This window comes from Streptomyces rugosispiralis, assembly GCF_024505145.1.
GTDB classification, from domain to species: domain Bacteria; phylum Actinomycetota; class Actinomycetes; order Streptomycetales; family Streptomycetaceae; genus Streptomyces; species Streptomyces rugosispiralis.
The window spans coordinates 56,326-169,259 of sequence record NZ_JANIAA010000019.1 but is presented as its reverse complement, the minus strand read 5'-3'; the positions used below and the strand labels follow the sequence as shown (position 1 = coordinate 169,259).

104 protein-coding genes and 1 pseudogene (2 of these 105 only partly in view) are annotated in these 112,934 nt (G+C 72.4%); 63 read left to right on the top strand and 42 right to left on the bottom strand.

Annotated features, from left to right (window positions below):
• Together NP777_RS26310 and NP777_RS26305 are read right to left on the bottom strand one after the other, a co-directional pair.
• Positions 1–1,466, bottom strand: partial view of a PucR family transcriptional regulator gene (locus NP777_RS26310; protein ID WP_256652662.1) — the 5' portion only. 187 nt of this gene lie to the left of the window's left edge; 1,466 of the gene's 1,653 nt are visible here — the first part of the coding sequence; it begins with the start codon at positions 1,464–1,466; its stop codon lies beyond the left edge, outside the window.
• Positions 1,467–1,757: 291 nt separating this feature from the next.
• Entirely contained in the window at positions 1,758–3,566 is a 1,809-nt protein-coding gene (locus NP777_RS26305) for a glycoside hydrolase family 15 protein (RefSeq protein ID WP_256652661.1), read from the bottom strand.
• Between the two features lie 420 nt (positions 3,567–3,986).
• On the opposite strand from NP777_RS26305, the gene NP777_RS26300 reads away from it, so the two are divergent.
• From NP777_RS26300 to der, 14 genes are all read left to right on the top strand, one after another.
• Positions 3,987–5,642, top strand: coding sequence for a CTP synthase (locus NP777_RS26300; protein WP_256652660.1), 1,656 nt, complete (start codon positions 3,987–3,989; stop codon positions 5,640–5,642).
• Positions 5,643–5,722: 80 nt separating this feature from the next.
• A complete protein-coding gene (locus tag NP777_RS26295; RefSeq protein ID WP_256652659.1) occupies positions 5,723–6,349 on the top strand; it encodes an NUDIX domain-containing protein in 627 nt (208 codons plus the stop codon).
• 455 nt (positions 6,350–6,804) lie between these two features.
• Entirely contained in the window at positions 6,805–8,838 is a 2,034-nt protein-coding gene (locus NP777_RS26290) for a tetratricopeptide repeat protein (protein ID WP_256652658.1), read from the top strand.
• A 226-nt stretch (positions 8,839–9,064) separates the two neighbouring features.
• Positions 9,065–10,180, top strand: coding sequence for an alanine dehydrogenase (gene ald, locus NP777_RS26285; protein WP_256652676.1), 1,116 nt, complete (start codon positions 9,065–9,067; stop codon positions 10,178–10,180).
• Positions 10,181–10,740: 560 nt separating this feature from the next.
• Complete coding sequence (locus tag NP777_RS26280) at positions 10,741–11,757, top strand: ParA family protein (RefSeq protein ID WP_020872375.1); 1,017 nt, start codon at positions 10,741–10,743, stop codon at positions 11,755–11,757.
• Positions 11,742–12,323 carry a hypothetical protein gene (locus NP777_RS26275; RefSeq protein WP_256652657.1) on the top strand — a complete coding sequence of 194 codons (582 nt, stop codon included), beginning with the start codon at positions 11,742–11,744 and terminating at the stop codon, positions 12,321–12,323. The genes NP777_RS26280 and NP777_RS26275 overlap by 16 nt, the downstream gene beginning before the upstream one ends.
• Before the next feature lie 68 nt (positions 12,324–12,391).
• Positions 12,392–13,819, top strand: coding sequence for a segregation and condensation protein A (locus NP777_RS26270; protein ID WP_256652656.1), 1,428 nt, complete (start codon positions 12,392–12,394; stop codon positions 13,817–13,819).
• A complete protein-coding gene (gene scpB / locus NP777_RS26265) occupies positions 13,816–14,472 on the top strand; it encodes an SMC-Scp complex subunit ScpB (protein WP_256652655.1) in 657 nt (218 codons plus the stop codon). Before NP777_RS26270 ends, scpB begins: the two co-directional genes overlap by 4 nt.
• 40 nt (positions 14,473–14,512) lie before the next feature.
• A complete protein-coding gene (locus tag NP777_RS26260) occupies positions 14,513–15,649 on the top strand; it encodes a pseudouridine synthase (RefSeq protein WP_256652654.1) in 1,137 nt (378 codons plus the stop codon).
• Between the two features lie 388 nt (positions 15,650–16,037).
• Complete coding sequence (aroH, locus tag NP777_RS26255; RefSeq protein ID WP_256652653.1) at positions 16,038–16,400, top strand: chorismate mutase; 363 nt, start codon at positions 16,038–16,040, stop codon at positions 16,398–16,400.
• Positions 16,397–17,482 (top strand): prephenate dehydrogenase, encoded by a 1,086-nt coding sequence (locus tag NP777_RS26250; RefSeq protein ID WP_086885729.1) that lies wholly within the window; start codon positions 16,397–16,399, stop codon positions 17,480–17,482. The genes aroH and NP777_RS26250 overlap by 4 nt, the downstream gene beginning before the upstream one ends.
• 142 nt (positions 17,483–17,624) lie before the next feature.
• A complete protein-coding gene (gene cmk, locus NP777_RS26245; RefSeq protein ID WP_256652652.1) occupies positions 17,625–18,329 on the top strand; it encodes a (d)CMP kinase in 705 nt (234 codons plus the stop codon).
• On the top strand, positions 18,326–19,000 hold the full coding sequence (locus NP777_RS26240) for a lysophospholipid acyltransferase family protein (RefSeq protein ID WP_256652651.1): 675 nt from the start codon (positions 18,326–18,328) through the stop codon (positions 18,998–19,000). The genes cmk and NP777_RS26240 overlap by 4 nt, the downstream gene beginning before the upstream one ends.
• A 55-nt stretch (positions 19,001–19,055) precedes the next feature.
• Entirely contained in the window at positions 19,056–20,519 is a 1,464-nt protein-coding gene (der, locus tag NP777_RS26235) for a ribosome biogenesis GTPase Der (protein ID WP_256652650.1), read from the top strand.
• Between the two features lie 143 nt (positions 20,520–20,662).
• Here the strand turns inward: der and NP777_RS26230 are convergent, their stop codons facing one another.
• Together NP777_RS26230 and NP777_RS26225 are read right to left on the bottom strand one after the other, a co-directional pair.
• On the bottom strand, positions 20,663–21,013 hold the full coding sequence (locus NP777_RS26230; RefSeq protein WP_256652649.1) for a hypothetical protein: 351 nt from the start codon (positions 21,011–21,013) through the stop codon (positions 20,663–20,665).
• A gap of 137 nt (positions 21,014–21,150) precedes the next feature.
• A complete protein-coding gene (locus NP777_RS26225) occupies positions 21,151–22,080 on the bottom strand; it encodes a hypothetical protein (protein WP_256652675.1) in 930 nt (309 codons plus the stop codon).
• 278 nt (positions 22,081–22,358) lie between these two features.
• On the opposite strand from NP777_RS26225, the gene NP777_RS26220 reads away from it, so the two are divergent.
• The 3 genes from NP777_RS26220 (at position 22,359) to NP777_RS26210 (ending at position 25,561) form a co-directional block, all read left to right on the top strand.
• Positions 22,359–23,597: a glycosyltransferase family 4 protein gene (locus tag NP777_RS26220; protein WP_256652648.1), complete on the top strand. Its 1,239-nt coding sequence runs from the start codon at positions 22,359–22,361 to the stop codon at positions 23,595–23,597.
• Positions 23,598–23,638: 41 nt separating this feature from the next.
• Positions 23,639–24,499, top strand: coding sequence for a hypothetical protein (locus NP777_RS26215; RefSeq protein ID WP_256652647.1), 861 nt, complete (start codon positions 23,639–23,641; stop codon positions 24,497–24,499).
• 102 nt (positions 24,500–24,601) lie between these two features.
• Positions 24,602–25,561 (top strand): helix-turn-helix transcriptional regulator, encoded by a 960-nt coding sequence (locus NP777_RS26210; RefSeq protein ID WP_256652646.1) that lies wholly within the window; start codon positions 24,602–24,604, stop codon positions 25,559–25,561.
• Here NP777_RS26210 and ctaD read toward each other — a convergent pair.
• The 9 genes from ctaD to gvpO form a co-directional block, all read right to left on the bottom strand.
• Complete coding sequence (ctaD, locus tag NP777_RS26205) at positions 25,530–27,233, bottom strand: aa3-type cytochrome oxidase subunit I (RefSeq protein WP_256652645.1); 1,704 nt, start codon at positions 27,231–27,233, stop codon at positions 25,530–25,532. The genes NP777_RS26210 and ctaD overlap by 32 nt on opposite strands.
• 79 nt (positions 27,234–27,312) lie before the next feature.
• A complete protein-coding gene (locus tag NP777_RS26200; RefSeq protein ID WP_037949869.1) occupies positions 27,313–27,591 on the bottom strand; it encodes a gas vesicle protein K in 279 nt (92 codons plus the stop codon).
• Positions 27,588–27,788 (bottom strand): gas vesicle protein, encoded by a 201-nt coding sequence (locus tag NP777_RS26195; RefSeq protein WP_014059691.1) that lies wholly within the window; start codon positions 27,786–27,788, stop codon positions 27,588–27,590. The genes NP777_RS26200 and NP777_RS26195 overlap by 4 nt, the downstream gene beginning before the upstream one ends.
• On the bottom strand, positions 27,785–28,681 hold the full coding sequence (locus tag NP777_RS26190; protein ID WP_256652644.1) for a GvpL/GvpF family gas vesicle protein: 897 nt from the start codon (positions 28,679–28,681) through the stop codon (positions 27,785–27,787). Before NP777_RS26190 ends, NP777_RS26195 begins: the two co-directional genes overlap by 4 nt.
• Entirely contained in the window at positions 28,678–29,049 is a 372-nt protein-coding gene (locus NP777_RS26185) for a gas vesicle protein (RefSeq protein WP_256652674.1), read from the bottom strand. The genes NP777_RS26190 and NP777_RS26185 overlap by 4 nt, the downstream gene beginning before the upstream one ends.
• Positions 29,050–29,129: 80 nt before the next feature.
• Positions 29,130–29,336: a gas vesicle protein GvpG gene (locus NP777_RS26180; protein WP_256652643.1), complete on the bottom strand. Its 207-nt coding sequence runs from the start codon at positions 29,334–29,336 to the stop codon at positions 29,130–29,132.
• Complete coding sequence (locus tag NP777_RS26175; protein WP_256652642.1) at positions 29,336–30,055, bottom strand: GvpL/GvpF family gas vesicle protein; 720 nt, start codon at positions 30,053–30,055, stop codon at positions 29,336–29,338. Before NP777_RS26175 ends, NP777_RS26180 begins: the two co-directional genes overlap by 1 nt.
• Positions 30,052–30,504: a gas vesicle structural protein GvpA gene (locus NP777_RS26170; protein ID WP_256652641.1), complete on the bottom strand. Its 453-nt coding sequence runs from the start codon at positions 30,502–30,504 to the stop codon at positions 30,052–30,054. Before NP777_RS26170 ends, NP777_RS26175 begins: the two co-directional genes overlap by 4 nt.
• A 50-nt stretch (positions 30,505–30,554) precedes the next feature.
• Complete coding sequence (gene gvpO, locus NP777_RS26165) at positions 30,555–30,857, bottom strand: gas vesicle protein GvpO (RefSeq protein ID WP_256652640.1); 303 nt, start codon at positions 30,855–30,857, stop codon at positions 30,555–30,557.
• A 394-nt stretch (positions 30,858–31,251) separates the two neighbouring features.
• Between gvpO and NP777_RS26160 the strand changes: the two genes are divergently transcribed.
• Positions 31,252–31,467: an I78 family peptidase inhibitor gene (locus NP777_RS26160; protein WP_256652639.1), complete on the top strand. Its 216-nt coding sequence runs from the start codon at positions 31,252–31,254 to the stop codon at positions 31,465–31,467.
• Between the two features lie 231 nt (positions 31,468–31,698).
• Here the strand turns inward: NP777_RS26160 and NP777_RS26155 are convergent, their stop codons facing one another.
• A complete protein-coding gene (locus tag NP777_RS26155) occupies positions 31,699–32,733 on the bottom strand; it encodes a phosphatase PAP2 family protein (protein ID WP_256652638.1) in 1,035 nt (344 codons plus the stop codon).
• A gap of 320 nt (positions 32,734–33,053) precedes the next feature.
• Positions 33,054–34,340, bottom strand: a complete 1,287-nt coding sequence (locus NP777_RS26150) for a hypothetical protein (protein WP_256652637.1) — start codon at positions 34,338–34,340, stop codon at positions 33,054–33,056.
• Between the two features lie 451 nt (positions 34,341–34,791).
• Between NP777_RS26150 and NP777_RS26145 the strand changes: the two genes are divergently transcribed.
• Positions 34,792–36,570, top strand: a complete 1,779-nt coding sequence (locus NP777_RS26145) for an MFS transporter (RefSeq protein WP_256652636.1) — start codon at positions 34,792–34,794, stop codon at positions 36,568–36,570.
• Positions 36,571–36,937: 367 nt separating this feature from the next.
• On the top strand, positions 36,938–38,125 hold the full coding sequence (locus NP777_RS26140; RefSeq protein ID WP_256652635.1) for an acyl-CoA dehydrogenase family protein: 1,188 nt from the start codon (positions 36,938–36,940) through the stop codon (positions 38,123–38,125).
• A gap of 12 nt (positions 38,126–38,137) precedes the next feature.
• Here NP777_RS26140 and NP777_RS26135 read toward each other — a convergent pair whose 3' ends face one another.
• Positions 38,138–38,569, bottom strand: coding sequence for a cell division protein SepF (locus tag NP777_RS26135; protein ID WP_256652634.1), 432 nt, complete (start codon positions 38,567–38,569; stop codon positions 38,138–38,140).
• Between the two features lie 233 nt (positions 38,570–38,802).
• On the opposite strand from NP777_RS26135, the gene NP777_RS26130 reads away from it, so the two are divergent.
• The 9 genes and pseudogenes from NP777_RS26130 to NP777_RS26090 all read left to right on the top strand — a co-directional run bounded on the left by NP777_RS26130 (position 38,803) and on the right by NP777_RS26090 (position 49,886).
• Positions 38,803–40,062, top strand: a complete 1,260-nt coding sequence (locus tag NP777_RS26130; RefSeq protein ID WP_256652673.1) for a DUF5685 family protein — start codon at positions 38,803–38,805, stop codon at positions 40,060–40,062.
• 647 nt (positions 40,063–40,709) lie between these two features.
• Positions 40,710–42,746, top strand: a complete 2,037-nt coding sequence (locus NP777_RS26125; protein ID WP_256652633.1) for an FAD/NAD(P)-binding protein — start codon at positions 40,710–40,712, stop codon at positions 42,744–42,746.
• A gap of 158 nt (positions 42,747–42,904) precedes the next feature.
• The gene (locus NP777_RS26120) at positions 42,905–43,795 is read left to right on the top strand and encodes an amino acid ABC transporter permease (RefSeq protein ID WP_256652632.1); all 891 of its coding nucleotides are present in this window, start codon (positions 42,905–42,907) and stop codon (positions 43,793–43,795) included.
• Between the two features lie 5 nt (positions 43,796–43,800).
• The gene (locus NP777_RS26115; RefSeq protein WP_256652672.1) at positions 43,801–44,553 is read left to right on the top strand and encodes an amino acid ABC transporter ATP-binding protein; all 753 of its coding nucleotides are present in this window, start codon (positions 43,801–43,803) and stop codon (positions 44,551–44,553) included.
• A gap of 143 nt (positions 44,554–44,696) precedes the next feature.
• Complete coding sequence (locus NP777_RS26110; protein ID WP_256652631.1) at positions 44,697–45,659, top strand: ABC transporter substrate-binding protein; 963 nt, start codon at positions 44,697–44,699, stop codon at positions 45,657–45,659.
• Between the two features lie 146 nt (positions 45,660–45,805).
• Positions 45,806–46,018, top strand: a pseudogene (locus NP777_RS26105) (F420-dependent methylene-tetrahydromethanopterin reductase); the annotation flags it as partial.
• A 315-nt stretch (positions 46,019–46,333) separates the two neighbouring features.
• Positions 46,334–47,239 (top strand): S1 family peptidase, encoded by a 906-nt coding sequence (locus tag NP777_RS26100; RefSeq protein WP_256652630.1) that lies wholly within the window; start codon positions 46,334–46,336, stop codon positions 47,237–47,239.
• A gap of 218 nt (positions 47,240–47,457) precedes the next feature.
• Positions 47,458–48,387: a slipin family protein gene (locus NP777_RS26095; RefSeq protein WP_256652629.1), complete on the top strand. Its 930-nt coding sequence runs from the start codon at positions 47,458–47,460 to the stop codon at positions 48,385–48,387.
• 422 nt (positions 48,388–48,809) lie between these two features.
• Entirely contained in the window at positions 48,810–49,886 is a 1,077-nt protein-coding gene (locus NP777_RS26090; protein WP_256652628.1) for a S1 family peptidase, read from the top strand.
• A gap of 195 nt (positions 49,887–50,081) precedes the next feature.
• Here NP777_RS26090 and NP777_RS26085 read toward each other — a convergent pair whose 3' ends face one another.
• Entirely contained in the window at positions 50,082–50,525 is a 444-nt protein-coding gene (locus NP777_RS26085) for a subtilase-type protease inhibitor (RefSeq protein ID WP_256652627.1), read from the bottom strand.
• A gap of 612 nt (positions 50,526–51,137) precedes the next feature.
• A complete protein-coding gene (locus NP777_RS26080) occupies positions 51,138–51,617 on the bottom strand; it encodes a PPOX class F420-dependent oxidoreductase (RefSeq protein ID WP_256652626.1) in 480 nt (159 codons plus the stop codon).
• Positions 51,618–51,844: 227 nt separating this feature from the next.
• On the opposite strand from NP777_RS26080, the gene NP777_RS26075 reads away from it, so the two are divergent.
• The 3 genes from NP777_RS26075 (at position 51,845) to NP777_RS26065 (ending at position 57,641) form a co-directional block, all read left to right on the top strand.
• Positions 51,845–55,384, top strand: coding sequence for a DNA polymerase III subunit alpha (locus NP777_RS26075; protein WP_256652625.1), 3,540 nt, complete (start codon positions 51,845–51,847; stop codon positions 55,382–55,384).
• A gap of 38 nt (positions 55,385–55,422) precedes the next feature.
• The gene (locus tag NP777_RS26070) at positions 55,423–56,517 is read left to right on the top strand and encodes a DNA polymerase Y family protein (protein ID WP_391858578.1); all 1,095 of its coding nucleotides are present in this window, start codon (positions 55,423–55,425) and stop codon (positions 56,515–56,517) included.
• Between the two features lie 230 nt (positions 56,518–56,747).
• On the top strand, positions 56,748–57,641 hold the full coding sequence (locus tag NP777_RS26065) for an esterase/lipase family protein (RefSeq protein WP_256652623.1): 894 nt from the start codon (positions 56,748–56,750) through the stop codon (positions 57,639–57,641).
• Between the two features lie 98 nt (positions 57,642–57,739).
• Here the strand turns inward: NP777_RS26065 and NP777_RS26060 are convergent, their stop codons facing one another.
• Positions 57,740–58,156, bottom strand: a complete 417-nt coding sequence (locus NP777_RS26060; protein WP_305890128.1) for an organic hydroperoxide resistance protein — start codon at positions 58,154–58,156, stop codon at positions 57,740–57,742.
• A 120-nt stretch (positions 58,157–58,276) separates the two neighbouring features.
• Here NP777_RS26060 and NP777_RS26055 point away from each other — a divergent pair, with 120 nt between their 5' ends.
• The 4 genes from NP777_RS26055 to NP777_RS26040 all read left to right on the top strand — a co-directional run bounded on the left by NP777_RS26055 (position 58,277) and on the right by NP777_RS26040 (position 62,113).
• On the top strand, positions 58,277–58,792 hold the full coding sequence (locus tag NP777_RS26055; protein ID WP_256652621.1) for a MarR family winged helix-turn-helix transcriptional regulator: 516 nt from the start codon (positions 58,277–58,279) through the stop codon (positions 58,790–58,792).
• A 265-nt stretch (positions 58,793–59,057) separates the two neighbouring features.
• Positions 59,058–60,440 carry an MFS transporter gene (locus tag NP777_RS26050; RefSeq protein WP_256652620.1) on the top strand — a complete coding sequence of 461 codons (1,383 nt, stop codon included), beginning with the start codon at positions 59,058–59,060 and terminating at the stop codon, positions 60,438–60,440.
• Entirely contained in the window at positions 60,437–61,423 is a 987-nt protein-coding gene (locus tag NP777_RS26045; protein WP_256652619.1) for an MBL fold metallo-hydrolase, read from the top strand. The genes NP777_RS26050 and NP777_RS26045 overlap by 4 nt, the downstream gene beginning before the upstream one ends.
• Before the next feature lie 36 nt (positions 61,424–61,459).
• Positions 61,460–62,113 carry a TetR/AcrR family transcriptional regulator gene (locus NP777_RS26040; protein ID WP_256652618.1) on the top strand — a complete coding sequence of 218 codons (654 nt, stop codon included), beginning with the start codon at positions 61,460–61,462 and terminating at the stop codon, positions 62,111–62,113.
• Positions 62,114–62,215: 102 nt separating this feature from the next.
• Here NP777_RS26040 and NP777_RS26035 read toward each other — a convergent pair whose 3' ends face one another.
• Entirely contained in the window at positions 62,216–63,304 is a 1,089-nt protein-coding gene (locus NP777_RS26035) for a lytic polysaccharide monooxygenase auxiliary activity family 9 protein (protein ID WP_305890127.1), read from the bottom strand.
• Between the two features lie 223 nt (positions 63,305–63,527).
• Between NP777_RS26035 and NP777_RS26030 the strand changes: the two genes are divergently transcribed.
• The 5 genes from NP777_RS26030 to NP777_RS26010 all read left to right on the top strand — a co-directional run bounded on the left by NP777_RS26030 (position 63,528) and on the right by NP777_RS26010 (position 72,266).
• Positions 63,528–65,579: a carboxyl transferase domain-containing protein gene (locus tag NP777_RS26030; RefSeq protein WP_256652617.1), complete on the top strand. Its 2,052-nt coding sequence runs from the start codon at positions 63,528–63,530 to the stop codon at positions 65,577–65,579.
• Between the two features lie 98 nt (positions 65,580–65,677).
• A complete protein-coding gene (locus tag NP777_RS26025; protein ID WP_256652616.1) occupies positions 65,678–67,024 on the top strand; it encodes an ATP-grasp domain-containing protein in 1,347 nt (448 codons plus the stop codon).
• Entirely contained in the window at positions 67,021–69,096 is a 2,076-nt protein-coding gene (locus NP777_RS26020; protein ID WP_256652615.1) for an IucA/IucC family protein, read from the top strand. The genes NP777_RS26025 and NP777_RS26020 overlap by 4 nt, the downstream gene beginning before the upstream one ends.
• A 108-nt stretch (positions 69,097–69,204) precedes the next feature.
• Positions 69,205–71,046, top strand: a complete 1,842-nt coding sequence (locus tag NP777_RS26015) for an IucA/IucC family protein (RefSeq protein ID WP_256652614.1) — start codon at positions 69,205–69,207, stop codon at positions 71,044–71,046.
• The gene (locus NP777_RS26010) at positions 71,043–72,266 is read left to right on the top strand and encodes a type III PLP-dependent enzyme (protein ID WP_256652613.1); all 1,224 of its coding nucleotides are present in this window, start codon (positions 71,043–71,045) and stop codon (positions 72,264–72,266) included. Before NP777_RS26015 ends, NP777_RS26010 begins: the two co-directional genes overlap by 4 nt.
• A gap of 13 nt (positions 72,267–72,279) precedes the next feature.
• Here the strand turns inward: NP777_RS26010 and NP777_RS26005 are convergent, their stop codons facing one another.
• Together NP777_RS26005 and NP777_RS26000 are read right to left on the bottom strand one after the other, a co-directional pair.
• Positions 72,280–72,711 carry a VOC family protein gene (locus NP777_RS26005; protein ID WP_256652612.1) on the bottom strand — a complete coding sequence of 144 codons (432 nt, stop codon included), beginning with the start codon at positions 72,709–72,711 and terminating at the stop codon, positions 72,280–72,282.
• A 5-nt stretch (positions 72,712–72,716) separates the two neighbouring features.
• Positions 72,717–73,595, bottom strand: a complete 879-nt coding sequence (locus NP777_RS26000) for an AraC family transcriptional regulator (protein ID WP_256652611.1) — start codon at positions 73,593–73,595, stop codon at positions 72,717–72,719.
• Positions 73,596–73,855: 260 nt separating this feature from the next.
• On the opposite strand from NP777_RS26000, the gene NP777_RS25995 reads away from it, so the two are divergent.
• Positions 73,856–74,437 (top strand): Uma2 family endonuclease, encoded by a 582-nt coding sequence (locus NP777_RS25995; protein ID WP_256652610.1) that lies wholly within the window; start codon positions 73,856–73,858, stop codon positions 74,435–74,437.
• A gap of 46 nt (positions 74,438–74,483) precedes the next feature.
• Positions 74,484–75,248 (top strand): sulfite exporter TauE/SafE family protein, encoded by a 765-nt coding sequence (locus tag NP777_RS25990; RefSeq protein WP_256652609.1) that lies wholly within the window; start codon positions 74,484–74,486, stop codon positions 75,246–75,248.
• Here NP777_RS25990 and NP777_RS25985 read toward each other — a convergent pair.
• Genes NP777_RS25985 through NP777_RS25975 form a run of 3 tightly spaced genes read right to left on the bottom strand, consistent with a single transcriptional unit; the run spans position 75,230 to position 76,966 of the window.
• Positions 75,230–75,934 carry a type 1 glutamine amidotransferase gene (locus tag NP777_RS25985; protein ID WP_256652608.1) on the bottom strand — a complete coding sequence of 235 codons (705 nt, stop codon included), beginning with the start codon at positions 75,932–75,934 and terminating at the stop codon, positions 75,230–75,232. The two genes, NP777_RS25990 and NP777_RS25985, sit on opposite strands and share 19 nt — an antisense overlap.
• Complete coding sequence (locus NP777_RS25980; protein WP_256652607.1) at positions 75,931–76,140, bottom strand: DUF397 domain-containing protein; 210 nt, start codon at positions 76,138–76,140, stop codon at positions 75,931–75,933. The genes NP777_RS25985 and NP777_RS25980 overlap by 4 nt, the downstream gene beginning before the upstream one ends.
• Positions 76,100–76,966 carry a helix-turn-helix domain-containing protein gene (locus NP777_RS25975; RefSeq protein ID WP_256652606.1) on the bottom strand — a complete coding sequence of 289 codons (867 nt, stop codon included), beginning with the start codon at positions 76,964–76,966 and terminating at the stop codon, positions 76,100–76,102. Before NP777_RS25975 ends, NP777_RS25980 begins: the two co-directional genes overlap by 41 nt.
• 154 nt (positions 76,967–77,120) lie before the next feature.
• On the opposite strand from NP777_RS25975, the gene NP777_RS25970 reads away from it, so the two are divergent.
• From NP777_RS25970 to NP777_RS25960, 3 genes are read left to right on the top strand one after another with little or no spacing between them, the layout of a single operon-like run.
• Positions 77,121–77,279 carry a hypothetical protein gene (locus NP777_RS25970; RefSeq protein ID WP_256652605.1) on the top strand — a complete coding sequence of 53 codons (159 nt, stop codon included), beginning with the start codon at positions 77,121–77,123 and terminating at the stop codon, positions 77,277–77,279.
• Between the two features lie 41 nt (positions 77,280–77,320).
• Positions 77,321–77,551, top strand: a complete 231-nt coding sequence (locus NP777_RS25965) for a FitA-like ribbon-helix-helix domain-containing protein (RefSeq protein ID WP_256652604.1) — start codon at positions 77,321–77,323, stop codon at positions 77,549–77,551.
• The gene (locus tag NP777_RS25960; protein WP_256652603.1) at positions 77,548–77,967 is read left to right on the top strand and encodes a type II toxin-antitoxin system VapC family toxin; all 420 of its coding nucleotides are present in this window, start codon (positions 77,548–77,550) and stop codon (positions 77,965–77,967) included. Before NP777_RS25965 ends, NP777_RS25960 begins: the two co-directional genes overlap by 4 nt.
• Before the next feature lie 81 nt (positions 77,968–78,048).
• Here NP777_RS25960 and NP777_RS25955 read toward each other — a convergent pair whose 3' ends face one another.
• The 3 genes from NP777_RS25955 to NP777_RS25945 are packed head-to-tail and all read right to left on the bottom strand — an operon-like array spanning position 78,049 to position 82,251.
• Positions 78,049–79,140, bottom strand: coding sequence for a LacI family DNA-binding transcriptional regulator (locus tag NP777_RS25955; RefSeq protein WP_391858577.1), 1,092 nt, complete (start codon positions 79,138–79,140; stop codon positions 78,049–78,051).
• A gap of 19 nt (positions 79,141–79,159) precedes the next feature.
• Positions 79,160–80,950 carry a glycoside hydrolase family 35 protein gene (locus tag NP777_RS25950; protein WP_256652602.1) on the bottom strand — a complete coding sequence of 597 codons (1,791 nt, stop codon included), beginning with the start codon at positions 80,948–80,950 and terminating at the stop codon, positions 79,160–79,162.
• A gap of 5 nt (positions 80,951–80,955) precedes the next feature.
• Entirely contained in the window at positions 80,956–82,251 is a 1,296-nt protein-coding gene (locus NP777_RS25945; protein WP_256652669.1) for an MFS transporter, read from the bottom strand.
• A 233-nt stretch (positions 82,252–82,484) separates the two neighbouring features.
• On the opposite strand from NP777_RS25945, the gene NP777_RS25940 reads away from it, so the two are divergent.
• The 3 genes from NP777_RS25940 to NP777_RS25930 all read left to right on the top strand — a co-directional run bounded on the left by NP777_RS25940 (position 82,485) and on the right by NP777_RS25930 (position 85,024).
• Positions 82,485–83,231: an SAM-dependent methyltransferase gene (locus NP777_RS25940; protein ID WP_256652601.1), complete on the top strand. Its 747-nt coding sequence runs from the start codon at positions 82,485–82,487 to the stop codon at positions 83,229–83,231.
• 37 nt (positions 83,232–83,268) lie between these two features.
• Positions 83,269–84,372: a methyltransferase domain-containing protein gene (locus NP777_RS25935; RefSeq protein ID WP_256652600.1), complete on the top strand. Its 1,104-nt coding sequence runs from the start codon at positions 83,269–83,271 to the stop codon at positions 84,370–84,372.
• Positions 84,373–84,433: 61 nt separating this feature from the next.
• Positions 84,434–85,024, top strand: coding sequence for a TetR/AcrR family transcriptional regulator (locus NP777_RS25930; RefSeq protein ID WP_256652599.1), 591 nt, complete (start codon positions 84,434–84,436; stop codon positions 85,022–85,024).
• Between the two features lie 5 nt (positions 85,025–85,029).
• Here NP777_RS25930 and NP777_RS25925 read toward each other — a convergent pair whose 3' ends face one another.
• Positions 85,030–85,959 (bottom strand): GNAT family N-acetyltransferase, encoded by a 930-nt coding sequence (locus NP777_RS25925; protein WP_256652598.1) that lies wholly within the window; start codon positions 85,957–85,959, stop codon positions 85,030–85,032.
• Positions 85,960–86,182: 223 nt separating this feature from the next.
• Here NP777_RS25925 and NP777_RS25920 point away from each other — a divergent pair, with 223 nt between their 5' ends.
• Positions 86,183–86,563: a GntR family transcriptional regulator gene (locus NP777_RS25920; RefSeq protein ID WP_256652597.1), complete on the top strand. Its 381-nt coding sequence runs from the start codon at positions 86,183–86,185 to the stop codon at positions 86,561–86,563.
• A gap of 80 nt (positions 86,564–86,643) precedes the next feature.
• Positions 86,644–87,432: a dimethylargininase gene (gene ddaH, locus NP777_RS25915; protein WP_256652668.1), complete on the top strand. Its 789-nt coding sequence runs from the start codon at positions 86,644–86,646 to the stop codon at positions 87,430–87,432.
• Between the two features lie 82 nt (positions 87,433–87,514).
• On the opposite strand, the gene NP777_RS25910 is transcribed toward ddaH, so the two are convergent.
• Entirely contained in the window at positions 87,515–88,627 is a 1,113-nt protein-coding gene (locus NP777_RS25910) for a DUF5925 domain-containing protein (protein WP_256652667.1), read from the bottom strand.
• A gap of 388 nt (positions 88,628–89,015) precedes the next feature.
• The gene (locus NP777_RS25905) at positions 89,016–89,402 is read right to left on the bottom strand and encodes a DUF1616 domain-containing protein (RefSeq protein ID WP_256652596.1); all 387 of its coding nucleotides are present in this window, start codon (positions 89,400–89,402) and stop codon (positions 89,016–89,018) included.
• A gap of 473 nt (positions 89,403–89,875) precedes the next feature.
• Here NP777_RS25905 and NP777_RS25900 point away from each other — a divergent pair, with 473 nt between their 5' ends.
• Positions 89,876–90,682 carry an SGNH/GDSL hydrolase family protein gene (locus NP777_RS25900; RefSeq protein WP_256652595.1) on the top strand — a complete coding sequence of 269 codons (807 nt, stop codon included), beginning with the start codon at positions 89,876–89,878 and terminating at the stop codon, positions 90,680–90,682.
• Between the two features lie 99 nt (positions 90,683–90,781).
• Here NP777_RS25900 and NP777_RS25895 read toward each other — a convergent pair whose 3' ends face one another.
• From NP777_RS25895 to NP777_RS25880, 4 genes are all read right to left on the bottom strand, one after another.
• Positions 90,782–91,891 carry a serine/threonine-protein kinase gene (locus tag NP777_RS25895; RefSeq protein WP_391858576.1) on the bottom strand — a complete coding sequence of 370 codons (1,110 nt, stop codon included), beginning with the start codon at positions 91,889–91,891 and terminating at the stop codon, positions 90,782–90,784.
• A 46-nt stretch (positions 91,892–91,937) separates the two neighbouring features.
• Positions 91,938–93,557, bottom strand: a complete 1,620-nt coding sequence (locus NP777_RS25890) for a HoxN/HupN/NixA family nickel/cobalt transporter (protein WP_391858575.1) — start codon at positions 93,555–93,557, stop codon at positions 91,938–91,940.
• A 161-nt stretch (positions 93,558–93,718) separates the two neighbouring features.
• Complete coding sequence (locus NP777_RS25885; protein ID WP_256652594.1) at positions 93,719–95,080, bottom strand: tetratricopeptide repeat protein; 1,362 nt, start codon at positions 95,078–95,080, stop codon at positions 93,719–93,721.
• A gap of 196 nt (positions 95,081–95,276) precedes the next feature.
• On the bottom strand, positions 95,277–96,791 hold the full coding sequence (locus NP777_RS25880; RefSeq protein ID WP_256652593.1) for a DUF4331 domain-containing protein: 1,515 nt from the start codon (positions 96,789–96,791) through the stop codon (positions 95,277–95,279).
• Between the two features lie 226 nt (positions 96,792–97,017).
• Between NP777_RS25880 and NP777_RS25875 the strand changes: the two genes are divergently transcribed.
• Complete coding sequence (locus NP777_RS25875; RefSeq protein WP_256652592.1) at positions 97,018–97,281, top strand: hypothetical protein; 264 nt, start codon at positions 97,018–97,020, stop codon at positions 97,279–97,281.
• Positions 97,282–97,480: 199 nt separating this feature from the next.
• Here the strand turns inward: NP777_RS25875 and NP777_RS25870 are convergent, their stop codons facing one another.
• The 3 genes from NP777_RS25870 to hmgA all read right to left on the bottom strand — a co-directional run bounded on the left by NP777_RS25870 (position 97,481) and on the right by hmgA (position 101,144).
• On the bottom strand, positions 97,481–98,689 hold the full coding sequence (locus NP777_RS25870; protein WP_256652665.1) for a type ISP restriction/modification enzyme: 1,209 nt from the start codon (positions 98,687–98,689) through the stop codon (positions 97,481–97,483).
• 286 nt (positions 98,690–98,975) lie between these two features.
• Entirely contained in the window at positions 98,976–99,725 is a 750-nt protein-coding gene (locus NP777_RS25865; RefSeq protein ID WP_256652591.1) for a GntR family transcriptional regulator, read from the bottom strand.
• A 33-nt stretch (positions 99,726–99,758) separates the two neighbouring features.
• Positions 99,759–101,144: a homogentisate 1,2-dioxygenase gene (hmgA, locus tag NP777_RS25860; protein WP_256652590.1), complete on the bottom strand. Its 1,386-nt coding sequence runs from the start codon at positions 101,142–101,144 to the stop codon at positions 99,759–99,761.
• 86 nt (positions 101,145–101,230) lie between these two features.
• Between hmgA and NP777_RS25855 the strand changes: the two genes are divergently transcribed.
• The 4 genes from NP777_RS25855 to NP777_RS25840 all read left to right on the top strand — a co-directional run bounded on the left by NP777_RS25855 (position 101,231) and on the right by NP777_RS25840 (position 107,173).
• Positions 101,231–101,920, top strand: coding sequence for a TetR/AcrR family transcriptional regulator (locus NP777_RS25855; protein WP_256652589.1), 690 nt, complete (start codon positions 101,231–101,233; stop codon positions 101,918–101,920).
• Between the two features lie 129 nt (positions 101,921–102,049).
• A complete protein-coding gene (locus NP777_RS25850; RefSeq protein ID WP_256652588.1) occupies positions 102,050–104,278 on the top strand; it encodes a molybdopterin oxidoreductase family protein in 2,229 nt (742 codons plus the stop codon).
• 120 nt (positions 104,279–104,398) lie between these two features.
• Positions 104,399–105,862, top strand: coding sequence for a CitMHS family transporter (locus NP777_RS25845; RefSeq protein WP_256652587.1), 1,464 nt, complete (start codon positions 104,399–104,401; stop codon positions 105,860–105,862).
• 3 nt (positions 105,863–105,865) lie between these two features.
• Complete coding sequence (locus NP777_RS25840) at positions 105,866–107,173, top strand: MFS transporter (RefSeq protein ID WP_256652586.1); 1,308 nt, start codon at positions 105,866–105,868, stop codon at positions 107,171–107,173.
• An 18-nt stretch (positions 107,174–107,191) separates the two neighbouring features.
• Here the strand turns inward: NP777_RS25840 and NP777_RS25835 are convergent, their stop codons facing one another.
• Entirely contained in the window at positions 107,192–107,710 is a 519-nt protein-coding gene (locus NP777_RS25835; RefSeq protein ID WP_256652585.1) for a DUF402 domain-containing protein, read from the bottom strand.
• A gap of 64 nt (positions 107,711–107,774) precedes the next feature.
• Here NP777_RS25835 and NP777_RS25830 point away from each other — a divergent pair, with 64 nt between their 5' ends.
• Together NP777_RS25830 and NP777_RS48820 are read left to right on the top strand one after the other, a co-directional pair.
• Entirely contained in the window at positions 107,775–108,557 is a 783-nt protein-coding gene (locus NP777_RS25830; RefSeq protein WP_256652584.1) for an aminotransferase class IV family protein, read from the top strand.
• 97 nt (positions 108,558–108,654) lie between these two features.
• Complete coding sequence (locus tag NP777_RS48820) at positions 108,655–108,789, top strand: phage terminase small subunit (protein ID WP_449343552.1); 135 nt, start codon at positions 108,655–108,657, stop codon at positions 108,787–108,789.
• Positions 108,790–108,877: 88 nt separating this feature from the next.
• Here NP777_RS48820 and NP777_RS25825 read toward each other — a convergent pair whose 3' ends face one another.
• On the bottom strand, positions 108,878–109,051 hold the full coding sequence (locus NP777_RS25825; RefSeq protein ID WP_256652583.1) for a hypothetical protein: 174 nt from the start codon (positions 109,049–109,051) through the stop codon (positions 108,878–108,880).
• A 732-nt stretch (positions 109,052–109,783) separates the two neighbouring features.
• Between NP777_RS25825 and NP777_RS25820 the strand changes: the two genes are divergently transcribed.
• The 3 genes from NP777_RS25820 (at position 109,784) to NP777_RS25810 (ending at position 111,092) form a co-directional block, all read left to right on the top strand.
• Entirely contained in the window at positions 109,784–109,972 is a 189-nt protein-coding gene (locus NP777_RS25820) for a DUF7848 domain-containing protein (RefSeq protein WP_256652582.1), read from the top strand.
• A 234-nt stretch (positions 109,973–110,206) separates the two neighbouring features.
• Complete coding sequence (locus NP777_RS25815; protein ID WP_256652581.1) at positions 110,207–110,854, top strand: TetR/AcrR family transcriptional regulator; 648 nt, start codon at positions 110,207–110,209, stop codon at positions 110,852–110,854.
• A gap of 10 nt (positions 110,855–110,864) precedes the next feature.
• The gene (locus NP777_RS25810; RefSeq protein ID WP_256652580.1) at positions 110,865–111,092 is read left to right on the top strand and encodes a hypothetical protein; all 228 of its coding nucleotides are present in this window, start codon (positions 110,865–110,867) and stop codon (positions 111,090–111,092) included.
• 48 nt (positions 111,093–111,140) lie between these two features.
• Here NP777_RS25810 and NP777_RS25805 read toward each other — a convergent pair whose 3' ends face one another.
• Positions 111,141–111,602 carry a MaoC family dehydratase gene (locus NP777_RS25805; RefSeq protein WP_256652579.1) on the bottom strand — a complete coding sequence of 154 codons (462 nt, stop codon included), beginning with the start codon at positions 111,600–111,602 and terminating at the stop codon, positions 111,141–111,143.
• A gap of 233 nt (positions 111,603–111,835) precedes the next feature.
• Positions 111,836–112,447: a hypothetical protein gene (locus NP777_RS25800; RefSeq protein WP_256652578.1), complete on the bottom strand. Its 612-nt coding sequence runs from the start codon at positions 112,445–112,447 to the stop codon at positions 111,836–111,838.
• 201 nt (positions 112,448–112,648) lie between these two features.
• On the opposite strand from NP777_RS25800, the gene NP777_RS25795 reads away from it, so the two are divergent.
• Positions 112,649–112,934 carry the 5' portion of a penicillin acylase family protein gene (locus tag NP777_RS25795; RefSeq protein ID WP_256652577.1) on the top strand. 2,546 nt of this gene lie beyond the right edge of the window, so 286 of the gene's 2,832 nt are visible here — the first part of the coding sequence; it begins with the start codon at positions 112,649–112,651; its stop codon lies off the right edge, out of view.

Genomic DNA, 112,934 nt, shown 5'->3' with positions numbered 1-112,934 from the left:
GGCACCAGCGGCGGGCGGGCGGTGCGGTCGTGGGCCAGCAGCGGACCGATCACCCGGTCGACGAACGCGGCCAGATCGCCGTGCTCGCGCAGTCGCCACAGCAACAGGTCGACATCCAGGCTCCGTACGTCGTACCAGCCCCGGTCGGGCAGCGGTCCGCAGGCCGCGTTCGCCGCCTCCGCCGCGTGCCGCAGCTCGGCTCCGGCCGCGTCCCAGCCGACCGCGAGCCCGGCGACCACCACCGGCGGCCGGGCGCCGGTCCGGTCCGGCCAGGCCCGGTCCACCCCGGCCCGCAGCGCCGCCGCGATCCGCTCGGCCACCGCGCTCCGCTCGGTCGCGCCGCGCAGCCCCGCCAGCAGCGGAATCCGTCCCTCCGGAAGCCGTACGCCGAGCAGCACCGGCACCCCGACCCCGGCCAGCTCCTCCTGCACGGCGTGGGCCAGCGCCGCCCAGCTCTCCCCGCCCCCGGCCAGCGGCCGCGGATCCTCCACCAGCCGCATCACCACCGGCAGCAGCGGCCCGCCCGGGCCCGGCCGGAAGCCCAGCACCCGGGCCTGGGCGGGGGCGTCCGACGCCTCGATCCGGCCCTCGGCGAGATCGGTGAGGAAGTCCCCGCGCCCGCGCGCCGCCAGCTCCTCCTCCTGACGCGCCCGCAGCAGCACCACCGCCAGCAGATCCGCCGTCCGCTCGGCGGCGATCCGGTGCACCGGGCCCAGCGGTCCCGCCACCGGAAGGACGGTCAGCCGCGCCCGTACGGCACCGGGGCCTGCCCCGCCGCCCGGGATGTCCGCGATCACGCTGCCCGCCGGAGGTTCCGGCCGCTCGGCCGCGCGCGGTGCCCGCAGCCCCTCCCAGACCTGGAGCGGGTCGGCGGCGCCCGCCGGGGGCGCACCGCCCGGCCCCGCCGCGTACAGCAGCTGTCCGTCGGGGGTCTCCAGGAAGACCGGATTGGCCGCGAAGGCGGCGAAGTGGCGCAGGATCTCCGGCACCCCGCCGCCGCGCAGCAGCACCTCGGTGGCCTGCCGGTGCACCACATCGGCCTGGCGCAGCAGGGCGTAGTGCTCATTGACGATCTCGGTGTGGATCTCCTCGGTGACCGTGACGAACGGCACCTCGCGATGGAGCTGCACCAGCGGCAGCCCGCATGAGCGCGCGGTGTCCACCACCGGCCCCGGCAGGGTGCGGAACCGGGGGCCCAGCTCCACCACCAGCGCCGCGATGCCCCGCTCGGCGAGCCGGCGGACGAAGGCGCGCTGCTCGGCGGGGCGCGGCCCGACCCCGAGGCCGGTGGTCAGCAGCAGCTCACCGCCCTTGAGCAGCGCGGCGATGTTCGGCGCCTCGCCCGCGTGCACCCAGCGCACCGGGCGGTCCAGCAGCTCCTGCCCGGACACCACCTCGGGGAGCCCGCGGCGCAGGGCGGGAAGGCCGAGGGCCCGCGCCACGGTGATCGTTCCCTGGGGTTCCATGCCGCTACGTTAAGCGCTCCGCTGGGAGTGCCGGGATGGGGCGTCGGCCGACTGCGGCGCCGTCGTGGCTGGTCGCGCCCGCGCGGCGGAGCCGCACATCGATACAGCCCCGCGCCCCTTTGGGGCGCTGCCCGAACCGTAGCGGACTTCCTCCGACCTGCTCAGCCGCTTGTTCGATGCGCCGCCTCGACCCGCCTGGGCCCGCCCGGCGGACGCCGCCCGGCGGACGCCGCCCAGCGGGCCGAGCCCGGACGTGGGGTGTCCGGGCCCTCACCGGGCCCGGACCGGGGGTCAGCCTCCGTACGCGCCGGACGCGGTCAGCCGCAGCGCGGTGTCGATCAGCGGCACATGGCTGAACGCCTGCGGGAAGTTGCCCACCTGGCGCTGGTTGCGCGGGTCCCACTCCTCGGCCAGCAGCCCGAGGTCGTTGCGGAGCGCGAGCAGCTTCTCGAAGAGCTTGCGGGCCTCGTCCACCCGGCCGATCATCGCCAGGTCGTCGGCGAGCCAGAACGAGCAGGCCAGGAAGGCCCCTTCGTCGCCCTCGAGACCGTCCACCCCGGCGTCCTCGCCCGCGGTGGGGTAGCGCATCACGAAGCCGTCCTCGGTCGACAGCTCCCGCTGGATCGCCTCGATGGTGCCGATGACCCGCTTGTCGTCCGGCGGCAGGAACCCCATCTGCGGGATGAGCAGCAGCGAGGCGTCCAGCTCCTTGGAGCCGTAGGACTGGGTGAAGGTGTTCCGCTCGGCGTCGTAGCCCCGCTCGCAGACGTCCCGGTGGATCTCGTCGCGCAGCTCCCGCCAGCGCTCCAACGGCCCGTCCACATCGCCGGATTCGATCAGCTTGACGGTGCGGTCGACCGCGACCCAGGCCATCACCTTGGAGTGCACGAAGTGGCGGCGCGGCCCGCGCACCTCCCAGATGCCCTCGTCCGGCTCGTCCCAGTGGTCCTCCAGATAGCCGATGAGCTTGAGCTGGAGCACGCTCGCGTAGTCGTTGCGCGCCAGACCCGTCATATGGGCCAGGTGCAGCGCCTCGGTGACCTCGCCGTAGACGTCCAGTTGGAGCTGGCCCGCCGCGCCGTTGCCGACCCGGACCGGCTGGGAGTTCTCATAGCCGGGCAGCCAGGTCAGCTCGGCCTCGGCCAACTCCCGCTCGCCCGCGATGCCGTACATGATCTGGAGGTTCTCCGGGTCGCCCGCGACCGCGCGCAGCAGCCATTCGCGCCAGGCACGGGCCTCCTCGCGGTAGCCGGTGCGCAGCAGCGAGGAGAGGGTGATCGCCGCGTCCCGCAGCCAGGTGAAGCGGTAGTCCCAGTTCCGGACGCCGCCGATCTCCTCGGGGAGGGAGGTGGTGGGCGCCGCGACGATGCCGCCGGTGGGGGCGTACGTCAGCGCCTTCAGCGTGATCAGCGAGCGGACCACCGCGTCCCGGTAGGGGCCGTGGTACGTACAGTGCTCGACCCACTCCCGCCAGAACGCCTCGGTGGCCTCCAGCGCGCCCTCCGGCTCGGGCAGGGCGGGCGGCTCGCTGTGCGAGGGCTGCCAGCTGATGGTGAAGGCGATCCGGTCGCCGGGGCCCACCGTGAAGTCGGAGTAGGTGGTGAGGTCCTTGCCGTAGGTGTCGGCCTCGGTGTCCAGCCACACCGAGTCCGGTCCCGCGACGGCGACGGTACGGGTGTCCACCCGGTGCACCCAGGGCACGACCCAGCCGTAGGAGAACCGCATCCGCAGCGCCGAGCGCATCGGCACCCGGCCGCTGACCCCCTCGACGATCCGCACCAGTTGCGGGGCGCCGTCACGGGGCGGCATGAAGTCGATCACACGGACCGTGCCGCGCGGAGTGTCCCACTCCGCTTCCAGTACCAGCGAGTCGCCGCGGTAGCGGCGGCGGTCGGCGGCGGGCGCCGGACTCCCCGCGGGGGCGGCGGGCCCCAGCCGCCAGAAGCCGTGCTCCTCGGTCCCCAGCAGGCCGGCGAAGACGGCATGGGAGTCGAACCTCGGCAGGCACAGCCAGTCGACGGTCCCGTCTCTGCAGACGAGGGCGGCCGTCTGCATATCACCAATCAGTGCGTAATCCTCGATACGCCCGGCCACGTGCATTCCCCATTCGAACGGCCGTATCACCCCGGAGGGCGCTTCTTACGGTCTCGGAAAATTCTGACGAGCTCTTGTTCCGGGGGCGTGCTGGTGGTGCCGTGCCGGGGTGGCTCGCATGCGTGCGTCCGATGAGGATACGACGGACAACGGTGATCCGCTCGAGCCCGTCCACATCGTGGCTCGCATCTCACGGCCGATCGGGTGGCCAGGTCACGCATGGTGTTCGGGCGGTTGCGCAGACCGAACGAGGGAACCAGGTCAGCAACGACCGCTCCGGGGCGCTGATACCCTGGTAGCCCGTGGAGCGGCGGGCACAAAACCCCCGAACCTCAGCGACGGCGCCCCCGGAATCCGGAGCGGCTGTCGTACGCACCCTCACGACGCGACCACGGGAGCCCCCTCTTGGCCATTGCCGCTAAGCCCATGACGACCAAGCACCTCTTCGTCACCGGGGGTGTCGCCTCCTCACTCGGCAAGGGTCTTACCGCCTCCAGTCTGGGGGCGCTGCTGAAGGCGCGCGGTCTGCGCGTCACCATGCAGAAGCTCGATCCGTATCTGAATGTCGACCCGGGCACGATGAACCCCTTCCAGCACGGCGAGGTGTTCGTCACCAACGACGGCGCCGAGACCGATCTGGACATCGGCCACTACGAGCGCTTCCTCGACGTCGACCTCGACGGCTCGGCCAATGTGACCACCGGACAGGTTTACTCCACCGTAATCGCCAAGGAGCGGCGCGGTGAGTACCTCGGGGACACGGTGCAGGTCATCCCGCACATCACCAACGAGATCAAGCACCGCATCCGGCGCATGGCCACCGATGACGTGGACGTGGTCATCACCGAGGTCGGCGGCACCGTCGGCGACATCGAGTCGCTGCCCTTCCTGGAGGCCGTCCGCCAGGTCCGGCACGAGGTCGGCCGGGACAACGTGTTCGTGGTGCACATCTCCCTGCTGCCCTACATCGGCCCGTCCGGCGAGCTGAAGACCAAGCCCACCCAGCACTCGGTGGCCGCGCTGCGCAATATCGGTATCCAGCCGGACGCGATCGTGCTGCGAGCCGACCGCGAGGTCCCCACCTCCATCAAGCGCAAGGTCTCGCTGATGTGTGACGTGGACGACGCCGCCGTGGTCGCCGCCATCGACGCCAAGTCGATCTACGACATCCCCAAGGTGCTGCACTCCGAGGGCCTGGACGCCTATGTCGTCCGCAAGCTGGACCTGCCCTTCCGCGACGTGGACTGGACCCAGTGGGACGACCTGCTGAAGCGGGTCCACGAGCCCGACCACGAGATCACCGTGGCCCTCGTCGGCAAGTACATCGACCTGCCCGACGCCTATCTCTCCGTCACCGAGGCGCTGCGCGCCGGCGGCTTCGCCAACAACGCCCGCGTGAAGATCAAGTGGGTCACCTCCGACGACTGCAAGACGGCGGCCGGTGCCCGGGAGCAGCTCGACGGCGTGGACGCGGTCTGCATCCCCGGCGGCTTCGGCGACCGCGGTGTCATCGGTAAGGTCGGCGCGATCACCTACGCCCGGGAGAACAAGATCCCGGTGCTGGGCCTCTGTCTGGGACTCCAGTGCATCGTCATCGAGGCCGCGCGCAACCTCGCGGGCATCGAGGGCGCCAACTCCACCGAGTTCGAGCCCGCCACCACCGACCCGGTGATCTCCACCATGGCCGAGCAGCTCGACATCGTCGCGGGCGAGGGCGACATGGGCGGCACCATGCGGCTGGGCATGTACCCGGCCAAGCTGGCCGAGGGCTCGATCGTCCGCGAGGTCTACGACAACCAGCCGTATGTCGAGGAGCGCCACCGCCACCGCTACGAGGTCAACAACTCCTACCGCGGTGAGCTGGAGAAGAAGGCCGGGATCGTCTTCTCCGGCACCTCCCCGGACAACAAGCTGGTGGAGTACGTGGAGTACCCGCGCGAGGTCCACCCCTATCTGGTCGGCACCCAGGCCCACCCCGAGCTGCGCTCCCGCCCGACCCGTCCGCACCCGCTCTTCGCGGGACTGGTGAAGGCGGCGGTCGAGCGACAGGTGGCAGCTCAGACGCCGGGTGCGCACGCCTGACCGCTACGGTTGGCAGGGGCGGGCGGCCGGCGCGGCCCACCGCCCCGTCAACCGCACGCGGAAAGGACGCTGAGGCAAGCATGCGCATCCAGGACACTCCCGAGGAATGGCCGGTCACCTCCACCGTCACGCCGTTCACCGGCAACAAGACGAGCGTGCGCACGGACGAGGTGGAGATGCCCGACGGGAGCCGGGCCAAGCGCGACTACCAGGTCCACCCCGGCTCCGTCGCCGTCCTCGCCCTGGACCAGGACGACCGCGTGATCGTGTTGCGGCAGTACCGGCACCCGGTGCGCCAGCGGCTGTGGGAGATCCCGGCCGGTCTCCTGGACATCCCCGGTGAGAACCCGCTGCACGCCGCCCAGCGGGAGCTGTACGAGGAGGCGCACGTCAAGGCCGAGGACTGGCGGGTCCTCATCGACGTCTACACCTCGCCCGGCGGCTGTGACGAGGCCGTGCGGATCTTCCTGGCCCGGGAGGTCTCCGCGGCCGAGGGCGAGCGGTTCGAGGTCTCCGAGGAGGAGGCCGACATGGAGCTCGCCCGGGTGCCCCTGGAGGAGCTGGTGCGTGGCGCGCTCGCGGGCGAGCTGCACAACAACTGCCTCGCGGTGGGCGCGCTGGCGCTGCGGGCGGCGCTCTCCGGCGACGGCCTCGACGCCCTCCGGCCCGCCGACGCCTCATGGCCGGCCCGGCCCTTCGACGCCTGAGCCGCTGATGGGGCGCATGGACCACTGATGGGGCGCCTGAGCCCACTGAGGGGGCGACATGGCCCCCGCTCGGCCTCGGTGAAGATCCGATGGAGTGATTTTCGGTCCGTGCTGTGGGCCGCGAGTACCGGGTACCTGACGCGGAGTGAACTACGCTCATAGTGAGCCGAAGGGGCTCGTACGCGCAGGTGGACGGGAGTGGGCCCGTGGCGGAGCAGGCGGTCGACGCCGATGGGGAGCCGGCGGCCCCAGGGAAGCGGCAGCCGCCGCCCGCCGCGTCCGCTTCATCCACTTCGTCCGCTCCCGGCCATCCGGAATCCGCTCCCGGCCGTCCGCCGGAATCCGCTCCCGGCCGTCCGGAATCCGCTCCGGGCCGTCCGCCGGAAGCTGAGACATCCTCCTCCGGCACCCCACCGCGGCAGCGGCGCTCCGTCGCCAACGCCCAGGACGGCGGGGTGTGGAGCGGGGCCACCCGGGCCGTGCTGTTCGCGGCGGCCGCCTCCGTGGGGCGGGGGTTCGCCGGGCGGCGGCGGGAGCTGCTCTCGCTGCGGGCCGATATCGAGCGCGCGGGCCTGGACACTCTCGCCGGCCGCAAGGCCGCCCGCAGCCGGGTGCTGCTGATCGCGGGCCGCCCCGGCTGGGGCCGTACCGCGCTGGCCGAGGAGCTCGCCCGGCGGCTCGCCGACGACTACCCCGACGGGGTGCTGAGCGCCCGGCTGACCACCTCCGCCGGGGACCCCGTGCCCATCGAGCGCACCGCCCGTGAGCTGCTGGGACGGCTCGGTGGGAGCGCCCCGCCGGGCGCGGACGAGGACGATCTGGGCGAGGCGCTGCGCGAGGCGTTCGACGGCAAGCGGGTGCTGCTGCTGCTCGACGACGTGGCCGGGGCCGAGCAGGTGGACGCGCTGCTGCCCGACGAGCCCGACTGTCTGGTGGTCGCCGTCTCGCGCGGCCCGCTGACCGGGGTGCCGGATGTGCGGCCGTGCACGGTGGGCGGGCTGGATGTGAGCGCGGCGGTCGGGCTGCTGGCGCAGTACACCGGCCCCACCCGGATCACCTGCGATCCGGTGGCCGCGCAGTCCCTGGTCGAGGAGTGCGCGGGCCAGCCCGCGGCGCTCGTCCTGGTCGGCGGCTGGCTCGCCGCCCGCCCCCAGGCATCGGTGGCCGACGCCCTGGCCCGGCTGAGCGAACTGCCGTCGGACGACGGCGACCTCGACCACGGCGCCCGCCCGCTGACCCGCGCCTTCCGGCTGGCCTACGCCGCGCTGCCGTCCGCCGCCGCCCGGATGCTGCGGCTGCTGGTGATGGCGCCCGGCGGATCCGCCGACGCCCAGATCGCCTCCGCGCTGGCCGGCTGCTCGGTGGCGGACGGCGAGGCGGCGCTGGAGGGCTTCGCCGCGTACGGGATGCTGCGCCCGCGCGGCACCGGCCGCTACCTGGTCCCCGGCTGTCTCGATCCGCTGCTGCGGGAGCGGCTGGCGGTCGAGGAGCGCCCGGCCGAGGTGGAGCTGGCGCGGGCGCGGATGCTGGAGCGCGCCGTACGGCAGCTGCACGCCTGCCGGCTGGCCGCCGAGCCGGCCGGTTCACCGGGCCGGAAGAAGCTGGCCGGGATGCCGAAGCCGCTGCGGTTTTCGTCGTCGGCGGAGGCGGCGGGCTGGCTGGAGGAACGGCTGCCCACGCTGATCGAGGCCGCCCGGATGGCCGTGGAGACCGGTCAACTCGACACCCTGGCACGGCGGTTGGTGGCCGCACTGACCCACGCCCTGACCGCCCACCGGGGCTTCGAGGGCGCCGCGGTGGAGCTGTACGGGCTGCATCAGCTGGTGCTGGACGTGGCCCGGCGCCGCGATCTGCCGGTGGAGCGGGCGGCCGCGCTGCTGAACCTCGGCGATCTGGACGGCGGGGCGGGCCGGGTGGACAAGGCCCTCGCCCGCTACAAGAGCGCCCTGGAGGCCGCCCGAGCCTCGGGCGATCCGTATACGACCGGCCGTGCGCTGGAGTCGATCGGCGGCACCTACCAGACGCTGGAGGACTGGCACCGGGCGGCCGACTGGTACGGACGCGCCCTTGAGCTGCGGCTGAGCCGCCGGGACACGCCCGCGGCGGCCCGGCTGTACGCACGGCTCGGCACCGTCCACGGCTACGCCGGGCGGTGGGGCGAGGCGCTGCGCGACTGGCGCGCCGCCGCGGCCGCCTGCCGCCGCGCGGGCGACCGGCCGGGGTATGCGCGGGCGCTCGGCGGCACCGCGGACGCCCAGGAGCGCTCGGGGCGGCCGAGGGAGGCGCTGCGCACCTGGGCGGAGACCGCCGCGGCCGCCCGGACCTGCGGTGACACCGGGCTGTACGCCGAGCTGGCGCGCCATGCGGCGGACGCGATGGACCGGCTCGGCGGGGATCCCGCGGTGGCGCGGTCGCTGCGGCGCACCGCCCGGAGGATCGAGGCGGATGAGGCGGAAGATACGGGTCCGTCACGTCAGAGTGAGAACTGAAACCCTGTCGACCTACGAAATCAGTAGTGGTCTTCCAAAAGATTGATGCATTGCAAGGCTAGACAGCGCGACGTCCTTCATTAGACTGGCTGTACCGCGATTGTTGCGGTCGTCTCCGGCATGCGGACACGCGGGCCGGTTTGCCTGTCTATGGTCGATGGTGTATTGGGCCGTGGCCGGCTGTGGCGAGATATTCCTTTTCCCCCATTCAAGGACCGTGATCGACGTGAAGGTCGGTATCCCCCGCGAGGTCAAGAACAACGAGTTCCGTGTGGCCATCACCCCCGCTGGTGTGCACGAGCTGGTCCGAGGCGGCCATGAGGTCGTCATCGAGCGGAGTGCCGGTCTCGGCTCCTCCATCACGGACGAGGAGTACGCCGCCGCCGGTGCGCGCGTCCTCGACACCGCCGACGAGGTCTGGGCCACGGCCGACCTGCTGCTGAAGGTCAAGGAGCCCATCGCGGAGGAATACCACCGGCTGCGCAAGGGCCAGACGCTCTTCACCTATCTGCATCTGGCCGCCTCCCGGGCCTGCACCGACGCGCTGCTGGAGTCCGGCACCACCGCCATCGCCTACGAGACCGTCGAGACCGCGAACCGCGCCCTGCCGCTGCTCGCGCCGATGTCCGAGGTCGCGGGCCGGATCGCGCCGCAGGTCGGCGCGTACCACCTGATGCGCTCGGCCGGCGGCCGCGGTGTGCTGCCCGGCGGGGTGCCGGGGGTGGCCGCCGGGCGGGCCGTCGTCATCGGCGGTGGCGTCTCCGGCTGGAACGCCGCCCAGATCGCCATCGGCATGGGCTTCCACGTCACCCTGCTCGACAAGGACATCAACAAGCTGCGCGAGGCCGACCGGATCTTCGGCAACCGGGTGCAGAGCATCGCCTCCAACGCCTATGAGCTGGAGAGGGCCGTCCTCGAGGCCGACCTGGTCATCGGCGCGGTGCTCATCCCGGGCGCCAAGGCGCCCAAGCTGGTCACCAACGAGCTGGTGTCCCGGATGAAGCCCGGAAGTGTCCTTGTCGACATCGCGATCGACCAGGGCGGCTGCTTCGAGGACTCCCGCCCCACCACCCACGCCGAACCGACCTTCGAGGTCCATGACTCGGTCTTCTACTGCGTGGCCAACATGCCCGGCGCGGTCCCGAACACCTCCACCCACGCGCTCACCAACGCCACGCTCCCGTACATCGTGGAGCTGGCCAACCGCGGCTGGCGGGACGCGCTGCGCCGGGATGCCGCGCTGGCCAAGGGGCTCAACACCCATGAGGGCCAGGTCGTCTACGGCCCGGTCGCCGAGGCCCATGACCTGCCCGTCGTCGAACTGGGCTCGCTGATCGGCTGAATGACGCCCGGAGTTCACCGGCCCCGGCCGCCGGAACCCGTGAACTCCGGTTGCCGGACGGTCAACCCGGACCGTCAACCACATGTCAACATCGGGCATCCGGCCGGGTCTTGTCGAAGGACGAGGCCCGGCCGAAGGTGTGTCCGCTGTGCCCCGTATCGGGTGTGGGTCACCGCTCGGCCAACTCGCCCTAAATGTAACTATTCAGACGCTTTATACGGTGGTGAAATCTCCGCGGGGCCGTTCACACGCCCTTGACATCGGGGTGTTCGATTGCCGACACATCGTGCCGTGTCCGGTGGATTGTGTTGCTGCGGACCGGTGACACGCCATAGAGTCGCCAACCGTCGGCATGGTGTCACGCTGACCTATAGAGAAATTTCCTGGTCACCAAGGAGGTAGGACGACTTGTGAATGAGTCGACATTTTCTCCCGGGGGTGGTCAACCAGGACCGGCTGCGCGGGGCCAGGGTCCCTCGGGGCTCGAGGCTGTCGGCTCCGTCGCTGTCCGCACCTTCGCAACCCACCAGAGCCCGACGACAGCCCACCAGAGCCACAGCATGGACGGCCATCACGTGAACGCCATGGCCGGCGACCAGGGGGGCACGGATCCCGCCCGCTTCGCCGACTACGACGACCTCCCCGACGGGCACTTCTACGACCCGGACGCGGAGTACGAGCCAGACCCCGAATACGCGGCCACGCTCGCGCCCGACGCTGCCCGCCAGCGCCGCGAGCGGATCGGCCCCACCGGGCGTCCGCTGCCGTACTTCCCGATCCCCGGGCCGCTGACCGACCACGGTCCCGCGAAGATCATCGCGATGTGCAACCAGAAGGGCGGGGTCGGCAAGACCACCTCCACCATCAACCTGGGCGCGGCCCTGGCCGAATACGGCCGCCGGGTCCTGCTCGTCGACTTCGACCCGCAGGGCGCCCTGTCGGTCGGCCTCGGGGTCAACCCGATGGAGCTCGACCTCACGGTCTACAACCTGCTCATGGAGCGGGGCATGTCGGCCGACGAGGTGCTGCTGAAGACGGCCGTGCCCAATATGGACCTGCTGCCCAGCAATATCGACTTGTCGGCTGCCGAAGTGCAGCTGGTGAGCGAGGTCGCCCGGGAGTCGACCCTCCAGCGTGCGCTCAAGCCGCTGATGGCCGACTACGACTACATCGTCATCGACTGCCAGCCCTCGCTCGGTCTGCTCACCGTCAACGCGCTGACCGCCGCGCACAAGGTGATCGTGCCGCTGGAGTGCGAGTTCTTCGCGCTGCGCGGTGTGGCGTTGCTCACGGAGACGATCGAGAAGGTCCAGGAGCGGCTCAACCCCGACCTGGAGCTGGACGGCATCCTCGCCACGATGTACGACTCGCGCACCGTGCACAGCCGTGAGGTCCTCGCCCGCGTGGTCGAGGCGTTCGACGATCACGTCTACCACACGGTCATCGGCCGTACGGTCCGCTTCCCCGAGACCACGGTCGCGGGCGAGCCGATCACCACGTACGCGTCCAACTCCGTCGGTGCCGCCGCCTATCGCCAGCTCGCCAGGGAGGTGCTCGCCCGGTGTCACGCCGAGTGAGTCTGCCGGGAGCCGACGAACTGTTCCGCACCACGGGAGGGATGGGCCTCCAGTCCTCCGCTCCCGCCGCCGGGCGCCGCCAGGCGAACGGCGAGGGCCCACGGGTGCCCCCGCCCGCCGCCGAACCCGACGCGGGCGCCGAGCCGCGCGAAGGGCAGGAGCGGTGCGCGGACGGTGAGCAGTCCGGCTCGGGCGAACACACGGGACGGGAGACGGCCTCCCAGGACGCGGTCGGCGAGCGGCGCCCCGCCGCCGGGGACCGGCCCAAGGGCCGCCAGGCCCAGGGCGGTTCGGCCGCGGCCGAGCAGAACGGCCCGGCCCGCCGCCGCGCCCGCGCGGCGAACCGCAGGCCCAGCGGGCGCGAGCGCCACGACGAGAAGATCACGGTCTATGTCTCCGCCGAGGAGCTGATGGACCTCGAGCACGCGCGTCTGGTGCTCCGGGGCGAGCACGGGCTCGCCGTCGACCGCGGCCGGATCGTCCGCGAGGCGGTCGCGGTCGTCCTCGCCGACCTCGAGTCGCGCGGCGACGCGAGCATCCTGGTGCGCCGCCTCCGCGGCCGTTGACCGGGCCGGGCGATAGCCTGCCCGGTCGTACGGGCTGCCCCGCCCGGCCCTGAGCACCCTGGACCGCGATGCCGACGAACGACACCCCCGCCCCGCCGCCCCGCCCCTCCCGCCGCACCCTCGGCCGGGGCCCCGGCACGGCGCCGGCCACGACGGGTCAGGACCGGTCCACCGCGCCCACGCCTCCACAGGAGGCTCCTCAGCGCCCCGCGCCGCCCCCGGTGGGGGAAGCGGCGGAGGAGCCGTGGAACGGCGCTCAGGCGGCGCCCGAGGCCCCTGGAGAGCCGTCCGAGGCGCCCACGCCCGCCGCGCGTGAGGCCCGCGAGGCCGTCGCGGATCCCGAGGCGGCCGCTGAGCCGGGCGCGGAGCCCGAGGTGCGCGAGGCCGCCGCAGAGCCCGAGGTGGCCGCTGAGCCGGAGCCGGTGCATGCGCGGGCAGAGGCTGATGTGGCGCCTCCTGCGGGTGGGCACGGCGGTGAGGCGGCCGGGGCCGGGAACGACGGGGCCGACGCGAGCGGCGGGGCCGACGCGAGTGGTGGTGCTGACGAAGGCGGCGGGGCCGCGGCGAGTGGTGGGGGCGGTCAGGGCGAGGCGCAAGCCGAGGACGGCGGCAATCGGTTCACCGTGCGGCTGCACAACTTCGAGGGGCCCTTCGACCTCCTCCTCCAGCTGATCTCCAAGCACAAGCTGGACGTCACCGAGGTCGCCCTCTCCAGGGTCACCGACGAGTTCATGGCCTATATCCGCGCCATGGGACCGGACTGGGACCTCGACCAGACCACCGAGTTCCTCGTCGTCGCGGCCACCCTGCTGGACCTCAAGGCGGCCCGGCTGCTGCCCGCCGCCGAGGTCGAGGACGAGGCGGACTTGGCGCTGCTCGAGGCGCGCGATCTGCTCTTCGCCCGGCTGCTCCAGTACCGCGCGTACAAACAGATCGCGGACATCTTCAACGACCGGCTGACCGCGGAGGCCGCCCGGCACCCCCGTACCGTCGGCCTGGAGCCGCACCACGCCGAGCTGCTCCCCGACGTCGTCATCAGCATCGGCCCCGAGGGCTTCGCCAAGCTGGCCGTCAAGGCGATGCAGCCCAAGCCCAAGCCGCAGGTGTACGTCGACCACATCCACACCCCGCTGGTGAGCGTCCGGGAGCAGGCCGAGGTGGTGGTCGCGCGGCTGCGGGAGCTGGGGGAGGCCACCTTCGCCGCGCTCACCGAGGACGCTCCCGACGTCCTTACGGTCGTCGCGCGCTTCCTGGCGCTCCTGGAGCTCTACCGCGAGCGCGCGGTCCTCCTGGACCAGCCGGAGGCGCTCGGGGCGCTCATGGTCCGCTGGACGGGCGAGGCGGGTCGGCAGCCACTGGTCACCGACGAGTTCGACCAGGAAGCCAAGCCCCGTAAGGACCCCGAGAAGGAGACGGCCACGCCCGAGAAGGAGACGGCCACGCCCGAGAAGGAGACGGCCACGCCCGAGAAGGAGAAGGAAGAGGTACCGAGTTGAGCGAGCAGCCGACACCCGCCGGGCTCTCCGAGGTCGCCGAGCTGGACCTCAAACCCGCCCTGGAGGCCGTCCTCATGGTCGTCGACGAGCCCGCCACCGAGGAGAACCTCGCCAAGGTCCTCCAGCGGCCGCGCCGCGCCGTCGCGGACGCGCTGCGCGAGCTGGCCGACGAGTACGCGACCCAGGGCCGGGGCTTCGAGCTGCGGCTGGTCGCGGGCGGCTGGCGCTACTACACGCGCCCGGCCTACGCCGCCGCCGTCGAGGGGTTCGTCCTGGACGGCCAGCAGGCCCGGCTCACCCAGGCCGCTTTGGAAACCCTCGCGGTGGTCGCGTACCGTCAGCCGGTCAGCCGTTCCCGAGTCTCGGCCGTCCGCGGCGTCAATTGCGATGGCGTGATGCGGACCCTCCTCCAGCGGGGCCTGGTCGAGGAGGCGGGCACGGAACCCGAAACAGGTGCGATCCTGTACAGGACGACGAACTACTTCCTGGAGCGGATGGGCCTGCGGGGGCTGGACGAGCTCCCGGAGCTCGCGCCGTTCCTCCCCGAGGCGGACGCGGTCGAGGGCGAGTCCCAGGAGGGCGTGCCGTCGTTCGATCCGGACGCCATCGACAGCGATGACGCGCGGGACGACGCAGAACGCACGACGACGTAGAACACCGAGCCGGCAGCGGCCACTCTCAGACGGAAACTTGATGCGAAGCAGCGGCAGGAACAGCAGGGGCAGCGGTAGCGGCGGCAAGAACTACCGGGGCGCGGGGAACAGGCGCGACGAGCAGCAGCAGCGCGCCGGCCGCCCCCGCCCCGAAGAGCGCCGCTACGACGTGGGCGGCGGCCCCAAGGCGGGCCCCAAGGGCTCCCAGGGCGGCCCCAAGGGTTCCCAGGGGTCCCAGGGTGGCCCCAGGACGGGCTCCCAGGGGTCCCAGGGCTCCCAGGGCGGCGGCCCCAAGGGCGGCGGTCCCAAGGGCGGCGGCCCCAAGGGCGGTGGCGGCGGCCGTGGCCGCAAGCCCGGCCCGGCCCGGCCGCGCGAGTACGAGGCGCAGCTTGAGGAGCGCAACCGCGCTCGCCACGACAAGCCGCAGGTCAAGATGCCCAAGACCTTCGGCGAACCGGAGGGCGAGCGGCTCCAGAAGGTCCTCGCCCGCGCCGGCATGGGCTCGCGCCGCGCCTGTGAGGAGCTGATCGACCAGGCCCGGGTCGAGGTCAACGGCAAGATCGTGACCGAGCAGGGGCTGCGCGTCGACCCCGAGAAGGACGAGATCAAGGTCGACGGGCTGACCGTGGCCACCCAGTCGTACCTCTTCTTCGCGCTGAACAAGCCCGCCGGTGTCGTCTCCACCATGGAGGACCCCGACGGCCGCCAGTGCCTGGGCGACTATGTGACCAACCGCGAGACCCGGCTCTTCCACGTCGGCCGCCTCGACACCGAGACCGAGGGCATCATCCTGCTCACCAACCACGGTGAGCTGGCCCACCGCCTCACCCACCCCCGCTACGGCGTGAAGAAGACCTATCTCGCCGCCATCCAGGGACCGCTCCCGCGCGACCTGGGCAAGCGGCTCAAGAGCGGCATCGAACTCGAGGACGGCTACGCCCGCGCCGACCACTTCCGGGTGGTGCAGAACACCGGCAAGAACTATCTGGTCGAGGTGAGCCTGCACGAGGGCCGTAAGCACATCGTGCGGCGGATGCTCGCCGAGGCCGGCTTCCCGGTCGACAAGCTGGTGCGGACGGCCTTCGGCCCGATCGCGCTCGGCGACCAGAAGTCCGGCTGGCTGCGCCGGCTGACCAACACCGAGGTCGGCATGCTCATGCGCGAGGTCGACCTCTGACGGGGGCCCGGGGCCGCTGACGGCCCCGGCCGCCGGCGGGCCGCCGCGTCTCGCCCAGCGGTCGCCCCGGGAGCCTGTCCGACCCGCTCGTTACGCTGAGAGCCTGTGTCACATCCCCGGCCGGGCGTGCGGCGTCTGGCACGCGCCCCCAGCTACCGCTGGGAGGTGCCCCCTCTCGCCGCGTTGCCGAAACGCCCAAGTGGCTCCGCCACGAGGGCGCTCCGGCGCCTTGCGATCGCACGCGCCCCCAGCTACCGCTGGGAGGTGCCCCCTGACGCCGCACGCTGATCCGGCCGGGGATATGACACAGGCTCTGACCGGGAGTGCGGCCGAACACCACGGCCGTGCCCGACGCACGACAGGCACAGCGCGCACAGGGGAGCGAGACGTGGCGGTACGAGCGGTCCGCGGGGCCGTCCAGCTGGACCGGGACGAGCCGGAGCACATGCATGAGCGGGTCTCCGCGCTGCTGACCGCCATCCTGGAGCGGAACGCACTGGACCCGGACGACCTGATCAGCGTGTGGTTCACGGCCACCCCCGATCTGCACAGCGACTTCCCGGCGGTCGCCGCCCGCAAGCTGGGCATCACCGACGTACCGCTGATCTGCGCCCAGGAGCTGGACATACAAGGGGCCATGCCCCGCGTCGTCCGCGTCCTGGCGCATATCGAGACCTCCCTGTCCAAGTCCGATGTCGCCCATGTCTACCTGGGCGCCGCCGGCTCCCTCCGCAAGGACATCGCCCAATGAGAACCGCCCTCGTCATCGGCACCGGCCTGATCGGCACCTCCGCCGCGCTGGCCCTGGCCGGCCGTGGCGTGCAGGTGCACCTCGCCGACCACGACGCGGCTCAGGCGCGCACCGCCGAGGCGCGCGGCGCCGGGACGCGGGCCGAGCCCGAGGGGCCCGTGGACCTGGCGATCGTCGCCGTGCCCCCGGCGTACGTGGCGGCGACGGTGGCCGATGTGCTGCGCCGCGGCCTGGCCCGCGGCGTCCTGGACGTCGCGAGCGTCAAGGGCGGCCCGCGCCGCGAGCTGGAGGCCCTCGGCTGCGATCTGACCCGCTACATCGGCACGCATCCGATGGCGGGCCGGGAGCGCTCCGGGCCGATGGCCGCCACCGCCGACCTCTTCGAGGGGCGGCCCTGGGTGCTCACGCCCACCGGCGGCACCGACACCGAGGTGCTCAACCTCGCGCTCGAGTTGGTCGCGCTGTGCCGGGCGGTGCCCGTGGTGATGGAGGACGAGGCCCACGACCGGGCGGTGGCGCTCGTCTCGCACACCCCCCACCTGCTGTCCAGCATGGTCGCCGCGCGGCTCCAGGACGCCGATGAGACGGCGGTGCGGCTGTGCGGGCAGGGCATCCGCGACGTCACCCGGATCGCGGCCTCCGACCCCGCCATGTGGATCGACATCCTCTCCGCCAACCCCGGCCCGGTGGCCGACGTGCTCGCCGCCGTCGCCGCCGACCTGGACGAGACGGTGCGGGCGCTGCGGGCGCTCCAGTCCGCCGACGAGGCCAAGCGCGGCGGCGGCGCGGCCGGGATCGAGGACGTGCTGCGCCGGGGCAACGCCGGGCGCGAGCGGGTGCCGGGCAAGCACGGCGCCGCCTCGGCCGTCTATGAGACCGTGACGGTGCTCATCGGCGACCAGCCGGGCGAGCTGGCCCGGATCTTCGCCGACGCGGGCCGGGCGGGTGTCAACATCGAGGACGTCCGGATCGAGCACGCCACCGGGCAGCAGGCCGGTCTGATCCAGCTGGTGGTCGAGCCCTCGGCGGCCCCGGGGCTCACCCAGGCCCTGCGGGAGCGGGGATGGTCCATCCGGCAGTAGTGGCGGAGCGGACCGCCCACGGCCCCGGCCCCGGGGCCGTCCCCCAGCGGTGCGATGCCGCCCGGAGGAAGCCAGTAACCTTGTCCGAGGCTCACATGGCCCGTTCAACTCAGCCCCGTGCACACGAAAGGTGTCTGTCACCGTGGAAACCGCCGCCCGGACCGCCCCGGCAGCAGTGATTGTCGCGATCGACGGCCCCGCAGGCACGGGCAAGTCCAGTACCTCGAAGGCCGTAGCCGCCAAGCTGGGCCTGGGCTACCTGGACACCGGCGCCCAGTACCGGGCGATCACCTGGTGGATGGTGGCCAACGGCATCGACGTCGAGGACGCCGTGGCGGTGGCCGGTGCCGCGGGCAAGCCCGCCATCGTCTCCGGCACCGACCCGGCCAACCCGACGATCACCGTCGACGGCACCGATGTCTCCGGGCCGATCCGCACCCAGGAGGTCACCTCGCGGGTCAGCGCGGTCAGCGCGGTGCCCGAGGTGCGGACCGTGATCACCGAGCTGCAGCGGACCATCGCCGCCGAGGCGCCGCGCGGCATCGTGGTCGAGGGCCGGGACATCGGCACCACGGTCCTCCCGGACGCCGACCTCAAGATCTTCCTGACCGCCTCCCCGGAGGTCCGGGCGGCCCGCCGCAGCGGTGAGCTGAAGGGCAAGGAGGCCGCCGACCTGGCCAGCACCCAGGCCGCGCTGGCCAAGCGGGACGCCCTGGACTCCGGCCGCAAGACCTCGCCGCTGGCCAAGGCCGACGACGCGGTCGAGGTGGACACCTCCGAGCTCACCCTCGACCAGGTCATCGAGTGCGTGGTCACCCTCGTCGAGGAGAAGCGGACAGTCGCGTGAGCGCCACCGACGGGACCCTGCCCAGCCCCTCCGGGGCCGCCGTGGGGCGCCGGATCGGCATCGGTCTGATGTACGGGCTGTGGCGGCCGCGGGTGCTGGGCGCGTGGCGGATCCCGTCCGCCGGGCCCGTCATCCTCGCCGGGAACCACTCCCACAACATCGACGGCCCGATGCTGATCGGCACCTCGCCGCGGCCGGTGCACTTCCTGGTCAAGAAGGAGGCGTTCATCGGCCCGCTGGACCCGTTCCTGCGCGGTATCGGGCAGCTGAAGGTGGACCGTACGAGCGCCGACCGCACCGCGATCGGCCAGGCCCTGGGAGTGCTGGAGCGCGGCGGGGTGCTGGGGATCTTCCCGGAGGGCACCCGCGGCGACGGCGACTTCGCCTCGCTGCGCTCGGGGCTCGCGTACTTCGCGGTGCGCTCCGGCGCGCCGATCGTGCCGGTGGCGGTGTTCGGCACCGCCATCCCGCGCGACGACGGCCGGGCCAGGCCGCTGCCCCGGCTGCGCAGCAGGATCGACGTGGTGTTCGGCGATCCGTTCGAGGCGGGGGACGGCAGCGGCAGGCGGACGCGGGCGGCCCTGGACCAGGCCACCGAGCGCATCCAGAAGCGGCTGGGCACGCATCTGGGCACCGCCAGGCGGCTGACCGGCCGCCCCGATCAGACATAGATCCGCGAGCCGCCAGGGGCGGTGCGCGGCACTGAGGGACGACGAGGAAATCTTCATGAACGACCAGATCCACAGCGGCGGCGACGAGCACGGGGAGCTTGGCGACGCCGAGTACGCGGAGTTCATGGAGCTCGCCGCGCAAGAGGGCTTCGACCTGGCGGATGTCGAGGGCGACCTGGCCGCGGCGGGGCATGGCCCGCTGCCGGTGCTGGCCGTCGTCGGCCGCCCCAACGTCGGCAAGTCCACCCTGGTGAACCGGATCCTCGGCCGCCGGGAGGCGGTCGTCGAGGACCGCCCCGGCGTCACCCGCGACCGGGTGACCTACGAGGCCGAGTGGTCCGGCCGCCGCTTCAAGGTGGTCGACACCGGCGGCTGGGAGCAGGACGTGCTCGGCATCGACGCGTCCGTGGCCGCCCAGGCCGAGTTCGCGATCGACGCCGCCGACGCGGTGGTCTTCGTCGTGGACGCCACCGTGGGCGCCACCGACACCGACGAGGCCGTGGTCAAGCTGCTGCGCCGGGCCGGAAAGCCCGTGGTGCTGTGCGCCAACAAGGTCGACGGGCCCAGCGGCGAGGCCGATGCCGCGATGCTGTGGTCGCTCGGCCTCGGCGAGCCGTACGCGGTCTCCGCGCTGCACGGCCGCGGCACCGGCGACATGCTCGACGCGGTCCTGGAGGCGCTGCCCGAGGCCCCGGCCCAGACCTTCGGGGCGACGATCGGCGGACCGCGCCGGATCGCCCTGATCGGCCGTCCGAACGTGGGCAAGTCCTCGCTGCTCAACAAGGTCGCGGGCGAGGAGCGGGTGGTCGTCAACGAGATGGCGGGCACCACCCGCGACCCGGTCGACGAGATGATCGAACTCGGCGGCATCACCTGGAAGTTCGTCGACACCGCCGGTATCCGCCGCCGGGTCCACCTCCAGGAGGGCGCCGACTACTACGCCTCGCTGCGCACCGCGGCCGCCGTGGAGAAGGCGGAGGTCGCGGTCGTGCTGATCGACGCCAGCGAGTCCATCAGCGTCCAGGACCAGCGGATCATCTCGATGGCCGTCGAGGCCGGACGCGCGCTCGTCATCGCGTACAACAAGTGGGACACCCTGGACGAGGAGCGCCGCTACTACCTCGAGCGCGAGATCGAGACGGAGCTGGTGCAGATCCAGTGGGCGCCGCGGGTCAATGTCTCGGCCCGCACCGGCCGCCATATGGAGAAGCTGGTCCCGGCGATCGAGACGGCGCTGGCCGGCTGGGAGACCCGGATCCCGACCGGGCGGCTCAACTCCTTCCTCGGCGAGATCGTCGCCTCCCATCCGCATCCGATCCGGGGCGGCAAGCAGCCGCGGATCCTCTTCGGGACGCAGGCCGGGACCCGGCCGCCGCGGTTCGTGCTCTTCGCCTCGGGCTTCCTGGAGGCGGGCTACCGCCGCTTCATCGAGCGGCGGCTGCGCGAGGAGTTCGGCTTCGAGGGGACGCCGCTGCAGATCTCGGTGCGGGTGCGCGAGAAGCGCGGCCGCAAGAAGTAGCGGTGGCGCGGCCGTAAGACGTGGCGGTGGCGCGGCCGTAAGGCGGGCGGTGACGCGGCCGCAAGAGGCAGCGGCAGCCCCGCCGCGGGACGGAGTGGCGGCCGCGCCGGGGGGCTCACGCCGCCCCGGCCCCCGGCACCGCGTCAGTACGTGTGCCCCCGCTCCTCGCCCCGGCCGGGCGGGAGCGCGGGGACATAGCCGCGGTAGTAGAGCTCGTCGGTGTGCCAGGCCCCGCTGTGGCCGTCCGCGCGGCCGTAGCCGCTGGCGAGGCCGCGTGGCTGGCCGATGGCGGCGAACGCCACGAACTCCATGTTCTCCTCGTCCGAGCGGTCACCGGGCAGCGCCCGGAACAGCCTGCGGTACTCCGCGTACAACGCGTCGTAGATCGGCGTGGCGGAGTGGCGCCAGGGATCATGCGCTGCCTCCAGCGCGGGGCGCATGGCCGGAATGCAGCCGTATGAGGGGGAGCGGTAGGAGAGGTCGTATGCGTGCACGTATGTGCCAACGACCCGGCCGCCCGTCGGATGCGGCATCGGTGGCGAATGGGCTGCCCACCAAGGGCCGGTGAGGTCCGGGGGGAGCTCCGGGGGCAGGTCCGGGGGCAGGTCCGGGACGGCGGCGGCCATGGCGGTCATGTGCCCGCGAGCGGCATCGAGGCGCCGACCAGGGCGCCGCGCGCGGCGGCCCGGTCCAGCGCCGCGCGCAGCTGGTCCTCGCGCGGCTGGGTGCCGATCGTGCCCGCGGCCGCGGCGTAGACCAGCACCTTCTGGGAGCGGCCGACGGCGCTCCGCCAGCCCTCGCTGAGCGGCATCGGGCTGTGCGCCTGCCACCAGGCCACCGGACGGCCGCCGCCCGGTGCCGGCATCAGCACCGCGTGCAGCCGCCCCATGGCCAGCAGCACCGACCAGCCGGGGTTGGGCGCGGGCGGCCGGCCCAGATCGACCACCGGGGCGAACCCTTGCTCGCTGAGGAGCTGCAGGAATTCATCGCCGTGGCCGATCGAGCCGGGGCGGATGATCGGCGCGGTCGGCTCCACCACCAGCGCCGCGCACGCCTCCTGACCGACCAGCACCACCCCGCTGGTCACGCCGAGCACCGCCTGCTGCGGCGCCGGTGCGTGGCCGGACGGGGCCGAGGCGTGCGACCCGGCGGCGGGCGACACCGGCGACGGGACCGGGGCGGGCGACGGGGCCGGGGCAGGGGCCGCCGGGCCGGGGAAGTACGACGTGGCAGCATGCGCCGCGGCCGGTACGGGCGGCGCGTACGACGCCTCGGCGGCCGGTTGGGCGGTGTCCTCACCCGTGATGGACCGCACCGCACCGCGCAACTGGTCCTCCGAGACCGCGACGACCTGGGAGGGCACGCAGGTGGCGTGCGCGAAGGCCAGCACCGCCGTCTCCTGTCCCACGAAGAGCACCGTGCTGGTGCGCTCCTGCTCGGTGTTGCCGGGGGTGCGGCAGGACGTGCAGTCGTAAGCGCCCGGGGCGTTGTCCCCGGCGAGCAGCCGGTCGGCTTCTTCGTCGCCGATCTCGGCGCGTACGTCATCGCTGACGTCGAGCATGCGCGGCACGGGTGGCTCCTCGGTCTCGGTGGGTGGGCCGGGTGGTTCCCGGCCCATACGTAGACAACGGGCCATGCGGGGCGGGGGTCACGCGCCCGGCCACCCGGCGGTCTGATGTGCCGTCGGGCGGAAAAGTTCCCCCGACTCCCTACCGATTTCACATCTGTTGGGGCACAAGAAGGTGATGAAACCCAACCCTGTGCCACTTTTCACCGTCTTACATCGTGGTAGGCGGACGACACACCCGTCCGCGGGGAAGCAGTGGGATACGGGGCCGGATGCACATCTCTTTCCTTATTCACAACGCGTACGGGATCGGCGGGACGATCCGGACCACGTACAACCTCGCCCGCACCCTGGGGGAGCAGCACGACGTGGAGATCGTGTCGGTCTTCCGCCACCGCGACGAGCCGATCTTCGACCCCGGACCGCAGGTGCGGCTCAGCCACCTCGTGGATCTGAGGAAGAGCAGCCCGTCCTACGACGGCGGCGACCCGGAACACGGCCGCCCGGCGCAGGTCTTCCCCGTGACCGAGGGCCGCTACAAGCAGTACAGCGCGCTCACCGACCGCCGTATCGCGGATCATCTGCGCTCGCTGGAGGCCGATATCGTTGTCGGAACCCGCCCCGGGCTCAATGTCCACATCGCCCGGGAGGCCCGCCGCGGTCCGGTACGGGTCGGCCAGGAACATCTGACGCTCAGCACCCACTCCAATGGACTGAAGCGGGCCCTGCGCGCCGTCTACCCCCGGCTGGACGCGGTGACCACCGTGACCGAGGCCGACGCCCGCACCTACCGCGGTCAGATGCGGCTGCCCGGCGTGCGGATCGAGTCGGTCCCCAACAGCGTGCCCGCGCCCGGCATCGATCCCGCCGACGGCACCGGCAAGTGGGTGGTGGCGGCCGGCCGGCTGGCCCCGGTGAAACGCTACGACCTGCTGATTCGTTCCTTCGCGAAGGTCAGCGAGGCCCGCCCCGACTGGCGGCTGCGGATCTACGGCGGCGGCGCCCAGCACGCCAAGCTGCGCGCCCTCATCGACAAGCTCGGCCTCTACAACCACGTCTTCCTGATGGGCCCGGCCAATCCGCTCGACCCCGAGTGGGCCAAGGGCTCCATAGCCGCCGTCACCTCCAGTCTGGAGTCGTTCGGCATGACCATCGTGGAGGCCATGCGCTGCGGCCTTCCCGTGGTGTCCACCGATTGTCCGCACGGGCCCGCGGAGATCATCGACAACGGTGTGGACGGCCGTCTCGTGCCCACCGGCGACACCGACGCCATCGCCGCCGCGCTGCTCGATCTCATCAACGACGACGAGCTGCGCCAGCAGATGGGGCAGGCCGCGTTGAAGGACTCGGCCCGCTTCGACCCCTCGCGGGTGGCCGGCCGCTACGAGACGCTGTTCTCCGAGCTGATCGGCCGCAGCGGCCTGCGGGGTTCCCTGCACCGCGCCCGCGGCTCCCTGATCGGTGGCGCTTTCGCCGCCAAGGACTCCCTGCGGAAGGTGCGTGTCGCATGAGTGCACCAGCACAGGCAACGCAGCACGTCGAGGAGGACAGAATGAGTGAGGCCGCCGAGGCCGCCCCCGACCGCGCCGACTGCGTGGCGGACTCCGCCGGTGGGCTCACCTTCCATATCGCCGACTGGGCGCGCCCCGCCCCGGGCGGCCAGGACGACTGGAGCGGGGCGCTGGTGCTGATCCGCCGGGGCGGGAGGGACGCCCCCGACGGGGAGGTGCGGCTGCCGCTGGGCCCCACCGCGGACGGCCGGCTCCAGGCCGCCCTGCCCAGCAACGTCGCCCTGCCCGAGGGCCGCTGGGACGTCCATGTGGCCTACCGGGACGCCGAGCCGCGGCGGCTCGCCCCGGGGCTGAACGATCTGCGTTCGCTGGTGGACCGCCGTCCCGGGCCGAGCACCTCCCCGCTGTCCGTCCGCATCCCGTACGCCACCAAGCACGGCAACCTCTCGCTGCGCAGCTGGCGGCGGGCGCCCCACGCCGAGGCCGGGGAGATCCGGCTGGAGGACGACACGATGGCGGTGCGGGGGCGGCTCTACCGCGTCGCGTACCCGTCCGAGTGGCTGGCCGACGCGGTGGTCGAGGCCCGCTGCCGCGGCGGCGAGGCCCCGGTGCGGACGGCACCGCTGGAGGTCGAGGGCTCGGACTTCTCCTTCACGCTCTCCTACGCCGAGCTCGCGCGGACCTGGGACGGCGGCGTGGACGTCTGGGACCTGCGGCTGTGCCCGGCGGACCGGACCGCGCCCCCGGCGCGGCTCGCCCGGATCCTGGACGATGTCGCGGACAAGAAGGAGATCTTCACCTATCCGCCGCGCACGGTGGCCGGTCCCCGCGGGGAGGCACTGGCCCGGCCGTACTACACCCGGGACAACGATCTCGCGGTGCGGATCGAGGCGCTCGTCTGAGCCCGGGATCCTGAGCGCGGACCGAGGACAGCCTTGCGGACCTCTTGAGGGAGGACCCCTTGCGGACCGAGGCTGTCCTCGATCGGTGGCAGACTCGGCCGCATGCTGGAGACCTCGGCCCGCCTGCTCCGCCTGCTCTCCCTGCTGCAGGCCCACCGCGAATGGTCCGGCGCGGACCTCGCCGACCGGCTCGGGGTCACCCCGCGCACCGTGCGCCGCGATGTCGACCGGCTGCGCGAGCTCGGCTACCCCGTGCACTCCGCGCCGGGTACCGGCGGTGGCTATCAGCTGGGCGCGGGCGCCCAGCTGCCGCCGCTGCTGCTGGACGACGAGGAGGCGGTGGCCGTCGCGGTGCGGCTGCGCCAGGCGACGGGCGGCGGGGTCGAGGGCATCGAGGAGACCTCGGTACGGGCCCTGGCCAAGCTGGAGCAGGTGCTGCCGGACCGGCTGCGCCGCCGGGTGGGCGCGCTGACCGCCTTCACCGTGCCGCTGACCGGCTGGAGCGGTGGCCCCGGGGTGGACCCCGCGGTGCTGACCGAGCTGGCCGCCGCCTGCCGGGACTGCCATCAGCTGCGCTTCGAGTACCGCGACCACGGCGGTGCGGTCACCCGCCGCACCGCCGAACCACACCGGCTGGTCGCCGCGCAGCGCCGCTGGTACCTGGTGGCCTGGGATGTGGAACGCGCCGACTGGCGTACGTACCGGGTCGACCGGATCACCCCGACCCCGCCGCACGGCCCCCGCTTCACCCCGCGCCGCCCGCCCTCCGACGACATCGCCGCCTATGTGGCCCGAGGCATCACCACCTCCGTCTACGCCCAACGGGCCACCGTGCTGCTGCGGGTGCCCGCCGAACGGGCGGCCGAGCGTTTCACGCCCACGGTGGGGGTGCTGGAGGCCGTGGACGAGCACAGCTGTCTGCTGCACACCGGCGCCCACAGCCTCGATGTGCTGGTGGTTCATATCGCGCTGTGCGGCTTCGACTTCGAGGTGCGCGAGCCGGTGGAGCTGAACGACCACATCCGGGAGCTCAGGAATCGGCTGGACCGGGCCCTGGGCTGACCGAGCCCCGCGGCCGCTGCTCCCGCTCCCGCGTCAGGCTCGCCACCTCGGGGTGGTTCAGATCGAAGGCCGGCGACTCGGAGCGGATCCGGGGGAGCGTGAGGAAGTTGTGCCGGGGCGGGGGACAGGAGGTCGCCCACTCCAGGGAGCGGCCGAACCCCCATGGGTCGTCCACCTCCACCTTCTTCCCGTACTTGGCCGTCTTCCAGACGTTGTAGAGGAACGGCAGGGTCGACATGCCCAGCAGGAAGGAGCCGATCGTGGAGACGGTGTTGAGCGCGGTGAAGCCGTCCGCCGCCAGATAGTCGGCGTAGCGGCGCGGCATCCCCTCCACGCCCAGCCAGTGCTGCACCAGGAAGGTGGTGTGGAAGCCGGTGAACAGCGTCCAGAAGTGGATCTTGGCCAGCCGCTCGTCCAGCAGCTTCCCGGTGAACTTGGGCCACCAGAAGTAGAACCCGGCGAACATCGCGAAGACGACCGTCCCGAAGACCACGTAGTGGAAGTGGGCCACGACGAAGTAGGTGTCCGTGACATGGAAGTCCAGCGGCGGTGAGGCCAGGATGACGCCGGTGAGCCCGCCGAAGAGGAAGCTCACCAGGAACCCGACCGCCCACAGCATGGGCGCCTCCAGGGACACCGAGCCGCCCAGCATGGTGCCGATCCAGTTGAAGAACTTCACCCCGGTCGGCACCGCGATCAGAAACGACATCAGGGAGAAGAAGGGCAGCAGAACCGCTCCGGTGGCGAACATATGGTGGGCCCAGACGACCATCGACAGCCCGGTGATGGCCATGGTCGCGCCGATCAGCGTCACATAGCCGAAGACCGGCTTGCGCGAGAAGACCGGGATGATCTCGGTGATGATGCCGAAGAACGGCAGCGCGATGATGTAGACCTCGGGATGGCCGAAGAACCAGAAGAGGTGCTGCCACAGCAGCGGCCCGCCGTACCGGGCGTCGAAGACCACCGCCCCGAACCGCCGGTCCGCCTCCAGCGCCAGCAGCGCCGCCGCCAGCACCGGGAACGCCATCAGGATCATGATCGAGGTGAAGAGGGTGTTCCAGGTGAAGATCGGCATCCGGAACATCGTCATGCCCGGCGCACGCATCGCCATGATGGTGGTCAGGAAGTTCACCGCGCCCAGGATCGTCCCGAACCCCGCGAGCGCCAGCCCCATGATCCACATATCGGCGCCGATACCGGGGGAGCGGATCGGGCTGTTGAGCGGGGCGTAGGCGGTCCAGCCGAAGTCCGCGGCGCCCCCCGGCACCAGCAGACCGGCCACCACGATCACCCCGCCGAACAGATACAGCCAGTACGACAGCATGTTGAGGCGTGGGAAGGCCACATCGGGCGCCCCGATCTGCAGCGGCATGATCTCGTTGGCGAACCCCGCGAACGCCGGGGTCGCGAACAGCAGCAGCATGATCGTGCCATGCAGGGTGAACGCCTGGTTGAACTCCTCCTGCGAGACGATCTGGAGGCCGGGACGGGCCAGCTCGGCGCGCATCACCAGCGCCAGCACGCCGCCGACCAGGAAGAAGCCGAACGACGAGATCAGATACAGATGCCCGATCTTCTTGTGATCGGTGGTGGTGATCCAGTCCACCAGCACACTGCCCTGCCGCGTCTCCCGTACCGGACCGGCGGCCCGCGCGGTCTCTGTCGGCATCGGGACTCCTCCGTGTCCTGGGCGGGTACCGCCATGATCGCCCGGCGGGGCGGCGTGATCCGGGGAGCTGCCCCGAGCGTCACTCCCTCGGGGGCAGCAGCGGACCGAGTGGCCCAAGGTCGAGATTGAGATCGGAGGGCGCGATGCCGTAGCGGTCGCAGAGCGTGCCCATCCGGTCCTCCAGGAGCATCAGCGTCAGCCCGATCCGCTCCTCCTGGTCCTCCGTCAGATCGCCCTGGTCCACCCGGCGCAGCGCCTGTCGCTCCATGAGCTGGCGCAGCAGCTCCACGACGGTGAGCACCAGCTTCATCAGATCGCGTTCGACGGTGTCCTGGTCCAGCTCGAGCTTGCGGCTCACGGTTCCTCCCAGGGGGACGGCACATTGGCGTTGACCGAGCTGATGAGTGCGCGCAGATCGATGCGGACCAGATCGACGTCGGCGATGCGCAGGGTCAGATCACCGGTGATCACCACACCGCCGGCCAGCAGCCGGTCCAACACGTCCACCAGGGCGATCTGCTGATGGGCCAGGGGGCCCTCGGGGGCCATCGTCATCCGTCCGCCCCCGCGCCCTCGGTCTTCCCTTCCGTGCCGGAGGTCTCGTCCATGGCGGTGAAGGAGTACGGCGCCCAGGGGCCGGTCAGCTCCACCCGCAGCGCGGGCGTCCGCCCGGCCAGCTCGCCGACCCGCTCGGCGAAGTCGGCGCTGTCCTCGCGCCGCACCAGATACGCGGCGTTCAGCACATTGTGGTCGGAGATCCCCGACAGCCGGGGGTCCTGCGGCGGATGCAGCCTGGACTGCTCGGCCAGCCCGCAGAGGGTGTCGTGCACCAGCCGCGCGCCCTCCTCCGTATCGCCCCAGCGCCGCTCGGCGGCCTGCCGCTGGGCCTTGCGGCGGCGCAGATAGTCGCGGCCGGACATGGCGCCGGGGGAGTTCGGGGTGCTCGGGGCGTCCGCGGTGCTCGGGGCGTCCGCGGTGTTCGCGGCCCCGGCGGGCGGCTCCCCGGCGGGGGGCCCGGCGGCGGGCAGCGTGGCGTACGCCTTGACGCCCCATTCGACCCGGCCCTCCAGCCGGTCCAGCGCCGAGGCGAACCGCTCCCGCCCGGTGGCCAGCATCCTCCGCAGCCCCTCGTCGCCGTGGCACACGGTGGCCAGCCGGACCGGTAGGACACAGGACTCGGCGCCGGCGGTGTCGACCACCCGCTGATGGGCCCGGGCCATCTTCTCCAGCCAGGCCATGTCCTCCAGCCGCTCCCGCAGCGGGCCCTCGGCGTAGTCCTCGCCCGGTACGGCGCCCGCCAGCACGGCGAGCCCCAGATGACGTACGGCGTACACCGATTCGTCCGCGACGCCGGTCACCCCCTCCAGGGCCGTGAGGGCGTCCAGGGCTGCCTCCGGCGCACCGGTGTCGCGCACGACCGCGTAGGCGTACCGCAGTCCGTCGGTCATTCGGTGGTCTCCCGGTTCTCCCCGCTGGTCACCTCGGCGTTCTCGCGGCCGTCCCGGCCGGTGGCCTGGGCGTCCGCGCGGCCGTTCCGGCTGCTCACCCCGGTGTTCTCCCGGTGGGTGACCTCGGCCTGCTCACCGCCGTCCACTCCGCTCCTGGCGCGTGACGAGAGCGAGGGGTCGTGTTCCCACCAGTCGATGCCCATCTCCTTCGCCTTGTCGACCGAGGCCACGATCAGCCGCAGCTTGATCGTGAGAAGTTCGATGTCGAGCAGATTGATGCGGATATCGCCCGCGATCACCACGCCCTTGTCGAGCACCCGCTCCAGGATGTCGGCGAGGTTCGCCCCGCCCTCACCCCGTCCGGCCAGGCCGTACGACCCCGAGGAGCCGAGCGACGAGGCCGGTGAGCCATAGGCGCCGGCCGTCGGGGCCACACCGCCCCGGGTGGTCACAGAGTCCCGTTCGCCCACTGGTGCGCCTCCTCCAACCGGTCGAGCAGCACGTCCTCCTGCCGCTCGAACTCCTTCTCGTCGATCACGCCCTGGTCGAGCCGAGTCTCCAGCTCGGCCAGGGCGCGCTGGATGTTGGCCGGGTCGTAGTACTCCCGCTCCGCCGCGGCGACGACCTGCCGCAGCACCCAGCCGATCATCAGCATCAGGACTCGACGAAGCTGTACGGCGGCAGCGGACCGTTGATCCGCAGCTTCAGCCAGGGGTGGGCCCGCTCCAGTTCGGCGGCCGCCGACAGCAGCGGATCGGCCGCGTCCTTGCCGAGCAGCAGCGACAGGCTCACAAACCAGCCGCCGCTCTCCGGGCCGGGCCGCACATCCTCGGCGGTCGGCGCCAGCGCCTCCTCCACCAACTTCGCGTCCCGCACCTCACGGGCCCGTACCGCGCCCGCCATCAGCTCGCCGAAGCGCACCCGGTCCTCGTAGGTGCCGCCGCCCGCCGCCCGGTTGGCCTCCGCCATCATCCGCAGCTCCGGCTCCTCGGCGAGCACCTGGTGGAGCACCGCGTCCTCGTCGTGCACGGCCTTGACGTTGTACTCCACCCGGTCGGTCAGCCGGTTCAGCTGGTCCTGGTAGCGGTCGGCGTGCTCGGCGAGCACGCTGCGGACGTCGTCGTCGCTGGAGGAGACGCTGCCGAAGCGCATCGGCAGCACCGCCCGGGAGCCGCTGACCTCGGTCAGCACATGCTGGTGGGCCAGCAGATCGCGGCGCCGGGGCTTCAGCTCGGGCGGGCAGTCGCTGACGATCGCGGCCAGCTCGCCCTCGTTCAGCGCCCGGACCGGCAGCGGGGGGTCGCCGATGCCCAGCAGCCGATCGCCCAGGTCCGGTACCTCGCCTCGCGCGATGCCGTAGACATACGTGGTCATGAGGACTCCTCGGACTTCCGTGGCGCCGCCTTACGGGCCGGACGGCGCCGGCGCGGCTCCTCCTCCGCTTCCTCCTCCGACGGCCGGATCGCGTCGGCCACGGTCTGGGCGGCCTTGGAGACGGTGTCCCCGGCGCCGGAGAGGGCGCCCTTGGTCTTGGCCCGCGCGCCGTTCTCGGTGATGCCCTCGACGACCTCGGGCAGCCCGGGGGACTTGTTCGGGCCCGACTCCAGGTCGAGGCGGTTGCACGCCTCGGCGAACCGCAGATAGGTGTCGACGCTCGCGACCACGATCCGAACGTCGATCTTGAGTATTTCGATGCCGACCAGGGAGACTCGGATGAACGCGTCGATCACCAGCCCTCGGTCGAGGATGAGCTCCAGGACGTCGTACAGGCCGCTGGTGCCGCCCCCGCCCCTGGATTGCTGTGCCGGGACAACAGTGGTCATGTCGGGTGGGTTCCTCTCGTATCCGGTGGCGTCCGGTTCCCCCGCCGACGTCAGCGGCGGTCGCTCCGGCCGCGCTCATAGCGGCGCAGGCGGCGATAGCCGGTCAGCAGGCCGTCCGGGTCGAGAGTCACCTCGTACAGGGCCATCAGGCTCATCGTCTCCGGCACCCGTTCCAGCTCCACCACCTCGGCCTCCAGCAGCCACCCGTCGTCGGTCCGCTCCAGCCGGGGGAGGGACTCGGGGTACAGGCCCGTCAACTCGACGAGCTGTTCACGGGCGGCACGCAGGAGTGCCAGCGGGCTCGGACCGCCGGCCGCCGTCTTCTCGGGGGTCTCATCGGATCTGTCAGTCATGTTGGCTCCGAGGCGGCGGGTACCGCGTCCCGGTGGGGGTAAACCCCGGGCTTCGGCCTCCGGCGATTTGTGGTGGAATTGTGCGCTCCGGAGGGGTCCGGGGCGTGCTTTTCCGGTCGCCGCGGGAATTGTTCGACAGATCTCGCCCGCGCACCGCCGCCTATACCGGAACCGGCCGTTTGGCGCGGGATATCGACAGAAACTCGCAATCATCTTCGAGGCGTCAACACAAGCCCCGGAAGAGTGATGAAGTCGCTCACAAACCCGGGCGTGTTTTCTGTGACACAAGTGTGACGAATGGCGGCCGTGAGAGGCATGGGCCGGTGGTGGTCCCGTGGCGGTCCACGACAACTCTGGGTTTGCCACCCGTAGGGAGCCGCCTACGGTGGCTCTCATGGGACCTGTACCGAACCTTCCGGCCGAACCCGACGACGACCTCGACAGCTATGTGGGCCTCGATGCCCGCACCGCGGAGGAGAGGGCGCGCACCCGCGGCTGGAGCACCGTACGGACGCTTCCACCGGGCGCGATCATCACCATGGAGTACCTGCGGGGGCGGATCGACTTCGAGGTGGACGAGGGCAGGGTCAAGCGCTGCTGGCGTGGCTGACCGGGCGCGGTTGACCGGGCGCGGTTGACCGGGTGCGGCTGACGGTGCGCCACTGACGGGCCGGCCGCCGACCGGTTCGAGTCCGTCCGGCGCGTGCCGGTGGGCCGGGTCGCACCGGCCCGGACACGACCACGGCCCCGGAACGCTCACGGCGGAGCGCTCCGGGGCCGTGGTGTGACCGGTCGGCGCGGGGGAGGGGGTGCGTACCGCCCCGCGGGCCCGGTCGGTGGCTCAGCCTCCGGTGGCCGTCCGGCCCCGGGAGGCGCCGGACGGGCCGAAGGGCGCCGTGGCGCGCGGCACCCGGTCGGCGTGCGGCGGCCGGCGGCTGCCGACCGGGGTGACCGGGGTGCGCTCGGAGCGCACCGTGTGCTGGCGGACCGGGTGGAGGGGCCGCCCGTCGGGGCCCCGGCCGGTGGCGGCGCCGGGCCGGACCACGGCCACGGTCTCGCGGGTGGGCAGCTCGTCGTCGCGGGCGGCACGCGGGGTGGCCAGCGGGGTTCCGGCGACCGGCCGCCCGGAAGGCACCGGCGCGGACGCCCGGTGGATGCGCAACCGGCGCCACAGGGTCAGCAGCAGCACCTCGGCGCGGGCCATGGCGGGCTCCAGCCAGGGCAGCGCCAGCAGCACCAGCACCCCGGCGGCCCAGCCCAGCACCACATCGCTCAGCCAGTGGGTGCCGAGGTAGACGGTGGTCATGCCGACCCCGAAGGCGAAGCCCGCGGCGATCAGCGAGGCGACCCTGCGGGCCACCGGGGTGGTCGCCAGATAGGCCAGTACACCCCAGGTGACCACGGCGTTCGCGGTGTGACCCGAAGGAAATATATCGCCGGTGTGCCACATCTCATTGGATCCGACGGTGGTCGCGTAGTGCGGACCGAGCCGGCCGAAGCCGATCTTCACCGCGCCCACGGTGGAGTTCAGCAGCAGCAGGGAGGTGCCCAGCACCAGCAGCGGGCGCAGGGTGCGCTGCTGGTAGCAGCACCACCCCAGCCAGGCGGCGACGGCCACGGCGGTGGGCCCGCGCTGGCCCATGACCACGAAGTAGTCCAGGAAGGTGTGGAACTCGGGCCACTGCTTGTAGGGCCGGAAGAGCATGACCTGCCAGTCGAACTTCACCAGCCATGAGGTGGTGAGCACGCCGATCACGGTCGCCGCGTAGACCGCCAGCGTGGTCCCGAGCAGCCAGAAGCGTGTTCGGGTCATGCGCGGTCGCGCGAGATCGGGCCTTCGCTCCCCGGTCGCGGGGAGCTTGTCTTCGGTACGCACCTAATCGACGTTACATTGCGTGACAGGCGGGTTCAGTCGATCAGGGCGCTTTGTGATGACGATGTGATGTGGAGTGCGTCTCGTCCACGGCTTTTGGCCGCGCCCTTTCCAAGGAATGCACGAGGCCCCGGGGCTTTTCTGCTCCCGGCCTTCCAATGGGCGTGTCTCAGGGACTTTATGGAATTCTTACAGGGCGTGTTTATCGCCTATTAGCCAAAGCGTTCCCCGAAGTTTCCCTTGGTGTCGCCGGGTGGCCTGGAGTGATCGTCGGCGGGCTCCGCCCGGCCGGTCGGGGTGGCCGGATCGCGGCAGTGGCCGGATCAGGGCGGCCCGGAGCCATGCAGCCAGAAGGCCCCGTACACCGCCGAGGCGAGCCCCACCGACCCCAGGAGCAGCGCGGTGCGCACCGGGCGCAGCCGGGCCAGGGCGACCGCGATCGGCAGCAGCAGCGGAAAGGCCGGTATCAGCAGGCGGGGCTTGGAGCCGAAGTACCCCTTCGCGGCCAGCGCCAGGACGAGCACCGCCCCGCCGTAGGCCAGCAGCGGCAGCGGCTGGCGCTGCCGCACACAGCGGACCGCGAGCCAGATCAGCGCCCCGACGCCGAGCAGCAGCCCGATCCCGCCCACGAAGGGCGGCTCGATCAGCAGCCCCCCGATGAAGGCCGCGAAGGCCAGACCGCCGTCGAAGCCGTTTCCCCAGCCGTTCTGCACGTCGAAGTAGCCGGTGGGGCTTCCGGTGCGGAGGGCCACCCACACCACATAGCCCAGCCAGCCCAGCGGCGCCAGCACGACACCCGCGAGGAGCCGGAGAGAGGGCGCGAAGCGCCTCCATCGAGGGTGGTGGTGGGCGACGGGTCTGAGAAAGGGCGCGAAGCGCTTCCGTTGAGGGTGGTGGTGGGTGACGGGAGGGACGGTGCGACACGCCTGGCGCCACCGCCCGCCGGGCAGCAGCTCCACCGCGGCCGCCACCCAGACCGCCGCGACCACCGCGGCCCCCACCGGCCGCGTGAGCCCCGCCAGCGCCGCGCACAGCCCCGCCCACAGCCACCGCCGGGTGAGCGCCGCATGGACCCCCCAGGCGGCCAGTGCCGAGAAGAGGGACTCCGAGTACGCCATCGACTGCACGATCCCGACCGGCAGCACACCCCACAGCACGGCCAGCGTGATGCCCACCCGCCGTCCGTACAGCAGATCCCCGATCGCGAAGATGCCCCAGGCGGCGACCAGGGACGTGACCGAGCTCACCAGCAGACCGGCGTCGGCCGCGTTCAGCGGGGCTATGGCCGATATCACTCGCTCCAGCCCGGGGAGCAGGGGGAAGAACGCCAGGTTGGAGTGGACCGCGCCATCGGGCAGCTGGAGCGTGTAGCCGTACCCCTCCTCGGCGATGCGGGTGTACCACAGCGAGTCCCAGCGCGCGGAGAGCAACTGGTGCGGGCTCTTGTCCGCGAAGGCTCCCCAGATCGCGAGAACCACCAGCCCGAGCAGGCGCGTCCCCGCGTATGCGAGCAGTGCTGGAGCGGCCCGGCGCAGCGCGCGACCAGCGACGCGGCCCGGTCGGCCGTCGTCGCTGAGCGGCGCGGTGCCGGCCTGAGCGAGATCAGTCACGGCGACGATTATCAAGGATGTTCCGGGCTACTCACGGGGCCTGTGGAAAACCCTCCGCCGAGGGGCCGCGGGGCCTGTGGACAACTGCGTGGACAACTGCGTGGACAACTGCGTGGACAACCACGTGGACGGCTACGTCACCGGAACCGCGGACGACAACGGAGGACGAACGGTAGGCGGCCACCGGTCGGACGCGGGTGGGACGCCGGGAGGACACAGGAGGTACGGCAGAGGGACGGAGGGACAAAAGGGGAAGTCTGGAACGTAGGCCTCCGTAATCATCCGCGGCCCGGTCCCAACATGACCTGCGGCACACGGCCCGCGCGGGGACTCGCGTACCCTGACCTCTCACTCGCGCCTTCGCCACCGGGGCCACCCGGACGTCCCTACGACGTGACGTACCGCCCTCACGACGGCGGACCGCGAGCGCAAGACCCAGGGAGGTGCGTACATGTCCGGGACGACCACGGCCGGCAATCGGCGGACGGCGGGCGTTCCCCGGCAATGGCGCGGCACCGAGGCGAGCGGTGGCGCCAACCGCTGGGTCGTGCTCCTCGTGCTCTGCGTCAGCCTGCTGCTCGTCGCCGTGGACGCGACCGTGCTCCATGTCGCGGTCCCGGCCGTGACCGAGGATCTGCGCCCCGGCGCGATCGAACTGCTGTGGATCGTGGACGTCTACCCACTGGTCTGCGCCTCGCTGCTGATCCTCTTCGGCACCCTCGGCGACCGCGTCGGCAGACGACGTGTCCTGCTGCTCGGCTACGCGCTCTTCGGCGCCGCTTCCGCGATCGCCGCCTTCGCCCCCAACCCCCAGATCCTCATCGTGGCCCGCGCCCTGCTGGGCGTCGGCGGCGCGATGATCATGCCTGCCACCCTGTCGATACTGCGCCAGGTCTTCCCGGACCGCCGGGAGCGGGCGCTGGCGATAGGCATCTGGAGCGCGGTCGCCGCCGTCGGCGCGGCCGTCGGCCCGCTGCTCGGCGGCTTCCTGGTGGAGAACTTCTGGTGGGGCTCGGTCTTCCTGGTCAACCTCCCCCTGATGATCGTGGCGCTGCCCGTCGGCCGCTGGCTGCTGCCGGAGTCCACCGGCGACAAGAACGGCCCCTGGGACGTGCTGGGCGCGGTCATGGCCGCGTGCGGGCTGTTCTGCGTCGTCCTCGGCGTCAAGCGGGTGGGCAGCGGCGCGGGGCCGCTGGACGCCGTGACCGCCGCCCCGGTGCTGATCGGGGTGGTGCTGCTGGTGCTCTTCGTCCGCCGCCAGCGCCGCCGTACGCATCCGCTGGTGGACCTCAAGCTGTTCGCCAGGCCCGCCTTCTCGATCTCCGTCGGCTGTATCGTGCTCGCCCTGCTGGCGCTCGTCGGCCTGGAGCTGATAGCCGCCCAGTACCTCCAGCTCGTGCTCGGGCTCACCCCGCTCGAGACGGGTCTGCGGCTGCTGCCGCTCACCTTCGCCGCCATGGCCGCCGGGCTCGTGGGGTCCCGGATGCTCCAGTGGCTCGGCCCCCGGGTCATGGTCGTGGTCGGCTTCGCGCTCACCGCCCTCGCCGTGCTCTCGCTCACCGCCATGGGCCTGTCCGACCGGCCCGCCGTGCTCGTCGGCGGCTTCATCGTCCTGGGCTTCGGCCTGGAGACCACGCTCTTCAGCGCGTACGAGTCCATGCTCAACGAGGCGTCGGCCGGGTCCGCGGGCGGCGCGGCCGCCATCGGCGAGACCTCCTACCAGCTCGGCGCCGGGATCGGCATCGCCCTCCTCGGCAGCGTCATGAACGCCGCCTACAAGCCCGGCGTCTCCTCGGTGCCCGGCGTCCCCGCCTCCGCCAGCTCCGATGCCAGCCAGTCGCTGGGCGCCGCGTACAAGGTCTCCGACCGGCTCGGCGGGCACGCCGGGGAGGCCCTGCGCTCGGCCTCCCGCGCCGCCTTCGTCCATGGACTGCACGTCACGCTCGCGGTCAGCGCCGGGCTGCTGCTGCTCGGCGCGCTGGCCGCGCTACGGCTGCCCAGGGTCATGGAGTGCGCCGCCGACGACGAGGAGTCCAGCCAGGCATCGGCCGACCAGCAGGCGAGGGCGGACCAGCGGGGCCCGGCGGACCGGCAGGGCCCGGCGGACCGGCAGGGCCCGGCGGACCGGCAGGGCCCGGCGGACCGGCAGGGTCCGGCGGAGCAGCAGGGCCCGGACGGCACGGACGCCCCGGCCCGCCTCGACCGTGCCACCGTGGCCGCCGAGTCCTGACCGACTCCGGTTCGAGCCGGGCCGGTCCCTGAGCCCCGCCCGAGTCCTGACCGCCCCTGGCCCCGGCCCGGCCCCCTGAGTCCTGACCGGTCCTGACCGCCCCCGGCCCCGGCCCCCTGAGCCCTGACCGCCCCCGGCCCGACCCCGGGCCAGCCCTCTGGGTCCCGCCCGAGTGCCCCCGTAGCCTGCCCGAGTGCTGCCCGGCCCCTGATGACCCGGCGTGAGCAGGTCTGGACGCCGGGGGTTACCCGGTCGTAGCGTCGGATCGGCCGGGTTGATCAACCCGGCCGCCGGGCGAGAGGACGCGCCCCGGCGGCCGGTACGCGCCCGGCGTACCCGGAACCGCATCCACCGGAGGCCGCCACCCATGTCCGCTGGCACCCTGCCGTCGTTCGATCCGCGCGACCCGCTGGGGCTCGACGATCTCCTCGACCCCGAGGACCTCGCGGTCCGGGACACCATGCGGCAGTGGGCCGCCGACCGCGTGCTGCCGCACATCGCCGACTGGTACGAGCGCGGCGAGGTGCCCGGCATCCGCGAGCTGGCCCGGGAGCTCGGCTCCCTCGGCGCGCTCGGGATGTCCCTCACCGGCTACGGCTGCGCGGGCGCGAGCCCGATCCAGTACGGCCTGGCCTGTCTGGAGCTGGAGGCCGCCGACTCCGGGATCCGCTCCCTGATGTCGGTGCAGGGCTCCCTGTCCATGTACGCCATCCACCGCTTCGGCTCCGAGGAGCAGAAGGAGCGGTGGCTGCCCCGGATGGCCTCCGGCGAGGTCATCGGCTGCTTCGGGCTGACCGAGCCCGACCACGGCTCCGACCCGGCCGGGATGCGCACCTACGCCAAGCGGGACGGCTCGGACTGGGTGCTCACCGGCCGCAAGATGTGGATCACCAATGGCTCGGTGGCCGGGGTCGCCGTGGTGTGGGCCCGCACCGACGAGGGCATCCGCGGCTTCGTCGTCCCCACCGACACGCCCGGCTTCTCGGCCCCCGACATCAAGCACAAGTGGTCGCTGCGCGCCTCCGTCACCAGCGAGCTGGTCCTGGACGAGGTGCGGCTGCCCGCCGACGCGGTGCTGCCCGAGGTCACCGGCCTGCGCGGGCCGCTGAGCTGTCTGAGCCACGCCCGCTACGGCATCATCTGGGGATCGATGGGCGCGGCCCGCTCCGCGTTCGAGTCGGCCCTGGACTACGCGCGGGAGCGCGAGCAGTTCGGCCGGCCGATCGGCGGCTTCCAGCTCACCCAGGCCAAGCTGGCCGATATGGCGCTGGAGCTCCACAAGGGGGTGCTGCTCGCCCACCATCTGGGGCGGCGCTTGGCGGCGGGGCGGCTCCGCCCCGAGCAGGTCAGCTTCGGCAAGCTGAACAATGTGCGGGAGGCGATCGAGATCTGCCGTACGGCCCGGACGATTCTGGGCGCCAACGGGATCTCACTGGAGTATCCGGTGATGCGGCACGCCACGAATCTGGAGTCCGTGCTCACCTATGAGGGCACCGTCGAAATGCACCAACTGGTGCTGGGCAAGGCGCTCACCGGAATCGACGCCTTCCGGTGAGCGGCCCCGGGGCTAGCTCTGATTGAAAAAGCCCGTGGCATGGCCGGACTGACCGCTGATGATCTGGTAGTCGGCCGGGGTGAGGAGGAAGACGCGGTTGGCCACCCGGTCGATCGAGCCCCGCAGCCCGAAGATCAGCCCGGCCATGAAATCCACCACGCGCTTGGCGTCGGCGGACTCCATCGTCGTGAGATTGACGATGACCGGTACGCCCTCCCGGAACAGCTCGCCGATGCCGCGGGCGTCCCGGAATCCGTCCGGGGTGACCGTGGCGATCCGAGTGCCCTGGTCCCGCGCGGTCTCGTCGGCCACCCGCGCTCGCGGGTCGGTCATCCAGGAGTCGCCGGGCTCGGACCCCTCGGCGTAGTCGTCGTCGTAGTAGCGCTCGTCATCGCTGTCGTCGACGAGGCCAAGCCAGGCACTTGCCTTGCGTACCGATCCCATGGACGCCTCCTCTCCCTGATGGTGTGTACCGTCCGCCCCTCTATGGTCGTCCATGATGCGGATGGTCTGCCACGTGGATTGCGGCCGCACAGGGGATTCGTGACGTTACTGGTGCACAACGGCTGGCGCCATATCAGAGTTCCACCTGCTTACGGGGGCTGACGGGGCAGTGGGTAGACTCCGCCGCTGCCGGACGGGTGACGTCGGGGACGTATGGGTGAACGGGGATCGTGGTGTTTGGCATTATCCGGCCTTGTCGGCATCGGCTGTCGGAAAACCTGCGCACCGAGTGGATGGCGCATTTGTGCGGGCTGTGCCTCGCGTTGCGGGGTGACCACGGGCAGTTCGCCCGCATCGCCACCAATTACGACGGCCTGGTGATATCGGTGCTGGTGGAGGCCCAGGCGGGGCGGTCGGAGGGCTGGCGGCGGACGGCCGGGCCCTGTCCGCTGCGCGGGATGCGAACGGCGTCGGTCGCCCAGGGCGAGGGGGCGCGTCTCGCGGCCACCGTCTCGCTGGTGCTGGCCTCGGCGAAGGTGCGCGACCATGTGGCGGACGGCGACGGGGCGTTGGCCCGGCGGCCGGTCGCCGCGGCCGCCCGCCGGGTGGCCGGGCGGTGGGACCGGGCGGGGGAGCGCAGCGGCGCCGCGCTCGGCTTCGACACCGCGCTGCTGCTCGACGCGGTCGGCCGGCAGGAGGAGCTGGAGTCCCTCGCGGGCCCCGGCACCCCGCTGCTGACCGTCACCGAGCCCACCGAGACCGCGACCGCCGCGGCCTTCGGGCACACCGCCGTACTGGCCGGGCGGCCCGGCAACCGGGCCCCGCTGGAGGAGGCGGGCCGGCTCTTCGGACGGCTGGCGCATCTGCTGGACGCGGTGGAGGACCTGGCCGAGGACGCCGAGACGGGTGCCTGGAACCCGATCGCGGCCACCGGGACCGACCTCGCCGAGGTCCGCAGGCTGTGCGACGACGCGGTGCACGGGGTACGGCTGGCGCTCAAGGACACCGAATTCGCGGGCGAGGGCTCCGGGCGGCTCGCCCACGTACTGCTGGTCCACGAGTTGGGGCGCGCGGTCGACCGCGCCTTCGGCACCACTGGCTGTGCGCACACCAGCGGCCAGGGCGCGGGTACGCAGGGCGCGGGCGCCCAGGACACCCCGGGCACCCAGGACACCCCGGGCACCCCGGAGTCCTCCTACGGGCCGCCGCAGTCGCCGTGGATCAACCCGGGAGGCCCCGGCGGCGCGCCTCCGGAGCCGCCGCACGGCCGGCGGCGGGGACTGATCGCGGGCTGCCTGGTGTGGACCGGGCTCTGCTGCACCTGCCAGGTGTGCTGCCGCGATCCGTACCACGACCCGTGGACCGGGCAGCCGCGCGAGGGCCTGTGCCATAAGTGCGATGACTGCTGCGACTGTTGTGACTGCTGCGGCAACTGCGGCGACTGCTGTAGCTGTGACTGCTGTGATGGGTGTGACTGCGGCTGCGACTGTTAGCCGCCAGGGGTGTCCGGCGGAGCTGGACGCCTGCGGCGGGCTGCTCCCCTCCCCGCCCCGTCCCGAAACCGGGGGCGGAGCCCCCTTCCACGTGGCGGAGCCGCAAATGGATGCTGCGGGAAGGGGCGGGGAGGGGAATGCATCCTGGTCTGCCGGACACTCTGTGGCCGAAAGCTGGACTGAGGGTGAGGGGAGGGGTGGAGCACTGACGTGTGTGGGAAGGCCGAAGGCGCGTGACGACGCGGATGTGCTGCGGCCGCACCGGGGAGGGAACCCGGCGGGCGCGGGCGAAGCCTCGAAGCGCTGGGGAGGGGAGTCCCCCTACGGCAGCGGAGGCGGGCGGTCAGCCCGAACAGGACGACGACCACACCCGACCGAAGTCGATGTGGTCGCGCGTGACCAGTCGCTGCCATGAGTCCATGGGGCAAGTGGAGCAGCCTTCCGCTTCCTCGTCAACTCTGGTGAGACGCGCTGTTCACACTTCGGACAGTCTTGACAGCGCACCGTGGGGTCGTCCTACTCTCGGGCCCATGCCGGGCCGAGAGGCTCGCATACCGGGCTGAGGGGCCCGGCCGTAGTCGAGCTGAGGGGCTCGGCGTGTGTGAAGGCCGTGCGTGTGTTCACTTCAGAACTCACGGAGCCTCCGCATGTCCGCGAACCCGGACCATCCCGCGCATCCGGACCACCCCTTCCGAGCACCCGCCACGGTCGTCCCACCCGGCACGGTCGTCCCACCTGCCACGGTCGTCCCGCCCGCCACGGTCGTCATCGTCGGCGCGGGCCCGCGTGCCACCGGTCTGATCGAGCGCATCGCCGCCAACGCCCCCGGGCTGTACGGCGACGGCACCCCGTTCGAACTGCACCTGGTCGATCCGCATCCGCCCGGCGGTGGCCGCATCTGGCGTCCCGACCAGTCCCCGCTGCTGTGGATGAACTCCATGGCCGAGGACGTCACCATGTTCACCGACGAGTCGGTGGAGCGCGAAGGCCCGATACGTCCCGGCCCCTCCCTCGCCGAATGGGCCCGCGAGGCCCGCGAGGCCCGTGAGGCCCGTGAGGTCCGTGAGATCCGTGAGGCCCGCGAGGCCCGCGAGGTCCGTGAGGTCCGTGAGGCCCGCGGCGGCGAGCCGCCGCATGCCCTGCCGTCCGAACTCGCCGCCGAGGCCGCCGCCCTGACCGGGCGCAGCTTCGCCACCAGACGGCTGCAGAGCGCCTATCTGCGCTGGGTGTACGAGCGGGCGGTGGCCGATCTGCCGCCCGGCACCACCGTCCATGAGCACCGGGACCGGGCCGTACGTGTCACCGGGCCGCGCGACGGACGGCAGCAGGTGTGGCTGGAGGGGCGGACCGCGCCGCTCACCGCCGACGCCGTGATCCTCGCCCTCGGCCACCTCGACGCCGAACCCGACGCCGAGCAGCGGGCCCTCACCGCGTTCGCCGCCGAGCACCAACTGATCCACTTCCCACCGGAGTACACCGCAGACAGCGATGTGAACGCGCTGCGCCCCGGCGAGCCGGTGATCGTACGCGGCCTCGGCCTCGCCTTCGTCGATCTGATGGTGCTGCTCACCGAGGGGCGCGGCGGACGCTATGAGCGCGGCGCGGACGGCGAGTTGGTCTACCGGCCGTCCGGCCGCGAGCCCGTGCTGTACGCCGGTTCGCGGCGCGGCGTGCCGTACCACGCCAAGATCGGCTACTCGCTGAGCGGTGAGCGGCCCCCGGTGCCGCGCTTCTTCGGCCCCGCCGAGGTGGACGCACTGCTCGCGCGCCCCGGGCGGCCGGACTTCCGGCGCGATGTCTGGCCGCTGATCGCCAAGGAGCTGGGGTTCGCCCACTACCACCGGCTGTTCACCGCCCATCCGGAGCGTGTGGCCGGGGAGTGGTCCGCGTTCGAGGAGAAGTACGCCGCCTGCCCGCCCGGCAGCCCCGACCTGGACGTCCTGGTCGCCGCGGCCGTCCCCGACCCGGCCGACCGGCTCGACCTCGATACCCTCGACCACCCCCTGGCCGGGCTGCGGTTCGGCGACCCCGAGGCACTGCAGCAGGCGCTGCGCGGCCATATCGAGGCCGACCTCGCCCGCCGCCACGACCCCGCGCACAGCCCCGACCTGGCCGTCTTCCTCGCCCTGCTCTCCGTCTACGGCCAGCTGATCCGGCTCGGCGACATCGGCGGCTGGTGGCACGGCTTCTTCAGCTTCCTCGCCTCCGGCCCGCCGGGGCCACGGCTGGAGCAGCTGCTCGCGCTCTCCCGCGCCGGAGTGGTCCGCTTCCTCGGTGCCGAGACGACCGTGACCACCGATCCGGTGCGCGGGGTGTTCCGGGCGAGCTCCGCCAGTGTGCCCGGCCATGCCGTCGAGGCCCGTGCGCTGGTCGAGGCCCGGCTGCCGGAGCCGACCGTGGACCGCTCCCGCGACACCCTGCTGCGCTCCCTGCACCGCGACGGCGCCGCCGCCACCCCGGCCGGACTGCTCGCCGTCAGCCCCGCCGACGCCCGGATCCTGGACCGGGCTGGCCGCCCGCATCCGCGCCGCTTCGCGCTCGGCCCGCACACCGACGCCCGCGCCTCGGGCGCCTTCGCCCGGCCCGGTACCAACGCGCCCGCGTTCCGGCAGAACGACGCCACCGCACGCGCCCTGCTGCGCTGTCTGCGCGAGCTGTCCTGTCGCGCCACGGTCACCGCCTGAGCCGCGCTGCCTGAGCTTCACCGCTCGAGCCGCATCGCCCGAGCCGCACCGCCTGAGCTTCACCGCCTGAGCGCCCCTCCCGGAAGCCACCCCTCCCGGAAGCCACCCCTCCGGAATCATCCCCCGCACGACCCTCCGCTCCCCTCGAAGGACCCTCCATGTCCCTGACCTCCGATCCACCCGTCGGCAAGGCCACCGCAAGCGGCGCCGAACGCGAGGACTACTCCGCACTCAAGGTCGTCCCGGTACGCCACCCCTGGCGCTGGGTCGCCGTCGTCGTCACCGCCGTCCTGGTGGCCCAGTTCGCCCACGGCCTGATCACCAATCCCGGCTGGGAGTGGGACGTCTTCGCCGACTTCTTCACCACCCGGACCATCCTCAAGGCGGTCTGGATCACCATCCAGCTCACCTTCTACGGAACCGCGCTCGGCTTCGCCCTCGGCATCGTCCTCGCCTTCATGCGGCTGTCCCGGAGCCCCTTTCTGAAGTCGGTCGCCTTCACCTACATCTGGGCGTTCCGCTCCATCCCGCTCATCGTCCAGCTGCTCTTCTGGTTCAACCTCACCTATCTCTACAAGCGGCTGGACTTCGGCATCCCGTTCGGCCCCGGCTTCTTCTCCTTCGACACCGCGGGTCTGGTCGGGGCGATGAGCGCGGCGGTGCTCGGACTCGCCCTCCACCAGGCGGCCTACGCGGCGGAGATCGTGCGCGGCGGCGTCCTCGCCGTGGACGGCGGACAGCTGGAGGCGGCGGCCGCGCTCGGCATCCCCCGGCTGCGGCAGCTGCGCCGGATCGTGCTCCCGCAGGCGATGCGATCGATCCTGCCGAACGCCGCCAACGAGGTGATCTCGCTCTTCAAGGGCACCTCGATCGTCTCCGTCATGGCGATCGGCGAGCTCTTCTACCAGGTGCAGGTCATCTACGGACGCAACGGCCGGGTCGTGCCGCTGCTGATGGTCGCGACCGTCTGGTACATCATCCTGACCACCGTGCTCTCGGTCGCGCAGTACTACGTCGAGCGCCACTTCTCGCGGGGAGCCACCCGATGACCGCCATGGTCGACATCCGCTCCGTCCACAAGAGCTTCGGGTCGCTCCAGGTGCTGCGCGGCATCGACCTGGAGGTGCGCTCCGGAGAGGTGGCCGTCGTCCTCGGCCCCTCCGGCTCCGGCAAGTCCACCCTGCTGCGCGCCATCAACCACCTGGAGAAGGTGGACAGCGGCTGGATCAGCGTCGCCGGTTCGCTGGTCGGCTACCGCCGCCAGGGCGACCGCCTCTACGAGCTGCGTGAACGCGAGATCCTCAAGCAGCGCACCCGGATCGGCTTCGTGTTCCAGAACTTCAACCTCTTCCCGCATCTGACGGTGCTGGAGAACATCGTCGAGGCGCCGGTCTCGGCGTTGCGCTGCCCCCGGAAGGAGGCGGTGCGCGCGGCCGAGACGCTGCTCGCCCGGGTCGGTCTCGCCGACAAGGCGGCCGCGTACCCCCGGCAGCTCTCCGGTGGGCAGCAGCAGCGGGTGGCGATCGCCCGCGCCCTCGCCCTGGAGCCCGAGCTGCTGCTCTTCGACGAGCCGACCTCCGCCCTCGACCCCGAACTGGTCGGTGAGGTCCTCGACGTCATCAAGGACCTGGCCCACCAGGGCACCACGATGATCGTCGTCACCCATGAGATCGGCTTCGCGCGGGAGGTCGCCGACACCGTCGTCTTCATGGACGGCGGCCGGATCGTCGAGCAGGGCCCGCCCGCCGAGGTGCTCGACGCGCCACGCCATGAGCGCACCAAGGCATTCCTCTCCAAGGTCCTCTGAGGCCACCGATGTTCACGAGATCACCGAGGTCCACGAGATCACCGATGTTCACGAGATCACCGATGTTCACGAGATCACCGATGTCCAGCAGACCGCAGGTCTCCGCCAGACCGCCGATGTTCACCTACGCAAGGAGCACCCCCGTGAAGACCCGCCGCACCCTCGTCGCCGCCGTCGCCGCGCTCACCGCCTCCGCCCTGCTCGGCGGCTGCGGCGATGGCGACGTCCAGGAGTCGGTGGGCTCCAAGGGCTCGAAGAACGCCATCAACATCAGCCCTGACCAGCACCGTGTCAGAGTCAAGAAGGTCGACTCGATCGCGGCGAAGGTCCCGGCCGCGATCCGGAAGCGCGGCACCCTGCGCATCGGAGGCAGCGCCGACGCCTCCGCCCCGCTCGGCTTCTACGCGACCGACGACAAGACCCGGATCGGCTCCGAGCTCGACATCGCCACGCTGGTGGCCGACACCCTCGGGCTCAAGGTCGACTTCCAGTCGGTCTCCTGGGAGAACCTCTTCGTGGGCCTGGACAGCTCCAAGTTCGACGGCGTGTTCTCCAATGTCACCGTCACCGAGGAGCGCAAGGAGAAGTACGACTTCGCCACCTACCGGCTGGACGACCTCGCCTTCGAGGCCAAGAAGGGCACCTCCTGGCGGGTCAAGGGCCCCAAGGACGTCGCGGGCAAGACGATTTCGGTCGCCTCCGGCACCAACCAGGAGAAGATCCTGGTCGACTGGAGCAAACAGAACCAGAAGGCGGGCCGCAAGCCCGTGGACATCAAGTACTTCCAGAAGGACACCGACTACTACCTCGCCCTCCAGTCCGGCCGTATCGACGCCTACTTCGGCCCGAACCCCACCTCCGCCTACCATGTCGCCTCGGCCGGCCAGACCCAGATCATCGGCCGCTTCTCGGGCGGTGGCGACCAGGTGCAGGGCAAGATCGCGGCCACCACCAAGAAGGGCAGCGGGCTGGTCGACGCCTATGCCGCGGCCCTGGACCACGTGATCCAGGACGGTTCGTACGCCAAGGTCCTGAAGCGGTGGGGGCTCTCCAGCGAGGCGGTGAAGAAGTCCGAGATCAACCCGCCCGGGCTGCCCAAGCCGTGACCCGCTGACCCCCGAAGAACGAGGAAGGCCCGACCATGGCCGTACCGACCGGCACCCTGCACCTGGCCGCCGCCATCGACGGCGACGGGCAGTTCCAGGCGCCATACCACGTCGAGCTCGCCCGACTCGCCGAGGGCGGTGTGCTCCCGGAGGCGGTCGCGGCGGAGATGGCGGGATTCGTGGCCGCCGACGCCGCCGACGGCCTCATCCTCGTGCCCCATCTGACCCCCGGCGGGCTCGATGACTTCGTGGCCCGGGTGGTGCCGCCGCTACCGGAGCGCGGGGTGTTCCGCACCGCGTACACCGGTCCGACACTCCGTGACCACCTGGGGCTTCCGCGTCCGGGGGAGCGGGGCTGAGCGGCCGCGCGGCGGCCCGGCCACCGGGACCCGATATGTCCGCGCCATAGCGGAACCCGATCGCCCGCGGGTCCGTCTCACCGGATACCCAAGGGGATGGGAGCACAAGCCCCGGCGGCCTGAACCCGCCGGGGCTATGTGGCGTGTGCCCGAAGGCTGTTCCGAATTGTCCTCTTGCGCGCTGCGCCCGGAGCCACGAATACTTCCGGAAGCGCTTGTCAGGGGCACGCCGAATCGGTCATATCGGCGTGCTCGTTGACTGCGCCTCACGGGCCTGCCCACCCAAGCGGACCCCCGATTCCCCCGGAGGAAGAGTTGAGGATCAAGCGCAACGCCCCCCACAGCAAGCAGGCGAGACGTATCGCCCTGATCGCCGCGACCTCCGCCCTGGTGGCCGGAACGGCGCTTGCCGCCCCCGCCGCCTACGCCGGTAGCGACGGCGCCCGCACCTTCAGCGCGGCCGAGGCCAAGTCGGCGAGCAGCGCCGTCCTCGAGTCCGATGTCGCGGGCACCGCCTGGTATGTCGAGAAGGGGACCAACAAGCTCGTGGTCACCGCCGACAGCACGGTGTCCCAGAGTGAGATAGCCAAGATCAAGAACCGCGCCGGCGCGAACGCCGACGCGATCGAGGTCAAGCGGACCTCCGGCAAGATTCAGAAGCTGATCTCGGGCGGCGACGCGATCTACGCGAGTAGCTGGCGCTGCTCCCTCGGCTTCAACGTGCGCAACAGCAGTGGGGCCAACTACTTCGTCACCGCCGGTCACTGCACCGACGGCGCCGGCACCTGGTGGTCGAACTCCAGCCACTCCACCACCATCGGCCCGACGGCCGGCTCCAGCTTCCCGACCAACGACTACGGTCTGGTCCGGTACAGCGGCTCGGTCAGCCCCGAGGGCACCGTCGGCAGCCAGGACATCACCAGCGCCGCCAACCCGACCGTGGGCCAGACGGTCACCCGGCGCGGCTCCACCACCGGCATCCACAGCGGCCGGGTCACCGCGCTGAACGCCACGGTCAACTACGGCAACGGCGACATCGTCTACGGCATGATCCAGACCACCGTGTGCGCCGAGCCCGGCGACAGCGGCGGCCCGCTCTACGCCGGCTCCACCGCCCTCGGCCTCACCTCCGGCGGCAGCGGCAACTGCACCTCCGGTGGCACCACGTTCTTCCAGCCGGTCGTCGAGGCGCTGAACGCGTACGGCGTGAGCGTCTACTGATCGGCGCCGTTCCTCCGCTGATCAGCACCGCACCAGACTGAGCGAGAGCCCCCGTCCGCGCTGCCGGACGGGGGCTTTCCGCGTCAATCGGGAAGGTCGTTCCGGGCGGTCCGACGGGGGTTTTCCACAGCCCTCCTCACTGTTCGACGGGCGGACTATCGTGGATATCAGTACCCCATGCGGGGCATTGTTCGCGATACGGACGGCAGGTGGCCGTGATGGTCGATGCGCTCGTGACATTGATAGTGGTACTGGCTTGCCTCTGCGCCCTGGGCGTGCTGGCGGCGGCGCGGGTGGTCAAGCAGTACGAGCGGGGGGTGGTCTTCCGGCTCGGGAGGCTCCGCTCGGATATCCGGGGGCCGGGGTTCACCATGATCGCTCCGTTCGTCGACCGGCTCCAGAAGGTCAATATGCAGATCGTGACGATGCCCGTCCCCGCTCAGGAGGGCATCACCCGGGACAATGTGACCGTGCGGGTCGACGCCGTCGTCTACTTCAAGGTCGTGGACGCGGCCGAGGCGCTGATCGCGGTGGAGGACTACCGCTTCGCCGTCTCCCAGATGGCCCAGACCTCGCTGCGGTCGATCATCGGGAAGAGCGATCTGGACGACCTGCTCTCCAATCGGGAGAAGCTCAACCAGGGCCTGGAGCTCATGATCGACAGCCCGGCCGTCGGATGGGGCGTCCATATAGACCGGGTGGAGATCAAGGACGTGTCGCTGCCGGAGACCATGAAGCGGTCGATGGCCCGCCAGGCGGAGGCCGACCGGGAGCGCCGCGCCCGGGTGATCAACGCCGACGCGGAGCTGCAGGCGTCGAAGAAGCTGGCCGAGGCCGCCTCCCAGATGGCCGACACCCCCTCGGCGCTCCAGCTGCGGCTGCTCCAGACGGTGATGGCGGTCGCCGCCGAGAAGAACTCCACACTGGTGCTGCCCATCCCGGTCGAGCTGCTGCGCTTCCTGGAGAAGGGCCAGCAGGAGATCCCGGCGGCGGCCCGGGCCGAGGGCGGCGCGGAGGGCGGCGTTCCGGCCGCCGCGCCGGAGCGGGAGGCCGCGCCCGAGCGGCCCGCCCAGCCGGCCCAGCCCGCGCGGCAGGCGATGCCGACGCTCACCGAGCGCGAGCCGGAGCCGCATACGGTCGAGCGATGAGCCGTGGGAGGTGATGTCCGGCGGGAGTCCCGGGGGAATCCCGCGAGGGAATCCCCCGAGGAGGTTCCCCGAGGAGGTTGCCCGAGGAGGTCCCAATTGAGGGGATTCCCCGAGGAGGTCCCTTGAGGGGATTCCTTGAGGTGATCCGCCCGGTTTGACGGCTCGTCCGGATACCTGATTCGGTGCCCGTACACCTCGAAGGTGTGCGGGCACCGCCATGTCCGGACATGAGTCCGCAGTGTAAATTTCACGCCCATGACGTGAACGCGCCCTTGTGCGCGCCCGGTGGTGATGGGAATACTCGACGGCGCAAATTGGCATGGACGCGCCCCCAGGTGGGGAGAAGCGCTATGCCGTTACGCCCTCCGGGCCCCTGGCACCCCACTGCCGACGGGCCCAACCCCCCACTGGAAGGCAGAGAGTTGAAGCACCGCCGCATACCCAAGCGTCGTGTCGCCATCGCCGGAGCCGGCATAGCGGCCCTGGTCGCCACGGGCATCACCCTGCAAAGCGCCAACGCCGCCCCCGGTGAGCCCCAGCCCGATACCCTCTCGGTCGGCGCCGCCGGAAAGCTCGCCAATACGCTCACCTCCTCGCTCAAGAGCGACACGGCGGGTTCGTACTACGACGCCAAGGCCAAGAAGCTCGTCGTCAACGTGGTCAACAAGGGCGTCGTGGACAAGGTCCGGGAGGCCGGGGCCGAGGCCAAGGTGGTCACGAACACCCTGGCCGAGCTGAGCAAGGCGCGTGAGACGCTGAAGCAGAAGGCCACCATCCCCGGCACCTCGTGGTCGGTGGACCCCAGAAGCAACAAGGTCGTCGTCACCGCGGACAGCTCCGTCAAGGGCACCCGCATGGCCACCCTCAACAAGGTCGCCGACGCGCTCGGCGACAAGGTCGAGGTGAAGCGCTCGGCCGGGAAGTTCTCCACCTTCATCGCCGGTGGCGACGCCATCTGGGGTGACGGTGGGCGCTGCTCGCTCGGGTTCAACGTCGTCAAGGGCGGCCAGCCGTACTTCCTGACCGCCGGTCACTGCACCGAGGCCATCAGCAGCTGGTCGGACTCGCAGGGCGGTGAGGAGATCGGGACCAACGAGGGCAGCGAGTTCCCCGGTAACGACTACGGCCTGGTCAAGTACACCAAGGACACCGACCACCCGAGCGCGGTCGACCTCTACAACGGCAGCTCCCAGGAGATCACCAAGGCCGGTGACGCCACCGTCGGCCAGAAGGTGCAGCGCAGCGGCTCCACCACCCAGGTGCACGACGGCGAGGTCACCGGCCTCAACGCGACCGTCAACTACCAGGAGGGGTCGGTCGAGGGGCTGATCCAGACCAACGTCTGCGCCGAGCCCGGCGACAGCGGCGGCGCGCTCTTCGCGGGCGACACGGCGCTGGGTCTGACCTCCGGCGGCAGCGGTGACTGCTCCTCGGGCGGCGAGACCTTCTTCCAGCCGGTGCCGGAGGCGCTGCAGGCGTTCGGCGCCGAGATCGGCTGACCTGGCCGATCTGGCCGATCTGGCCGATCTGGCTGCTCTGGCTGCTCTGGCCGACCTGGCCGATCTGGCTCACCCGGTGAGCGGTTCGCTTCCGCGGTCCGCTCCCGTGTGAACGGAGGCAGGCCCCCGGACACCCGTGGACGGTGTCCGGGGGCCTTCCCCTTTTCCGGTCAGGTCATCTTTCCGGTCAGGCCATCAGAACTCGAAGACCGTCGTCGGGGCCGCGCTCTTGAAGCAGTTGTTCGCGAAGGTGTGCTCGTACGACACCCGGCGGCCGTCCCAGATCCCCTCGGCGGTGACGGTGATGGGGTGCCACTCCTTGGTGCACACCCGGCCGGCCTCCGCCCCGGTCCGCAGCTGGCCGAACATGCCGCCCACGGAGCGGAGTTCGGCGCATGCCCGAGTGGGGGCCGGGTGGGTACCGGTGGGGGTGGGGCGACAGCTCAGAGTCACCGCACGCTGGACCTCGGTGGTGGCCGCGTCGGGCCCCCAGCCGACGGTCAGGACCAGCGCGGACGGCGGATACAGGCTCTGCGGCTTGGCGGGCGCGGCGTGCGCCGCGCCGCTCGTGCCGATCCCCAGCACGGCGCTCACGGCCAGTGCGGCTCCCAGCCCGATCGCCCCAGTCGTCTTCCGCATTTCGAACACTCCCTTGCTCGTCGTTGCAGATACCGGACGGAGTTCTACGCGGTGCGCGTCAGGAACGCACGTCGATCGAGCACTTCCGGTCGCTACAAGTAGTCGTTCGGTGGCTTATTGTCGCGTGCGGTGGATGTCCGGGCATGGAACGCCGCGTGGCGACCGGGTGCGCGGCGCCGCGCGCATTGCGCCCCTCGGAGGGCTCCGTCCGCCGTCTCGCGCTCCTGCGGATGGCGTGCTCAGCGAGGTGCCCTAGGCGCTCAAATCGATTCAAGTGCGCTCAGGTGAGCAAGATCGAGTGATGTTCGTGATGCCTCTGGGGTGAGGGCTGTCGGGTGTCGCGCCAGGGCGAGAACCTGCCAGGGCAAGCCGACCGGTGGAGTGGGGTCGGAGCCCGGAATCCGCGGCTCCCTCGGGGCCGTCCCAGGGGGCGTCCGGCGGACCACGCGGCGGAGCCGCGTATCGACGCTTGCCCCTCCCCGCCCTCTCCCGAAACTGGGGCTTCGCCCCAGACCCCCGCCCCCGGGGTCGATGCCCCGGCGCCCCGGGGGTCCAGGGGCGAAGCCCCTGGTATTCGGGAAGGGGCGGGAGAGGAGCGGCCCGCCGCAGGCGTCAAGGCCCGTCGGACCCCTGGCCGCTCTGGCCCAGCTCCCCGCTCAGGGGTCCGGTCCGGCTTCCCCAGCCGTAGCCGCGCGCCGCGCGCAACCGCACCACCAGCCGTCGCTCGGCCACCATCGCCGCGCGGAACTCCTCCCAGTCCGGATGGTCGCCCTGGATCGCGCGGTAGACCTCCACCAGCTCATCGGCGGTGGAGTCATGGGGGTCGGCGGCGACCGGCGTCAGCTCGGCATCGCCCTCGGCCACCAGATAGGAGTAGTGGTCCGCGCTGGTGACGTAGAAGCTCGCGCGCGGATCGCGGCGCAGATTGCGGGTCTTGGCGCGGTCGTCGGTGACGGAGATCCGGATGAGGCGCGTCGCGGGGTCATAGGTGAAGGCGACGTTGGACAGCTGTGGCCGTCCGTCCCGCTTGAGGGTGACGAGCGCGCCGGTGCGCTGCTCCCGTAGCAGATCGAGCAGGGATCCCTCCGTCATGGTGATCAGCATACGCACGGGTCGGTGGCCCGCCTACCGATTCGACCCACCGGCTTCCGCGTGCCGCGTTCGCAAGGCGACACGCGGGATTAACGGGCGTTTTGGGTGCTTATGGTGGAGAGAGAGGTGCCCTCGAAGCCGACTCGCACGCGTGTTCGAGAATGGGGTTATGGTGGGGCGTGGGACATGCGGGGTCGGTCAGGGGGTGTGAGCAGCGGGAGGTGCGGATGCCAGGCTTCACGCATCTGCACACCGCGTCCGGGTTCTCCATGCGGTACGGGGCCGCGCACCCGGAGCGGCTGGCGCGGCGTGCCGCCGAGCGCGGTATGGACGCGATCGCGCTGACCGACCGCGACAGCCTCGCCGGAGCGGTGCGGTTCGCCCGGGCGTGTGAGCGCGCGGGGGTGCGGCCGCTGTTCGGGGTGGACCTCGCCGTACGGGAGGAGGTCCCGGAGCCGGGGCGCACCGCCCGGCGCCGTACCCCGGTGCGCGGCGGGGCCTTCATCGACGAGTCCGCGCCCCGGGTGGTCTTCCTCGCCCGGGACGGCGCGCCCGGCTGGGCCGCGCTGTGCGGGCTGGTCTCCGCCGCCCACGCCGGGCTCGCCCACCCCGGAACCGCCCGGACGAACGGCGCGGGCCCGCCCCTGCTGCACTGGCGCGATCTGGTGAGCGACCCCGGCGCGCTCGCCCCGCTGACCGCGCTGCTCGGCCCGGACTCCGACGTCGGCCGGGCCCTGGCCGCCGGGCGCCCCGACCGGGCCGCCCGGCTGATCGCCCCCTGGCGCGAACTCTTCGGCGACGCGCTGCGGCTGGAGGCCGTATGGCACGGCCGCACCGGCACCGGTCCGGGCTCGCTGCGGCTCGCCGCCCGCACCGTCGGCTTCGCCGCCGAGCAGGGCGTCCCGGCCGTGCTGAGCAACGCCGTGCGCTACGCCGACCCGGAGGAGGGGCCGGTCGCCGACGTCCTGGACGCGGCCCGCCGGCTCGTCCCCATCGACCCGCGCGCCCCGGGGGCGCTCGACAGCGGTGAGCGCTGGCTCAAGGGCCCCGGGGACATGGCGAAGGCGGCCGAGCGGATCGTGGAGGCGGCCGGGATGCGGCGGGACGCCGCGCACCGGCTGCTGGAGGAGACCCGGCGCACCGCCGCCGAGTGCCTGGTCGACCCCGAGGACCACATCGGCCTGGGCAGCGTCCACTTCCCCGAGCCCCGGCTGGTCGGGGCCGGGCGGCGGAGCGCCGAGCGGGTGCTGCGGTCGCGCTGCGCCGCCGCCATGGTGCTGCGGGGGTACGACCGCGACCGGGTGCGCTGGGAGCGGCTGGAGGACGAGCTGCGCACCATCGAACGGCTCGGCTTCGCCTCGTACTTCCTCACCGTCGCGCAGGTCGTCGACGACACCCGGGAGCTGGGTATCCGGGTGGCCGCCCGGGGCTCCGGCGCCGGATCCTTCGTCAACCATCTGCTGGGCATCGCCCATGCCGACCCCGTGGCCAACGGCCTGCTGATGGAGCGCTTCCTGTCGGTGCGGCGGGCCGCGCTGCCCGATATCGACATCGATGTGGAGTCGGCGCGCCGGCTCGACGTCTATCGCGCGATCTTCGAGCGGTTCGGGCCGGAGCGGGTCGCGACCGTCTCGATGCCCGAGACCTACCGGGTGCGCCACGCCGTACGGGACGTGGGCGCGGCGCTCGGCATGGACCCGGCCGAGGTGGACCGGCTCGCCAAGTCCTTCCCGCACATCCGCGCCCGCGATGCCCGCGCGGCGCTCGCGGAACTGCCCGAGCTGCGGGAGCTACGAGAGGCGACCGCCGAGCAGGAACGTTTCGGCAGGTTCTGGGAGCTGGTCGAGGCGCTCGACGGGCTGCCCCGCGGCATCGCCATGCACCCCTGTGGGGTGCTGCTCTCGGACGCCGGGCTGCTGGCCCGTACGCCCATCGTGCCGACCAGCGGCGAGGGCTTCCCCATGTCGCAGTTCGACAAGGACGACGTGGAGGAGCTCGGACTGCTCAAGCTGGATGTCCTCGGGGTGCGGATGCAGTCCGCGATGGCGCACGCGGTCGCCGAGATCCGGCGGGCCACCGGGCGGGTCGTGGACATCGACGACCCCGGACAGGTCCGGCCCGGCGATTCGGCCACCTACGACCTGATCCGCTCCACCGAGACCCTCGGCTGCTTCCAGATCGAATCGCCCGGCCAGCGCGATCTGCTCGGCAGGCTGCAGCCCACCTCCTTCCACGATCTCGTGGTCGACATATCGCTTTTCCGGCCCGGCCCGGTCGCCGCCGACATGGTCCGGCCCTTCATCGACGCCCGGCACGGCCGCAAGCCCCCGCGCTATCCGCACCCGGACCTGGAGGACGCGCTGCGCGAGACGTACGGGGTCGTGGTCTTCCATGAGCAGATCATCAAGATCGTGTCGATCATGACCGGATGTGAACGGGACCTCGCCGACGAGGCGCGGCGCGCCCTGTCCGACCCCGAGCGGCAGGGGCGGGTGCGGGCCTGGTTCCACGCGGAGGCGGAGAAGCGGGGCTATCCGCCGGAGGTGCTGGCGCGAACCTGGGAGATCGTCGAGGCGTTCGGCTCGTACGGCTTCTGCAAGGCGCACGCCGTCGCCTTCGCGGTCCCGACGTATCAGTCCGCCTGGCTCAAGGCGCACCATCCGGCCGCCTTCTACGCCGGGCTGCTCACCCATGACCCCGGGATGTACCCGAAGCGGCTGCTGCTGGCGGACGCGCGGCGGCGCGGGGTGCCGATCCTGCCGCTGGATGTGAACCGATCGGGCGCCGCCTATCGAATCGAACTGACGTCTGGTGATTCTCATGACAGTCGTGATAAACGTGACGGCCGCCATAAGGAGGACGTCGGTGTCCGGCTGGCGCTGAGCGACGTCCATGGCATCAGCGAGGCCGAGACCGAGCGGATCGCGGCCGGGCAGCCGTACTCCTCGCTCCAGGACCTGTGGCTGCGCGCCCACCCCGGGCGGCCGGTCGCCGAACGGCTGGCCCAGGTCGGCGCGTTGGACACGTTCGGCGCGAGCCGCCGCGATCTGCTGCTGCAGATCGCCGAGCTGCACCGGCAGCAGCGGGGCGCCGCCGCCCGGCATAACGCGGAGGGTCAGCTTCCGCTGGCCGAAACCGGCCCCGCCGCCCCCGCCGGGCTCCCCGACCTCGACGCGAACGAACGCCTCGGCGCCGAACTCGGCATCCTCGGCATGGACGTCTCCCGCCATCTGATGGGCGACCACCGGGACTTCCTGGAGGAGCTGGGCGCGATCCCCGCGAAGCGGCTGCGCGACGCGCCGCACGGGGAGGTCGTGCTCGTCGCCGGCGCCAAGGCCGCCACCCAGACCCCGCCGATCCGCTCCGGGCGCCGGGTCATCTTCACCACGCTCGACGACGGCACGGGGCTGGTCGACTGCGCCTTCTTCGACGACAGCCACGCGGCGTGCGCGCACACCGTCTTCCACTCCTGGCTGCTGCTCGTCCGCGGCGTGGTCCAGCGGCGCGGCCCGCGCAGCCTCAGCATCGTCGGCTCGGCCGTGTGGAACCTCGCCGAACTGGCCCGGCTCAGGGAGGAGGGCGGCCTCGCGGCGGTCGCCGCCGAACTGGCGGGGGCGGGCCCGGAGACGGCCGAGGCGGACTCCGGCCGCCGCATCGAGATGTCCACCGGCTACGCCATGCACCCCTGGGCCGACCTCCGGCCCGCGGGCGACCAGGCCGCCACCGGCCGCAAACTGTGGCACTCCAGCCCGGGGAGCGCGGGATGACCGCCGGCCGGCCCCCCTTCCCGACCCGCCTGATGGACATGGCCCTGCCGGGCGGCGGCCGGGCCGTGGGCCCGGAGCGGGTGGGCGAGGTGCCGCATGTGCTGTACGTGCGGTTCCACCCCGTGCCCGGGGAGGACGTCTACCAGGGGCACCCCGTGCCCGGGGAGGACGTCTACCAGGGGCTGCTCACCCTGCTCGGCGAGCTGACGCCGGTCGTCGAGGCGCTGCCGCCCGATGCCGCGCTCGCGGATGTGCGGGGCGCGCTGCGGTACTTCGGGCGGGACGCGGCGGGGCTGGCCGAGATCGTACGGGTCCGGGCACTGGCCCGGTACGGCGTGGACTGCACCGTCGGCGTCGCCGCCAACCCCCTGCTCGCGCGCATGGCCGCCCACGAGGCCCAGGAGACCCGGGGCGCTCAGGGCGCTCCTGAGTCCGGCGCGGTCCGTACCGTTCCCGGCGATCCGGACGCCGTCGCCGCGTTCCTGGCCCGTAAGCCGGCCATCGCCCTGCCCGGGGTGGGGCCCGCGACCGCGCGCACCCTGAGCACGTACGGGCTGGACAGCGCCGCGCGGATCGCCGCCGCGCCGCTGTCCACCCTCCAGCGGATCCTCGGCGCGGCGACCGCGCGCCGCGTCCACGCCTGGGCGCGCGGGATCGACCCGGCGCCGGTCACCCCGAACGCCCCCGCCCGTGCGATGGGCGCCGAACACCGCTTCCGCCGCGACGAGTTGGACCCCGTCCGCCGTCGCCGCGCGCTGCTCACCCTCGCCGACGGGCTCGGCGTCCGGCTGCGGACGAGCGGGCAGGTGGCGGCCGCGATCAGCCTCACCGTCCGCTACGCCGACCGCTCCACGACCACCCGCACCCGCACCCTGACCGAGCCGACCGCCCACACCCCGGCGCTGACCGCCGTCGCGTACGCGCTGCATGACGCGCTCGGGCTGCAGCGGGCCCGGGTGCGGTCCGTGGCGCTGCGCGTCGAGGGGCTGACGGACGCCGGACTCGCCTCCCACCAGCTGACGTTCGACCCCGCGGACGAGAAGTCACGCCGGTTGGAGGCCGCCGCCGACCGGGCCCGCGCCCGCTTCGGCGTCTCCGCGGTCCGGCCCGCCGGGTTCCTCGACGTCGCGTAGGCCGCGGATCCCACCAGTCCCACTGGTTTTCCCACTTCGCGTAACCCGGTGCATTCCTGGACGTCTCGTGAAAATCGCGTGGACATTCCTTCACTGACGAATGGCTGGATGGCTTTGCTACTCGCGCGTAATTTCGAGTGAGCGCACCACTCTTGTGATCCGGATCGCAGGGCGCAGCGCAAGCGCACCGTCAGCGCAACTCTCTCCCCCACCAGCGAGGAGTTCATGTGATGCTGCCCTGGAGGCGTATCCGGCGCATCCGGAAGACCAAGACCCGCACCTTACTGCCCGCCCTGGCCCTCGCGGTCGCGGCGACCGCGGCCACCCCCACCGCCGCGCTCGCCACGGACACCGCGTCGGAGGCGGTGAGCAGCGGCTGGAACAACTACTCCTGCAAGCCCTCGGCCCAACACCCCCGCCCCGTCGTCTTGGTGCACGGCACCTTCGGCAACTCCGTCGACAACTGGCTGGGCTTCGCCCCCTACCTGGTCCAGCGGGGTTACTGCGTCTTCTCCCTCGACTACGGCCAACTGCCCCTCGTCCCGCTGTTCAATGGCCTGGGACCGGTCGACCGGTCCGCCAAGCAGCTGTCCGCCTATGTGGACCGGGTGCTCGCCGCCACCGGCGCCGCCAAGGTCGACATGGTCGGGCATTCGCAGGGCGGGATGATGCCCCGCTACTACCTCAAGTTCCTCGGTGGCGCGCCGAAGGTGAACGCCCTGGTCGGCATCGCCCCCACCAACCACGGAACCACCCTGTCCGGGCTGACGAAGCTGCTGGACTACTTCCCCGGGGCCGGCGACATCATCGCCAAGGGCGCCCCGGGGCTGATGGACCAGGTGGTCGGCTCGGACTTCCTGCGGCGGCTCAACGAGGGCGGCGACACCGTCCCCGGAGTGCGCTACACGGTCATCTCGACCAAGTACGACGAGGTCGCCACGCCCTACCGGGCGCAGTTCCTCTCCGGTCCGAACGTCAGGAACGTGGTGATCCAGGACCTGTGCGCGACCGACATCTCCGAGCACCTGACCATCGGGCTGACCGACGGTCTGGCGTTCCACGAGGCCGTCAACGCCCTCGATCCGGAACACGCCACGCCGACGACGTGTGCGTCGGACGACTGAGGTTGACAGCGAGTGGATGAAGCGCACGTCATAACGCGCCCTGCCTCGGTCCTTACAGGCAGGGCGCGTCGCCCGTCGTCGGGTCGGCCGGCCTCCGATTACTCGGCGACGAGCTCGACCTCGATGTTGCCCCGCGTCGCCTTGGAGTACGGGCACACCTGGTGCGCCTGCTCGACCAGCTTGCGGCCGGTCTCGTTCTCCAGCTCGTCCGGCAGCTCGACGCGCAGCGTCACCTTGAGCCCGAAGCCGTCGTCCGCCGCGTCCTTGCCGATGCCGACCTCGGCGGTGACGGAGATGTCCTTGGTGTCGACCTTGGCCTGGCGGCCGACGAGGCCGAGCGCGGACGCGAAACAGGCGGCGTAGCCCGCGGCGAACAGCTGCTCGGGGTTGGTGCCCTTGCCGTTGCCGCCGAGGGCGGGCGGCATGGCCAGCGGCAGGTCGAGCTGTCCGTCGGAGCTCACGGCCCGGCCGTCGCGTCCGTTGGCCGTGGCCACCGCGGTGTAGAGCGCGTCCATGAAGACCATCCCTTTCGTGTTCCGGCAGTCGGAGGGAGGTGGGGGCTCGGGGTGCCCCGCCTCCGGGCAGAAGTAGAGCACACAATTAAGTTGTGCACAACTAAAGGGTACGCTGGAGGCATGTCACACCAGTCCGACCGCACCACTGACAGCACCGCCGACCGCACCGCCGCCCCCGAGTCGCGGCCCTCCGGTGAGCTGCTCCGGCTCGATCGGCAGCTCTGCTTCACCCTGCACGCCGCCTCCCGCGCCTTCGACAGCCTCTACCGCCGGGTGCTGCGCGACACGGGGCTGACCTATCCGCAGTACCTGGCCATGCTGGTGCTCTGGGAGCACGGGGAGATGCCGGTCAAGCGGCTGGGGGAGTACCTGCGGCTGGACTCCGGCACCCTCTCGCCGCTGCTCAAGCGGATGCAGTCGGCCGGACTCGTCCAGCGCGAGCGCAGCGCGCACGACGAGCGCTCGGTGACGGTCCGGCTCACGGTGGAGGGGGAGGCGCTGAAGGGGCGCGCCCAGGGCGTACCCCTGGCGGCGATCGAGGCCAGCGGCCTCGGTCTGGAGGAGGCGGTGGATCTCCAGGCGCGGGTCCGGCGGCTGACGGCGGCCCTGGATGCGGCGCTGGCCGAGGAGGCGTGAGCGGGAACGCTTCAGGAGCGCTCCGCGAGGTGGCGATCAACGAGCTGCTCGAACGTGCGCGCCGCCGGCACGCTCCACCGAGCGGCTGACCGGCCGCCCCGGCCGTCCGTTCCGCCGCTGGGCCGCCGGCAACCTGGACTTCTTCCGCTGAAAGGCCGCTGAAAGGCCGCTGAAAAGCCGGTGGAGAGGTGAACCGCACCACATTCGGATCGATCACTCCGTAATTTTGTTGACGCTCGCGAGGTGCCGGAGTAGGAATTACGGCATGAACGATCCACAATTCATCGTGAGCGGCGCGCCCCGCCCTCGCACAGCGCCCGCCGACGGGCCCGGCGCCGGCCCCGCGACCCTGAGCCGGGCCACGGTGCTGCTGCTGGCCGTGGTGTGCGGCGCGGCGGTGGCGAACATCTACTACGCCCAGCCCTTGCTGCCCGTGATATCGCGGGCGCTCGGGGTGTCCCAGGGGGCCGGTGGCCTGGTGGTCACCGTCTCGCAGATCGGCTATGCGCTCTCGCTTGCGCTGCTGGTGCCCCTGGGGGACGTACTGGAAAGGCGCCGCCTGGTGACCGTGCTGCTGGGCCTGAGCGCCCTCGCGCTCCTCGGTGCGGCGGCGTCCCCGTCGCTGGGGCTGCTGCTCGCCGCGATCGCGGTGGTCGGGGCGACCTCGGCGGTGGCGCAGATCGTGGTGCCCATGGCCGCGTCGCTGGCGCCGGACCACCAGCGCGGATCGGCGGTGGGCACCGTGATGAGCGGGCTGCTGATCGGGATCATGATCGCGCGTACCGTCGCCGGGGTGCTCGCCCAGATCGGCGACTGGCGACTGGTGTTCGTCTTCGCCGCGGTCCTGATGGCGGCCCTGGCGGTCACCCTGCGGCTGGTCCTGCGCCCTGTTCCGCGGTCGGAGAGCAGCACCTACCCTCAACTGCTGCGCTCGGTGCTCGCGCTGGTGCGCGGCGAATCGCTGCTGCGCAGGCGCATGGCCCTGGCGGCGGTCGGCATGGGCTGCTTCACCGTGCTGTGGACCGCGTCGTCGTTCCTGCTGGCCGGCCCGCGGTACGAGTTCGGGCCCGCCGTCATCGGCCTGTTCGGCCTGGCCGGGGTCGTCGGAGCCGCCGCGGCGGCGAAGACCGGCCGGCTCGTCGACCGCGGACACGGCCGTCGGGTGACCACGGGCGGACTGGTCCTGCTGGCCGTGAGCTGGCCCGTGCTGGCCGTCGCCGGAGTGGGTGGGCCGAGCGGCGTGATCGCGCTGACCGTCGGCATCATCGTGCTCAACCTCGCCCAGCAGTCCCTGTTGATCAGCCACCAGAGCGCGATCTACCGCCGGGTCCCGCACGCTCGAAGCCGCGTGACGACGGCCCTCATGGTGTCCGCGTTCGCCGGGGCCACCGTCGCCTCGGCGCTGACCGCGGCGCTGTACCCGCTCGTGGGGTGGCTGGGCGTGAGCGCGCTCGGCCTGGTCATCGCGCTGGCCGGGGCCGGGATCTGGATCCTGGAGCTGGTCCACCCCAGCCCCGCCGAACCGCTGGCTGAACCGCTGGCCGAACCACCGGCCGCCCCGTCGGCGGCCGTGCGGCACCCGGTGGGCGCGGGCGTCGACCGGGGCGCGGGCGTCGACCGCGGCCGGGCGGCGAGGAGCGCGCCGTGAGCGGACCACCCACCACCCCGTACGGCACACACGAACACGAAAGGCACGACCCCGTGGCACGGCATGAGCGGCACCCCACGACGAAAAGCGTCGAAGGCGGCGACGACTCGGGATTCCGGCTCCCCGCCATCTGGACACGCACCCTGGGCGAACTCACCTTGAGCTACGTTCCCGACGCGGGCGTCGACATGATCCCGACCCGGGTCTACCCGGCCTCCGTCGAGGAGGACTGGCACGCGCACCGCACGCATATGACCGAGGCGGGCCACCTGCCCATGGGGTGCGGTGCGCTGCTCGTCGAGCGGGGCGGCGGCCGCCTGCTCATCGACGCAGGTCATGGCCGCATATCGGGCGAGGACCCGGAACACTTCCAGCACGCCTTCGGCCATGTACGGGACCTGCCCGGGTCGCTGGCGACGCTCGGCGTGGACCCGGCCGAGCTGGAGACGGTGGCCTTCACCCACTTCCACGGCGACCACACCGGGTGGGCCCGGCCCGACGCGGTCGAGGATCCGCGGAGCCTCTTCACCAAAGCGCGCTGGATGGTCGGCAAGGGCGAACTGGAGAGCGTCCCGCCGGGGACCGGCCCGATACTGGCCGGCCAGGACGAACGCACCGTGGTCGTGGCCGACGGGACCGAGATCGCGTACGGCGTCCGCGCGTGGTCCCTTCCCGGGCACACCCCCGGGCACACCGCCTGGATCCTCGACACCGGCGACGGCCGGGAGGTCGTGGCCTTCGGCGACGCCATGCACTCACCGGTCCAGGTCCAGCACCCGGACTGGGAAGTCGTTCTCGACACCGACCGGAGCGAGGCCGAACGGTCACGGCGCCGGCTCGTGGAGTACCTGGCCCGGGACGGGGTCTACGGCTTCGGTGTCCACTTCGCCGACCAGCAGCTGGGAACCGTCGACGGCTCCGGCCGCTGGCGCCCCTGGAGCGACGGGACAGATGCTTCCTCATCCGGCGTCCCCGCCCGCTAAACTGGACTGATCGTTCCTTTATGGAGGAGGTATGCCGTGTCCCCCGCCGGCCGCCCCCGCGCCTTCGTCATCGAGGGCGTCCTGGAAGCCGCGATGCGGCTGTTCTGGGAGCAGGGCTATGAAGCGACATCGATGGCCCAGCTCCGGGAGGCCACCGGCCTGTCCTCGGCAAGCCTGTACGGTGCGTTCGGTTCGAAACAGGGTCTGTTCGAGCGGGCGGTGGAGCACTACCTCGCCGGGCCGGGCAGCGTCACCGACGTCATCGCCGACGAAGCCCTGAGCCCGCGCGAGGCCGTCGCCCGGATGCTGCACGGATCCATCGACATGCAGACCGACACCTCCCACCCGCGCGGCTGCCTGGTAGCCCTGTCGGGCATCGTCCGGGCGCCCGGGGACGACGATGCCGCGGTGCGCCGCACGATCGCGGCGCGCCGTGCGATGGACCGGGCACGCATCAGAGCGTGCGTCGTCCGTGGCGTCGCGACGGGGGAACTCGCCGGAGAAACCGACGTGGACGGTTTCACATCCATGATCCACGGCTTCCTGCTCGGCGTCTCCACTCAGGTGTGCGACGGCACGCCCGCCCGGGATCTGCATGCCGCGGCGGACGCCGCCCTCGCCGCCTGGCACGCACCGTCCGCGCGGGCGGCCGGCGCGCGGGCGGCCGACGCGCGGGCGGCCGGCGTGTAGGCGAGCCGGTCCCGGGGAGTGCCGTCATCCCCCCGGAACCGACTCAGTCCGATCGGCCGCCGCGGACGCCTACGGCGGCGGCAGCAGCGGCGCCCCAGGGCCTCAGCCGCGGCCGCGGCGTACGGTCTTGCGGCGGTTGGCGACGGCGAACAGCACGGCCGCGCCGGCGGCGAGGACCGCGGCGCCGCCGATGGCCATGGGGCCGGTGGATCCGTCGCCGCCGGTCTCGGCGAGGCGCTGCCCGTCGGCGGCGCTGCCGCTCTGTGAGTCCTGTGAGTCCTGCGAGCCCTCCGGCCCGCTGCTCGCGGCCAGGACCTCGGCGTTCTTGGCCTCGGGGTGGTCCCCCTCCGTGCCCTTCTCGTCCGCCGCCTCCGCCGCCTCCGCCGCCTCCGGCTGGTGGTTGGCCTCGGCGCCGCTGTCACCGCCGTGGCCGTGGTGATCGACCGTGGACTTCTCGGCGCCCGCCGCTATCTGGGCGTCATCGGGCGCGGTGGCGGTGGGTGCGGAACCCGCCTTCGTCCCGGCGCCCTTGGCCGCGGCGGCCCCTCCGCCGAAGGTCACGTCCGAGCAGGTGTAGAACGCCTCCGGGCTGTCCGAGCGCTGCCAGACGCTGTAGATCAGATGGCGGCCCGACTTGCCCGGCACCTTCCCCGAGAAGACGTAACTCCCGTCCTTCAGTGTGGGGTCGGTGACCTTGGCGAACGGCTCAGCCTCCAGGTCCGCCCAGGTCAGCGGCTTCGTCGGGTCGTAGCCGTCCTTGGTGATGTACAGCTCGAAGCTGCCCCGGTGGGGCGCGGTGGCCCGGTAGGCGAAGGTGTGCTCACCGGCCGTCATGGCGGTGGCGGGCCAGTCGGCGCGCGGCAGGTCCAGGCCCTTGTACTTGTCGCGGCCCGCGCTGCACAGCTTTCCGTCCGGGATGATCTGCTTGTGGCGCCCGGCGGCGTCCGGGATGTTGACCTCGTTCCAGTCGTAGAGCGCCTGGGTGCCGCCCGCCTGCACGGCCGCCTTGCAGGCCGCCGAGTCCGGGCTCTCCGGCCCCTCCGCGAAACACGCCGACACCCGGCTGACCGGGTCCGTCATCGAACCGTGCGCGGCGGCCGGGTCCGCGCTCAGCGCGGTGAGGGCGAGCGGAACCATGCCGAGCACGGCGATGCGGGCGGTTCTACGGGAGACGGTCGCACGAGCGGTCATCGTCGGGGACTCCTTCGGTGGGGGGACCGGTGGGGGTGACCGGTGGGGGGTGACGCGCAGCACGCTAGCCCCGCCCAGGGGCCTCCTCACCGGTCTTATGGCGCCGTTAAGGAGCAGCTCAGGCGGAGCTGAGACTGGGCGGGCCGCGGCGACACCCGAGGTGATCCACCAGAGGTGATCGCCGATGATTGCGGGGGGTCGATGGCGTGGAAGGGTGACACATATGACCGGTACGAACTCGCCCCGCGCCACGGGCGCCACGGGCGCCCCCCGCGCCTCCCGCCCGTCGGCCCGTGAGCTGATCGAGGCCATCGTCGACCCCGGCGGCTGGCACGGCTGGGACGAACCGGTGGAGATCACGACGGACGACCCCGAGTACCGGGCCGACCTGGAACGGGCACGGGAGCGCACCGGGCTGGACGAGTCGGTCATCACCGGTGAGGGCCGTATCGAGGGGCGCAGGGTGGCGCTGATCGCCTGCGAGTTCCGCTTCCTGGCGGGTTCGATAGGCGTCGCCGCGGGGGAGCGGCTGGTACGGGCCGTGGAGCGGGCCACGGCGGAGCGGCTGCCGCTGCTGGCGGCACCGGCGTCGGGCGGCACCCGGATGCAGGAGGGTACGGTCGCGTTCCTGCAGATGGTGAAGGTGGCCGCGGCGATCACGGACCACAAGGCCGCGGGCCTGCCGTACCTGGTCCACCTCCGCCACCCCACCACCGGCGGCGTCCTCGCCTCCTGGGGCTCCCTGGGCCACGTCACCGCCGCCGAGCCGGGCGCCCTCATCGGCTTCATGGGCCCACGGGTGCACGAGGCCCTGTACGGCGAGGAGTTCCCGCCCGGCGTCCAGAACGCCGAGAACCTGATGAACCACGGCCTGATCGACGCGGTCCTCCCGCACAGTCGCCTGTCGGGCGTGGCGGCACGAGTGCTGAGGGTGCTCTGCGCGGGCACCCCCGCCCCGGCCTCCGGCCCCGGGCCGGTGGCGGGGGAGCACGGGCGGCGTGGGGGTGCCGTGTCCGGGCCCGCCGCGGCGGGCGCCGGGGCCGGGGCCGCCGAGGCGGATCCCGGCGCGCCGGGTGACGTGCCCGGTGGCGGGGGATCGTCTGCCGGGGGCGGCAGTGAGCGTGGCGGTGCGGCCGGACCCGCCGGGGGTGTGTCGGCCGCCCGCGATCAGGCCGCGCTTGCCGCCTCTGCCGGGGCCGGTGGGGCGCCCGGGGGTGTGGAGGGCGGGGCCTCGGCCCCGGCCTCCGGCCCCGGGCCGGTGGCGGGGGAGCACGGGCGGCGTGGAGGTGCCGTGTCCGGGCCCGCCGAGGCGGGCGCCGCTGGTCGACCGGGGAGCGGCGCCTCCGCCGGGCTCGCCCCCGGTGGGGCACCGGAGGCGCCGGGCGGCTCCATGACATCCGCACCCGGGGCACCCTGGGCACCCGGGGCATCCGGGGTACCCGACGAGGACACGGAGGCCGTCGTGCCGTCTGCGGAAGTGTCGATACGGGCCTCCCGGCGGGTGGAGCGGCCCGGGGTGCGGGATTTGTTGCGGGTGGCCGCCGACGATGTGAGTCCGCTCAGCGGTACGGGGGCTGGTGAGCACGATCCCGGGTTGTTGCTCGCGCTCGCCCGGGTCGGGGGGACGCCCTGCGTCGTGCTCGGGCACAACCGGCGCAGCGCCCGTAAGGGCGAGACCGCCGAGGGGCCGGGGGAGGGGCAGGCGCTCGGGCCGGCCGGGCTGCGGACCGCGCGGCGCGGGATGCGGATCGCCGCCGAACTCGGGCTGCCGCTGCTCACCGTCATCGACACCGCGGGCGCCGCGCTCAGCCGCGAGGCCGAGGAGGGCGGGCTGGCGGCGGAGATAGCGCGGTGCCTCGCCGACATGGTGACCCTGCCCGCGCCCACCCTCTGTCTGCTGCTCGGCCAGGGCGCCGGTGGCGCAGCGCTCGCGCTGCTGCCCGCCGACCGGGTCGTGGCGGCGCGCCACGCCTGGCTGTCGCCGCTGCCGCCCGAGGGCGCGTCCGCGATCCTCCACCGCACCACCGAGCGGGCGTACGAGGTCGCCGCCCGCCAGGGCGTACGTTCCGCCGACCTCCTCGCCCAGGGCATCGTCGATCGCATCGTCGAGGAGGACGCCTCCGAGGCCGCGGAGGGCCCCGGGGCGCCCGATATCTTCCTCAGCCGCCTCGGCCAACTCCTCGGGGCCGAACTCGCCGCCCTCCGCGCCCAGGACCCGGACGAGCGGCTCGCCGCGCGTCGCGCCCGGCATCGCCGTATCGGGCTGCCCCGTTGACGCCGAGCGTTGACGATCTTGACGGCTAATCAGGGCCAAACGGGCGGACCGGAACGCCGAATTAGCGGTCTTAGGCATGCCTAACCTAATCTCGGGCCGTGAACGAGAATGATCTCGACGCGGCGTCACGGCCGTTCTCCTCCCCTGCCCTCCATGGCTCCCAGGCGGCCCCGGCGGCCCCGGCCGCCCCCGCCCCCCGGCCGCCCCGGCTCCACCTCCTCGCCCGCAACCCCACCGACTCCGTCACCGAGGGCTTCCTCCCCGCGGCGGCTCGGCTCGGCCTCGCGGTCACCCTCCTCACCGACCAGCCGGAGGCCCATGAGCGTGCCTACGGTCGACGGGAAGAAGACGGTGCGCCCCCGCACTCCTTCCCCGCCCTCGACATCGTCCCCTGTGACGTACGGGACTACGCCGAGGTCATCAGCCGTATCGCCGCCGACGGCCGCCGCCCCCGCGCCGTCTTCACCAACAGCGACCACCTCCAGGCCCAGGCCGCCCTCGCCGCCCAGTACTTCGGCCTCCCGGGCAAGGACTGGCGCGCCGCGCTGCGCACCAAGAACAAGGCCGAGCTGCGCCGCGCCCTCGCCGCCGCGGGACCGGACGTCGCCGACCCCGTCTGGTCCGCCGAACTCGCCACCGGCCAGGACCCCGCCGCCCTCGCCGGGCTCGACGCGCCCTACCCCTGTGTGCTCAAACCGCGCGAGGGCGTGGCCAGCGAGGACGTCGTCCTCGTCGCCGACGCGGATGAACTGGTCCGGCGCTGCGCCGAGATACGGGAGCGGCGGCCGGGCGCGGCCCTGGTCGTCGAGGAGTTCCTCGACGGCGAGCTGCGCACCCTCGAAACCCTCGGCGACGGCCGCACCCTCCACGTCCTCGGCGCCTTCCGCACCGAGCTCTCGCCGCCCCCGCACTTCATCGAGGAACGGCTGCACCTGCTGCCCGCCCCGCCGCCGCAGCCGCACACCGACCAGGTGCTGGCGCAACTGCGGGCGCTGGGCGTCGGCTTCGGCGTATGCCACACCGAGTACGTCGTCCAGGGGGACCGGGCCCGCCTCATCGAGGTCAACTACCGTGCCATAGGCGACCAGTGCGACCTCGTGCTCGCCGAACTCCTCGGCATCCCCCTCTTCGAGTACGTCCTCCGTACGCATATGGGCGAGCCGCTGCCGGACGACCTCGGCGCGCGGACCGACGGCAGGGTGCGCATGGAGTACGTCATGGCCGACCGCGCCGGGCGGCTCGCCTCCGCCCCTCCGGCCAGTGTGACCGAGCACGACGGCGTACGGCTGGACTACCGGCCGCTGCGCGGGATCGGCGAGGAGCACTCGCTCCACCGCACCAACCGCGACTTCCTCGGCGTGCTCCGGGCCACCGGCACCGACCAGGGGCGGATCGACGCGGCGGTGGCGCGGTTCCTCGCGGCCCACCGATGGGAGATCGTGTGACGGAGGAAGCGGAGCTTCTCGGACGGGTGCTCGACACGCTCCTCCGAGAGGACGCCTACAAGCTGCGCAGCCACGCCGTCCCGGTGCGGCGCGCCGACGGCGACTGGCTGCGCATTCGCATCGCGCTCAAGGGGCTTGAGGGGGGCGAGAGCGTGCTGCTCCCGGTGGAACCCGAAGGCTTCCAGTGCGACATCCGCACCCGCCGCCCGGTCCGCCTGCTCTGCGTGCCCGTGCCCGTGCCCGCGCCCGTGCCCGCGCCCGGCGAGCAGGCCCTGGCCCCGCCGGGTGGCGCCGAGCCTGGCCCGCCCGGCCCCGGTTCTGCTGAGGGCCACCCGGGCTCGGGCGCTCACGCGACGTCGGCCGTGCCCGGCCGCCCGTGCGTCACAGGGGCGGCATCGGGCGTCGTCGGCCGGGACCGCGTCCGGGACGAGGGCGGTGGCGGGGTCGCGCCACCGTCCGCGCCCGGTCCGGGTGGCTCGTCCGGCCGTCCGCCCCGGGCCGTGCTCACCGGGCTCGATGCCGTCCTCGGGCGGCTGCGGGGTGCCGTGCCCGACGAGGACCGCGCGCTCTACGACGTCTTCGTGGCGGAGTGCCGGCAGGCGCTCGACGCCATGCGGCTGCACACCCGCGTGCGGCCCCGCGTCGTCGCCGAGTTGGGCGCGCGGTACGGGGAGCGGTGGGGCGGGATGGCCGGGGCCCTCGCGTATGACACGCTCGCCGCCTTCCGCGACCATCCGGTCTATCCGACCAGCCGGGGGCGGGCCGTCTTCAGCGAGGAGCAATTACGCGCCCACGCACCCGAGTTCCACCCCACCTTTCCGCTGCGCTGGCTCATCCTCCCGCGCGAGGCGGTGTCCGGGGATCCGGCGCGGCTGCCCGACTGGTGGCCCACGCCCGGCGACCTCGACCTCGACCTCGACCTCGGGCTCGACCTCGGGCTCGGGCTCGGGCCGGGCGACGGGCAGCTCGCCCTCCCCGTGCATCCGCTCACCCTCGGCCCCCCGCTGGAGAACGCCCTCCGCGCGGCCGGGCTCCAAGACGTCGCCCGGCTCGCCGAGCGCCCCCTGCTGGACGTACGGCCCACCCTCTCCATGCGGACCGTGGCCGTCGCCGACGACCTCGCCGCCGACCCCCTCGTCCACCTCAAGCTGCCCCTCACCACCTCCACCCTGGGCCGGCGCAACCGGCGGACCGTCAAACCCGGCACGCTGATCGACGGCGAAGTGGCGCAGCGGCTCGTGGAGGCCGTGATCGAGCGCGAGCCGAGGTTCGGCGCCACCGTGCTGCTCGCCGACGAGACCACCCACCTCCACGCCGGACACGAGCTGCTCGCCACGCTCGTCCGCCGCTACCCACCCGGCCTGGAGAACGCCACCATCGTGCCGCTGGCCGGGCTCCTCGCGCCCGCCCCGGACGGCACGCTCGTCATCGACGGGCTCGCCGAACGCCACTACGGCGGGGACGTCCTCGCCCTGCTGGACGACTACCTCACGCTGCTGTTCGACTTCCACACCACCCTCTTCGCGTACGGCATCGCGCTGGAATCCCATCAGCAGAACACCTCGCTGGTCTTCGAGGGCGGCAGCGCGAACGGCGGTGCGGTGCCCCGGCTCCGGCTGCTCATCAAGGACCACGACGGCCCCCGCGTCCACGCGATACGCCTCGCCGCCATGGTCGGCGGAGGACCGGCCGCCGACCTGTGCGGATTCGACGACCGCAGGATCCTGACGTCAGGCGACGGGCCGGTGGCCGATGTGTTCACCACCATCACCGTCCACCTCTGCGCCGCCGCCCCCGCCTTCGAGCTCGCCCGCCTCGGCCGGGCCCCGCTCGACACCCTGCTGCGGCGGCTGCGCGACCGGCTCACCGACGCCGTCGACCGGCTCGCCGTCACCCGGCCCGGCGCGGCCGCCGCGCTGCTGCGCAGCCGGGTGCTGGACGCGGACCGGCTGCCGGTCAAGGCGATGGTCACCGCCGGCACCTTGTTCACCAAGGAGCGCTCGGGCGCCGCCGACATCAACAAGCACTACGTCACCGGGCCCAACTATCTGCTGCGGGGACGCGGCAGATGACCGCCGCGCCCGATCCGCCCCCGCCCTCGAACCGAACCCCGGAACCCCCGTACCCCTCCTCGCACTTCCCTCCGTACCTCTCTCCTCCGCACCCGTTGGAGCCGCTCCATGCCCATGACCTCCTCGCCCGCCGCGACCGTGGCCTCCGCCGACCACGCCACCGCCCACACCCTCCTCAACTGTCTGCTCCGTGAGGTGTCGGGACCGGAGCACCAGACCGTCGTGGCCGACGGATGGCTGCGGCTGAGGCTGCCGCGCTGCGGAGTGCTGCTGCGCGTCGGGCTGCGGCGCACCTCCCTCATCGGGGCGCACCGCTTCACCGGGCCGGTCAGCGAGGAGCGCGACGGTACGTGGGCCGAGGTGTCCTGGCGCGGGCTGGCCGAGCGGATCCACCGGGAGCTGCAGCTGCGCACGGGGGTGCACAACGACGAGTTCCTGGGCCAGGTCGCCTCCAGCCACGCGGGGATGACGGCCGCCCGGGAGTCCCTGGAGGCACTGGAGTCCCTGGAGGCACTGGAGGACCGGAGCGCCATGAGTGACCGCGCCGACCGCCCCGACCGCGCCCAGGACCTCTACCTCGCCTCCGAGCAGTCCCTCCTCTTCGGCCACCGCTTCCACCCCACCCCCAAGGCCCGCACCGGCAGCGCCGACTCCTGGTCGCGGTTCGCCCCCGAGGCCGGGGCGCGCTTCCCGCTGCACCACCTCGCCGTACGCCAGGAGTACGTGCGCGAGGAGTCGGCGCGGCCCGGGGCGCTCGCCGCGCTGGACCGGCAGGGCGCCGTTCCCGAGGGCTACCGGCTGCTGCCCGCGCACCCGTGGCAGTACGCGATGCTGCGCGAACACCGGCTGCTGCGGGCGGCCATCGCCCGGGGCGAGGTGCTGGACCTCGGGCCGGGCGGCGCGGAGTTCGCGCCGACCGCGTCGGTCCGTACGCTCTACGACGGCCGGGACTTCCTCAAGTTCAGCCTGAACGTGCGGATCACCAACTGCCTGCGCAAGAACGCCGACTACGAGCTGTCCGGCGCGGTCGCCCTGACCCGGCTGCTGGAACCGGTCGCCACCGATCTCGCCGCCCGCTTCCCCGGCTGTGAGCTGCTGCGCGAGCCCGCGTACCGGACGCTGGACCTCGACAGCGACCTCGACAGCGACAGCGACAGCGACAGCGACAGCGGCGACAGCGGCGACAGCGGCGACGGCGGCGGCGACGGCGGCGACCGTCAGCTGATCGAGGGCTTCGGGGTGATCGTCCGCGAAGGGCTGGCCGCCCGGCTGCGGCCCGGCCTGACCGCGCTGCTCGCGGCGGCCGTCGCCGATGAGTACCCGACCAGCGCCGCCCAGATCTCCCGGCTCCTCCCCGACGCCGGCCCCGACCGGCTCTCCGCCTGGTGGCAGGCGTATCTGGACCTGCTCGTACCGCCCGTACTGGCCGCCTACTTCGACCACGGCGTGGTCCTCGAACCCCACCTCCAGAACGTCGTCATCGGCGTCGACCCCGCCGACGGCACCCCGCGCCAGGTGCTCTTCCGCGATCTGGAGGGCACCAAGCTGGTGCCCGAGCACCACACCGCCGCGCTCGCCGCGCTGCCCGAGGCGGTGGCCCGCCCGCTGACGTACGAGCGGGAGCGCGGCTGGGACCGGGTGGTGTACTGCCTGCTGGTCAACCACATCGCCGAGATGGTGGCCGCCCTCGCCGACCGCTGCCCGGGTCTGGAGCCCGCGCTCTGGTCGGCGGTCCGCCGGGTGCTGTGCGAGCGCTCGGCGGCCCATGACCACCCGCCCGCGCTGCGCGCCCTCGTGGCGGGCGTGCCGCTGCCCGCCAAGGCCAACCTCCTCACCCGCTGGGGCCGCCGGGCCGACCGCCACGCGGGCTATGTCCGTATCGCCAGTCCGCTCGCCTCCGCCCTGCTGTCCGAGGCGGCCCACGTCATGCACCCCGGGAGCAGCCGTTGATCACCTCCGCCGTCCGTACCCTCGCCACGGAACTCACCGGCGACGACCTGCCCGCCTACGTCTACGACCTGACCGCGCTCCGCGCGCACGCGCGGGCCGTACGGGACGCGCTGCCGCCGGGCCTGGAGCTGTACTACGCCGCGAAGGCCAACCCGGCGCCCGCCGTCCTCCGGGCCCTCGCGCCCCACGTCACCGGCTACGAGGTCGCCTCCGGCGGTGAGGTGGACCATGTTCGCGCGGCCGTGCCCGGGGCGCCGCTGGCCTTCGGCGGGCCGGGCAAGACCGAGGGGGAGCTGCGGCGGGCGCTGACGCTGGGTGTGGAGCGGTTCCATGTGGAGAGCGAGCAGGAACTGCGGCTGCTGGCCGGGGCGGCGGAGGACGCGGGGATCGACACCGTGGACGTCCTCCTGCGCGTCAACCTCCCCCTGGACGGTGAGCGGGTGGACGGCGAAGGGGTGCTCGGCGCGGCGCTGGGCGGCGCGGCGCTCGCCATGGGCGGCCGCCCCAGCCCCTTCGGGCTCGACCCCGAGGCCGTGGAACGCTGCCTCCCCCGGCTCTCCCCGGGCGGCCCGCTCCGCCTGCGCGGCATCCACGCCCACCTCGCCAGCGGCCTCGACGCCCCGGCGCAGGTCGCCGTGGCGGCGGCGATCACCGACTGGGCGCGGAAGCTGTCCGAACGCCACGGCCTGGGCCTCACCGAGGTGAACGTCGGCGGCGGGATGGGCGTGGACTACGCCCACCCCGACCGCCGCTTCGACTGGGCCGCCTACGGCCAGGGCATGGCGGACCTCGCCCTGCGCCACCCCGGTCTCACCCTGCGGATCGAGCCCGGCCGGGCGCTGACCGTCTACTGCGGCTGGTACGTGACCGAGGTGCTGGACATCAAGCACAGCGGCGGCGAGGCGTTCGCGGTGGTGCGCGGCGGCACCCACCACATCCGCACCCCCGCCACCAAACAGCACGACCAGCCCTTCCAGGTGCTCCCCACGGACACCGTGTGGACCCGGCCGTGGGCGCGCCCGGCCGTACGGGACGAGCCGGTCACGCTGGTCGGCCAGCTGTGCACCCCCAAGGACGTGCTGGCCGGGCGGATCCCGGTCGCGGAGCTGCGGGTGGGGGACCGGGTGGCCTTCGCGATGGCGGGCGCGTACGCGTGGAACATCTCGCACCACGAGTTCCTGATGCACCCCCGGCCGGGCTTCCACTACCTGGAGGAATGAGGGCGGAGAGCGGTCACTCGGCGGGCCGGGGCTCGCCCCGGTAGGTGCCGAAGGACCACTTGTTGCCCTCCGGGTCGGCGATGGCGAACTCACGGCTGCCGTAGGGCTGGTCCTCGATCGGCCGGAGCACCCGCACACCGGCCGCCGTGAGCCGCTCGTACAGCGCGTCGACGTGGTCGGTGACGACGTACGCCCCGAAGGTGCCCGGCTCCAGGCACCAGGTCTTGGTCTCAGGGTCGTACGAGCCGAGCATGACGCCGCCGCCCTCGGGCCAGTCGAGCTGGGCGTGGGCGACGCGGTCGCCGTCCTGGTAGACGGCCGTGCGCAGGAAGCCGACCGTCTCGACCAGGAAGTCGATCAGGGCGACGGCGTCATGGGCCTGGAGTGTGGGCCAGATGGCGGGTTCGCGCTGCTGTGTCTGCTGCTGGTTCGGTGCGGTGTTCATGGGCTCTACTCTTCGCCGTAGAGATGGCCCCCGGCTTGGATATTCCGGCACTCTTCGGCCAGCCAGGCGGTCGGGCTCACCCCGGTGTACTGACGGAAGTCACGCACCAGGTGGGAGTGGTCGAAGTAGCCGCAGTCGGCGGCGACCCGGGCCAGATCCGGCGCCCGGCCCGCCGCGATGGCCCGGACCACCGCGTTCCTGGCGTGCTGGAACCGCATGAGCCGGGCCGCCTGCTTGGGGCTCAGCCCCGTCTCGGCGCGGAACACGCTGGTCAGCCGGCGCGGGCTGAGCGACACATGCTCGGCGAGGCCCGTCAGCGTCCCGGCCCCCCGATGCCGGGCCAGCCAGGCCCACGCCTCGCCGACCTCGCTCCGCACCGGGTTTCGGTCCTCGCCCTCGGCCGCGCGCTCCCGCAGATACGCACCGAGCGTGGCGAACCGGTCCTCCCACGCCTGCTGCTCGCACAGCCGCTCGTGAATCTCGGTGGCCCGCTTGCCCAGCACATCCGCCCCGGAGGTGACCAGATCGTCGTCAGAGGCGAGCGCACCGGCCGGAAGCCCCAGCAGCGTGCGCGCCGCCAGCGGATGCACCGCGAGCTGCACTCCGGCCTCGCGGCCGGGCTGGACGATATACGCCGGTCGCTGGTGCAGGCCGCCCACGACGATCTCGGTCCGCGAGGCATCGGGCCCCCGCGCCTGCTCGGGCGTGACGCCGCCGACGACGGGCCCGTCGAGGGAAAAGATCAGCGTCAGATAGGGCGAGGGCAGCCCCCGGTGCAGCGTCGGCGCCGCCCCCTGGGACCGATAGCCGACCGCCGTCACCACCATCCCCCCGAGCCCATGCCCGAGCCCGCCCCTGGCCCGCACGAACTCCTGGCTGCTCATGCGCCCAGTATCACCCGCCCCTCTGACAGCTGGCCCGACGCCTGCGGCGGGCTGTTCCCCTCCCCGCCCCTTCCCACAACTGGGGCTCCGCCCCAGCCCCCGCTCCTCAATCGCCGGAGGGGCTGGAAGCCCCCTGGAGGGGCTGGAAGGCGGGGCTCCGCCCCAGGCCCCGGGGTCCGGGGGCGGAGTCCCTGGTATCGGGAAGGGGCGGGGAGGGGAAAGATCCGCCTGGCCGCTGAGAGCGGCTACGCTGCGAGCTCATGACCGTGACCCACGATCGTGCGCAGATGCTGCCGGAAGAGTTCGAGGCGTGCGCGCGGCTGGCGGCCCGCGCGGCGGAGGGGACGCGGTGGGAGTTCCTCAACGGGAAGATCGGGGTTACGCCGAGACCTGATGGCGGCCATGGGCGGATCATCCAGTGGCTGGCGCGGATCTGCATTCAGGCCCATCCCGAGCTGTGGCTGCATGACCAGGGCCTCAAGGTCGAGACGTACCGCAACGGCCACGCCCGCCCCGATGGGACCCTCGCCCACAGTGACGCGTTCGTCGGCCATGGGGAGTGGGCCGACGCCGATTCCGTCCTGATGGTCGTGGAGGTCACCTCGTACGACTCCGACACCGACCGCAGGGACCGGGTGGAGAAGCCACGCGCCTACGCCGAGACGGGCATTCCGGTGTATCTGCTGGTCGACCGGGAGGCCGGTGAGGTCACCGTGTTCAGCGAGCCCGACGGGGTCCGGTACGAGACCACCAAGACCGTGCCGTTCGGCAAGCCGCTCACGCTGCCCGCACCGGTCGGCGTGACGCTGGACACCGAGCCGCTCCAGGACTGGGTGCGCTGAGGGCTCTGGCTCCGGGGGTTGCGGTGGCCTGGAATGATTCCGTGGCATGTACACCGTTACCCTCTGGGAGTTCGCCGCGCTCGCGGCGGCATCCATACTCGTCGGCTTCTCGAAGACCGCCGTCAGCGGCGCCAACACCGTCAGCCTCGCGATCTTCGCGGCGGTGCTTCCGGCCCGGGAGTCGACCGGTGTGCTGCTGCCCCTGCTGATCGTCGGCGATGTGCTCGCCGTGCGCACCTACCGTCGCCATGCGCACTGGGGGACCCTGGTGCGGCTGTTCCCCGCCGTCGCGGCCGGAGTCGCGGTGGGGACGGTGTTCATGCTGTGGGCCGGAGACGCGGAGGTGCGGACCTCCATCGGCGCGATCCTGCTGCTGATGGCGGGCGTCACGATGTGGCGGCGCCGCGCGGCCGCCCGGGTGGCGGCCCCGGAGGCCCCGGCCGCCGACGGGGCGGGCGCACGGCTCAAGGCCGGTTCGTACGGGGTGCTCGGCGGCTTCACCACGATGGTGGCCAACGCGGGCGGCCCCGTGATGTCGCTCTACCTGCTCTCCGCCGGCTTCCGGAAGCTGGGCTTCCTGGGCACCTCGGCGTGGTTCTTCCTGATCGTCAACGTCGCCAAGGTGCCCTTCAGCGTCAGCCTCGGCCTGATCGACGGCCGCTCCCTGCTCCTGGACGCGCTGCTGGTGCTCTTCGTCCTGCCCGGTGCGTACATCGGTAAGGCGTGCGTGGACCGGATCAACCAGAAGCTTTTCGAGCGGCTGGTGATCGCGGCGACGGTGCTGGGCGGACTTCAGTTGCTGCTGCGCTGAAGGACCACATCGGCGAAGTTCGCCGCCAGCCGCCGTGCCGTACGTACGGACTCCGGCTCGACCCGCTCGGCCTCGGCCCGGAGCGTGCGCAGGTCCAGGCCCGCGTCGGCCAGGGCGGCTTCGTCCCAGCCGTCGAGGCGGTCCGCCCCCACCTCCGGATGAAACTGCACGCCCCAGGCCCGTTCGCCCATCCGGAACGCCTGCACCGGACAGGCGTCGCTCGATGCGAGCCAGACGGCGCCGAGGGGAAGCGCGGTGATCTGGTCACGATGGTTCTGAATGGCCCGGAACTCACGCGGTACCCCGGCGAACAGTGCGTCGGCGTCGGCCTCGGGCCGCAACCGCACGGCACATGAGCCCCGTTCGGGCCGACCGTGATCGCCGAGCACTGTCCCACCCGCCGCGACGGCGAGCACCTGGGCCCCCAGACAGATCCCCAGCAACGGGACGCCCTCGGCGATGGCACGCCTGGCGAGTTCCCGTTCGGCCGGTAGCCAGGGCGCGTACGCGTCGGCATCCGGCAGGAAGCCACCACCGAGCAGGACCACCGCGTCGAACCCCTCCGGGGACGCGGGGGCCGACGCGCCATCGGTTTCGACGACCGTCAGCCCCATCTCCCCCCACCACGGCCGCAGTCGCCCTGGCCCACTGCGTTCCGCGTTGCGGACGACGAGGAGGCGGCTCACATACCTGCCTTCTCCTTCAGGCCCGCTATGAAGGTGCTCCACGAGCCGTTCGGGAATATGAGGACGGGCCCGTCGGGGTCCTTGGAGTCACGTACGGGGACGACGCCGGGGAGGTTGTCGGCGACCTCGACGCACATCCCTCCGTCGTTGTTGCTGTAGCTGCTCTTACGCCAGGCGGTGGTGCTCAGGTTTGGTGTCGTCGCCATGAGTCCAGTCCTTCATCGCAGCTCGGATCATCGCCTCGGAGTCACGGGGCGAGAGGGCCATGGCCCGTAGCAGATCGTAGTTCTTCCGGAGCTTCGCAACTACGTCCTTATCTTCGATGATCGTCCCGAAGTGACTGCCTTCCTTGTAGGCCAGCATCGGCCCGTCCGGCAGCGTGTAGAGCGTGAGGGAATTGCCCGCTTCCACATGATGGCCCGCACTGAACGGCAGGACCTGAAGGGTCACGAACGGATGCGTCCCGCGCTCAAGCAGGGACTCCATCTGGCGCTGCATCACCTCCGGTCCTCCCGCCGGGCGGCGCAACGCCGCTTCATCCACGATGAACCAGCACTCCGGCGGATGAGGCTGATCCAATCGTGCCTGCCGGTCGAGGCGAGCCTTGACCAACGCCTCGATTTCCGCGTCCGGAGCGTGGCGGTGTCCGATCCGCAGCGACTCCCTCGCGAGTTCGGCGGTCTGGAGTAGCCCAGGGATGGTGACGCACGTGTACTCCTCGACCACGATCGCCCGGCTATCCACCTCAGCAACTCGTCGGTACTTCCCCGGGAACGGCTCGTTCTTCGCCAGCGCATACAACCGCGCGAACATCCCATCTGTCCCAAAGCACGCATCCAGCTTCGACGGAAGGTCGTCGTACGGCAGGGACTCGGCCGCCTCGATCCGGGCCAGATGCGATTTGCTGTAGTTCAGCACCTCGGACAGCCGCCGTAACGACATGTCCGCCTTCTCTCGGTGGCGGCGGATCTCCGCGCCGAAGAGGTCGCGTGCGGAGCGGTCGGGAAAAAGTTCGCGTGGCTGGAACGGCATGGTGCATCCCCTCTTGTCCCGCGATCTTGGCTGGGACTTGTCGCCTCTTTCCAGCCTACGCGCCGGAACGCAACGGTGTGTGCACACAACGTAATTGGCCGAACCGGAAAGACAGGTCAACGTGTTCTCACACACCGAATCCACCGCTCCACGGATGACGATGCGCGTCTACCGCGTCTCGCCGGACGGCGCGGTCGTGACGCAGGAGCTGGGCAGGGTCGTCGTGGTGGTCAAGGACAAGCTCGAACCCCTGCGGTCCAGCCAGTACCCGCCCTGCCGCTGCCCGCGCCATCGAGGGAGTGCGGACCTGTAATGCAGCTGCATTATGCATGCAGTGCTGCTAAAATGCAGCACATGACCGCTCTAACCATCCGCGATGTACCGGACGACGCCCTCGCCACGCTGAAGGCCCGCGCCGCACAGGCTGGCAAGTCACTCCAGGCGTATGCGCTGGACGTCCTCGTCGGCGAAGCCTCCAGGCCCACCCTCGCCGAGGTCGCGGCCCGCGCCGAAGCCGAGGCCAGTGCCAGCCTGAGCGCATCGGACGTGCTCGCCGCGATCGACGACGCAAGGGCGGGCCGTTGATCGTCATCGATTGCTCCGCGCTCGTCTTCTTCCTGACGGACGAGGGCCCCGTAGGGCATGGGGTACGTCAACGGGTCGCGAAGGAAGACCGGCTCGCCGCACCCCACCTGCTCGACTACGAGATCATGTCCGCGTTGCTCGGTCTGGCGCGCGGGCGACGCGGTGGTGATCCCAAGCTGAACGAGAAGCAGCTTCGCAAGGCCGTGGCGACCTATCGGGACCTGCCGATCGACCGGCATGAAACGCTGATCCTGTGGGAGCGAGTCAAGGGCTTGTCGAGCAACCTGTCCGCCTATGACGCCCAGTACGTCGCGCTTGCCGAAAGCCTGGGTGTCCCGTTGATCACCAGTGATGCCAGGATCAGCAAAAGTGGTGCGGGGCGGTGTGAAGTCGAGACGTTCGACGCACGTTTCTGACTAAGAGGCGTCCACGTGGCCGACCCAACCGGACGGCCGGACACGCGGACGACGCGTCTCGTTCACCTTCCGGGCCGGCCTCTATCCCTGAGCCTGCCGGGCGGAACCCCGAAACAGGTGGCCACAGCTCTCACGCAGGACCAGCTCCGTGGGGATGGTCACCCGCACCCCCGGTTCGGGGGTGCGTTCCAGCTGGTCCAGCATCAGGCTCAGACAGCGGCGGCCGATCTCCGCGAAGTCCGTACGGACCGTGGTGAGCGGGGGGAGCAGATGCGCGGCCTCGGGGATGTCGTCGTAGCCGACCACGCTGACGTCCTCGGGGACCCGGCGGCCCGCCTCGTGGAGAGCGCGGAGGACGCCCACCGCCATCTGGTCGTTGGAGACGAACACCGCCGTGGCGTCGGGGTCGTGGGCGATACGGCGGCCCAGGTCGTAGCCCGAGTCCGCGCTCCAGTCGCCGAAGAGCGGCTCGTGCGCCTCCGCGCCCGCGTCCTTCAGGGCGGCCCGCCAGCCGTCCACCCGCGCCTCGGCGGCGATCCAGCCGACCGGGCCCGCGATATGGCGGACCGTGCGGTGGCCGAGGCGCAGCAGATGCTCCGTGGCCTGGCGGGCGCCCGACGCGGAGTCGCCCGCGACGACGGGGAAGCGGGCGCCGAAGCTCTTGTCCAGGGTGACCATGGGCCTGCCGTGGTCGGCCTCGACCAGGGCCTCGCCCACCGAGTGCTGCGGGGCGATCGCGATGATGCCGTCCGCGCCCTGGCCGAGCAGCCGGTCGACCGCGCCCCGTACCGCCGCCTGGTCGGCGGCGGTGAGCGCGATCGTGCTGACCAGGTAACCGGCCTCCTGCGCGGCCTCGTTGATGCCCGCCAGCGTGGCGGCCGGGCCGAAGCGGGCCGCGTCGAAGGAGATCACGCCGAGGGTGCGGCTGCGGCCGCTGGCCAGGGTGCGGGCGCTGGCGGTCGGGCGGTAGCCGAGTTCGCGCATGGCGGCGCGGACGCGTTCGCGGGTCTCGGGGCGGACCCGGGGATGGTCGTTGAGGACGCGGGAGACGGTCTGCCCGGAGACCCCGGCGCGGCGGGCGACATCGGCCATCACGGCCCCGCCGCCCGCCGTCGCCCGGCGCCGCCGGACGCGCTGGGGCCCGCCCGCCTCATCCTCCGGCTCGCTCCCCATGTGCTTCACCTCGTCCGTCTCAGCCCTCGTCCGTCCAGCCCAGGTCCGGCTCGTCCGTCAGCCTTACCGTCCGCGTCGTCGCCGCGTGCAGCTCCAGCAGGACCAGCTCGTTCGTCCCCGGCCGCAGCACCGGCGCGGGCACGTAGAGGCGGCGCTGCGGGCCGCGCGACCAGTAGCGGCCGAGGTGGAAGCCGTTGACCCAGGCCACGCCCTTGGTCCAGCCGGGCAGGGCGAGGAACGCGTCGGCGGGGGTGTCCACCGTAAAGGTGCCACGGTGGAAGGACGGACCGGCGACGGGGGTGTCCGTGCCACGGAAGGGCAGTTCGGGGAGGTGGTCCAGGGGGAGCGGGTGGCAGGTCCAGTTCTCCAGGGGCTCGCCGTCGAGGGTGACCGGGCCGGTGATGCCCTTGGGGTCGCCGATGCGCGGGCCGTAGTTCGCCCGGCCCATGTTCTCGACCAGGACGTCCAGCCGGGCCCCGTACTCCGGGCTCCGCACATGCAGCGTGTCCTCGTGGCGCTCGCGCTCCAGGACGCCCGCCGGGGCGCCGTTGACGAAGACCTGCGCCCGGTCGCCCACCCCGCCCGTGAAGTGCAGGACGCGGTCGCCGAGCGCGGGCAGCTCCGTGCCGTAGAGGACGAAGCCGTACGCCTGGCCCAGCCGCTCCATGGTGGGCGGGTCGGTGAACCGCTCGCCGGGGGACAGGAATTCGGCGCAGACCAGGGCGTTCGCCGAGTCGGTCAGGCGCACTTCGGTCGGCGGCAGCTTGGGCGACGGCTCCGGTATGGGCTCGTCGGGTACGGCGGCGTGGCGGGCGATGACATCGCGGAACGCGGCGTACTTGGGGCCCGGGTCGCCGCATTCGGTGAGCACCGCGTCGTAGTCGTAGGAGGTGACGGCGGGGGTGTAGGCGTGGTCGTGGTTGGCGCCGGCCGTGAAGCCGAAGTTGGTGCCGCCGTGGAACATGTAGATGTTCACCGACGCGCCCGCCGACAGCAGCGTGTCCAGGTCCGCGGCCGCGTCGTCCGCCGCCCGTACGTGGTGCGGCTCGCCCCAGTGGTCGAACCAGCCGATCCAGAACTCCGCGCACATCAGCGGCCCGCTCTCCTGGTGGGCGCGCAACACCTCCAGCGAGTCGCCGATCCGGCCGCCGAAGGTGCCGGTGGCGAGCACTCCGGGCAGACTTCCGGCCGCCAGCTTCGACTTGCCGGCCCGGTCCGCCTTGTTCGCCTGGTCGCAGGTGAACAGCAGCTCCTCGATGCCGCGGGAGCGCAGCGCGTCGGCCAGCCGCGCGAGATAGGCGGTGTCGTCGCCGTATGCCCCGTACTCGTTCTCCACCTGGACGGCGATCACCGGGCCGCCGCGCGCCGCCATATGGGGAGCCAGGGGCGGCAGCAGCAGATCGAGGTACGCGTCCACGGCGGCGGTGAAGCGGGGGTCGCGGCTGCGCGGGCGCAGGCCCGGCTGGGCGGTCAGCCAGGACGGCAGCCCGCCGCCCTCCCACTCGGCGCAGATGTACGGCCCGGGACGCAGCAGTACGCGCAGCCCCTCGGCGTGGGCCAGCTCCAGGAAGCGGGGGAGGTCGAGCAGGCCGTCGAGGTCCAGGGTGCCGGGGGCGGGCTGGTGGAGGTTCCACGGGACGTAGGTCTCCACGGTGTTGAGCCCCAGCAGCCGCGCCTTGCGCAGCCGGTCGGCCCACTGGTCGGGGTGGGTGCGGAAGTAGTGGAGGGCGCCGGAGAGGATCCGGAAGGGCTCGCCGTGCAGCAGGAAGCCGTCGTCGGAGAGCGTCAGGGCGGGCGGGACGGCGGGCATGGGGGTCAGGAGGTCCTTTCGGCGGCGGGGGCGGGCTCGTCGGGTGGTGTCGGGATTTCGGGTGATGACGTAGGGAGTACGGACGGGGCCGCGGCCCGGATCAGCCATCCCGTGGTGATCAGGCACACCGCGGAGATGGCGCAGAGGATCAGCGGTACGGCGCGGACGCCCGCGAGTTCGATCGCCTTGCCGAGCGCGGGCGGTGCGGCGACCCCGCCGACCATCGAGGCCGCCATGACCAGCGCCCCGGCCCGGTGGGCGCGCGGTGCCGCCCGGAGCAGCCAGGGCAGCCCGGTGGGGAAGATCGGCGCGATGAACAGCCCGGCGCCCGCGTACGCGTACGGGGCCGCGGCGGGGATCGCGGCCAGCAGCAGACACCCCGTCATCCCCGCGCAGCTCACCGCGATGATCGCCTGGGCGGACCAGCGGAGGGCGAGCGGGGCGACGAGGAAGCGGCCGACCGTCATCATCAGCCAGAAGGCGGAGGTCGCGGAGGCGGCGGCGGTCGCTCCGTAGCCGACGGTCTCCAGGTGGGTCGGCTCCCAGCCGCCGACGCCGGATTCGATGCCGACGTGGAGCACGTAGAGGACGACGAAGGCGCCGAGGATGGTGGCGAGGCCGCGGGCGCGGACGCGGTGGTGTGCGCCGGTGTCTTCGGCCGTGGCTTCGCTTGTGCCGGTGTCCCCGCCGCGCGGCGGGGCCTCGTCGCGCACCCCGGCCAGGCACAGCAGCAGGGGCAGCGTGAGCGCGGCGAAGCCGAGGAAGACGGCGGGGTAGTGGGCGGCCCCGACCAGGCCGATGAGGGCCGGGCCGAGGACGGCGCCGATGCCGAAGTGGGCGTTGAGGATGTTGAGCATGGCGGCGCTGCGGCGCCCGAAGCCGACGGCGAACAGCTGGTTCAGCCCGTAGTCGATGCCGCCGAAGCCCAGCCCCGCGAGGAGCGCCAGAGCCAGGGCGAGCGGCCAGGTGGGCGCGAGCGCGAACCCGGCCGCGCCGCCCGCCATGAGCAGGTAGGACCAGCCGAGCAACCGGCGGTTGCCGATCCGGCCGAAGAGCCGGTCGAAGACGAGGACACCCGCGACCGCGCCGATGAAATGCGCGCTCAGACCGACCCCGGCCGCCGACGGCGACAGCCCGTAGGTGTCGCGCAGGGCGGGGATCGACGGCCCGTGGAGCGCCTGGAGCGCGCCGATGAGGACGAAGCCGACGCAGGAGGCGGCCACGGCGGCGCGGCTGAAGAGCTGGCGGTTGAAGAGCTGTTGGGGAGGTGGCGGTGAGGGGGTGCTCGTTGGTTGCTCCAAGGAGTCCACGAGGGGGAGTGTTACCGCTAACATCAAGGCCGTCAAGGGTGTTTGGCGGCCTGCTCCCAGGGCGCTGCCAGGGCGCCGCCAGGGCGCTGCGGGGTCCGGCGGTTCGTTCCCCTCCCCGCCCCTTCCCGCAGCACCGATATGCCGCGGGAAGGGGCGGGGCGCCCCGGAGAACCAAGCCTGGAAAATGGGCTGCGGAGGGGGCCGGGCCTTGCCACGCTGTGCGGATGGACCGTCAACGGAGATCCCATCTCGCGCACGCCGACCATCCGATCGCCGCCCCGATCGCCGACGAGTCGGTGGCCCGGCTGCTCGACCGGGCCGTGGCGGACGAGGCCGACCGCGCCCTCGACCTCGGCTGCGGAGGTGGCGAATGGCTGCGGCGGCTGCTGGTCCGCTATCCGTGGATGCGCGCCGAGGGGGTGGACATCCACACCGCGGCTCTGGAGCAGGCACGCGAGGCCGCGGAGGAATCCGAGGTCGCGGACCGGCTGGTCCTCCATGAGATGGACGCCGCGGTCTTCGCCTCGGCGCACCGCTTCGACGTGGTGCTGAGCGTCGGCGCCGCGCACGCCTTCGGTGGCCTGCTGCCCACACTCGCGGCGGCGCGCGAACTCCTCACCCCGGACGGCCATGTCCTGGTGGGCGACGGCTTCTGGGAGCGCGAACCCGACGCCGCCGCCCTCTCCGCGCTGGGCGCCACGTGGGACGACTACGCGGATCTCGCGACCACCGTGGACCGTGTCGTCGCGGACGGCTGGACGCCGGTCTACGGCCACGTCAGCACGGCCGGGGAGTGGGACGACTACGAGTGGTCCTGGACCGGCTCCCTCTCCCGCTGGGCCCTGGACCACCGCGAGGAACCCGACGCCCTGGACACCTACAAGGTCGCCGCCGAGCACCGCTCCCAGTGGCTGTCCGGCTACCGCGGCACGCTGGGCTTCGTCACGCTCGTGCTGCGGCGGAGTCCCTGACACGGGCGTTGTCAGTGGTCGATGCGACCATCTCGGCATGGGTGCAGAGAGCTCGACCACCGCCTACTGGGACGCCGCCGCGGCGGGCTTCGACGATGAGCCGGATCATGGGCTGCGGGACCCGGTCGTGCGGGAGGCGTGGGCCGGGCGGCTGCGGGGGTGGTTGCCCGGGCGGGCCGTGGATGTGCTCGACCTCGGGTGCGGCACGGGGAGCCTGGCGTTGCTCGCGGCCGAGTGGGGGCATCGGGTGACGGGGGTCGATCGGTCGCCGCGCATGGTCGAGCTGGCGCGGGCGAAGCTGGCCGGGACGGGGGCCGGCGTGATCGTCGGGGACGCGGCGGAGCCGCCCGTGGGGGAGGGGCGGTTCGATGTCGTGCTGGTGCGGCATCTGCTGTGGATGCTGCCGGATCAGCGGGCGGTGCTGCGGCGTTGGGTGCGGCTGCTGCGGCCGGGCGGGCGGCTGGTGCTGATCGAGGGCCGGTGGGGCGAGGCCGAGCCCGTCGGGCTGACCGCCGCCGAGCTGTCGGCGCTGGTCGGGCCGTTGACGGAGCGGCTGTCGGTCGAGCAGCTCGCGCTGGACGCGGCGCTGTGGGGGCGGGTCGTGCGCGACGAGCGGTATGCCCTGGTGGCCGATCTCGCGCCGGTGCGGCGGCATCGGGAGATCGTGGACGTCCATCTGATCCTGCGCCGGGGGACCGATGTCCTCCTCGCCCGACGCGCGAACACGGGCTATGCGGATGGGCTGCTGCACGCCCCGTCCGGGCATGTCGAGGACGGTGAGGACGTGCGGGCCGCGATGGTCCGGGAGGCGGCCGAGGAGATCGGGGTCGGGCTGGCCCCGGATGCGGTGCGGGCCGTGCTGGTGCTGCAGCACAAGGCGCCGACCGGGGACGCCCGTACGGGGTGGTTCTTCGAGGCGGAGGTGTCGGACGGCGGGCGCGAGCCCGTCAATCGGGAGCCGGAGAAGTGCTCCGAGCTGGGCTGGTTCCCGCTGGACGCGTTGCCGGACGACATGGTGGCGTACTGCCGCGCGGGCCTCGAGGCGTATCGCGCGGGGCACCGCTTCGCCCTCCACTGGCATGAGCCGGACGACCCCATCGGGTACGCCCCCGAGGGGCCCGGCCGGCTGACCCCGCTCTGACGGTCACAGGTTATGGGACGTTGTCCCGTTTCGTTAGACTCGGCCGCGAAGGGAGGGTGCGGTGAACGACAACGACCGAGACGCGGAGCGCGCGGCCCGGCCCAAGCGGGCGGACGCGCGGCGCAATGAGCAGGCGCTGCTCGAGGCCGCCGCCGCGGTGTTCGTCAGCTCGGGCGTGGAAGCGCCGATACGCGATATCGCGGCCAAGGCCGGGGTCGGGACGGCCACGATCTACCGCCACTTCCCGACCCGGGCGGACCTCATCGTCGCCGTCTACCGGCACCAGGTCGAGGCCCTCGCCGAGGCCGGTCCGGCCCTGCTGGCGAGCGGCGAGACCCCGCACACCGCACTGGGCCGGTGGATCGACCTCTTTGTCGGCTTCCTGGTCACCAAGCATGGCCTCGCCGCCGTGTTCCAGTCCGACGATCCCTGCTTCGACCCCCTGCACTCCTACTTCATCGACCGGCTCCTGCCCATCTGCGATCAGCTGCTCGACGCCGCGGTCGCCGCGGGCGAGATCCGCTCCGGCCAGGACGCCTACGAGCTGATGCGCGGCGTCGGCAGCCTCTGCGCGGGAGCCGGCAACAGCTCCCGCTACGACGCACGCCACCTCGTCGGGCTGCTCATCTCGGGGCTGCGCCAACCGCGCTGACGCGGCTACGCCGAGAGCTCGCGTACGTAGCGCCACTCCGTGGCCGCCGGTTCGTAGCCGAACCACTTGTTGACCGCCGGCATCGGCCCGTTGTCGCCGTCGTTGCCGGTGAACGCCTCCCGGCAGCCGGCCGAGCGGGCGCGGCGGAGCGAGTCGTTCTTGGTCAGCTTGGCCAGGCCGCGGCCGCGGAAGGCGCGGCGGGTGCCGGTCATACCGGACCAGTAGCGGCCCCGGCCGTCCGTGTGGGCCACGCTGTAGGCGGCCACCGCGCCGTCCACCACCGCCACCGACGTCAGCTCGCGGTCCAGCGCGGGGTGCTCCCAGTTCAGGGCCAGCCACTCGGCGTACGGCGGCGTCGCCGTGTCCACATCGCCCGGCTCGTCCGCCGTGCACTCCACATCCGCCGCGTACAGCGGCCGCGGATCGTCCGCGAAGTCCGCGGCCGTGCGCAGCTCCACCCCGTCCGGGAGGCCGCCCGCGCCCAGCGGCGGCAGCTCCGCCGCCGTCAGGTCCAGCCGCTGCACACGGGAGCAGCGGCCGCGCCGATAGCCACGCCGCTCGGCGAAGGTCACCGAAGACGCCTCGTCCAGCGTCCAGGAGAAGATCTTCGCGGTGCCCAGCCCGGACAGATACTCCTCCGCGGCGGTCACCAGCGCCGACCCCACGCCCCGCCCACGCGCTCCCGCGCCCACCGTCGTATCGGCGAACGCCTGCCCCGGCTCCTCGCTGTCGTGGAAGAGACCCACCTCGCTCGAGCCCACCACCCGCCCGTCCACCTCGGCGACCAGCAGCCGGTGGTGCTGTTCGACGGGCGCGCTCTCCGACGTCCAGACCACCGTCCGGGGCGTGGTCACCAGAAAGGGGAAGGCGGAACGTCGCGCCGCCGCCACGGCCTCCGCGTCGGTGGCCCGGAAATCGCGCACAGTCATGGTCATGGTTGCGCAGATTACGGCCTGTCAGCCCGGACCGCCCGATATTTCCGCAGCTCGTGGGCTAGGGGGCTTCTGATGGATCTCCGCGGCGTCGCGACGCCCGGCGCGACGCCGCGGAGATCCATCAGAAGCCCCCTAGATCACCGGGGTCATGCGGTTCCCCTCGGCCTGGCACACAATGGGTGCCACAAACACCGTCCCGCACCCATGCCCCAGGAGTCCCCACGTGGCCTTGCAGATCACCGTCGACCAGGACGCGGCGACCGCCCCCTTCGAGCAGATCCGCGCGCAGATCGCCGAGCTGGCCCGCTCCGGCACGCTTCCCGTGGGCTACAAGCTGCCCACCGTACGGGGCTTCGCCGAGGAGCTGGGGCTGGCGGCGAACACCGTCGCCAAGGCGTACCGGGCGCTGGAGGCGGACGGTGTGATCGAGACCCGCGGCCGCCACGGCACCTTCATCGCGGCGGCGGGCGACGCGACCCTGCGCCGGGCCGCCGAGGCCGCCCAGACCTACGCCCAGCGGGCGCGGCGGCTGGGCCTGGACCGCGCGGCCGCACTCGCCACCGTCGAGGACGCCCTGCGCGCGGTCTACGGCGACTCCGAGTGACTCGGCGGGGGTGACTCCTGGCTCCGGCGGTGATCCCGCCTGACATGCTGTCCCCCATGACCAGCGCGCTGCCCAACCCCATGACCGGCCGTACGACCAGCCGCAAAGCCCTCGTCCGGCGCCCCAGCCCCCGCCTCGCCGACGGGCTCGTCACCCATATCGACCGCACCCCGGTCGACCCCGCGCTGGCCCTGCGGCAGTGGGAGGTCTACGTCGTGGCGCTGCGCGCACACGGCTGGGAGACGATCGAGCTGCCCGCGCTGGACGACTGCCCGGACGGGGTGTTCGTCGAGGACACCATGGTCGTCCACCGGAACGTCGCGGTGATCGGCCGCCCAGGAGCCGAGTCCCGCAGGCCCGAGACCGCGACCGCCGAGGAGGCCGTGACCGCCCTCGGCTGCTCGCTGAACCGGATCCGCGAGCCGGGGACGCTGGACGGCGGGGACGTCCTGAAGATCGGCGACACCGTCTACGTGGGACGCGGCGGACGCACCAACGGCGACGGCATCCGTCAGCTGCGCGCCGCGCTGGAGCCGCTGGGCGCGCGGGTGGTGGCGGTACCGGTCAGCAAGGTGCTCCACCTGAAGTCGGCGGTCACCGCGCTGCCGGACGGCACCGTCATCGGCTATCCGCCGCTGGTGGACGACCCGGCCGCCTTTCCTCGCTTCCTCCCCGTCCCCGAGGAGTCCGGCGCCCATGTGGTGCTGCTCGGCGGCGGCAAGCTGCTGATGGCGTCGAGCGCGCCGCGCAGCGCCGAGCTGTTCGCCGACCTCGGCTATGAGCCGGTGCCGGTGGACATCAGCGAGTTCGAGAAGATGGAGGGCTGTGTGACCTGTCTGTCCGTACGGCTGCGGGGGCTGTACGGCTGACGTACGGCCGCGGGGGCTGTACGGCTGAGCAACTGGTCAGCCGGTCAGCCCCCGCGCCGTACCCTCCTCGGCGTACGGGGTCTCAGAGGTACAGCCCCGCGTTCGACTCCGCCGACTGCGCCGGCACGGCGGGCGGCCGGGTGCCGCGCCGCAGCGCGTACAGCTCCGCGAGCGTCGCCCCGTCCCGCCCGATCACACCTTCCCGGTCGTCGACCTCCCCACCGAGCCAGTTGACCGCCTCCGGCCGGGTCAGCTTGCCGACCTCGATCCGGGCCAGACACCGGCCGGGCCTGACCACCGCCGGGTGCAGCCGCTCCAGGTCCTCGTTGGTGGTCACCCCGACCAGCACATTGCGGCCCTGGCCGAGCAGACCGTCCGTCAGGTTCAGCAGCCGGGACAGCGCCTGACCCGCGGTGTGCTTGGCCTCGCCGCGGATCAGCTCGTCGCAGTCCTCCAGGAGCAGCAGCCGCCAGCGCCCCTTGGCCGTGCCGTCGTCCTCGCCGATCGCGATGTCCATCAGATAGCCCACGTCGGTGAAGAGCCGCTCCGGGTCCAGGACGCAGTCCACCTGGCACCAGTCCCGCCAGGAGCGGGCCAGGGTGCGCAGCGCCGAGGTCTTGCCGGTGCCGGGCGGGCCGTGCAGCAGCAGGAGACGGCCGGCGATGTCGTCCGGGGTGACCTTCATCAGCCCGTCCATCGCCTCGGCCACCGGCGCCGTGTAGTTGTCGCGGATCTCCTCCCAGGTCCCGGCCGAGATCTGCCGCGTGGTGCGGTGCGGGCCGCGCCGCGGCGAGACGTACCAGAAGCCCATCGCCACGTTCTCCGGCTGCGGTTCCGGCTCGTCCTCCGCGCCGTCCACGGCCTGGTGCAGCACCTTCTCGGCCAGGGCGTCGTCGACGGCGGTCACGGTCACATCCGCCCCCCGGTTCCACCGGGAGATCAGCAGGGTCCAGCCGTCGCCCTCGGCCAGTGTCGCGCTGCGGTCGTCGTCACGGGCCGCGCGCAGCACGGTCGCGGACGGCGGCAGCAGCGTCGCGCCCGACCTCACCCGGTCGACGGAGTGACTGCGGGCGTACGGCTGCTCGCCGGTCGCGAAGCGCCCCAGAAAGAGCGCGTCGACGACATCCGACGGCGAATCGCTGTCATCGACGTTCAGCCGGATCGGAAGGGACTTTTCGGCGGGTGTCGTAGGCAGGGTCTGCCTCCTGAGAACGGGGGGCCTGGTGCGTCGGTCAGCGCACCCGCCCCCATGATCCAGGACGGAGGGCGAGGGCGCACCAAGGTTTGTGGCCGTTTACCGAGCTGTTCCACGGAAGCCCACCGGAATGGGTGCGTTCCCGGATGCTCTCACCCGTTATGGGGCACTAGCTCCTTCTTCTGCGGAGATCCGGCAAAGGGCCCGAGGGAAGGGGGCGGGGCGGGTCGGCCGGATTACGGCGAAGGGGGCGCCGGCGGACCGGCAGACCCTGGGCGTCCGAGAGGCCGAGACGTGCTCGGTCGCTCGCGCGGCGGAGCCGCATGTCGATCACAGTCCTCGCGCTCGGCGCGCACTCTCCCTTTCGGCAGGGGCGCGCCCATTCGGCTCACTCGCCGGGCGCCCGGCGCCGGGCGAGGCGGCTGAGCAGCGCCGGCACCAGGATCAGCAGGCTCACGGCGCCCACCGCCGTCACCCCGCCGCGCGCCGACCACATCCGCAGCGCCAGCATCACCTCCGCCACCAGCAGATCCAGCGCGAGCGCGCCCGCCACCGCCAGCACCGGGCGGGTCAGCGCGTCCAGCCCGCGCAGCGCGCTGCCTATGGCCAGCGCGGGCGCCGCGAGCAGGAAGAACAGCGTGAACGGCGCCCGCAGCGGTGAGTGGACGTCGGCCAGCGCGAGTGCCGCGCCGAGGCCCGCGATGCCCACCGCGGCGCCCACGATCACCGGCAGCGAATCACCGCCCGCCGGTCTGTCGTCAGTGATGGTATGCATTGGCGGCTTTGCCCCCCGAAGCGCCGGATGCCGGGCTTCAATGTCGCGCGGTCGACGGATGCCGTCAAGACGGAGAAAGCGTGTGAACGGGCGCTGGGCGGGCGGCCGGTTGAGCCCTCGTCAGGGCTGGTCGCGCCGTGTGCGCCAGTCGTGAGTCGGCCGTGAGCCGGTCGTGAGCCGGTCGTGGGTCGGCCGTGGGTCGGTCGTGGGTCGGCCGTGTGCCGGGGCTGTCCGGGCGTCCCGTGATGACTCATCCGGATTCCATCCGACCCATGGACGTATCGGCCACGTATCGAAAGATTTTTGCCAACTACCCGCATAGATCGGCCGGTTGCGCGGGATGACATATCCATGTCACGCCGCTGCAATCGATCGATCCCCGCGACGTGACTGACGGTTTCGAACGCGATTGCCCATTTTTCGGGCTATCGCGCCTCACATCGGCACAGCAGTGATCCTGCTAGGGAGATCGAATGAAACTGTCCAGACTCACGGCGACGATGGGTGCGTTCGTCGTCGGTGCCGTCCTCGCCCTCACCGGGGCCGGTTCGGCCCAGGCCACAGAGAACAGCGCGGGCCCCGCCTATGTGGCGCTGGGCGACTCCTACTCATCCGGCGTCGGCGCGGGCAGCTACGACAGCGCCAGCGGCAGCTGTAAGCGCAGCACCAAGGCGTACCCCGCGCTCTGGGCCGCCTCGCACGCCCCCTCGAGCTTCAACTTCACCGCCTGCTCCGGGGCCAAGACCGGCGATGTGCTGAACAATCAGCTCGGCCCGCTGAACTCCGGCACCGGCCTCGTCTCCATCTCCATCGGCGGCAATGACGCGGGCTTCGCCGACATCATGATGACCTGCGTGCTGCAGTCCGAGTCCACCTGCATCAACGCGGTCAACAACGCCAAGAACTTCGTCCAGAACACCCTGCCCGGCAAGCTGGACCAGGTGTACAACGCCATCAGTGCCAAGGCCCCCTCCGCGCATGTCGTCGTCCTCGGCTACCCGCGGTTCTACAAGCTCAGCGGCTCCTGCATCGTGGGCCTCAGCGAGGCCGAGCGCGCCGCGATCAACAGCGGCGCCGATACCCTCAACTCCGTCACCGCCAAGCGCGCCGCCGACCACGGCTTCAGCTTCGGCGACGTCACCGGGACGTTCACCGGGCATGAGATCTGCTCCGGCAGCGCCTGGCTGAACAGCGTCACCATCCCCATCGACGAGTCCTACCACCCGACCGCCGCCGGCCAGTCCGGTGGCTACCTCCCGGTCTTCAGCTCAGCCGCCTGACCCGCGCTCGCCACCACTCGCAGGGCAGGAGGTCCCGTCCGCCGGGGCCTCCTCGCGGGTCCTTACGCCGTCGCGGGCGGCACGATCCGTCGGACACCCCTAGCCGCCATTGATCAGCGCCCAGGTCAGCCCGCCCAGCGCCAGTACGGCCAGCAGCGTCCCGGCCACCAACGCCACCACCGCGGCCCGCCGCAGCCGGGGCGGCGGTGGCTCGTCGGCGGGCCCCACCGGGTCGGCGGGCCCCGCCGGACCGTCCGGTACCGGGGGATACGCGGGCGTCACACCGGGCTCCGGTAAGCGGCCCAGCGGCTCCGTCTCCGCCGAGGCGGTGGGCCCGAAGGCGTTCGGGGACGACACCGAGCCGCCCGCCGGTGTGCCTCCCGCGGCCACCAGCCGCAGCAGCCGCTCCGCCTCCGCCGCCGAAAGCCGCCGCCCCGGATCCTTGGCCAGCAGCCCCTCCAGTACGGAGGTGAGCGGCCCGGCCCGGCGCGGCCGCGGCAGCGACTCGTCCACGACGGCGCGCAGCGTGCTCAGCGGGGTGTCCTGGCGGAACGGCGAGGACCCCTCCACCGCCGCGTACAGCAGCACGCCCAGCGACCACAGATCCGCCTCCGGGCCCGGCGACCGGCCCAGGGCGCGCTCCGGGGCGAGGAACTCCGGGGAGCCCACGAGCTCCCCGGTCAGCGTCAGCGCCGCATCGCCCTCCACCACCGCGATCCCGAAGTCGGTGAGCACCACCCGGCCGTCGTTGGCCAGCAGCACATTGCCCGGCTTCACGTCCCGGTGCAGCACGCCCACCGCATGTGCGGCGCGCAGCGCGGCCAGCGCCTCCGCGCCGATGCGCGCGGCCCGCGCGGGCGGCAGCGGCCCTTCGGCGTCGAGCACATCCGCCAGCGACAGCCCGCGCACCAGCTCCATCACGATCCACGGGCGGCCCTCCATGGCCACGTCGTGGACGGTGACCACATTGCGGTGCGACACCCGCGCCGCCGCCCGGCCCTCGCGCTCCATCCGCGCGTACAGCCGCTGGATGTCGCGGTCCCCGAGCCCGGCCGGGGCACGCACCTCCTTGATGGCGACCTCGCGGCCCAGCGCCTCGTCGTACGCGCGCCACACCACGCCCATGCCGCCCCGGCCCAGCTCGCCCAGCAGGCGGTAACGGCCGCCGCCCACGCGCTCGCCCCGTCGCCCGAAACCCTCTTCGCTCATGGCCGAGCCCCTCCCCCTCAACCGAGCAATTCGGGCTGAATGTACCTCAACCGAGCGTCGTTGCCGCCCCCCTCAACACCAATCCGCACCCCAACGCGAGGACGATGGCGGCGGTTCCGACGGGCGAGGCGCGGCGCACCGCCCCCAGCAGCCGGTCGATCCGGCCCCCGGCCCCCTTGCGCGCGGCCAGCCGCTCCGTGGCCCGCACGCCCAGCCGCACCGCGGTGAACCCGGCCAGCGTGAGCGTCAGCGCCAGCCCGAGCCCGTACGCCACCACCAGCACGAAGCCGAACCACGCCTGGCCCAGCGCGGCCGCGCCGACGAGCACGATGACGGCGGAGGGGCTGGGCACCATGCCCCCGGCGAAGCCGAGCAGCAGCGTGCCGCGCAGGGTGGGGCGCACCTCGTGGGTGTGGGTGTGACCGTCGCCGTGGTCGTGGGTGTGCGGGTGGGGGTGACCGTGGTCGTGGGGGTGACCGTGGTCGTGGTCGTGGTTGTGGTCGTGCGCATGCGCATGGCCGTGGTCGTGATCGTGACTGTGGTGATGGGCGTGCGTGTGCCGACGGCGGCGCAGCGCCTTGCGGAGCAGCCCCGCCCCGGCCACCGCCACCAGCACACCGCTCGCGATGCCCAGCCACGAGATCACCGAGGGGACGGCCGCCGAACCCGCCGTCACCAGCAGCCCCAGCGCGAACACCCCCAAGGTGTGGGTGACCGTCACCGACGCGCCCAGTGCCAGTACGTCGCGCAGCGCGCTGCGCCCGCCCGCCGCCGCGGCCGCCGCCATCATCGTCTTGCCGTGGCCGGGTGCCAGGGCGTGCATCGCGCCCAGCAGGACGGCGGTGGCGAAGGCCGTAAGGGCGAAGCCGAAGGTGATGTCATGGCGCGCCACCATCGAGGTGAGCGCCTGCGTCCACCGGTCCACCCCGCGCGGCAGCACCGACGAGCCCACCGCGTCCTCCCGCCCGGACTCCGCCGTGGCGGCCAGCGCGGGGCCGCCCGCCTCGACCTTCAGCGCGGCCGATCGCTGATCGGGCGGCGAGGAGAGCTGCCCCGCCGGGTAGCGGACCAGCCGGTGGGAGGCGGAGGCCTTGGGGACGTCGGCGTCGGTGAGCGTCATACGGTCGCCCCGCGCCGTCACCTCCCGCCAGCCGGGGCCCGTACCGATGTCGCGCGGGCGATAGGCGACGGTGGCCCGTTCGCCGTGGCCCAGCGCGGCCGTGAGGCGGCACTCCACCCGCAGCGTCGGCAGCCCGGCCTGGCCGGGGCGCTGACGGGCCTGGGCGCGCCCGGCGCGTACGGGCACCTCGCGCCCGTCGACCGTCATCCGCGCCCCCTCCGCAGCGCTCGCACACCGCCGCGCCGCCCACTCGCCCAACTCCCGCCCGGACAGCGTGCTGTCGCCGTCGCGGTCGATCTCCGGCTTCGCCTGGGCGGCGGGGATCTCGGCGAGGTCCTCGACATGGTCGACCCGCAGCGTCCCCGGGGTGACCACGAGCCCGTCATAACGGTTGACGGTGAAGTTCCCGAGCGGATGCGCCTCGGCACTCCCAGCAGGCAACACCACCATCGCAACGGCCGCAGCCAGCACCCCGAAGACCGCCAGCCGCCCACGCGTGCGCAGCCCGGGGCTCGGGGTTTCGCCGGTGCGGCTTAGGGTGCGCATCCATGGCCGGGGGGCCGGGGGCTGGGCCTGGTTTTGCGATCGGGCCCCCAGCCGCCAACGGGCGCGCCGCCCGGTGCTCCGGGTTTCGTCGGCGTCGCTTCGGCGGCGGAGCCCGAGACGGGGAGCCCGGGGCTGGGCCCAGGGGCTGGGGTGGGGGAGTGTCATCGGGCGGTCTCCAGCTCCTTCAGCGCTGCCTTCGCCGCCCTCGCGCCCGTGGGCGAGAAGCCCGGGTTGAGGTCGAGCGCGGACTTCAGGTGGCGGCGCGCCGAACCGTCGTCGCCGAGGGACTTCTCGATGACGCCCCGGTGGTAGAGGAACGCCGCGTTGCGGTAGCCCGGCTCGGCGGCGTGCTCGGCGTACTTCAGGGCCTCCTCGTCCTCGCCGTCGCGGTGCAGGGCCCAGGCCAGCGCGTCGGCGGTGTGCACGGTGCGCCGTCGGTCCCACTCGGCGCGGGCCGCCTTCAGAGCCTCCTTCACATCGCCGTGGTCGGCCGCGACCAGCGCGCTGTCCAGGTCGGTCGCCACCCCGTTGGCCCGTGCGAGCGCGATCCAGGTGTCGACGACCGCGTACTGCCCACGCGCCTTGGAGCGGTCGCCCCGCGCCTCGTACGCCTCGCCCAGCGCCGCTAGCTCGGCGGGCAGCGGATAGCGCCGTACGACCGCCTCCAGGTCGCGGATCCCGGCCTTCTGGCGGCCGTCCGCGACCGAAGTGCGGCCCTGGCCCTCCAGCGCCGGGAGATAGCCGGGGACGGCGCGCAGCGCGGTGTCGTACGCACGCCGCGCCGTGTCGTACTCGCCCTGGCTCCAGGCCAGTTGGCCGAGCGCGGTCGAGACGTAGGCGATATCGCCGGGCGAGGTGGCGGAGTCCTGGGCGCGCAGCAGCACCCGGCGCGCCCCGGCCGCGTCGCCGCGCAGTTCGTGGACGTAGGCGAGGCGGGTGAAGACGGGGATGCCGGGGCGCAGGGAGTCGGCCTTCTTCGCGGCCGTGTACGCGTCCTCGTAGCGGCCCAGTTCGACGAGGGCGTCCACCCGGACGGCCAGCGCCCCCTGGCTGTAGGAGTTCACCTTCAGGGCCTTGCCGGCGTCGCGCAGCGCGCCCTTGAAGTCATGGCGGGCGGCGGCGAGCGAGGCGCGCCCGGCGAGCGCCACGTCGTTGTCGCGCGGCTCGAGGGACAGGGAGCGGGCGAACGCCTTGTCCGCCTGCGGATAGCGGGTGGGGTCGCCACTGGTCCTGGCCTGCTCGACATAGGCCGAGCCGAGACCGGCCCAGCTCTCCGCGTCCTTCGGCTCACCGCGCAGATGGGTCTGCATCGCGTCGATCTGCCGGGCGAGGCCGTCGCCGCTGAGCTGCTCGTACCGCGCGGCGGCCGGGTGCACCGCGCGGGCGGCGTCCTGGCCGCCGCCGGATCCGCCCGGCCCGTCCGAGGCGTCGATCACGATCGAGGCGGCGGTCAGCCCGGCCGCGAGCGCGAACACCACGGCCGCGGTCCGGGCCGTAGGGGGGAGGGATGGCCGAAGAGCCATGGTGACAGCTGCCTTTCGCTGAGCCAGGAACGCGGGAGGCGGGGAGGCGGGGAGGCGGGGAGGCGGGGAAACGGACGGACGAACGGGTACGGACGAACGGGTACGGACGAACGGGCGAGGAGGCGCCTGGGCGCGGCCGCCGCGCGGGTTTCGGCGGGGCCGCGCCCGGTGGTACGGGCCCGATGGCACCCGTGGTTCAGTGCCGGCGCACGCGCGGACCCCGCCGGCGCGACCGCATCCAGAGGAATCCGAGGCCCAGCAGCAACACGGCCCCGCCACCGGCCGCCGCGGACCCGGCCAGCAGCATGTTGTCGTCGGACGAGGAGCCGACGCCCGAGCCGCCGTTCAGCAGCGACTGCCCGGCGCTCTTGGAGACGGCCTTGGCGTCCGAACCGGAGCTGGGCAGCGCCAGATACGGGAAGGAGCCGCCGAACTTCTGGTCGTTCTCGTCCACCGCGTCGCCCAGATCGTTCTTCTTGCCGAGCAGTTCGCCCTCCATGACCTGGAGCGCGATGTCCAGGACGTCGTCGGAGAGCCTGCGGCCATTGGGGAAGCCCGCGTTGTCGCCGTCCAGGACGCCCAGCCGCTTGGGGCTGTCGTTGGGTTCTATGGAGGTGTTGAGCCGGAGTTCCTCGGCGGGGCGCACGTTCGGCGGCTGGTTGAGCTTGGGCACACCGGTGAGGAACGCCTGCACCAGGTCGTCGCGCGGGGTGTCCGGCGCCTTGATCTTGTAGATCTGCTCGACCAGCTTGGGGAGTTCGGGGTCCTGGACGAACTTCAGGAACTGCCCGTCGTCCCACGGCGCGGAGGCGTTGAACTTGTCCTTGTCCTTGCGCGGGATGACCACCTCGTTGACCAGCGGGCTGCCGAGCCGGGAGACCTGGGTCCAGTCGCCGTCGGCGGTCTGCCGGTGGGTGGTGGCCCAGACGCCGATCACCGGCTGGTCCTTGGACTCGGTCAGTGCCGACGTCGGCACCTGGAGGGCCATCGACTGGACGTTGTAGCCCTTGAGGGTGTCATTGCCGACCTCGGACATGTCGCCGCCGTACAGCAGGTCGAAGACGCGCAGATCGAGGAAGAACGGGTCGTCGGCCTGACCGGCGAAGGCGGTCGAGCCCCCGCTGTAGCCGATCTTCCGCACCGACTGGTCGCGGAGCTTCTGGTAGTCGGGCATGGACGCCTTGCCGACGTTCGACGGCGCGACCGGCAGATCGCTGCCCAGCTTGGCGCGGGCGACGGCCTTCTGGTCCTTCAGCTTGATGACTTCGAGGTCGTATGTCTGGGTGAAGTTGAGGGTGGCGTCCTCGATCGAGTTCACCGGCCCGGTGTTGTAGAGGAACGTGTCGCCGTTCTTGAGGTGGTCCTTGAAGGTCCACCGGAAGAGCAGATCGCCCTGGCCGTCGCCGTCGTTGTCGACGTGCAGGTCGTAGCGGGCGTCATGGGCGAACTTGTAGAAGTTGGGGCCGCCCGCGGGGTCCTGGAACGGCAGCACATTGACGACCATGGTGGTTGTGTCCGGCTTGTCCGGACTGACGAACGCGTAGACGTCCGTGGCGTCGTACTGCGGCTGACCGGAGATCAGCGGCGCCTCGCGGTGGCTCGAAGCCTGCGCCGTCCCGGGCTGCAGTACGGCCACTCCGGCGGCCGTGAGCCCGCCGGCCGCCAGTGCGCAGCTGACCAGCGCGGCCAGGCTCTTGGTGATTGCGGTCATCCTGTGGGTCCGTCCTTCGCACGCTTGTTGGAGCAGTCCTTCATGCGGCTATTCGGACCCGGCGGACGCATGGATTGGTCGGCTCGGGAATTTGTTTGCGCGTGATAGGTATCGTCAACACCCTTGACGCGGTGGTGAATCCGGAACCTGGGATGCGTGGGTGACGGCTCGGGGAGGTAGGGTTACTCTGCCCGGGGCGGGTGCCCTCGTACGGGTGGGGAGTGTCATGGAGCAGATAACGGTACGGAGCAGGCCACGAGTGCCTGCGATCAACTGCGGAAGCGGTGCGTCCAGTGCGCGCCTCGAGCGCCATCTCGCGGTGATGGGCGGCCCTGCCGTCCCGCAGCGGGAGGCGGAGAGCGCGGCGGTGCTGATGCAGGAGCTGACCGCGCGCGACCACGCACGCGCGAAGAACAGCCGGGGTGCGCGGGTGTCGCTGTTCGCGCCGCTGCGCCGGTTGCGCCGTTCGCTGTTCGGCAACCACGGCTGACCCGGCCGGCCCGTAGGCGTCTTCGTCGTCATCCCGGGCAGGCACGGGGTCAACCGGTTCGCTCCAGCCGGTGAGTCCGTGCTGTGATCCACCCCACGGCGCTGTCGCCGTGGGATGCCGACGAGAGGCCACGACCGGCCGCGCGGCCAGTGCCCAGAGGATTCGGGCTCAAGAGGGGTCGGGCCCAGAGAGTTCGGGCTCAGAGCAGGGCGAACTGCCCCTCCGGGCCCTCCTCGTGGTGGTCCAGTACGGACGCCGGGCGCCGGGCCGCGCCGGGCACCGGCAGCACTCCCGCCCCCCGCAGCTCCGCCGCGTCGATCGGCGCGCCGTCCGCCACCCGGTCGGCGAGGGCCCGCAGCTCCGGACGCAGCTCGGCGAGCAGCGCCAGCACCGTGATCAGCTCCAGCAGCTCCGAGGTCCACCCGGACGGCCAGCCCGCCGGGCCGATCGCCTCCAGCGTGCCCGGCTCCCGCGCGGCGGTGCGCTGCTCGAACCAGGTCTCCAGCACCCGTACGCCGCCCGCCTGGAAGTCCCATGCGGCCCGCGGGACGGGGGAGACGCGGCCCTCGCCCAGCAGCAGGGCCTCCTCCTCCGGATCGTAGTCAAGCGACCCCGGCAGCCCGCTCGACGGAAGCGCGGCGCGGACATAGGGGCGCCGGCCACCCGGCATGCGCGGGCGTTCACCACTGTGCGCCCCGCGCGTATGCAGCCACAGCGCACGGCGGCCCAGCTCCACGCCCGCCTCCCACAGCTCCGGGTCGGCGGTCAGGGGTACGGCGCATGGCGCGCCGCGCGCCGTGGCGGCGGTCCAGGCCAGGACGTCCTCGGCGGTCACCGGGCGGCCGAGCCGCGCGGTGAGGTGGTCCAGCAGTCCGGGCGCGAGATTGGGCTCCCGCCCGCCGGGGCGGCGGTAGAGCGGACGGATCCGGCCGGGGCGGCCCGCGGGGGAGTGGCCGTCCGGCAGCAGCGCGGAGAAGGTGAGCACCGGGTCCGGGTCCGGTCCCGAAGCCTCGACGACATGGATCTGCCGGTCGTCCGCCACCCGCCACAGCTCGGGGCGGGCGGCGTCGATCAGCCGGTGATCCGGTATCAGCCACTGCTGGTCGAAGGGTCCGTGCGCGATCCGCACCGGCTCGGGGCACGGCCCGTCCTCGCGCGCCAGCCGGGCGGTGGAGGTGGTCTGGCCGGGTAGCTGCGGTACGGAGCTGTGCGGCGTACGGGCGCGGGTCGGCCGGAACAGCGCGGCCCGCGCCGCCTCGTCCTCGGCCCGGGTCAGCCGCTCCCAGCGCGCCCGGAGCGAGGCCGCGTCCGGTCCCATGACCCAGGCCCGCCCGAGCCGCAGCGGCCCCACGGCCCACGGCATCAGGTCCCCCAGCGGTGGCGCCTCACGTTCTCCCACGCCCGGCATGGTATCCATGCCGCCCTGTCCTTCCAGGGGGCTGCCCGTCGTCGGACCGGCTGGGAGCTTTCCCCTACCCGCCCCTTCCCGACACCTGACGATATGCGGCTCCGCCGCGTGGGGGGCTCCGCCCCGGACCCCGCTCCTCAATCGCCGGAGGGGCTGATTTCAGCCCGTCCGGCGTTTGAGGACACGCCCGAAGGGCGTCCGAGGTCTGGGGCGGAGCCCCAGTTGTGGGAAGGGGCGGGGAGGGGACAGCCCGCCGCAGGCGGCAAAGCCCGCCGGACCACACCCTCTAGTCCGCCTCGACCGTCACCGAGAACGAGAACCGGTCGCCCCGGTAGTGGATGCGGGCCACGTCCACCACCCGCCCGCTCTCGTCGTAGGTCACCCCCGTGTAGTGCAGGATCGGGCTGAGCAGCGGGACCTGGAGCAGCCGGGAGGTCTCGGGGTCGGCGAGCCGGGCCTCGACCGTGTCCGTGATCCGGCTGATCCGCACCCCCACCACGTCCCGCAGCACCTTCGTCATCGGCCAGCGGGTGAGGTCCGCGAGGTCGATGCGGTCGGCGAGCTCGGGGCGGACCAGGTTCTCCGCCCAGTTGGTGGGCTCGCCGCCGTGGCCGTCCCGGCGCAGCCTGCGGTAGGCGGTCGCCTCGTCCAGGTCCGGGAAGTACTCCGCGAGCGCCGCCGGTACCGGTTCCGGGCCGTGCTCCAGCACCGTCGTCCGCTCACCCGACTGCTGGGCCACGATCGCGTCCACCGATCCCAGCAGCCGCACCGGCGCGGTCCGCCGCGCGCTCGGCTCGATGAACGTGCCGCGGCGCCGGTGGCGGCTGATGAGCCCCTCGGTCTCCAGCTCCTTGAGCGCCTGCCGCATGGTGAGCACGCTGACACCGTAGTGCTCGGCGAGCCGGTCCTCGGTCGGCAGCCGCAGCGGATCGTGCGGGGCCCGCCCGAGTATCGAGGCCCGCAGCGACTGCGAGACCTGGTACCACAGCGGCAACTTGCGGTTGAGGGCGAGGGAGTCGGGGGCGAAGGTGGTCACACGGTCTCCGGTCGACGGCGGCAACGGCGGCGCTCAGGGGCGGAAATGGCGTTCCAGACCCTGCCATACGTCGTCATAGCGCCCCTGGAGGTGGTCCGCCTCCAGGGCCTGCCGGGTGGCCGTGACCGGCCAGCGCGTCTCGAACATGAAGGCCAGCCCGTCGTCCAGCCGGTGCGGCGCCAGCTCGGCCGCGCTGGCCCGCTCGAAGGTCTCGTGGTCCGGGCCGTGCGCGGACATCATGTTGTGCAGCGAGCCACCGCCGGGTACGAAGCCCCCCGCGCCGCCGGTCTTCGCGTCGTACGCGCCCTCGATCAGCCCCATGTACTCGCTCATCACATTGCGGTGGAAGTACGGCGGCCGGAAGGTGTCCTCGCCGACCAGCCAGCGCGGCGCGAAGACCACGAAGTCCACGCCCGCGAGGCCGGGGGTGTCCGAGGGCGAGGTGAGCACCGTGAAGATGGACGGGTCCGGGTGGTCGTAGCTGATGGTGCCGAGCACATTGAAGCGGCGCAGGTCGTACACGTACGGCACATGGGTGCCGTGCCAGGCGACCACGTCCAGCGGCGAGTGGTCGTAGGTGGCGGCCCACAGATTGCCGCAGAACTTGTTGACCACCTGCACCGGGCGCTCCACGTCCTCGTACGCGGCGACCGGGGCGAGGAAGTCCCGGGGGTTCGCCAGCCCGTTGGCCCCGATCGGGCCGAGGTCGGGGAGGGTGAAGGGGCGGCCGTAGTTCTCGCACACATAGCCGCGCACGGACGGCTCCAGCGGCTGCACCCGGAACCGCACCCCGCGCGGGATCAGCGCCACATGCCCCGGCTCGGCGCGCAGCAGGCCGAACTCGGTGTGCAGCAGCAGCCCGCCCCGCTCGGGGACGATCAGCAGCTCGCCGTCCGCGTCGCTGAACACCCGGTCGGTCATGGGCGCGTTGGCGGCGTAGAGGTGGATGGCCATGCCCGCGCGCTGGGTGGCGTCGCCGTTGCCGCCCAGCGTCCACAGCCCGGCCAGGAAGTCGGTGCCCTCCGGCGGCTCCGGCAGCGGGTCCCAGCGCAGCCGGTTGGGGTCGGGCGCGGCCTCGGTGAAGGGCGCCCCGCGCAGCGCGCCGCCCCCGATCCGGGTGAACGGCGGATGCGCGGCGGAGGGCCGGATGCGGTACAGCCAGGAGCGCCGGTTGGTGGCGCGCGGCTCGGTGAACGCGCTGCCGCTCAGCTGCTCCGCGTAGAGGCCGAGCGGGGCGCGCTGGGGGGAGTTGCGGCCGATGGGCAGCGCGCCGGGCACGGCCTCGCTGCTGTGCTCATTGCCGAAACCGGAGGCGTAGACCAGCTCCTCGGCCGTCTTGCGCGCCCGCTCGATGCCCTGCTCGTGTCCTCGCTGACTGACGTGCCGATCGCCGTGCTGGATCCCCGTGCCGTCGCCCATCGCGCGCTCCCACCGCTCCGCCGCACACCACTTGTTTTCACTTGATTCCTCTGTCAGACGATAGGAATCGAAACCCGGGCTCGTCAATGATCGGGCAGGATGGTGGCGTGCCCATACCGCCCCTCCGCCGCCATCCGGTCCAGCGCCGCAGCGCCGAGCGCCTCGGCCGGATCCTCGACGCGTGTGCCGAGCTTCTCGACGAGATCAGCTACGAAGAGCTGAGCACCCGGGCCGTCGCCGAGCGCGCCAACGTGCCCATCGGCTCGGTCTACCGCTTCTTCTCCAACAAGCGGGCGATGGCCGAGGCCCTGGCCCACCGCAATCTGGACGAGTACGCCGCGCGGATCACCCGGCGGCTGGCCGCCGCGGACTCGGCCTCCGACTCGGCCTCCGACTCCGCGTCGGGCTCCGGACCGGACGGGGGCGGCGGCTGGCGGGAGGCGATGGACGTCGTCGTGGACGAGTATCTGGCGATGAAGCGCGGGGCGCCGGGTTTCGCGCTCATCGAGTTCGGCCATCCGGTCCCGGCCACCGCGCCGCCCGAGCAGCCCAACCATCTGGTCGCCGACCGGCTGCGGACGCTGCTCGCCGACCGGCTCGGGACGGGACGGGACGAGGTGACCGAGGAGCGGCTGCGCGTGGCCTTCCTGCTCGCGGTCGAGACGGCGGACGCGCTGCTGCGGCTGGCGTTCCGGGTGGACCCGGAGGGTGATCCGGCGATCGTGGCGGAGACGAAGGAGCTGCTACGGGCCTATCTGGCCCGGGTCCTGGACTGATCCGGGGGCCGCTGGAGCCCCGGTCGACCGGGAGTTCCCGCCGATCCCTCCCCGACATGCCTACCAGTCGGTATGGTGAGCGGGTCCGGCGCGTCATCGCGGCCTCGCCGCCGTCCCTGGGAGAGACCGATGAGCACTGCCCCGCGTATCTGCCCGCTCTGCGAGGCCACCTGCGGGCTGACCCTCACCATCGACGAGGGGAGGGTGACCGGGGCCCGCGGCGATCGTGAGGACGTCTTCAGCCGCGGTTTCATCTGCCCCAAGGGTGCCGCGTTCGGTCAGCTCGACGCCGACCCCGACCGGCTGCGGCGCCCCCTCGTCCGCCGGGCCGGGCGGCTCGTGGAGACCGGCTGGGACGAGGCGTTCGCGGCCGTGGCGGAGGGGCTGGCCCCGCTGCTGCGCGAGCACGGGCCGCAGTCCGTGGGGGTCGTGCTCGGCAACCCCAACGTGCACACCGTGGCGGGCGGGCTCTATCCGCCGCTGCTGCTCGGCGCGCTGCGCACCCGTAACGTCTTCAGCGCCAGCACCCTCGACCAGATGCCCAAGCATGTCTCCAGCGGACTGCTGTACGGGGACGCCAACGCGCTTCCGGTGCCCGATCTGGACCGTACGGACCATCTGCTGATGCTCGGCGCCAACCCGCTGGACTCCAACGGCAGTCTGTGCACCGCCCCCGACTTCCCCGGGCGGCTGCGGGCGCTGCGGCGGCGCGGCGGCCGGCTGGTGGTGATCGACCCCCGGCGCACCCGTACGGCCGCGCTGGCCGACCGCCATGTGGCGATCCGGCCCGGCACCGACGCCCTGCTGCTCTTCGCCATGGTGCAGGTGCTGTTCGCCGAGGACCTGGTGGCCCCGGGCCCGCTCGCCGAGCACCTCAGCGGGGTGGCGGAGGTGCGGCGGCTGGCCGCGGACTTCCCGCCGGAGGCGGTGGCCGAGGCGTGCGACGTGCCCGCCGGGGAGATCCGCGCCCTCACCCGTGAGCTGGCCGCCGCGTCCAAGGGCGTGGTGTACGGGCGAGTGGGCTCCACCACCGTCGAGTTCGGCACCCTCACCAGCTGGCTGGTCGATGTGATCAACGCGCTCATCGGGCAGCTGGACCGGCCCGGCGGCATGATGTTCCCGCTCGCCGCGACCGGCCGCCGGGAGCGCCCGGCGCGGCCCGGGAAGGGGTTCGCGCTCGGCCGCTGGCACAGCCGGGTCAGCGGATACCCCGAGGCCAAGGGCGAACTGCCCACCGTCGCGCTGGCCGAGGAGATCGAGACCCCGGGCGAGGGGCGGATACGGGCGGTGCTGGCGCTCGCGGCCAACCCCGTGCTCTCCGCGCCGGACGGCGACCGCCTGGACCGGGCGCTGGCCGGGCTCGACTTCATGGTCAGCGTCGATCCGTACCTCAACGAGACCTCGCGCCACGCCCATGTGGTGCTGCCCCCGCCCCCGCCCAGCCGCAGCCCCCACTTCGACTACGCCTTCAACAGCCTGGCCGTGCGCAACCAGGTCCGCTACACCCGCCCCGCCATCCCGCTGGAGGCGGACCGGCTGAGCGAGAGCGCCATCCTGGCGCGGCTGGTGCTGTGTGTGAGGGGGAACGGCGGCGCCGATCCGGAGGCGGTGGACGCGATGGCGATCCAGGGGACCCTCGGCAAGGAGGTCGCCGACCCGTCCTCGCCGGTGCACGGACGCGACCCCGGCGAACTGGCCGCGCTGCTGACCGGGGTGGACGGCCCCGAGCGCCGGCTGGACATGATGCTGCGGCTGGGCCCGTACGGCGACGGCTTCGGCGCCGACCCGGACGGGCTGAGCCTGGCGAAGCTGCTCGCCCATCCGCACGGCATCGATCTGGGTCCGCTGCGGCCGCGCGTTCCGGGGCTGCTGAAGACCCGCAGCGGCACGGTGGAGCTGTGCCCGGAGCCGCTGGCCGCCGACGCGGAGCGGCTGCGCGGGTCGCTGGCCGACCGGCCCTCCGGGCTGCTCCTGGTCGGCCGCCGCCATCTGCGCTCGAACAACAGCTGGATGCACAACGTCCCGGCCCTGATGGGCGGCAGCAACCGCTGCACCCTCCAGGTGCACCCCGAGGACGCCACCCGTCTTGGGCTGGCCGACGGCGGTCTGGCCCGGGTCAAGGGCGAGGGCGGGGAGCTGGAGGTGCCGGTCGAGGTGACGGACGCGGTACGGGCCGGAGTGGTGAGCCTGCCGCACGGCTGGGGCCATGCCCGCCCCGGCGTCCGGCTGTCCGTGGCCGGGGCCCGGCCCGGGGTCAACGTCAACCAGCTCTTCGACGGCTCACGGCTGGATCCGCTCTCGGGGACGGCGGTGCTCAATGGCCACCCGGTGCGCGTATCACCCTCGCTACGGCACTGACCTGGGGTTTTGCGCTTATTGCTCACGCGTCAAGACCTTGTTAACGGAAAGTTGCCGCACCTAACGTCGCCTCGACCGCCAATTCTGGGGGAGTTCAAAGGCGAACGTGAGGTAGCCAATATGCTGACCATCCTCGGCTTCGTCATGATCGCGACATTTCTTGTCCTGATCATGATGAAGAAGATGTCCCCGATGGGTGCCCTGGTGCTCATCCCCGCGCTGTTCTGTGTGCTTGTCGGGAAAGGGGCCCACCTCGGGGACTACGTCCTCAAGGGCGTCGGCGATCTGGCACCCACGGCCGCCATGCTGATGTTCGCGATCATCTACTTCGGGGTGATGATCGACGTCGGCCTCTTCGACCCGATCGTCCGGCTCATCCTGCGGTTCTGCAAGGCGGACCCGATGCGGGTGGTGGTCGGCACCGCGATCCTCGCGGCGATCGTCTCGCTCGACGGCGACGGCTCCACCACCTTCATGATCACCGTCTCGGCCATGGTGCCGCTCTACCGGCGGCTGAAGATGAGCCTGGTGGTGATGACCGGTGTCGCGGCCATGGCCAACGGCGTGATGAACACGCTGCCCTGGGGCGGTCCGACCGCCCGCGCCGCCACCGCGCTCAAGGTCGACGCCAGTGACATCTTCGTGCCGATGATCCCGGCCCTCGCGGTCGGCCTGCTCTTCGTGATCGCCCTCTCCTACGGCCTGGGCCTGCGGGAGCGCAAGCGGCTCGGCGTGCTGACGCTGGACGAGGTCACCGCGGGCGACCCGGAGCAGGTGCTGGTCGGCGCGGGCTCCGGCGGCAAGGGGGCCAAGGGCCGTAACGGCGGCAAGGCCGCGCTCACCGGCGGCGGCGCGGGCTCCGGCACCGATGCGGAGGCCCCGTCCACGAACGGCACCGGCTCCTCGGATTCCTCCTCCCACGAGGGCGAGGACGACGACGAGTTCAAGGGGCTCGACCCCCACCGCGCCACCCTGCGCCCCAAGCTCTACTGGTTCAACGCGGCCCTGACCGTCGCGCTGCTCGCCCTGATGGTGACCGAGACCATGCCGATCCCGGTCCTCTTCCTGCTGGCCGCCGCCGTCGCGCTCACCGTCAACTTCCCCAACATGAAGGACCAGAAGGCGCGGGTGGCCGCGCACGCCGAGAACGTCGTCAACGTCTCCGGAATGGTCTTCGCCGCGGCCGTCTTCACCGGCGTCCTCACCGGCACCGGCATGGTCGAGCACATGGCCCGCTGGCTGGTCGACGGCGTCCCCGAGGGCATGGGCCCGCACATGGCCATCGTCACCGGTGTGCTGTCCCTCCCGCTCACCTACTTCATGTCCAACGACGGCTTCTACTTCGGCATCGTGCCGATCCTCGCCGAGGCCGGGGCCGCGCACGGGGTCTCCGCGCTGGAGATAGCCCGCGCCTCGCTCGTCGGACAGGCCCTGCACATGTCGAGCCCGCTGGTCCCCGCCGTCTACGTGCTCGTCGGCATGGCGAAGGTCGAATTCGGCGACCACACCCGGTTCACCGTGAAATGGGCGGCGCTCACCTCCCTGGTGGTGCTCGCCGCCGGTCTGGCGTTCGGCATCATCTGAGCCGTGAAGATCTCGGAGCCCGGTAGGGGCTGGCTGCTGCGCCTTGTCATCGCCTTCTCGTTCGCCCAGGGGGCGGTGAGCATGGCGCGGCCGGCCGTTTCCTACCGGGCGCTGGCGCTCGGTGCCGACGCCCGTGCCATCGGTGTGATCGCCGGTGTCTACGCCCTGCTGCCGCTGTTCGCCGCCGTACCCCTCGGACGCCGCACCGACCACGGGCGGTGCGCCCCGCTGCTGCCCATCGGGGTCGCCCTCATCGCCACCGGCTGCGCGTTCAGCGGGACGGCCGGATCGCTGCCCGCGATGGCCGCGTGGAGCGGGGTGATGGGCCTCGGCCATCTGTCGTTCGTCATCGGCGCCCAGTCCATCGTGGCCCGCCAGAGCGCGCCCGAGGACCAGGACCGCAACTTCGGCCACTTCACCATCGGCGCCTCGCTCGGCCAGCTCATCGGGCCCATCGCGGCCGGTCTGGTGGTCTCCGAACACGACGGGGCGATGGGCCGCACCAGCGCCGCCGCGCTGTTCGTCTCCGCCGCCCTCGCGGCCTTCTCGGTCACCTCGCTGTGGCGCATCGAGCGCCGCCCGGACGGTACGGACGGTACGGCGGCGGCCGGGCCGGCCAAGCAGGCCCCGGCCCGCAAGGTCTCGGTACGGTCCATCCTGACCACCCGCGGCGTCGCCTCCGGCATGTTCATCAGCCTCGCCGTGCTCTCCGCCACGGACATCCTCACCGCCTATCTGCCGGTCGTCGGCGAACAGCGCGGTATCTCGCCCGCGGTCGTCGGTGTGCTGCTCAGCCTGCGCGCCGCCGCGACGGTGGCCTGCCGGCTCGTGATGACCCCGATGATCCGGCTGATGGGCCGCACCGTGCTGATGGCCGTCAGCTGTCTGGGCGCCGCGCTGCTGTGCGCGGGCATCGCCCTGCCGCTGCCCGCCTGGGCGCTCGGGGTGCTGCTGGCCGGGCTCGGCTTCTGCCTCGGCGTCGGCCAGCCGCTGTCGATGACCACCGTCGTCCAGGCGGCCCCCGAGGGGGCGCGCAGCACGGCCCTCGCGCTGCGGCTCACCGGCAACCGGCTCGGCCAGGTGGCCGCGCCCGCCTCCGCCGGTGTGCTCGCCGGCCTCGCGGGCACCGCCGCCCCCTTCGTCATGCTGGGCGGGCTGCTCCTGATATCCGCGGCGACAGCCGTCCGGCCGCTGCGCGCCCGCCCGGCCGCGGATCCCGCCGGGGACCGGCCGGTGCCGGAGAAGCGGCCTGTCACACGGCGTACGGAGGAGTCCCCGGCCTGGCGGGGCACGGGACGGCGACCCCGGTGAGGCGGCGGTGAGCCGGTCTCAGCGGCGCTCGCCGTCGACCATGCCAAGCCACGCCCTGGAGGCGTCCCCGAACGGCTCGGCGCGCCCGTCGACCGCGTCCATCAGCCACCGCCCCGCCGCCTCGGCCTCCGCTATGACGTCCGGCGGATAGCCGTACCGCACCTGGTGCTCGGCGAACTCGTCCTCGTCGTCCATCAGGGTCGAGCCGTCCGTCCGCTTGCGGATGACGTCGAGGTCCAGGTCCACCATCGAGACCTCGTGGGAGGAGAGCCACTCGGGAGGCGTGGCGATGTCGCAGTAGATCTCGGTCTCCCGGGGCGGGGCGTTGAACACCGCGGTCCACCACGCGTCGCGCGGGAGGAGGAGCACATGCGCGCAGGGAAGCGACACCATCGGGCCGTACCCCTTGCGCATGACGGCGCCGCCGGGCAGCCCCAGCCAGACGCCGTGGTCGTCCTCGCCCAGCCTGCGCATCCGCAGGTTCCAGTGCAGAGTGCCGTCGTACTTGCGGTAGTTGACGGATACGAGATCGGGCATGGGCCCGATCCTATGCGGTGGCCGCACGGGCGTGCCGCCCCCTCCCGGCTGCGAGACTGGCCCCATGACAGAGCTGAACGGGGAACCGGCGGGCATCCGCGAGCTGACGGCGCTGGCCATGACCAACTACGGCCACTTCACCACCATGCGGGTGGCGGACGGGCGGGTGCGCGGGCTGTCCCTCCACCTGGACCGGCTGGTACGGGACTGCGGGGTGCTGTTCGGCACCGAACCGGACCGGGACCGGATCCGCGAACTGGCCCGGCGCGCGGTCGCGGACGCCACGGTTCCGCTCACGGTCCGGGTGACCGTGTACGACCCCGACCTCGGGCTGGAGCGGCCCGGGGCCCAGGCCACGCCGCGGATCCTGGTCACCACCCGGCCCGCCGCCGCCCCTTCGCTGCCGCCGCTGAGCGTGCGCACCGCCGCGCACCGCCGCGACCTGCCGGAGGTCAAACACGTCGGGCTGTTCGGGCTGTTGCGGCTGCGCCGCATGGCCCAGCTCGACGGCTACGACGATGTGCTGCTGACGGACGAGCGGGGCGCGGTGTCCGAGGGCGCGACCTGGAACGTGGGGTTCTTCGACGGCGACCGCCTGCTGTGGCCGGACGCCACGTGCCTGCCCGGCGTCACCCAGGAGTTGCTCCGCCGCGGCCACGGCGGCCCGCAGCACACCGAGCGGATCACCCGCGACCACTTCGGCGAACTGCGCGCGGCGTTCGCGCTCAACGCGGGGGTGGGGGTGCGGCCGATCCGGTCGATCGACGGGGTGGAGTTCGACCCGGACCATCCCGTGCTGGACACCCTGCGCGAGGAGTACGCCGCGACGGAGGCGGAACCGCTGTAGGGCGGCCCGCAACCGGACGAGGACGTCACCCTTGGCGAAGAGGCGGTTCTCACGGTCGTGTCGTCCGAGCTTCGGTTGACTGACGGGAGGCAACACCATGCCAGGGCCCGTCCCGAAGCGCAGCGACCAGCGCCGACGGCGCAACAAGAGCGACGGCCCGGAGTTGGCGAAGGCACCGGGCGGTTCCGCCCCGGAGGTTCCCCGTCCGACGAGAGTTGGCACTACCTGGTAAAGCAAATCCCGAACTGGCTGATGTAACGGTGAGGTGGGCCGGAGGATTCGTTACCGGTAGAGCATCTGGCTTGTACTCTCCCATAGTCTCAACGCTGATGCGATCCATGCCGGTTGACTTTGGCGATCCTTCCCATGTTGATGAGGCGGAAGATCTCCCGGAAGTTGCGGGTGGCGCATGCCCGTTGCATGGCCTCACTCCGAAGCAGCACGTCAGGAATCGTCAGCGGATAGCCGGCGCGTTGCATCTCGCGTTCGTCCATGAGCCGCCTAGCAAGGACGGAAGTGATCTCCCCAGGGTAGCCCCGAGTTCTCTGCGATGGGGTTCCCCAAAGTGGCTTGCGGGGTTCCCCGTTCGCGGTTCTCTCGGAGGTCTGCCGCCTCGAAGCTCATGGAGCACGTGCAGTGCGCCCCCAAGGGTGCCCCCGCGACGGGCCAACGTCCGGGGGCGCGGGCCACCTGCACACATGAGAGAAAGGACAGGCAGCCGTGCGCAAGAGTAGCCACGATCACCCGAATGTGGGGACGCTGGTACGAGATACGGCCACCGACCGCGTAGGCGTCCACCTCTGCCGGGGCGGACCGTACGCCCTGCTCATGCCCCACCTCTGGAGCAAGGAAGGTCAGGCACGCCCGGACGATCTTCGTCCAGCGGGTGCTTGCCTTGCCTGAGCGTGAAGTCTCCGAACACCCCCGCGCCGCTGACATTGAGCAACTTCAAGCGGCGTACCTCATGCACCGGGCCGAGTGCCAGACGTGCACGCCCGACCAGTCGTGCGACATAGCGCGACGGCTGGAAGAGGCACGACGTGCGGCCGGGGTGTCAGCGGCCGGGGTGTCATGAGCGCGAATTGTGCGGAGTGCGCCCGCCTGGAGCGCGAGCAGGAAGAGGCGCGTCAGGCGGGGGACCTGAGCAAGGTCACCGACTGTGCCGTGTTACTCAAGCGCCACCCCGACCACAGCAAGAGGAGCGCTCTCTCTGGAAGGGGGCGGGTATGATCCGGGCCACGTACCGTTTCCGTGAGTTCCAGCTCGTCCCCGACACCGAGCCTGACGCCGAACCGCTCACGTTCGCCATGCAGTGCGCGGTGTGTGGGCAGACCGGGGAGCCCAGCGACGAGCAGGTCGCCGCGCACGCGTGGGCGACCGGCCACCTGAAGGCGAACCCGGAGCACTTCGCTTGAGGCTCCTGCCCCGGTCTGCCCCTTCACTGGAGTGCCACGCATCGCTGGCCGTCTCCGGCACCACGGAGAAGTAGACGGCGTCCCCCGAGGCGAAGCGCGCGTAGCGCTGGTCGGGCGGTGGGCGCGGAGTTTCCCGGCCGGGCGGGCACTGAGACGGCGGCGGCCCGCTGAGCGTCCGCCGCAGCCCCGGACGGGGCCTAAGCGCTTGCTCACTCTCCGTGTAGGGTGTCCGCCATGGACGCGGAGCCCAAGAACACCGGAGGCAAGGCCGAGCCCTGGGGCGACATCACCCCCGACGCCGCCCGGCGGCTGGTGAGCGCCGCCGTGCACGCCTTCGCGGAGCGTGGCTACCACGCCACCACCACCCGGGACATCGCCAGCCGCGCCGGAATGAGCCCGGCCGCGCTCTACATCCACTACAAGACCAAGGAAGAGCTGCTCTACCAGATCAGCAAGGTCGGCCATGAGCGCGCCCTGACGATCGTGGAGCGGGCGCGGGACAGCGAGGGCACCCCCGCCGAGCGGCTCGCCGACGCGGTCCGCTCGTTCGTCCGCTGGCACGCCGAGCACCACACGACCGCGCGCGTGGTGCAGTACGAGCTCGGCGCGCTCGCGGAGGAGCACCACGCCGAGGTCATCGCGGTCCGCAAGGCCACGGACGGGGCGGTGCGCTCGATCATCGAGGACGGGGTGAAGGCGGGCGTCTTCGACGTCGCGGACGTCCGCGGCACCACGGTCGCGGTGCTGTCCCTGTGCATCGACGTCGCCCGCTGGTTCAACACCGCCGGGCGCAGCACCCCCGACGAGGTCGGCGACCTCTACGCGGGCCTGGTGCTGCGCATGGTGGGGGCCCACGGCGAGCACCAGGACGGACGGCCGTAAGACGACGCGGATGTCACCGTGCCGCGCGTATTCGGCGGGCGCCGCGGGAGCGGTCGGGCTCGCGATGCTCGGCGTCCCACGAGCGGCGGCCGACCCGCGACGCGCCGCGGAGTGGACCGGCGGGGCGATCCTGCGCCCGGCCACGTCACCCGGGCGCGTCACGCTCACCGCGACAGCGCGGGGACTCGAGCCGGCCACTCTGCGGCTGCCGGTCACCGCCGCGAACCGGCGGCCGTAGCGCGGCGATACGCAGCCGTCAGCCGCCGTCAGCCGTCGTCATCAGCCGTCAGCTGTAGAAGCGGACCACGGACTCCGCCACGCACACCGGCTTGTCGCCGCCCTCCCGCTCCAGGGTCACCGTCAGCGTCATCTGCAGACCGTCCTTGACCTCCGCCACCTCCACGACCCGGCCGGTGGCGCGCAGCCGGGAGCCGACCGGGACGGGGGAGGGGAAGCGGACCTTGTTGACCCCGTAGTTGATGCCCATGCGCACGCCCTCGACCCCCAGCAGCTGTGGGGTGAACGACGGCAGCAGGGACAGCGTCAGATAGCCGTGCGCGATCGTGGTGCCGAACGGACCGGCGGCCGCCTGCTCCGGGTCCACATGGATCCACTGGTGGTCGCCGGTCGCCTCGGCGAACAGATCGATGCGCTTCTGGTCGATCTCCAGCCAGTCGCTGGGGCCGAGTTCCTCGCCGACCGCGGACCGCAGTTCATCGGGCGAGGTGAAGATCCTGGGCTCTGCCATGCGTGCCTCCCGGGCAACCACTCACTAAGCGACTGCTCAGCATGGTCGGCTGACCAGGACCCTGTCAACGCGGCCGCGCCGACGCGGCCGTAGGCGTGCGTCGGCGAACGATGGGGAGTGCCGGCGGCCATCGGCGATCGACGGCCGTCTCAGGGGATTCCGGCGCGCTCGCCGGTTCGTGTCCGGTGCTCAAAGGCTCCGACGAGCGCGCTCCCGGCCGGGGCGGCCGGGTGTCATACGGTGGCGTACCGGTTCATCCGGACCGCGCGCCGGGTCGCCGCCAGGGCCTCGGTGGTCAGCAGCGGCAGCGGCACCACGATGCCGCAGTCCGCGCAGACCGGTCCGGCCGAGGGGTAGCGGTCCAGGTCCTCGCGCCAGACCAGGCCCGCCCGTGCGCAGACCGGGCAGGCCGCCCCCGGGCCCGATTCCATCGCCGCGATCAGCCGTCGCAGCACATCCGCGAGGCGGTCGTCGGGATGGGTCGAGGGGCTTTCGCAGGGAATGATGTCGCATCCGCCCCAGGTGCGCAGATGCCAGTCGTCGACAGCGCTCGGCTGCCGGATGCCGAGAAGTTTCTCCTGCCTGCGCCGGGCGGCGAAGTCCGCCTCGTACGCGAGCCACAGTGTGCGGGCCTCCTCGAGCTCCTCAAGGGCGGTGAGCAGTAGTAGGGGGTCCGGCCTGCGATCCTCCGGGGTGATCCCGGAGCGGGTGCACAGATGATGCCAGGTCGCCCGGTGCCCGTACGGCGCGAACCGTTCCAGGCATTTGCGCAGCGATGTGCGCCGAGCGGTGATGTGTCTGCGTGGATTGCGAACCTCTCGTGCGAGTGCTCTGAAACCGGCCACTTCCTACCACCTCCGCGTGTTGCGGACCCGACTCGTTGTCGAATGGACGTAACGCAGCGCGATCCGGATCCATCGAATTCCCTGGATCTTCGCGGGCAGTCCTCATCCGTCCGCAACCGGAGAGAAGTTGACGTCCGCTCATCTTCCGGGCCGCTGATACCGCCGGTAACCTCCGTCCGACGGCAATCGGGAGGAGCGCACATGCGACGACGAACCCCCAGGCCCACCAGAACCCGCAGGCTCACCAGTACCGTGCTCGCCGCGGCCGCCGCGCTCGGCCTCGGCATCGCCCTCGCGGCCCCGGTGCCCCAGCCGGCTCGGGCGCAGCCCGCCGCGGCGGCCACCGACTACTGCCGGGGCCAGTGCTCCGACATCCTCCCGCCGGGCGCCACCGGCAACGCCACCCTCGCCGACATCCTCGCCAACCGGGTGCTGGGCACCCACCCCGAGCACAGCGCCGACCAGCTCGGCCCGTACAACAATCTGG

Excerpts from the sequence above, each read along its gene's own strand:
- NP777_RS26305 (WP_256652661.1), bottom strand. The coding sequence starts at position 3,566 with ATGCACGTGGCCGGGCGTATCGAGGATTACGCACTGATTGGTGATATG.
- NP777_RS26300 (WP_256652660.1), top strand. The coding sequence starts at position 3,987 with ATGACGACCAAGCACCTCTTCGTCACCGGGGGTGTCGCCTCCTCACTC.
- NP777_RS26295 (WP_256652659.1), top strand. The coding sequence starts at position 5,723 with ATGCGCATCCAGGACACTCCCGAGGAATGGCCGGTCACCTCCACCGTC.
- NP777_RS26280 (WP_020872375.1), top strand. The coding sequence starts at position 10,741 with ATGGACGGCCATCACGTGAACGCCATGGCCGGCGACCAGGGGGGCACG.
- NP777_RS26270 (WP_256652656.1), top strand. The coding sequence starts at position 12,392 with ATGCCGACGAACGACACCCCCGCCCCGCCGCCCCGCCCCTCCCGCCGC.
- NP777_RS26260 (WP_256652654.1), top strand. The coding sequence starts at position 14,513 with ATGCGAAGCAGCGGCAGGAACAGCAGGGGCAGCGGTAGCGGCGGCAAG.
- NP777_RS26250 (WP_086885729.1), top strand. The coding sequence starts at position 16,397 with ATGAGAACCGCCCTCGTCATCGGCACCGGCCTGATCGGCACCTCCGCC.
- der (WP_256652650.1), top strand. The coding sequence starts at position 19,056 with ATGAACGACCAGATCCACAGCGGCGGCGACGAGCACGGGGAGCTTGGC.
- NP777_RS26225 (WP_256652675.1), bottom strand. The coding sequence starts at position 22,080 with ATGCTCGACGTCAGCGATGACGTACGCGCCGAGATCGGCGACGAAGAA.
- NP777_RS26220 (WP_256652648.1), top strand. The coding sequence starts at position 22,359 with ATGCACATCTCTTTCCTTATTCACAACGCGTACGGGATCGGCGGGACG.
- NP777_RS26215 (WP_256652647.1), top strand. The coding sequence starts at position 23,639 with ATGAGTGAGGCCGCCGAGGCCGCCCCCGACCGCGCCGACTGCGTGGCG.
- NP777_RS26210 (WP_256652646.1), top strand. The coding sequence starts at position 24,602 with ATGCTGGAGACCTCGGCCCGCCTGCTCCGCCTGCTCTCCCTGCTGCAG.
- ctaD (WP_256652645.1), bottom strand. The coding sequence starts at position 27,233 with ATGCCGACAGAGACCGCGCGGGCCGCCGGTCCGGTACGGGAGACGCGG.
- NP777_RS26195 (WP_014059691.1), bottom strand. The coding sequence starts at position 27,788 with ATGACGATGGCCCCCGAGGGCCCCCTGGCCCATCAGCAGATCGCCCTG.
- NP777_RS26190 (WP_256652644.1), bottom strand. The coding sequence starts at position 28,681 with ATGACCGACGGACTGCGGTACGCCTACGCGGTCGTGCGCGACACCGGT.
- NP777_RS26180 (WP_256652643.1), bottom strand. The coding sequence starts at position 29,336 with ATGCTGATGATCGGCTGGGTGCTGCGGCAGGTCGTCGCCGCGGCGGAG.
- NP777_RS26175 (WP_256652642.1), bottom strand. The coding sequence starts at position 30,055 with ATGACCACGTATGTCTACGGCATCGCGCGAGGCGAGGTACCGGACCTG.
- NP777_RS26170 (WP_256652641.1), bottom strand. The coding sequence starts at position 30,504 with ATGACCACTGTTGTCCCGGCACAGCAATCCAGGGGCGGGGGCGGCACC.
- gvpO (WP_256652640.1), bottom strand. The coding sequence starts at position 30,857 with ATGACTGACAGATCCGATGAGACCCCCGAGAAGACGGCGGCCGGCGGT.
- NP777_RS26160 (WP_256652639.1), top strand. The coding sequence starts at position 31,252 with ATGGGACCTGTACCGAACCTTCCGGCCGAACCCGACGACGACCTCGAC.
- NP777_RS26145 (WP_256652636.1), top strand. The coding sequence starts at position 34,792 with ATGTCCGGGACGACCACGGCCGGCAATCGGCGGACGGCGGGCGTTCCC.
- NP777_RS26140 (WP_256652635.1), top strand. The coding sequence starts at position 36,938 with ATGTCCGCTGGCACCCTGCCGTCGTTCGATCCGCGCGACCCGCTGGGG.
- NP777_RS26135 (WP_256652634.1), bottom strand. The coding sequence starts at position 38,569 with ATGGGATCGGTACGCAAGGCAAGTGCCTGGCTTGGCCTCGTCGACGAC.
- NP777_RS26125 (WP_256652633.1), top strand. The coding sequence starts at position 40,710 with ATGTCCGCGAACCCGGACCATCCCGCGCATCCGGACCACCCCTTCCGA.
- NP777_RS26120 (WP_256652632.1), top strand. The coding sequence starts at position 42,905 with ATGTCCCTGACCTCCGATCCACCCGTCGGCAAGGCCACCGCAAGCGGC.
- NP777_RS26115 (WP_256652672.1), top strand. The coding sequence starts at position 43,801 with ATGGTCGACATCCGCTCCGTCCACAAGAGCTTCGGGTCGCTCCAGGTG.
- NP777_RS26095 (WP_256652629.1), top strand. The coding sequence starts at position 47,458 with ATGGTCGATGCGCTCGTGACATTGATAGTGGTACTGGCTTGCCTCTGC.
- NP777_RS26085 (WP_256652627.1), bottom strand. The coding sequence starts at position 50,525 with ATGCGGAAGACGACTGGGGCGATCGGGCTGGGAGCCGCACTGGCCGTG.
- NP777_RS26080 (WP_256652626.1), bottom strand. The coding sequence starts at position 51,617 with ATGACGGAGGGATCCCTGCTCGATCTGCTACGGGAGCAGCGCACCGGC.
- NP777_RS26075 (WP_256652625.1), top strand. The coding sequence starts at position 51,845 with ATGCCAGGCTTCACGCATCTGCACACCGCGTCCGGGTTCTCCATGCGG.
- NP777_RS26070 (WP_391858578.1), top strand. The coding sequence starts at position 55,423 with ATGGCCCTGCCGGGCGGCGGCCGGGCCGTGGGCCCGGAGCGGGTGGGC.
- NP777_RS26065 (WP_256652623.1), top strand. The coding sequence starts at position 56,748 with ATGCTGCCCTGGAGGCGTATCCGGCGCATCCGGAAGACCAAGACCCGC.
- NP777_RS26060 (WP_305890128.1), bottom strand. The coding sequence starts at position 58,156 with ATGGACGCGCTCTACACCGCGGTGGCCACGGCCAACGGACGCGACGGC.
- NP777_RS26055 (WP_256652621.1), top strand. The coding sequence starts at position 58,277 with ATGTCACACCAGTCCGACCGCACCACTGACAGCACCGCCGACCGCACC.
- NP777_RS26050 (WP_256652620.1), top strand. The coding sequence starts at position 59,058 with ATGAACGATCCACAATTCATCGTGAGCGGCGCGCCCCGCCCTCGCACA.
- NP777_RS26035 (WP_305890127.1), bottom strand. The coding sequence starts at position 63,304 with ATGACCGCTCGTGCGACCGTCTCCCGTAGAACCGCCCGCATCGCCGTG.
- NP777_RS26030 (WP_256652617.1), top strand. The coding sequence starts at position 63,528 with ATGACCGGTACGAACTCGCCCCGCGCCACGGGCGCCACGGGCGCCCCC.
- NP777_RS26015 (WP_256652614.1), top strand. The coding sequence starts at position 69,205 with ATGCCCATGACCTCCTCGCCCGCCGCGACCGTGGCCTCCGCCGACCAC.
- NP777_RS26005 (WP_256652612.1), bottom strand. The coding sequence starts at position 72,711 with ATGAACACCGCACCGAACCAGCAGCAGACACAGCAGCGCGAACCCGCC.
- NP777_RS26000 (WP_256652611.1), bottom strand. The coding sequence starts at position 73,595 with ATGAGCAGCCAGGAGTTCGTGCGGGCCAGGGGCGGGCTCGGGCATGGG.
- NP777_RS25995 (WP_256652610.1), top strand. The coding sequence starts at position 73,856 with ATGACCGTGACCCACGATCGTGCGCAGATGCTGCCGGAAGAGTTCGAG.
- NP777_RS25990 (WP_256652609.1), top strand. The coding sequence starts at position 74,484 with ATGTACACCGTTACCCTCTGGGAGTTCGCCGCGCTCGCGGCGGCATCC.
- NP777_RS25980 (WP_256652607.1), bottom strand. The coding sequence starts at position 76,140 with ATGGCGACGACACCAAACCTGAGCACCACCGCCTGGCGTAAGAGCAGC.
- NP777_RS25975 (WP_256652606.1), bottom strand. The coding sequence starts at position 76,966 with ATGCCGTTCCAGCCACGCGAACTTTTTCCCGACCGCTCCGCACGCGAC.
- NP777_RS25970 (WP_256652605.1), top strand. The coding sequence starts at position 77,121 with ATGACGATGCGCGTCTACCGCGTCTCGCCGGACGGCGCGGTCGTGACG.
- NP777_RS25965 (WP_256652604.1), top strand. The coding sequence starts at position 77,321 with ATGACCGCTCTAACCATCCGCGATGTACCGGACGACGCCCTCGCCACG.
- NP777_RS25955 (WP_391858577.1), bottom strand. The coding sequence starts at position 79,140 with ATGGGGAGCGAGCCGGAGGATGAGGCGGGCGGGCCCCAGCGCGTCCGG.
- NP777_RS25950 (WP_256652602.1), bottom strand. The coding sequence starts at position 80,950 with ATGCCCGCCGTCCCGCCCGCCCTGACGCTCTCCGACGACGGCTTCCTG.
- NP777_RS25940 (WP_256652601.1), top strand. The coding sequence starts at position 82,485 with ATGGACCGTCAACGGAGATCCCATCTCGCGCACGCCGACCATCCGATC.
- NP777_RS25935 (WP_256652600.1), top strand. The coding sequence starts at position 83,269 with ATGGGTGCAGAGAGCTCGACCACCGCCTACTGGGACGCCGCCGCGGCG.
- NP777_RS25925 (WP_256652598.1), bottom strand. The coding sequence starts at position 85,959 with ATGACCATGACTGTGCGCGATTTCCGGGCCACCGACGCGGAGGCCGTG.
- ddaH (WP_256652668.1), top strand. The coding sequence starts at position 86,644 with ATGACCGGCCGTACGACCAGCCGCAAAGCCCTCGTCCGGCGCCCCAGC.
- NP777_RS25905 (WP_256652596.1), bottom strand. The coding sequence starts at position 89,402 with ATGCATACCATCACTGACGACAGACCGGCGGGCGGTGATTCGCTGCCG.
- NP777_RS25900 (WP_256652595.1), top strand. The coding sequence starts at position 89,876 with ATGAAACTGTCCAGACTCACGGCGACGATGGGTGCGTTCGTCGTCGGT.
- NP777_RS25895 (WP_391858576.1), bottom strand. The coding sequence starts at position 91,891 with ATGAGCGAAGAGGGTTTCGGGCGACGGGGCGAGCGCGTGGGCGGCGGC.
- NP777_RS25890 (WP_391858575.1), bottom strand. The coding sequence starts at position 93,557 with ATGCGCACCCTAAGCCGCACCGGCGAAACCCCGAGCCCCGGGCTGCGC.
- NP777_RS25885 (WP_256652594.1), bottom strand. The coding sequence starts at position 95,080 with ATGGCTCTTCGGCCATCCCTCCCCCCTACGGCCCGGACCGCGGCCGTG.
- NP777_RS25880 (WP_256652593.1), bottom strand. The coding sequence starts at position 96,791 with ATGACCGCAATCACCAAGAGCCTGGCCGCGCTGGTCAGCTGCGCACTG.
- NP777_RS25875 (WP_256652592.1), top strand. The coding sequence starts at position 97,018 with ATGGAGCAGATAACGGTACGGAGCAGGCCACGAGTGCCTGCGATCAAC.
- NP777_RS25870 (WP_256652665.1), bottom strand. The coding sequence starts at position 98,689 with ATGCCGGGCGTGGGAGAACGTGAGGCGCCACCGCTGGGGGACCTGATG.
- hmgA (WP_256652590.1), bottom strand. The coding sequence starts at position 101,144 with ATGGGCGACGGCACGGGGATCCAGCACGGCGATCGGCACGTCAGTCAG.
- NP777_RS25855 (WP_256652589.1), top strand. The coding sequence starts at position 101,231 with ATGATCGGGCAGGATGGTGGCGTGCCCATACCGCCCCTCCGCCGCCAT.
- NP777_RS25850 (WP_256652588.1), top strand. The coding sequence starts at position 102,050 with ATGAGCACTGCCCCGCGTATCTGCCCGCTCTGCGAGGCCACCTGCGGG.
- NP777_RS25845 (WP_256652587.1), top strand. The coding sequence starts at position 104,399 with ATGCTGACCATCCTCGGCTTCGTCATGATCGCGACATTTCTTGTCCTG.
- NP777_RS25835 (WP_256652585.1), bottom strand. The coding sequence starts at position 107,710 with ATGCCCGATCTCGTATCCGTCAACTACCGCAAGTACGACGGCACTCTG.
- NP777_RS25830 (WP_256652584.1), top strand. The coding sequence starts at position 107,775 with ATGACAGAGCTGAACGGGGAACCGGCGGGCATCCGCGAGCTGACGGCG.
- NP777_RS48820 (WP_449343552.1), top strand. The coding sequence starts at position 108,655 with ATGCCAGGGCCCGTCCCGAAGCGCAGCGACCAGCGCCGACGGCGCAAC.
- NP777_RS25825 (WP_256652583.1), bottom strand. The coding sequence starts at position 109,051 with ATGGACGAACGCGAGATGCAACGCGCCGGCTATCCGCTGACGATTCCT.
- NP777_RS25820 (WP_256652582.1), top strand. The coding sequence starts at position 109,784 with ATGATCCGGGCCACGTACCGTTTCCGTGAGTTCCAGCTCGTCCCCGAC.
- NP777_RS25815 (WP_256652581.1), top strand. The coding sequence starts at position 110,207 with ATGGACGCGGAGCCCAAGAACACCGGAGGCAAGGCCGAGCCCTGGGGC.
- NP777_RS25810 (WP_256652580.1), top strand. The coding sequence starts at position 110,865 with ATGTCACCGTGCCGCGCGTATTCGGCGGGCGCCGCGGGAGCGGTCGGG.
- NP777_RS25805 (WP_256652579.1), bottom strand. The coding sequence starts at position 111,602 with ATGGCAGAGCCCAGGATCTTCACCTCGCCCGATGAACTGCGGTCCGCG.